Here is a 114,450-nt window from a genome sequence, read left to right as displayed (position 1 = left end):
GTGTCGGCGGAGGGGCAGGCGTGGAGCACCGACCCCTTCCGGCTGAGCCTCGACAACGGCCGCTACTTCGGGCGAGGCGCGACGGACATGAAGGGCTTTCTCGCCTGCGTGCTGGCGACGGTGCCCGAATACGCGGCCATGGACCTCGCCCGGCCCGTCCACATCGCCTTTTCCTACGACGAGGAAAGCGGCTGCCGTGGCGTCAAGCACCTGTTGCGCAGTCTGGGGCCGCTGTGCCATCCGCCCGCCGGCTGCATCGTCGGCGAGCCGAGCGACATGCGCCCCGTGCTCTCGCACAAGGGCAAGATATCGCTCGCTCTCTCGTTTCAGGGCCGGGCCGGGCATTCGTCCAACCCGGCGCAGGGCGAGAACGCCATCTATCCGGCCGCGGAGCTGATCGGCTTCGTGCGCGCGCAGGCCGACAGGCTGGCGCAGGAAGGACCGTTCGACGCCACGTTCGAGCCCGCCTTCTCCACCATGCAGGTCGGCACGGTGCTCGGCGGTACGGCGGTGAACATCATCCCCGACCGCTGCGTCGTGGAACTGGAAATCCGCGCCATCCCCGGCCACGATCCGGTGCAGGCAGGCGCGACGGTGCTGGCCTTCGCCGACAGCCTTGCGGAAGCCGCCCATGCGCGCGGCGGTACGCTCCAGATCCGGCACGAGGAAACCAGCAGCTATCCGCCGCTGGCGCCGAATCCCGACCCGGCGCTTGCCGAGCTGCTCACGCGGCTCACCGGCCTCGCGCCGCAGCAGTCCGTCAGCTATGGCACGGAAGCCGGGCTGTACCAGCAGGCCGGCATTCCGGCCATCATCTGCGGGCCGGGCTCCATCACCCGCGCGCACCGTGCCAACGAATACATTCTGGACAGCGAACTCGACGCCTGCACCGCCATGCTGCGCGGACTAGGCATCCATCTGCAACGCCACTGACCGGCGCGCCGCGCCAACCGGCAGCATATTATGCCGCAAGTCCCGCCAAAATGCATCGCAACCGCTTCCAGTGACGCCCGACAAAGAGCCAACTGCCTGCAGGATCAGCGAAGTATATCGAAGCAAGCTAACGGAGTCCCTGCATGATCTCGAACTCACTCATCGAACTTGACCGGCGCCATCTCGTGCATCCGGTTACCGCCTACCGGGAGCACGAGAAGCGCGGTGCCACGGTGCTGACGTCGGCCTCCGGCATTCATGTGCAGGACAGTACCGGCAAGCGCTATCTCGACGGCTTCGCCGGCCTGTGGTGCGTCAACGCCGGTTACGGCCAGCAGTCCATCGTGGACGCAGCCGCAAAGCAGATGGCCGAACTGCCTTATGCAACCGGCTATTTCGGCTTCTCGAACGAGCCCGCCATCCTGCTCGCCAGCCAACTGACGGAACTGGCGCCCGGCACGCTGAACCATGTCTATTTCGCGCTGGGCGGCTCGGATTCCGTCGACAGCGCCGTCCGCTTCACGCAATACTACTGCAACGCCATCGGCAAGCCGGAGAAACGGCACTTCATCTCGCTGGAGATGGGTTATCACGGATCGAGCACGACCGGCGCCGGTCTCACCGCCCTGCCCGCCTTCCATGCGGGCTTCAACGTGCCGCTGCCCAACCAGCACAAGATTCCGTCGCATTATTCCTATCGCAACCCGGTCGGCGAGGACCCGCAGGCCATCATCGCCGCCTCCGTGCAGGCCCTGCGCGACAAGGTGACCGCGCTCGGCGGGCCGGATCATGTCGCCGCCTTCATCTGCGAGCCGGTGCAGGGCTCGGGCGGCGTTCTGGTGCCGCCGAAGGGCTGGCTGCCCGCCATGCAGGCCGCCTGCCGCGAACTGGACATCCTGTTCATCATTGACGAGGTCATCACCGGATTCGGGCGGATCGGCCCGTTGTTCGGCAGCGAGGTGGAGAGCCTCGAACCCGATCTCATGACGGTGGCAAAGGGCCTCACCTCCGGCTACGCGCCGATGGGCGCCGTATTCCTCAGCGACAGGATCTACGACACCATCGCCGACCATGCCGGGAAAAACGCTGTGGGGCATGGCTTTACCTACTCTGCCCACCCCGTCAGCGCTGCCGTGGGCCTCGCGACGCTTCGTCTGTACACCGAGGGCGGCCTGCTCGAAAGCGGCCAGCACGCCGGCGCGCGGCTGATGTCGCGCCTTGCCGAACTCGCTGGCCATCCGCTGGTGGGCGAGGTGCGCGGCATCTCGATGCTGGCCGGTATAGAGGTCGTCGCCAGCAAGGAAACGCGGGAGCTGTTCGCGCCCGATGTCGCGATCGGCGCGCGCCTCGCGACCGCCAGCCTCGATAACGGTGTCATTTTCCGCGCCTTCGCCAACGGCACCATCGGCCTCGCACCCAGTCTGAACTACACGCCGGACGACATTGACGAGCTGGTGGCGCGTGTGAAGAAGTCTCTCGACGATGTGCTCGAACAGCCGGAAGTGCGTTCGGCTCTGGTGTCCTGAAGCTGAAATTCGCCCAGGCTTTATATCAGCCGAGGAGTGAACCTGGAAATCGCGACGCTGGCGTGACGCGAAATAATGTGCTGTATTTTCTGGCCCGGACGACAGTCCGGGCCAGAGGGAACGATTCATAGCACAAGCGTTACGCCGAAAGCGCATCTCGATGAGATTACCCAAGCTCGACCGTATAGATCTCAAGATTCTGTCGGAACTGCAGAAAAACGGACGCATCACCAACGTCAAGCTCGCGGACGCCGTGGGCCTTTCGCCCAGCCCCTGCCTCATGCGGGTTCGCAGGCTGGAAAAAGCCGGCTACATCGGCGGCTATGGCGCCACCATCAATATGGCGAAGCTTGGCGAGGTGATCTCGGTCTTTACCGAAATAACACTTTCAGATCATCGGCATGGCGATTTCTTCCGTTTCGAGTCGGCGATCCGGAATGTCGATGAGGTGGTGGAGTGCCATCTGGTCAGCGGCGGCTATGATTATCTGCTGAAGTTCGTCGCGCGTGGCATCGTCCATTACCAGGAAACAATCGAACAGTTGCTGCAACGCGATATCGGCATCGACAAATACTTCAGTTATGTCGTGATCAAATCGCCCTTCATCAAAGCGCACTACCCGCTGACCGCACTTTTCGACGAGTCCCACTGACACACCCGGCCGTCGATGCAGTAAGGCCACTCACGTTGCCGCGCCCTGCATCGAATTTTTGCACGGTGCCCATGGCCGCGCCAGATGCGGCGGCATGCGTGATTGCGGGCGGTTATCGACTCCAAACCGCAGGTTATGCCGCGGCGACGCCCCGTGAAAGACGACGGTTCTGCGTGATCCGGCATATTCCCGCGCCGCTGGCCGACCTCGCCGGCGGGCTGCGCGTTTCTGCCGCGACGGCATTCTTTTTCGGAAATATCTGCCGCAAGGGGGTGGCATTTCAGTGCATCTGCCAGTGCCGGGCCTTGCAGAATCGACATTGGTAGAAGGCAGCAGGAATTCTCGTTTCAAGCGCCAGCTCAACAGGTTACGCCCAAAATACGCATGAGGGGATGCGAGGGGAGTAAAAATTCGTTCCTGGCATAACAATTGCTTGATGTCGTCATAAGAGCGAGCGGCAACGGCAGGATTTTCCGCCGCCGTGATACGTGAACAATTATCCATGCCAGATCGTGTGTCTTGCGCACGGGTGCGCCCGTCATGGCGATCGCGTTTCTAATCTTCCTTCCGGAGAGGAATAACAGTGTCAAAGCCTGTATCTGCATTCAAGGTCATGACATTCGACGTCGTCGGCACGCTGATCGACTTCGAAAACGGACTGACGGGTAGCCTCGCCGCCATCGCGGCGGAAAATGGCAAGGCGTTCGACGCCGAAACCGCGCTGACGCTCTATCGCAACGCGCGCTACGAGCCGGAGGCACTGCGTTTTCCCGATGACCTGCCGCGCGTCTACGGCCGCATCGCGCCCGCACTCGGCCTGCCCGCCGACGCGGCGACGGGCGAGCGGCTGCGCAACGACGTGCGGCTATGGAAGGGCTTCCCCGACAGCCGCGCGGCGCTGGCCGCGCTCGCCGCGCGCTACAGGCTCGTCGCCATGACGAACGCGCAGCGCTGGGCCTTTTCGCTGTTCGAGAAGGAACTGGGCAGCCCCTTCCACGCCAGCTTCACGGTCGACGACACCGGTGTCGAGAAGCCGGACCCGGCATTCTTCGAGCAGGTACTGGCGGACCTCGCCGCCCGGGGCTACGGCAAGGACGACGTGCTGCACGTGGCGCAGAGCCAGTACCACGACATCGGCGTGTCGCGCGCGCTCGGCATCGCCAATTGCTGGATCGAGCGCCGTCACGCGCAGGCCGGTTACGGCGGCACCATCGCGCCGCAGGCGTTCACCCAGCCGGACTATCATTTCACCAGCATGGCGGCGTTGGCGGAAGCCGCCCTGTGATCGCGGGCCGACAGCACCGCCACCTGACGAGAAGTGCGACAAACGCAACTGACAGCTTCCAATCAACGACAGACGGGGAATTCAGATGAACAACAATATCACGAACTGGACGAAAGCCGACGATGCGCGCGTGCTCGATGCCATCCGGCGCGGCGCCTCGCGGCGCGAGCTTCTTGCCTTCCTGATGGCGGGCGGGGTGTCGCTCGCGGCCGGCGGCGCGGTGCTGGGCAGCGCGGGCCGCGCCCATGCCGCCACGCCGCGCAAGGGCGGCAAGGTGCGCGCCGCAGGATGGACCACGTCGACCGCCGATACGCTCGACCCGGCCATCGCCTCGCACTCCACGGACTACGTGCGCCTGTGCAGTTTCTACAACCGCCTCACCTTCCTCGACGCGGACCTGGCGCCGCAAATGGAACTCGCCGAAAGTATCGAGACCGGCGACGCGAAGACCTGGACCGTGAAGCTGCGCTCCGGCGTCACGTTCCACAGCGGCAAGACGCTCGACGCGAACGACGTCGTCTTCTCGCTCAAGCGCCACCTCGACCCCGCCGTCGGCTCCAAGGTCAACGCCATCGCCAAGCAGATGACGGAGATCAAGGCCGTCGATCCGACCACGGTCACGATCACGCTGGCCTCGCCCAACGCGGACCTGCCTACGTTGCTCGGCATCCACCAGTTCATGATCATCGCCGACGGCACCAAGGACTTCACCACCGCCAACGGCACCGGGCCTTTCCTCTGCAAGGAATTCAAGCCGGGCGTGCGCTCCATCGCGGTGCGCAATCCCAACTACTGGAGGTCCAGCGGGCCGTGGGTCGACGAGATCGAGTTCATCGGCATTCCGGACGACAACGCGCGCGTCAACGCCCTGCTCTCCGGCGATGTGCAGATCGTCGGCTCGATGAACCCGCGCGCCATCCGCCAGATCGAGGCGCAACCCGGCTTCGAGATGATGATCACGCCCTCGGGCGGCTACACAAACCTCAACATGCGGCTGGACATGTCTCCCGGCGATGCGGAAGGCTTCGTCACCGGTATCCGCCATCTGATCAACCGCGAGCAGATCCTGAAGGCCGTGGCGCGGGGCATCGGCGATATCGCCAACGACCAGCCCCTGCCGCTCACCAACCGCTATCATAACGCCGCGCTGAAGCCGGCCGCGTTCGATCCGGAAAAGGCGAAGTTCCACCTGTCGAAATCCGGCCTGCTGAACCAGACCATTCCGGTCGTCGCCTCGGACGCCGCGACGCTGTCCGTGGAAATGGCCTCGGTGCTGCAGCAGGAGGGCGCGAGGATCGGCATGAAGTTCGACATCAAGCGCGTGCCGGCGGATGGCTACTGGTCTAACTACTGGCTGAAAGCGCCGATGCACTTCGGCAACATCAACGCGCGCCCGACCGCGGACTCCTACTTCTCGCTGCTCTATGCCAGCGACGCAGCCTGGAACGAGAGCCGGTTCAAGAGTGCCGCATTCGATGAGCTGCTGGTCAAGGCGCGCGGCGAGCTGGATGAGGCGAAGCGCAAGGAACTCTACGGCGAGATGCAGGTTATGGTCGCGCAGCAGGCGGGCACCGTCATCCCGCTGTTCATGGCCAACCTCGATGCGCTAAACAGCAAGGTGCGGGGCATGAAGCCCAACCCGCTGGGCAACCTGATGGGATTCGCCTTCCCCGAGTACATCTGGCTTGCCGAATGATGCCGCGCCGCGGGCACGGCCGGCCGCCGGCGCCCGCGGCACGCCGCACACGACGCGGACGGCCGCCATGCCGCATCTGCCCGGACGGGCGCGCTCCCGACCCGGGCCGACGGCGTGGTGCCGGCCGCCGCTCCGAGGGGCCGACAGGGGAACATCCATGAGCAATACGATGACCGCGATGGTACTTCACCGTCTGTGGGTCTCCTTTCTGACGTTTATATTCGTATCCTTTGTTGTCTTCGCCATCACGAACATGCTGCCCGGCGACATCGCGGAGATCATGCTGGGTCAGGCCGCGACGCCGGAAGCGGTCGCGGGCCTGCGCGAGGCCATGCATCTCGACGAGCCGGCGATCCTGCGGTTCCTGCGCTGGCTGGGCGGGCTCTTCGTCGGCGATCTCGGCACGTCGCTGGTCAACCGCCTGCCGGTGTCGGAGATGATTTCGGGAAGGCTCGGCAACTCCCTGAAGCTCGCGGCCGTCACCACGCTGCTGTCCGTGCCCGTCGCGCTGCTGCTCGGCATCGCCTCGGCCATCTGGCGCAACTCGTGGTTCGACAGGGCCGTCAGCACCCTGTCCATCGCGGTGATCTCCGTGCCAGAGTTCATGGTGGCGACGGGCGCCGTGCTGGTTTTCGCGGTCTATCTCCAGTGGCTGCCGGCGCTGTCCTTCGCCAACGAGGTGACTTCCTTCACGCAGATGCTGCGCGTCTATGCAATGCCGGTCGTGGCGCTGTCCTTCGTGATTTCGGCGCAGATGATCCGCATGACGCGCGCGGCGGTGATCGACACGCTGCGGACGCCCTATGTGGAGATGGCGCTGCTCAAGGGCGCCTCCCGGTCGCGCATCGTGCTGCGCCATGCCCTGCCCAACGCGCTCGGCCCCATCGCCAACGCCGTTGCGCTGAGCCTGTCCTATCTGCTCGGCGGCGTGATCATCGTCGAGACGATCTTCAACTACCCCGGTCTGTCCAAGCTGATGCTGGACGCAGTCGCCACGCGCGACATGCCGCTGATCCAGTCCTGCGCGATGATCTTCTGCTTGAGCTATCTGCTGCTGATCACCATCGCGGACGTTATCGCCATCGTTTCGAACCCGAGGTTGCGCAAATGACTGAGGACATCGCTTCCCGCCGCGCGGCGCGCGGGCGGCTCGGCTGGCGCATCAACGCCGTGGGGCTCATCGGCCTCGCCATCGTCGTCTTCTGGGCGTTCGTGGCGATCTTCGGGCCGATGCTCGCGCCCTATCCGGTGAGCGAGATCGTCGACTTCGACTACTTCGGCGGGATGTCGGCGCAGTTCTGGCTGGGCACCGACTACCTCGGCCGGGACATGCTGACGCGCATCCTGTACGGCGCGCGCTACACGGTGGGCATCTCGCTCGCGGCCGTCATGCTGGCCTGTTTCATCGGCGTGACGATGGGCATGGTGGCGGCGACCGTCGGCGGATGGTTCGACGCGGTGCTGAGCCGCGCGATCGACGCGCTCGGCTGCGTTCCGAACCTGCTGCTCAGCCTCGTCATCGTCGCCGCCGTCGGCTCGTCCATTCCGGTGCTGATCCTGACGCTGGCCGCCATCTACTCGTGCGGCGCCTTCCGCTTCGCGCGGGCGCTCGCCGTCAACGTCAACACGGCGGACTACGTCAAGGTGGCGCGGGCGCGCGGCGAGCGCCTGCCCTACCTGATCCGCGAGGAGATCTTTCCCAACATCATCGGCCCGGTCATGGCCGATTTCGGCCTGCGCTTCGTTTTCATCGTGCTGCTGCTTTCCGGCCTGAGCTTCCTCGGTCTCGGCGTGCAGCCGCCCAACGCCGACTGGGGCGGGCTGGTGCGGGAGAACATTTCCGGCCTCGCGCTCGGCGCGCCGGCGGTGCTGATGCCCTCCATAGCCATCGCCAGCCTCACGATCAGCGTGAACATGCTGATCGACAACCTCCCTACCCGCATCCGCGACCGGAGTGAGTGATGAAGAACCTCGTTGAAGTGATGAATCTGCATGTCGGGGCGGTGACGGACAGCGGGCGCAAGGTCGAGATCATCCGGGGCATTTCCTTCAGCATCGCGCCGGACGAGATCGTGGCGCTGATCGGGGAATCGGGCTCGGGCAAGACCACGACGGCGCTCACCCTGATGGGCTACACGCGGGACGGCTGCGCGATCACCGGCGGCCACGTCTTCGTCGACGGCTACGAGGTTTCGGCACAGACGGAGCACGAGCGGGCAAACCTGCGCGGCAAGCTCGTAAGCTATGTGCCGCAAAGCGCGGCGGCCGCCTTCAACCCCTCGCAGACGATCCTGACGCAGGTCATCGAGATCGCGCAGATCCACAAGCTCGGCAGCCGGGACGAGGCGCGGCGGAAGGCGATCGAGCTGTTCCGCGCGCTCGCCCTGCCCAACCCGGAAACCATCGGCGACCGTTATCCGCATCAGGTTTCGGGCGGGCAGCTTCAGCGCCTCGCGGCGGCCATGGCGCTCATCGGCGAGCCGAAGGTCGTCATCTTCGACGAACCGACGACGGCGCTCGACGTCACCACCCAGATCGAGGTGCTGCGCGCCTTCAAGAAGGTGATGCAAGGCAAGCGGATCGCCGGTGTCTATGTCTCCCACGACCTCGCCGTGGTGGCGCAGATCGCCGACCGCATCCTCGTGCTGCGCAACGGGGAGGTGCAGGAGGCGGGCGATACCCGGCAGATCCTCCATGCGCCCGCGCATCCCTACACGAAAACCCTGATCGCCGCTTATGAGCCGGTGCGCCACGACCGCGCGGCCGCCGACAGCGCCGACGCGCCGGTGCTCGAAGCGCGGAACCTCAGCGCCGGCTACGGCGCGCCGGGGCAGGACGGTCTGCCCGTCATGCTGGCGGTGAACGACGTGAGCTTCACCCTGAAGCGCGGCAGCAATCTGGGCGTGATCGGGGAATCGGGCTGCGGCAAGAGCACGCTCGCGCGCGTGATCGCCGGCCTGCTGCCACCCGCGCGCGGCGAGGTGTTGTTCAACGGCAAGGCGCTGCCCGGGCTCGCCAGCAAGCGCAGCAAGGAGGAATTGCGCCATGTACAGATCGTGTTCCAGCTCGCCGACACGGCGCTGAACCCCGCGCGCTCCGTCAGCGACATTCTGGGACGGCCGCTGACCTTTTACCACGGCACGCGCGGCGCGGCGCGCAACAGGCGCATCGATGAGCTGATGGACATGGTCCGCCTGCCGCGCGCGCTGAAGAACCGCCTGCCGGGGGAACTGTCCGGCGGGCAGAAGCAGCGCGTCAACTTCGCCCGCGCGCTGGCGGCCGACCCGTCCGTGGTGCTCTGCGACGAGATTACCTCGGCGCTCGACACCGTGGTGGCGGCGGCCGTGACGGAACTGCTTCAGGAGCTTCAGCGGGAACTCGGCCTGTCGTACATCTTCATCAGCCACGACCTCAACACCGTGCGCGCCATCTGCGACGAGGTCGTCGTCATGTACGGCGGGCGCAAGGTGGAGCAGCTGTTGCCAGGCCAGCTTGACGGCGGCGCGCGGCATCCCTATTCGCAGCTCCTGATATCGTCCGTACCGCAGCTTGATCCGGGCTGGCTGGACAATCTGAAGCAGAATGCGAAGATCGTGGAACAATTCGCCCACGAATGACGCCTCCGCATCGGCGGGAAAGGGAAAGCGCAATGGCCACGTTCACCACTCGCCCCGAAATCCTCGGCCGTTTCGGCGTAGTGACATCGACGCACTGGATCGCCTCGGCTGTCGGCATGAGCATTCTCGAACGCGGCGGCAATGCCTTCGACGCCGCCATCGCCACCGGCCTGACACTGCAGGTGGTGGAGCCGCATCTGAACGGCCCCGGCGGCGATCTGCCCGCCATCTTCTACTCCCGCAAGCGCGACAGGGTGGAGGTTCTCTGCGCGCAGGGCACCGCCCCCGCCGGCGCCACCATGGACCACTACCGCGCGCAGGGATTGTCGCTGATTCCCGGCGACGGCCTGCTCGCCACCGTGATTCCGGGCTCCTTCGACGGATGGATGCTGATGCTGCGCGACTACGGCACCATGACCGTGCGCGACGTGCTGGAGCCCGCCATCTATTATGCCGGCCAGGGCCATCCCGTGCTGCCGCAGGTCAGCGCCGCCATCGCACAACTGGGCGACTTCTTCCGGCGGGAATGGCCGACCTCTTACGAAACGTGGCTGCCGGGCGGCAACGCGCCCGCGCCGCGATCCGACTTCCGCAATCCGGCGCTCGCGGCCACGTGGCAGCGCATCGTCGCCGAGGCCGAGGCCCGGCCCGGACGCGAGGCGGGCATCGAGGCCGCGCGAGACGCCTTCTATCGCGGCTTCGTCGCCGAGGCGATACAGGCCTATCTGGCCACCGCCGAGGTCATGGACGCGAGCGGCGCGCGTCATAAGGGCGTTCTGAACGCTGACGATCTCGCCGGCTGGCGCGCGACCGTCGAGGCGCCGCAGACCTACGACTACCACGGCTGGACGGTGGCGAAGACCGGCCCGTGGGGCCAGGGGCCGGTGCTGTTGCAGGCGCTCGCGCTGTTGAAGGGCATCGATCTCGCGGATATGGATCCCGCCGGCGAACGCTTCATCCACACGGTTGTCGAGGCGATGAAGCTCGCCTTCGCCGACCGCGAGGTCTATTACGGCGATCCCGCCTTCGCGGACGTGCCGCTCGACCGCCTGCTGTCCGACACCTACAACGACGAGCGCCGCCGGCTGATCGCGGATGACGCCTCCCTGCTGCTGCGGCCGGGCCGCCTGCCCGGCTTCGAGGAACAGCACGCGCACACCACGCGGATGCTGGCGCAGATGGAGGGCGGCGCGGTTTACGAGCCGACCATGGCGCATCTGACGGCGCGACGCGGCGACACCGTCCATCTCGATGTCATCGACCGGGACGGCAACATGGTGTCGGCCACTCCCTCCGGCGGCTGGCTGCAATCCTCGCCGGTGGTGCCGGGGCTCGGCTTCTGCCTCAATTCCCGCGCGCAGATGTTCTGGCTGGAGCCGGGGTTGCCCACGTCGCTCGCGCCCGGCAAGCGGCCGCGCACCACGCTCACGCCCTCGCTCGCGCTATATGACGGACGGCCGACGCTCGCTTTCGGCACGCCCGGCGGCGATCAGCAGGACCAGTGGCAGCTCGCCTTCTTCCTGCGCTACGTGCACGGGCATTTCGACCTTCAGCAGACGATCGACATGCCGCTGTTCCACACGGCGCATTTCCCGGCTTCCTTCCATCCGCGCACCTGCAAGCCGGGCGATCTGACGATCGAGGAAACGGCGGGTGCCGATGTTCTTGCAGCGCTGCGGGCGCGCGGTCATGGGCTCAATGTCGCGCCGGCATGGAGCATCGGCCGCGTCACGGCTGCGCGCCGGGACGCCGACGGCCTGTTGCGCGCAGCCGCCACGCCCCGCCTGATGCAAGCCTACGCCATCGGGCGATAAGGTGCCGGCGGCGTCAATGCCGCGGCCCGACATCGGGCACAGCTCCCGCGCCGATGCCACCCTCGGCGGCCGGGCGGCCGGGCGAAGTCTTCCTGGCAATGCGATATCCGAGGAAAACCAGCATCAGCGCCGACAGCCCGACGATGTAGCCGAGCAGGCCGTGCGGCCCCACGATCTGCATCAGCGCGCTCGCCAGCAGCGGCCCGGCACTGGCGCCGGCCGCCCACAGGAAAAGCAGCGCCGCGGAAAGCGACACCGCCTGATCCTGCTCGATATGCCGGTAGGCGTGGGTGACGGAAATCGCATAGATCGGCATGCTGCCCGCACCCACGAGCGTGAACAGGCCTGTCATGACCCACAACAGATGGGGCACGTCGTGATGCACGGCCCACAGCGTCGCCGCCGACGCGGCAAGGGCGAGGCCGACGGAGGCGAGCATGACGTTGCGCGTATCGATGCGATCGGCGAACAGACCCATCGGCCATTGCATCACGAGCGCCCCCACCTGCGAGGCCACCGTCAGCAGGATGGCACCCTCCCTGTCGAGGCCGATCATGATACCGTAGGCAGGCGCCACATAGCTCAGCGCTCCGCCGACGAGACCCACGTAGAGACAGCCGCCCACGGCGGTCGGCGCATCACGCCACAGTGCACGCAGGTTGACGGAAACGAGCGGCGGCGTGTCGGGACTGCGCGCCTTGGTCAGCGCCACCGGCACCAGCGCCAGCGAGAAGGCGATGCTCGCCAGCATGAACATGCTCTCCATCCGCAGGGCCAGATAGCCGACGGCAACCTGCGACAGAATCAGCGCCAGCCGGTTCAGCATCTGGTAAAGGCCGAATATGCGGCCGCGCCGGGCGGGCTCCGCCTGGCCGCTGATCCAGCTTTCGATACAGACGAAATGGCCCGCCGAGGCCGCCCCCACCACGAACCGCAGCACGGTCCACAGATCGACGGGCGTCAGCGCGAGGCAAAGCGTCACGGCCGCCTGCACCGCCGCGAAGACCGCAAAGGCGCGGATGTGGCCCACGCGGCGGATCAGCACGGGAATGGTGAAACAGCCGACCAGAAACCCCGCCGAATAACCCGCGCCCACGAGGCCGATCATGAAGGGCGCGCGGTCCGCCAGCGCCATGTAGAGGGGCACGTAGGTATGGATGGCAGTGCCGGCGACCTGCAGGATGAGCGCGCCCGTGATGATCGGCGCGAGCGCCGCCGCTCCCTGCGGATAGCGGGAGGCCGCCGCCGGGGCCGAGGCGGTCACGACCGCACCGGCACGGAACGAATGCTGCCGGAATAAACTGCTACGGAATGCCCCCGCCCGATCACGTTTTCGCCCTCTGCTGTCCGCCGTGCCCCGCGTGACAGGCCGGGACGGTTCATTCGATTTGGGGAAGATGATGGCACAACAGCCGTTTAATTTACTTCCAATCTCGGCGGCACTATAAGCACAATATGCTTGTACCGCCGATCGACGGTCCCTCCGTCCGGATTCGAGAGCAAGGACCGGAGTGCGCCAGCGCGGCGACGGCCGCATTGTCGTGACAGGACACAATGCAAGGAAAAGCAGGATGACCCCTGTCAGGATGAGACCCGCCACGCAACGGGCGGCCGTGACGGAGCGTGACCCGCGCTGGCCTGCCGTCGTCGGCCGTGATGGAGCCGCCGACGGCACGTTCGTCTACGCGGTCAGGACGACCGGCGTCTACTGCCGCCCCTCCTGCCCGTCGCGCACGGCCAACCCCGGAAACGTCAGCTTCTACGCCACGTGCGCCGATGCCGAGGCGGCGGGCTACCGCCCCTGCCGGCGCTGCCGCCCGGATGGGCCGTCGCCGGCCGAGGCCGACGCCGCGGTGGTTGCCCGCGCCTGCCGGCTGATCGAGGAAGCGGAGGAGCCGCCGAAGCTGGAAGCGCTCGCGGCCGCCGTGGGCGTGAGCCCTTTCCACTTCCACCGCCTGTTCAGGGCCGCCACCGGCCTGACGCCGAAGGCCTACGGGGCTGCACGGCGCGCCGAGCGGGTGCGGCAGGGGCTTGCCGACGACAGGACCAGCGTGACGGGCGCGATCTACGACGCCGGCTTCAATTCAAGCAGCCGTTTCTATGAACGATCCGACGAGGTGCTGGGCATGACGCCGACCGCGTTCAGGCAAGGTGGCAGGGACGCCGACATCCGTTTTGCCGTTGGCGAGTGCTCCCTCGGGGCGATTCTCGTCGCCTGCAGCGGCAGGGGCATCTGTGCCATCACGCTGGGAGACGATCCCGACGCGCTGGTGCGCGACCTTCAGGACCGCTTCCCCAACGCCAACCTGATCGGCGGCGACGGCGCGTTCGAGCAGCTCGTCGCCCGGGTGGTCGGCTTCGTCGAGGCGCCGCGCCTCGGCCTCGACCTGCCGCTCGACATACGCGGCACCGCCTTCCAGCAGCGCGTCTGGCAGGCGCTGCGCGACATTCCGCCCGGCGAGACGGCGAGCTACGCGGAGATTGCCCGGCGCATCGGCAAGCCCGCTGCCGTGCGGGCCGTCGCGCAAGCCTGCGGCGCCAACGCCATCGCGGTCGCCATTCCCTGCCACCGCGTGGTGAGGACCGACGGCGCGCTCTCCGGCTACCGCTGGGGCGTGGAGCGCAAGCGCGCCCTCATCGAGAGGGAAGCGGGCGCCTGAAAAGTCAGGAGGCGTCCGGACTTTCCGGCGGCAGTTTCGGCGTCCCTACAGGCGTCACAGCCGGAGCGGCGCCGCCGACGTGCCACGTTTCGGGCGCAAGCGGCCGCGGCGGGACGTAGCCCAGCGCGCGCAACTGCTTCAGCACGGCGAGATTGAGCTGGCTGGTGACGGTCAGCGATTCCTGGATATTGCCGATGAAGCACAGCATGTCGAACCGCATCTTGGTGTCCGTGAACTCCATCAGGAAGGCGACGGGTTCGGGGTGCTTCATGACGGACGGATGCGCCTTCGCGCAATCCGTCATCACGCGGCGCACCTCGTCCTCGTCGGAGTCGTAGGCGACGCCGACCGAAATCGTGATGCGCCCCGTCCGGCCGCTGTGCAGCCAGTTCTTGACGACGCCCGACACGAGGTTGGAATTCGGCACGATGACGGAGGCACGGTCGAATGTCTCGATCTCGGTCGCGCGCACGTTGATGCGCCTGACATAGCCCTGGTCCGAGCCGACGACGACCCAGTCCCCCACCCGGATCGGGCGCTCCCACAGCAGGATGAGGCCGGAGACGAAGTTGTTCACCACCGATTGCAGGCCGAAGCCGACACCGACCGACAGCGCGCCGGCGACGAGCGAAATGCGGCTGAGGCTGAGGCCAAGCTGCGTGCTGGCCAGCGCCACGGCGAGGAAGAAACCGACATAGCCGACCGCCGTGCGGATGGAATTGCGGATGCCTGCGTCGAAGCCCGTCGTTGGCAGATACTTGTTCTCCAGCCAGCGCTGCAGCGCGTGCGTCACCGCCATCATGACCGCGAAAGTCAGCGCGGCGGTCATGATGTCGATGGGCGAGATCGAGATCTCGCCGATGCTGAAGCCCACCCGCACCGCGTGGAACGACGTGTAGAGATCGTTCGTTTCCATGCCCCACGGCGCGATGATCAGCAACACGACGACGCCGAGCAGCACGATCTTGAGGATGCCGGCCGTGATTACGCTGAGCTGCTCCACGGCGCGGCGGCGCAGCCCGATGTTCGTCTGCAGGAAAAGCGACGCGCGGGAATGGCGCCCCGGCAGCTTCTCGACAAGCTCCTCGACGAAGACGCGCAGCAGGAAATAAAGCCCCAGCACGCTCAGGATCCAGACGATCTGGCCGACGATGAACGACGCGAAGGCGATGTAGCCGATCGTCACCGCCAGCACGATCGCAAGCACCGCCAGCCACGAGATGGCGACCACGATGCCCTGATAATCCGCTTCCGGCGATACATACGGGCCGAAGTCGTCGGTGTCCGACGGTTCCAGCCGCTTCAGCCCCCGCAGCGCCCAGACCATCAACCCCGCGACCGTGAGCGCCCAGACGCCGTCCGTGAGCACGACGAGCGGCAGGCCAGCCCCAATGGCCGCCACCACCGCCTGGGCGACCGTGCCGGTGAGGATGACGATGGTGCCCAGGTTGGTGACGCTGGACAGATGACGGGCGGTTTCGTCGTCAACCTCGAACAGCCGCCAGGCCGTCAGGTCGGGGGCGAAGAGCGCATCGGAGAGCGCACGCATGAACACGAGGAAGACGATGCCGAACAGAAACCACGAGATGACGGGCGCGATGCGCCCGCCGAGCAGATTTTCCGACTGGAGCGCCAGGTAAAGCACGAGGTTGGCGCCCGCCATGGGAACCGACCGCGCGAGCGTGATCCCCAGCGCCTTAAGCACCTTCTCCAGCCGGCTCGGCTCCGTTATGTCCGGATCGCGCCATGTCAGGCGCGGCAGCACCCGCAGCCGCAGCCAGTGCAGCAGCACGCCGACGACGGCCGCCGCGACGACGTAACCCAGCCCGCCCTCCTGAAAGCGGCGCAGCAGGTCCGCGCCCCAGTTTCCGAACGCCTGGTTCATGACGTAAAGATCGCCGGGCAGTGCCTCGCCCGCCATCCGCCATAGCGAAGGGTTCCAGAGGCTGGAACTGCGCGCGAACAGGGATCGGGCGAAGGCCGTGCGCCGCAGGTCGCTGATCCGTGTCGATATCTGGTTCGCCTGCACCATCAGTGTTTCGGCGAGCTTGACGCCGGCGTTCAGTTCGGCGAGCGCGGCGCTTTTGTCCGCGCGTTCGCTGGCGATGTTCTCGCTTTCCGGTTGCGCGCCTTGCTCCGGCTTGGCGCCGAGCTGCTCAAGCTGCGCATTCAGCGCCGCGGCTCGCGGCGTCAGTTCGTCGATGATCGTGAGAATATCGACACGAGCGTCCTCGACGGACTGGCGCAGGCGCGACAGGTCGGCATCGGTTCGTCCGTCGGCCTCCAGCTCCTTGTCCGTCTGCTCCAGCGCGGACCGCAGCGTATCGAGCCTCTGGTTCAGGGGCACGGGATCCGTCGCCGTCAGCGCCGGCAACACGCTCACCCCGATGAAAAGAATGCAACCGATCAGCAGGAGAAGGAAACCGGAAAAGACGGTGGCGGTACGCGGCATGACGAATGGCTGTCCTTGTGGGCCGTTCCGGTCGGTGTTCGGCCTGCCGGAACGCGAAGCAGGCGGGATCATAGAGCGAACCGCCCGGCGTGAACACCTCCTGCCCGCACGGCCTCTCACGCGGCTGCGACGACCGGTTTCTTGACGAAGCCGAGCAGCAGGGCGCTCACCACGGTGCCGGCCACCAGCGCGGCGACGTAGCCGCCGAGATGCGTCACAGCGCCGGGCACGGCCAGCACGAAGGCGCCGCCATGGGGCACCTTCAGCTCCGCGTTCACCGCCATCGAGAGCGCGCCCGCCACCGCCGAACCCGCGATCAACGAGGGAATGACGCGCAGCGGATCACGCGCGCAGAAGGGAATGGCGCCCTCGGTGACGAAGGCAAGGCCAAGCACGGCGGCTGCCCCGCCCGCCTCGCGTTCCTCCTTCGTGAAGCGGCTCGGAAAGAGGCGCGTCGCCAGCGCGAGGGCGAGCGGCGGCGTCATGCCCCCGATCATCGTCGCCGCCATGGGTGCGTAGATATGGCTCGATATCAAGGCGGTGGAAAAGGCGTAGCTCGCCTTGTTGACCGGCCCGCCCATGTCGACCGCCATCATCCCGGCGAGCAGCATGCCGAGCAGGACGGCGCTGCTGCCCTGCATGCCGCGCAGCCAGTCCGTCAGGAAGGCGAGAAGCGCCGCGACGGGCGCGCCGACGACATAGATCATCAGCAGGCCGGTGAGCAGCGCGCCGAGCAGCGGCAGGATCAGCACCGGCTTCAGCCCCTGCAGGGTCTTCGGCAGCCGGATCAGCCGGTTGAGGCCCGCGACGCCATAGCCGGCAATGAAGCCCGCCGCGATACCGCCGAGAAAGCCCGCGCCCAGATTCGCCGCGAGCAGCCCGCCGATCATGCCCGGCGCGATGCCCGGCCGGTCGGCGATGGAATAGGCGATATAGCCGGCGAGCGCCGGCACGATCAGCGTGAAGGCGCCGGTGGCGCCGATGGTGAAAAGCGCATGCGCCAGCGTGCCGCCCTGCGATTCGTCGGTGGCGTAAATGCCGCCAAAGGCGAAGGCGAGCGCGATCAGCAGACCGCCCGCCACCACGAAGGGCAGCATGAAGGAAACACCGGTCATCAGATGCTTATAGGGCCCGCCGCTGCCCGTGGAGGCGGCGGCACCTTCCGCGACAACCTCATCCGCGCTGCCCGTCTGCATCTGCGCGTCCGTGAACGCCCGCGCGATCAGCGCCCTGGCGTCCGTGATCGCGGGCTTCGTGCCAGAAGCGAAAACCCGCTTGCCGGCGAAACGCCCGCGATCCACCTCCCGGTCGGCGGCAATCAACACGATGTCGGCGGCGGCGATCTCCGCGTCCGTCAGCGGCGTGCCGGCGCCCACCGATCCCTGCGTCTCGACGCGGATGTCGTAGCCGAGCGCCCGCGCCGCCTGCGTCAGCCCCTCCGCCGCCATGAAGGTGTGAGCGATACCCGTCGGGCAGGAGGTGACAGCGACGATGCGGCGGCTGTCCCGCGCCGGCTCCCCGGTCGCTTGCTCCGGCTTTTCCGCCGGCTGTGCCGAGCCGCCGAGGCGGTCGAGAATCGCACCGGGGTCGGTCAGCACGTCGGCGATGCTGCCGCGAACGCGCGGCAGCGCGGCGAAACGGGGATCGTCGACCGCCCTGTCGCCGATGGAGAGCCAGACGTCGGCGGGCTCCATGCCGCTCGGATCGAGCGTGCGCAGCACGGCATCGCCGCGGCGCACCTCGACGTCCATCTCCTGCCCGCGCGTCCGGGCGGCGGTCCGCAGCGCCTCGGCCGCCAGAACCGCCGCGACGCTGTCGTCCGCGCTATCGATGGTGGTCCAGATTTTCCTCATGGCGCCCCTTCCTCCGTCGCCACACTCTCGATGCCCGTGCGTGCCGCCAGCGCCTCTACTGCCTCGCGCCCCGGCAGGTTCGGGCCGGCGAGCCCGAGCTTGCCGACGGCAAACGCCGTGCCGAGCCGGGCGATGCGCTCGATGTCGCCGCCCTCCCGCAGGGCGGCGACGATGCCGGCAACCATGGCATCGCCCGCGCCAACCGTGCTGCCGATGCCGGTCACAGGCGGCGGCAGCGCCCGGAGGATCCCGCCCGCCGTGACGAAAAGCGCGCCCTCCGCGCCCATGGAGACGACGACGAGCGCGATGCCGGTGCGGCAGAGCGCCACTGCCGCCGCCGCGACGTCGGACAGGCTTTCGCAGCTCTTGCCCGTCAGTTCGGTGAGTTCCGCGAGGTTGGGCTTGATTGCGTAGGGCCGCACGGTGCCCGCGAGCGCCGCCGCCAGCGCCGGACCGCTCGTGTCGAGGATGGCACAGGTGCCGGTGGCCGCGAGCCCCGCCAGCATGGTGGCATAATGGTCCGCCGCCGTGCCGGGCGGCAGGCTGCCGCCGACCACCGTCAGCGCGGAACGGGTGGCAAGCGCGGCGATCTCCGCCTCGACGCGGCCGAGCGCCTCCGGCGTCGCGGTGAAGCCCGGCAGGTTGATGTCGGTCGTTTCCTCGCGGTCAACGAGCTTGATGTTGGTGCGCGTCGCGCCGGCGATGCGCACGAAGCGGTCCTCAAGGCCCTTGCGGTGCAGCAGCGCCTCGAAAACCTCCGGATTCTCGGCGCCGAGCAGCCCGGTGACGACGGCGCGCTCGCCCCAGTCGGCAAGGCAGGAAGCCACATTGAAACCCTTGCCGCCGGCGTCGAGACGCACGGACGAGGCCCGGTTCACGACGCCGCGCGTCAGCCTGTCGAGTGTCACGGTCTGATCGATGGCGGGGTTGAGCGTGACGGTGATGATGCTCATGGTGCCTCTCCCTGGATACCGGCGTCGAGTGCGCGCACCTCCGCCGCGTTGTCCAGCGCCAGCGCGCGGGCCGCCAGCGCGGCGAAATCCGCCTGCCGGCCGGCCCGCAGCCGCGCCTTCACTGCCGGGATATCGCGCGGCGTCATCGATAGTTCCGCGACGCCGAGGCCCGCGAGCAGGGTTGCGCCGAACGGATCGCCGGCGATGCCGCCGCAGACGCCGACCCAGCGGCGATGCGCCGCCGCCCCCTTCACCGTGGCATCGATCAGCCGCAAGACGGCGGGATGCAGGCTGTCGGCCTCGCCCGCCAGCTCCGGATTCTGCCGGTCGATGGCCAGCGTATACTGGGTGAGATCGTTGGTGCCGATGGAGAAGAAATCGACATGCGCGGCGAGCAGATCGGCCTGCACCGCCGCCGCCGGCACCTCGATCATGATGCCGAGCGGCACGGCGGGCGCGTCGAGTGCGGCACGGATGCGCTCGCAGTGCTGGCGGAGCGCGGTTACCTCGGCGATGGCGGTGATCATCGGGAACATGATCCAGAGGTCGCCGCCCTCTCGCGCGGCACGATAGAGCGCCCTGAGCTGCGGCTCCAGCAGGTCGGGCCGGCGCAGCAGCAGCCGCGCGCCCCGCACGCCGAGGAAGGGATTGTCCTCGCGCGGCAGCGCGAGATGCGCAACCTGCTTGTCGCCGCCGATGTCGAGCGCGCGCACGATCAGCGGCCGCCCCTCCAGCGCCTCGATCATGCCGCGATAGGTCTCGAACTGCTCGTCCTCCGAAGGCGTGTCGCCACGTTCGAGAAACAGGAACTCTGTGCGCATCAGACCCACGCCCTCCGCGCCCTGGCCCAGCGCGAGCGGCACCTGCGCCGGGCGGTTGACGTTGGCGCCAACCGCGAGCACATGGCCGTCAACGGTGCGGGCGGGCAGCTGCCGCTCGGCCTCCTGTGCCGCGCGCTTGCCGGCGAGCGCGGCGATCCAGTCCCGCGCCGAGCGGATGTCCTCCTCCGCCGGATCGGGATAGATGAGACCCGCGTCGCCGTCGACGATCATCAGCGTGCCGGGCTGTGCATCGAGCAGCGCGGAGCCGGCCGCCACGGCGGCGGGCAGGCCGAGCGTTCGCGCCAGGATCGCGGTATGCGAAGTCGGCCCGCCGTGCGCCGTCGCGAGGCCTGCGACGCGGCCGGGATCGAGGGCCGCCGTATCGGACGGCGACAGATCGGGCGCGACGATGATCGTCTCGCCTTCCGGCAGATCGGCGATGGAGCCGGCGTCCAGAGCGGGGTCGATCTGGCCTAGCACGCGCCGGCCGACGTCGCGCAGATCCGCCGCGCGTGCCGCCAGCACCGGGTTGCCGAGCGCGGCGAGGCTGTTCGCCATGTCCTCGACGGCCTTGTGCCACGACCAGGCGACGCCGTGGCCGGCGACCATCGACTGGCAGGTGAGCGTAATGAGATCGGTGTCGTCGAGCAGGCCGGCCTGCGCCCGGAAGATCGCCGCGTCGTCTGCCCCCAACCGCCGGCCGGTGTCGTCGACCAGCGCCTTCATCTGCAGGCGGGTGCGCGTGATCGCCATGTCGAGCAGGGCCGCGCCCTCGCCGAGGCTCACGGGGATATCGGGCACCGCCGCCGCGCGGGCGCAAAGCCGGTACACGCGGCCGATAGCAAGGCCGGGGCTTGCCGGCATCGCGACGAGGGGCACGAGCGCCGTCGCCGGCTTCCAGCCGCGCGCGTTGGCCTTCATCCTGCGCGCGGCGCGCTCGGCCTGCTCCTTCTCGCCCGGCGTAAGACCGTCGAGGACGGCACGGAACCGCGCCAGCACGGCTTCCGCATTATCGCCGGCAGCGGTGGAGACGACAATGCTGTCGCCCGCCTTCAGTCCCAGCCGCAGCAGCGCCACGAGATTGCGCGCATCCGCGCTTTCGCCGCCGTGGCGGATGCGCAGCGGCGCACCGATCGCCTTCGCGGCGTCGACCCAGGCGCTCGCGGGCCGCGCATGCAGCCCGGCCGGATAAGCCACCGTCCACTCAATCCGCGCCGGCAGGTCGGAGGCTGGCGGCGCGGCAGTGGCGGCAGGTCCGGCGTCGTCCAGCAGCGCCCGGGCAATGTCGCCCGCGTCCGTGGTGGTGCAGAGCCGTTCGAGCAAGGCCTCGTCCTGAATGAGGCCCGTCAGGCGACGCAGGATGGCGATATGCCCGTCCGAACGGGCGGCGATGCCGACGACCAGACGCACCGTCTGGCCGGGATTCCATTCGAGCCCTTCCGGAATCTGCAGCACGGCGATGCCATCGCGCCGCACCAGATGCCGGTCCTCGCCCAGCCCGTGCGGAATGGCGACCCCTGACCCGAGATATGTGTTGGCGACCGCCTCGCGGCCAATCATGCTTTCGCCGTAGCCGGGCTCCACACAGCCGCCGCCGACGAGAAGCTGGGCCGCCTCCCCGATGGCCGACGCCTTGTCGGCGGGCCGCGCCCCGAGCCGTATCAGCTCGCGCGGCAGGAACGATGCAGCGTTGACAGTCATGGCGGCGTCTTCTCCCCGGGCTCGTTATATTATCGAATTTTGCTACCTTATCCTGACAAGAAAACGTTTTCTCATTTCGATGTCAACCAGCTATCGTGCCGGCTATGAAGAAAGGCCATAAGATGCTAACTGATTCCTGAGGCGATCCGGGAAGGACGAGGAAACGTTTTCCATGGCGAAGGTAGGCATCAAGCTGGTAGCCGCGATGGCCGGCGTTTCCCCCGCCACCGTGTCGCGCGCGCTCTCCGGCAAACCGGTCGATGCCGAGATGCGCGCGCGGGTGGAGGAAGCGGTGCGGGCGACGGGCTATCGCCCCAACCTCGCGGCGCGGCGCCTGCGCTCGCGCGAGAGCGGCACCATCGGCCTCATCGTGGCAGACATCCGCAACCCCTTCTTCACCGCCGTAAGCCGCGCGGTGGAGGATGTGGCCTTCGCCCACGGTCTGCGCGTCATCCTCTGCAACACGGACGAGAACCCGGAAAAGGAAGCGATGTACCTGCGCCTGATGGAGGAGGAGCGGGTGACCGGCGTGATCTTCGCGCCCACGCGCCACACCGCGCCGAAAGTCGCTGTCAGCCGCCACGCCTTTCCGGTCGTGCTCATCGACCGCTCCGCGCCGACCGTGCTGCACGACGCGGTGGTGCTGGATAACGCCCGGGCGGCGGCGGCGCTCGTCGAGCATCTGCACGGGCGCGGCTACAGGCGGATCGTGGGCCTGTTCGGCGCGGCGAGCACCACCGGGGTGGAACGGCGCGGCGGCTATGAGGCGGCCATGCGCCGTCTGGGCCTTGTGCCGGCTGCGACCTTTCTGGACCACGGCGGAACCGCGACGGAGCAATGTGTCGCGGAACTCCTCGCCGCGCCGGAGCGCCCGGAAGCCATCCTCGCCAGCAACGGGCTGATGCTGCTCGGTGTGGCGCGCGCCCTGCTGCGGGCCGGCATCCACATTCCGGAGGATATCGGCCTTGCGGGTTTCGACAACGAGCCGTGGACGGAGCTGGTGGGCGCCGGCATCACGGTGATGGAGCAGCCCGTCGAGGAGATCGGCCGCAACGCCATGGCGATGCTGTTCGACCGCGGCGCCAATCCGGCGGCCGCCGCACGCCGGATCGTGCTGCAGGCGACCTGCATCGTTCGCGGCTCCACGCCCGGCCCCGGCTCCCCGCAGCCGTGACGAAGGAGGAACCGCGATGACGCCCGGCCGCCTGCCTCAGAAGCCCCCGCGGCAGCATGACGGTTGCGGAGGGACGCTTTGCCGGTATGGTATCCGGGCGGCAAGGCCGGCCGGCTTTCAGAACCACGCCGTCACTATCATGCCGTCACCGTCAAGCGACAGGTTTGCGCGATGCCATACTCCTATTCCGAGCATAAGGACTGGATGCTCGACAAGTATCTGGCGATCCGCCCGGCTGGCGTCATCGATATCGGCGCCGGCGCCGGAACGTATGCGAAGCTGATGCGCCCGCATTTCAGTTCGCACTGGACCGGCATCGAAGCCTGGGCCCCTTATATCGAACGGTTTGACCTGCGGTCGAAGTACGATCTGGTGATCGTCGCCGACGTCCTGTACCTCGACTTCGGCAGCATCGTTCCGCGCCCGACGTTCGCCATTGCCGGCGATGTGCTGGAGCATATGCCGAAGGACGTGGCAAAGCGCCAGATCGCCCGGCTCAAGGGGTGGGTGACGGACATCCTCATCTCTATCCCCCTCGGCGAGATGCCGCAGGACAGCGTCGACGGCAACTGGTTCGAGCGTCACCTCGCCACGTGGGAGCACGACGAAATGCTGGCCGTGCTGGGCGTCGGTCTCGCCGACTCGATCAGGGGAAAAGCCCTCGGTGCGTATCACTGGTCGTCCGGCGCGTGACCAGGACGAAATGCAGGCCATTGCCCGGCTACCGCTTGATATCGGCGGGCCGCGCTCCCACGTGTGGAAAGACGGCACGGCGGCCCCCGCCCCGTTTCAGCATGCCGTGCCGTCCCACCTCCCCGCTCCGGCCCGCAAGGCGGCGTGCGGGCGTCTGTTGTGTTGGCCGGCGCAAATTCTCGACAAGCCTTTATATCATTGCCAAGCTCGGCAAATAAGGTATCCGGATCGTTCCATCAGTGTCGAAGCAACACGTCAGTGTGGCTGGAACTTTCGCAAGACGGGAGAAAGCCGGACATGATCCGCACCATTGCCTCACTCTTCAATGCCAAAGCTGCAACCAGGCTTGCCGCCAGCGCCTCGCTCGCCCTCCTCATGCTCGCCGGCCCCGTCGCCGCCCAGCAGAAGACGGTGCACGTCTACAACTGGTCGGACTATATCGACCCCGACACCCTCGATGCGTTCACCAGGGAAACCGGCATCAAGGTCGTTTACGACACCTATGACAACAACGAGATCGTCGAGACCAAGCTGCTCACCGGCAAATCCGGCTACGACGTCGTCGGGCCGTCGGGGCCGTTCCTGCAGCGGCTGATCAAGGCCGGCGTGTTCCAGAAGATGGAGCCGGAAAAGATCCCCAACACGAAGAACCTGTGGCCGGAGATCGCCGAGCGCCTTGCGGTGTTCGACCCCGGCAACCAGTTCGCCATCAACTACATGTGGGGCACCACCGGCATCGGCGTGAATGTCGCCAAGGTGCGCGAGCGCCTCGGTGCCGACGCCGTGCTCAACACCTGGGACCTCGTGCTGAAGCCGGAAGTGGCGGAAAAGCTCAAGGACTGCGGTATCTATGTGCTGGATTCGCCGGAGGACATGTTTCCCACGGTGCTGAACTACCTCGGCCTCAATCCTGATTCCAAGGACGCGAAGGACCTGCAGAAGGCCGCCGACGTTCTCATCGCGGCACGGCCCTTCATCCAGAAGTTCCATTCGTCGGAATATATCAACGCGCTCGCCAACGGCGACATCTGCGTCGCGGTCGGCTACTCGGGCGACATCCTGCAGGCGGCAACCCGCGCGAAGGAAGCGGGGAACGGTGTCGAGATCAACTACGTCTTACCGCACGAGGGCGCCATGATATGGTTCGACAACCTCGCCATTCCCGCCGATGCACCGCATCCGGAGGAGGCGCGCGCCTTCCTCGACTTCCTGAACCGGCCGGAGATCGCGGCGAAGAACGCGAGCTTCGTCTCCTTCGCCAGCGGCAACCTCGCCGCCCGTCCTCTCGTCGCGCCAGCCGTGCGCGACAACCCGGGCATCTATCCCGACGACGAGACGCTGAAGCGCCTGTTCACCAACACCGCCTATGACGACCGCACCCAGCGCACCGTCACGCGGCTGTGGACGCGCGTCAAGACCGGCCGTTGAATCGGACATCCTTTCCGCACTCCCTGCCGGCCTGACATCGCGTCACGCCGGCAGCGGCATCAGGCGGGAACGAGGCCGTGCCGGAGCATGATTTCCTTGATTCTGGCGAGATCGGGCTTGCCCGGCACGTTCACTTCAGCCGCGATTTCCTCGAAATAGCGTCTGCCGATCAGGCCCGGCGTCAGCACCACGAGCGACCGCGCCGTCTCGTCATGCAGGTTCTCGTGCGTGTGCGTGCTGCCCCGGGGAACGAACAGGCTTTCCCCCGTCCGCAGCTCATGACGCTGCCCGTCGAGTGTCGAGGTGGTGATCCCGTCCAAGGCGTAGATCATCTCATCGACGTCCTGGTGAAAGTGCGGCGCCGGGACTCGGGCGTTCGGCGGAATGACGAACTCGAAGGCAACAAGGCTGCCGGACCCCGTGGTTTCATCGACTACGAAACGGAGTTCCAAGGCCCCTATCCGTACCACATCGCGATCATGCGCAATCATCGGGCGCCTCCCACACGCAGGGTGGCTCACCCTACGCGGAGCAAGACACGCTTGCAAGGCTAAACAGCGGCGGGGCGCTTGCGCTTTCCGCCCCACCGTGTCAATATGTTGCGGTTTCTTACCCCAGCGTGGGCATGACGAACTCGCTGCCGGCGCGGATGCCGGTCGGCCAGCGCGAGGTGATGGTTTTCAGGCGCGTGTAGAAGCGCACGCCCTCCGGCCCGTGCATGTGATGATCGCCGAACAGCGACGCCTTCCAGCCGCCGAAGGAATGGAACGCCATCGGCACGGGGATCGGCACGTTGATGCCGACCATGCCCACCTTGATCGCATGCGCGAACTCGCGCGCCGCATCGCCGTCGCGCGTGAAGATCGCCGTGCCGTTGCCGAACTCGTGCTCGTTGATCCATCGCGCCGCCGTGGCGTAACTGTCCGCACGCGCCACCGCCAGCACGGGACCGAAGATCTCTTCCTTGTAGATTTTCATGTCCGTGGTGACGTTGTCGAATAGCGTGCCGCCGATGAAATAGCCGTTCTCGAAGCCCTGCAGCGTCAGCCCACGCCCGTCGACGACGAGCTTCGCGCCCTCCGCCTCACCGGCATCGATGTAGCCGCGCACCTTTTCGAGATGCTGCTTCGTGACGAGCGGGCCCATCTCCGCCTCGGGATCGGTGCCGGGACCGATCTTCAGCGCCCGCACGCGCGGTTCGAGCCGCTCGATGAGCGCGTCCGCCGTTTTCTCGCCCACCGGCACCGCGACCGAAACCGCCATGCAGCGTTCGCCGGCAGAGCCGTAGGCCGCGCCCATCAGCGCGTCGACAGCCTGGTCGAGATCGGCGTCGGGCATGACGATCATGTGGTTCTTCGCGCCGCCCAACGCCTGCGCGCGCTTGCCGGTCTTCGCCGCCGTCTCGTAGATGTAGCGCGCGATGGGCGTCGAGCCGACGAAGCTGATCGCCTGGATGTCCGGATCGTGGAGCAGCGCATCGACCGCCTCCTTGTCGCCCTGCACGACGTTGAAGACGCCGTCCGGCAGGCCGGCTTCCGTCAGCCACTTCGCCAGCAGCAGCGAGGCGGAAGGGTCGCGCTCCGAAGGCTTCAGGATGAAGCAGTTGCCGCAGGCGAGCGCCACGGGGAACATCCACATCGGCACCATCGCCGGGAAGTTGAAGGGCGTGATGCCGGCGACGACGCCGAGCGGCTGGCGCACCGAATGGCTGTCGACACGGGTGCCGACGTTCTCGGTGATCTCGCCCTTGAGAAGCTGGGGAATGCCGGTGGCGAACTCCACCACCTCGATGCCGCGCTGGATTTCGCCCTTGGCATCGGACAACACCTTGCCATGCTCGGCGGTGATGACGGCGGCGAGTTCGTCGATGCGCTCTTCCAGGATACGCAGGAAGCGGTTGAGGATGCGCGCGCGGCGCAACGGCGTGGTGTCGGACCAGCTCTCGCTTGCCTTGACCGCGATCTCCACAACCGCGCGCACCTCGGCGGCGGAGGCCAGCGCCACGCGCCCGGTTTCCTCGCCGGTCGCCGGGTTGAAGGAGGGTGCGGTGCGACCGCTGGTGCCGGCGACCTCGCGTCCGCCGATGTAGTGATTGATGCCTCTTGCCATGACGATAACCTCCACGATTGTCCCTGCTTCCCGGACGGATGCCAGGCGATACGGATGCCAGGCGATGTTGACGAACCGGCTATTGTCATCCAATGTCGCTCGCCGCACATCAACGCCGTTGTTTCATCATTCATTGTGCGAAATTTATAGCAGCAGGTATCGGCGGCCATGGACTGGGATCATCTGCGCATCTTCCTCGCGGTGACGAGGCACGGTCAGTTGCTGGCTGCCGCGCGCAGCCTCGGCCTCAACCACGCCACCGTCGCGCGCCGCCTCGATGCCCTTGAGCGTTCGTTGGGCACGCCCCTCTTCGACCGCAGGCCGGCTGGCTGTGTGCCGACGCAGGCTGGCGAGCGGCTTCTGCCGGTCGCCGAACGGATAGAGTTCGAACTGCTTGGCGTATCGGAGAGCCTTCGGGACGAGGAGGCCGACGTTTCGGGAACCGTCAGGATCGGCGCGCCGGACGGGCTCGGCAACTATTTCCTCGCCTCCGAGCTGGGAGCGCTGACGCGGCGCCACCCGAACCTCGTCGTGGAACTCGTCCCCCTGCCCAGAACCTTCTCGCTGTCGCGGCGCGAGGCGGATCTCGCCATTGTTCTGGACCCGCCCGCCGAGGGGCGCCTGCTCGTGTCGCGCCTGACCGACTACACGCTCAGCGTCTATGCGGCGCGCATGTACCTGGAACGCGCCGGCACGCCGATATCCGTCGAAGCACTGGGCGATCACACGGTCGTCACGGGCGTCGAGGACCTTGCCTATGCCTCGGCGCTGGATTACTCCGCCGCGCTGGAGAAACAGGCCGGACGCAAGTTCCGCTGCGCCAGCGTCATGGGCCAGATAGAGGCGGTCAGGTCCGGCGCCGGCATCGGCGTCCTGCACGACTTCGCCGCCGGCGCCATTGAGGACATGGAGCGCATTTTCCCGGAGGTCGGCTTCCGTCGCAGCTACTATCTGCTTTGCCATCCGGACACTGTCACCGTCAAAAGAATTGCGGTGCTGCGTGAGTTCATCTCCCGCCGCTTCCGCGAGGAACGGCAGCGGTTCGTCCAATAGGCTGATCCGCGCCTCCCCCGGGCAACCCCCATCCGCGACGGCACGGGTTCAGGCCTTCTTCGTCCGCTTCTTCTGGCGATAGACGTCGGCGATGACGGCGGCCACGATGATGATGCCCTTGACGATCTCCTGATAGTAGGCGTCGATGCGCAAGAAGGTGAAGCCGGAGGTCATGAGACCCAGGATCAGCATGCCGATCACGGTGCCGGTGATCCGCCCCGCGCCGCCGGCGAGCGAGGTGCCGCCGATGACGGCCGCGGCGATGGCGTCGAGTTCGTACATCATGCCCATACCGGCCTGCGCCGTCTGCGCGCGTGCGGCAGTGACCACGCCCGCCAGACCCGCGAGCAGCCCGGCGATGGCATAGACCTTCAGGAGATGGGTCTTGACGTTGATGCCCGACACACGCGCCGCCTGCGGATTGGCGCCGATGGCATAGGTGAACTTGCCGTAGCGCGTGTAGCGCAAGCCGATGTGAAACAGCAGCGCGATCGCGAGAAAGATCACGACAGGCCAGATGCCCGAGCCGATGGCGGCGAATTCCGGCGTGGGGAACGAAATCGGCTGGCCCTTGGTGTACCACTTGGCGATGCCGCGCGCCGTGACCATCATGCCGAGCGTGGCGATGAAGGGCGGAATGCCGGTGTAGGCGATGAGCGCGCCGTTGATGAGGCCGGCCAGCAGGCCGCAGCCGAGCCCGATCAGCACCGGCACGATAACGGGCATGTCCGTGAGCCACGGATAGACGGCCCGGTCGTAGGTCGCAATCTGCGCGAAGCTCATCGAGATCATTGCCGACATGGCGACGACGGAGCCGGACGAGAGGTCGATGCCGCCGGTGATGATGACCTGCGTCACGCCCACGGCGATGATGCCGATCACGCTCACCTGCAGGATCATGATGGTCAGACGCTGCGGGTTGAGCAGAAAGCTCTGGCCCTGCAGAATCCAGCCCAGCACCTCGAAGATCAGGGCGACGCCAATCAGCACCGACAGGATGTTCAGCTCGGGCGGCAAGCGCTTTCGGGTCTTCTCGCCGGCTGCAAGAGCCGTATCAGTTTGTTGTATGGACATTCCTGTTTCGCTCCCTGATTTTATCGTTGTCCGCCGCGCCGCTATTTGGCCGCCAGTTCCATGATCCGGACCTGGTCAGCCTCCGCGCGGTCGAGAATTCCGGTTGCGTGCCCCTCGTGCATCACCATGATCCTGTCCGACATGCCGAGCACTTCGGGCAGTTCCGAACTGATCATGATGATGGCGACGCCCTGCCCCGCCAGCCGGCTGATGAGACGGTGGATTTCGGCCTTCGCGCCGACATCGATGCCGCGCGTCGGCTCGTCGAGGATCAGGATGGACGGCTTGATCAGCAGCCAGCGCGCGATCAGCGCCTTCTGCTGGTTGCCGCCGGAGAGGTTCTCGATGCGCTCGTGCAGGTTCGGCGTCTTGATGCGCAGCAGGCCTTTCATGTCCTCGCACAGCCTGTTGACCGCGGGCTGATCGACGAAGCCGCCGCGCACGTGCGTGTTGTGCAGAACGGCGATCTGCATGTTCTCCAGCACGCTGAGGATGAGGAAGCAGCCGGTTTCCTTGCGGTCCTCGGTGAGGAACGCCATGCCGTTGCGCATCGCGTCGCCGGGGCTGCGGATGGCCGTTTCCTTCCCCCGGATGCGGATGGTGCCGGAGGTGGCGGGCGTCACGCCGAACAGCGCTTCGGCCACGTTGGACCGGCCGGAGCCGACGAGCCCCGCGATGCCGAGGATCTCGCCCGCGCGTACCTCGAAGCTGATGTCGTGGAACACGCCGTTGACGGCGAGTTTATCGACGGAGAGCACGACATCGCCGATCTTCGCTTCCTCCTTGGGAAACATGTCCGTGATCTCGCGCCCGACCATCATGCGGATGATGTCGTCGCGGGTGACATCGGCGCTTGCGTGCGTCGCGACGTAGCGGCCGTCCCGGAAAACCGAGAACTCGTCGGCGATCTCGAACAGCTCGTTCATCTTGTGCGTGATGTAGACGATGCCCTTGCCCTGCGCGCGCAGGTTGCGGATGATGTCGAACAGATGCTCGACCTCGTGCTCGGTCAGGGCGCTGGTCGGTTCGTCCATGATGAGCACATCGCTCTGGTAGCTCACCGCCTTGGCGATCTCGACCATCTGCCGCGCGGCGACGGTGAGCTTCTGCACCTCCACATCCGGATCGATCCCGATGTGGAGACGGTCGAACAGCTCGCGGGTCATCCGGCTCATGCGGCGGTGGTCGACGAGGCCGAAGCGGTTCGTCGGCTCGCGGCGGATCCAGATATTCTCCGCCACCGTCATGAAGGGCATCAGGTTGAGTTCCTGATGGATCATGGCGATGCCGCGCTCCAGTGCGTCGAGCGGCGAGTCCAGCGCGATTTTCTCGCCGCGCAGGTGAAGGCTGCCCCTGTCCGGCGTATAGATGCCGGCGATGATCTTCATCAGCGTGGATTTGCCGGCGCCGTTCTCGCCCATCAGCGCGTGGACCGTGCCGCGCTTCAGCCGGAACTGCACGTCGTCCAGCGCGACGACACCGGGAAATTCCTTCCTGATGCCCTTGACGACGAGCAGGTCGTCTCCCCGGCCATGCGTGTAGCTCTCGATCGCCGCCTGCGTTCTATTCGAGATCATGATGACTTCCTCCCCTCCGGTCCCGCGCAGCGCGGGACCGCCTCCCGGTGCGTGCGGGCATCAGTTGCGGGCGAGGTAATCCTTCAGATTGTCCGACGTCACGAGTTCGAACGGAACGTAGTTCTTCTGCCCAACGCTCTGGCCATCGGCGAGCTTGAGCACGATGTCGAGGGCGCCGCGGCCCTGATCGCGCGCGTTCTGGAAAACGGTCACGTCGAGGTCGCCGTTCTGGATGGCGAGCAGGGCATCGCGGGTGGCGTCCACGCCGCCGATGACGACGTCCTTCATCGGGACGCCGGCCGACTTCAGCGCCTGAATGGCCCCGAGCGCCATTTCGTCGTTGTTGGCGATGACCGCATCCGGCTTCAACCCGGAGGTGATCCAGTTGGTCATGATGTCCATGCCCGGCGTGCGCATCCAGTTGCCGGTCTGCTCGTCGAGCACCTTGATGCCCTTGCATTCATCCGTTGCCAGCACGTCGTGGACGGCCTTGGTGCGGCCGCGCTGGCCGGTGGTGCCGAGCTGGCCCATCAGCACGACGGCCTCGCCCTTGCCGCCGAGGCGCCGGCAGATTTCCTGCGCCTGCAGTGTGCCGGCCTGCACCTCGTCCGATCCCACCCACGCCTGGTTCTTCGGCAGGTTGTCCACGCCCGTCGGCGCCATGTTGACGAAGACCAGCGGAACGCCGGCGCGCGCGGCGGCCGCCGAGATCGCCGGGCCGGAATCCGCATCGACCAGCATCACGATGACGCCGTCCACACCGGAGGCCAGAAAATTCTCGATCTGGCTCTGCTGGCGGGAGATGTCACCCTGCGCGTCTTCGGCCTGCACCGCCACCCCGTCCAGCGTCTTGGCGTAATCCTGCATGTTGTGACGCAGCACCGTCAGGAAGTTATCGTCGAACAGCGACATGCTGATGCCGATGTTCTTCGCCTGCGCAATCCCCGCCGACAGAGCGACGATCGCAACACCCATCAGAAACTTCTTCATTGTGTATCCTCCCGTTTATCAGCCTTCGTTCTTTTGGCAGTGACTGATTTTTGCCTGCGGCCGGCGTTCCACGCCTGTCCCGCTTCACGATACGCGGGCGACGGTCCGGAAACCGCTCTTGCCAGACCCGCCTTCCCGATAGGGCCCGCAAGGTGTGTGCCCTGAACATATCCGAATTCAGGACCGACTTACAACAAAAATTGCAAAATTATATTTCCTGCAATTTTTTCTTTCAAAAACCCCGTAACCTGCTGGTAAACCATTCAGAAAATGGCCGGCTCGCCTGTTTCCGGCCCGAAACCGGTCTCCAGAAAATCGAAGTCGCATCCCTTGTCGGCCTGCTGGATGTGGCGCGAGAACATGAAGCCGTAGCCACGGCCGAAGCGCGGGGGCTGCGGTACGAGGGCCGCCCGGCGCTGCGCGAGTTCCGCGTCGCCGACCTCAAGGCGGATGCTGCGGTTCGGCACGTCGACGGTGATGAGGTCACCCGTGCGCACCAGTGCCAGCGTGCCGCCGATATACGCCTCCGGCGACACGTGCAGGATGCAGGCGCCATAGCTCGTGCCGCTCATGCGGGCGTCCGACAGCCGCACCATGTCCCGCACGCCCTGCCGCACGAGCTTGCGCGGAATGGGCAGCATGCCCCACTCCGGCATGCCCGGCCCGCCCTGCGGACCGGCGTTGCGCAGCACGAGGATATGATCCTCCGTCACGTCGAGATCGTCGCTGTCGATCACCGCTTTCATCGCGGGATAGTCGTCGAAGACGAGCGCCGGCCCCGTATGCTTCAGGAAACGTTGCGCACAGGCGCTCGGCTTGATGACACAGCCGTTCTCGGCCAGATTGCCCCTCAGCACGGCCAGCGCCCCCTCGGCATATATCGGCCGTTCGAGCGGGCGGATGACGTCGTCGTTATAGACTTCCGCATCCGCGACGTTCTCGCCGAGCCGGCGGCCGTTCACGGTCATCTCACCGAGGGAGAGATGCGGCGTTATCTGCTTCATCAGTGCCCGCAGACCGCCGGCATAGTAGAAATCCTCCATCAGGTAGGTATCGCCGCTCGGCCTGATGTTGGCGATGACGGGCACCCTGCGGCTCGCCGCATCGAAGTCGTCGAGCGAGATGGCGTGCCCGGCGCGGCGCGCCATGGCGATGACGTGGATGACCGCGTTCGTGGAGCATCCCATGGCCATCGCCACGGCAATGGCGTTGAGATAGGCGTTACGGGTCTGGATCGCGTCGGGCCTCAGGTCCTCGCGCACCATCTCCACGATGCGTCGCCCGGCGGCGGCGCACATGCGGATGTGGTTCGCATCCGCCGCCGGAATGGAAGAGGCTCCCGGCAGCGTCATGCCGATGGCCTCAGCGATGGCCGTCATGGTGGCGGCGGTGCCCATCGTCATGCAATGGCCGTGGCTGCGCGCGATTCCGCCCTCGATGGCGAGCCAGTCCTCATCGCCGATATTGCCCGCGCGCCGCTCGTCCCAGTATTTCCAGGCGTCCGAGCCGGAGCCCAGCACCTTGCCCTTCCAGTTGCCGCGCAGCATGGGGCCGGCGGGCACGTAGATGGCCGGCAGGCCGGCGCTGGTCGCGCCCATGAGCAGGCCGGGCGTGGTCTTGTCGCAGCCGCCCATCAGCACCACGCCGTCGACGGGATGCGAGCGGATCAGCTCCTCCGCCTCCATGGCGAGCATGTTGCGGTAGAGCATCGTCGTCGGCTTGACGAAGTTCTCCGACAGGGACAGCGCAGGCAGCTCGATGGGGAAGCCGCCAGCCTGCAGGACACCGCGCTTGATATCCTCCACCCGCATCTTGAAATGTGCGTGGCAGGGATTGATGTCCGACCACGTGTTCAGAATGGCGATGACCGGCTTGCCCGCCCAGTCCTCCGGCGCGTAGCCCATCTGCATCACGCGGGAGCGGTGACCGAAGCCGCGCAGGTCGTCGGGCGCGAACCAGCGGGCGCTGCGCAGGGCGGCGGGCGGTCTGGATACGGGCGGCTTTTTCTCCGTCATCTCACGTCTTCCTTCAGGAAACGGCCTGCCACGACCGGCCGGCGGATGAACGGAGGGCGGCGTCGATCACCTTCTGGATCTCCCACGCCTCGCGGAAATCCGGCCCGGCGGCCGCACCGTCGCCGGCGATGGCACGCAGGAACGCGGCCACCTCGATGACCTTGAGATCGTTGAAGCCGAGCTGGTGGCCCGGCGCCACGCAGAAGCGGCCGTAGGGCTCGTGCTGGGGTCCGGCCTCGATGCGTGTGAAGCCTGCCTGACGCGCGTCCCCTCCCGCGCGGTAGAAGTGCAGCTCGTTGAAACGCTCCTGCGTGAAGACGAGCGCACCCTTGCTGCCGGCAACCTCGAAGGCGAGATGCATCTTGCGCCCTGTGGCCACCCAGTTGGCCTCGATATGGCCGCCGCAGCCGCGCGCGAAGCGCAGCGTGAGGCGGGCGATGTCGTCGACCTCCACCGCCCGCCGTTCAGACGCGCCGGACGCGGCCGGGCGGCTGGCGATGGCCGTTTCCAGATCGGCGTTGACATGCGTGATGTCGCCGAGCAGGAAACGCGCCATGGCAATGGCGTGGCTGCCGAGGTCGGCGATCGCCCCGCCTCCGCCGGCGGGGTCCAGACGCCAGGTCCATGGCGCTTCAGGATCGGCCATGTAGTCTTCGGCATGGATGCCGCGAAACGACGTGATCTCGCCGAGTTCCCCGGCCGCGATCATGTCCCGCGCCAGCCGGATCAGCGGGTTTTGCAGATAGTTGAAACCCGCCTGCGTGACGACGCCCGCCGCGGTCGCGGCCTCCACCATGTCGCGCGCCGCCGCGGCGTCAGGTGCGAGCGGTTTTTCGCAATGGATGTGCTTGCCCGCCTGCGCGGCCGCCAGCGCGATTTCACGATGCAACGCATTGGGCGCCGTGATCGACACGATGGCGACAGCCGGGTCGTTGACGAGATCGCGCCAGTCCGCCGTCGCGCGGCGGAAGCCGAACTGTTCCTGCGCCTGCCGTGCCGCCGCCTCGTTGACGTCCGCGACGACCTGCAGCACCGGCACGGCGCTTTCGGGAAAGTAGGAAGCAACGGACCCGTAGGCGAAGGCGTGCGCCTTGCCCATGAAGCCCGTGCCAATGATTCCGACGCCAATTTCATTGCGCATTTGCTTCATCCCCGATCAGAGCGCCACCGTCTTGCCGGTCAGCAGCGATTCAAGCGCGCGGTCGGCGAGCAGCAGCGCCTGCCTGCCGTCGTGAGGGCCCACGGGCATTGGCTTGCTGTTCGCGAGCGCATCCACGAACGCCGCCATTTCTCCCTTGTAGGCATCCGCATAGCGTTCCAGGAAGAAGTTCAGCAGCGGCTCTCGCCCGTCCGTCGCCTCGCGCGTCCAGCGCCGCACGGTGGTCGGCCGCAGGTTGTCGTTGAACAGCGCGCCCTGCGAGCCGAAGATTTCGAAGCGCTGGTCATAGCCGTAGACGGCCTCGCGGCAGTTGTTGATGTGGCACTGGCGGCCGGATGCGGTGCGCATCTGCACCATCACCGTGTCGTAGTCGTCGGCGGTCTCCATCAGCGCGCGGTCGACCACGCGGCTGCCGATGGCGGAAATCTCCACCGGCTCCTCGCCCAGGAACCAGCGCGCCATGTCGAAATCGTGGATGGTCATGTCGCGGAAGATGCCGCCCGACGAGCCCAGGTAGCTTGCCGGCGGCAGGCCGGGATCGCGGCTGGAAATGACGACCTGACGCACCTCGCCGATTTCGCCGGCGTCGATGGCGTTGCGCAGTTCCCGCGCGCTCGGGTCGAAACGCCGGTTGAAGGCCAGCATCACGCGGCCGTCGAGGCGCGCGATCTCGGCCACGGCTTCATCGACCCGGGCCAGATCGAGGTCGATGGGTTTTTCGCACAGCACGGCCTTTCCCCGCCGCACCGCGTGCAGCAGCAGGTCGACATGCGTATCGGTCGGCGTGCCGATGACGACCGCGTCGACATCGGCACGCTCGATGGTCTCCACGGGGTCGAGCGAGGCTTCGCTCGACAATTGCGCGGCAAGGTCGGCCGCTGCCGTTCCGAACGGATCGGCGATGGCGACGAGCGTCGCGGCCGGGTTTTCAGCGACATTTCTGGCATGAATCCGGCCGATACGGCCGGCGCCGAGAACGGCAATACGCACCATTTGCATCTCTCCCCGAGAATAGTTCTGCCCCAAGAATAGCTTTGTCGTTATCGGCGGATCGGGCCGCTTCAGGCGCGTTCGGCTTCCCGCGGTCCGAACGCGATGGCACTGCGGTTGACGACCAGCGAGGGATCCAGGCGGCCATTGAAGAAGGCGATGATATTGTCCGCCGCCGAAATGGCCATCCGTTCCGCGCATTCCTGCGTCAAGCCGGCCGAATGCGGGCTTAGAACCACCCTGTCCGAAGCCAGCAGAGGGTTTGCGGCGGCGGGCGGTTCGCTTGCGAAAACATCGAGCCCGGCTCCGCCCACGTGGCCGCTCGCCAGCGCGGCCGCAAGCGCCTGCTCGTCGATCAGCCCGCCACGGGCGGTGTTGATCACAACGGCGCCCCGCTTCAGGAGCGCGAGTTCCCGCGCGCCAAGCAGCGGCTTGTTGCCGGAAAGCGGCACATGCACCGTCACCACATCCGCCACGCCCAGGGCGGCCGCCAGCTCCGTGGCGGCCAGATAGCCTTCCGCGGCGATGTGACCGGCATCGACGAAGGGATCGTGCACGCGCACGCTCATGCCGAAGGCGGCGGAAAGACGCGCAACCGCGCGGCCGATCCGCCCGAAGCCGATGACGAGCACGGACTTGCCCAACAGCTCGGTGGCCTGCAGGCTGTTGCGGAACGACCACTGCCCCGCCCGAGTCGCAGCATCGTAGGCGACGGTGCGATGCGCGACGGACAGCATAAGCATCAGCGTATGTTCCGCCACCGAGGCCGAATTCACGTCGCCGACGATGGCGAGCGGGATGCCGCGTCCGTTGAGCGCCGCCACGTCGACCGCATCGTAGCCGACGCCGTGCCGCGAGACGATCTTCAGCCCCGGCGCCTGCGCGATCAGCGCCCCCGGCAGCGGCTGGGTGCGGATGAGGATGGCGTCGGCCGCGCCGACAAAAGGCGCGAAGGCTTCCGTCGATACCTCGTCGACAACCTCGAAAGTGATGCCCGGCGCCTGGAGCAGCCGCTCGACGCCCGAAGCGTGAATGCGGCCGGCAACGAGAACATGCGGCATGTCAGTATCCTCCCTGCGCCTGCTTCCCGCCGGCCGTTTCACCCTCGCCGACGCTCCGGCGGAAGGCGGCAAGACTTTCCCCGGCCGCGCCCGCGAGCAGCCGCACGTCGTTGGAGATGGTCACGAGATCGAAGCCCCAGCCCACGGCCTTGCTCGCGTAAGCAGCGGAGCCATTGTGCAGCCCGGCGCGGATGCCGGCGGAATGGGCGGTGTCGAGAATGTGCCGGATGGCGTCCACGACCTCGGGCTCCTCCCGGTCGAAGCCGGTGCGGTACTTGCGCCCCGTCAGCCCCAGCGTCAGATCGGCCGGGCCGATATAGACGCCGTCGAGCCCCGGCGTGGCGACAATGGCCTCCAGATTGTTGACGGCTTCGCCGGTCTCGATCATGGCGAAGCAGAGGATTTCCCGGTCGGCGTGCTGGCCGTAGTCCGCGCCGGCGGCGAACAGCGCCCGCGTCGGGCCGAAGGAGCGCACGCCAACCGGCGGATAGCGCACGTAGGAGACGAGCCGCGCCGCCTCCTCCGGCGTATTGATCATGGGGCAGATGATGCCGTGGGCGCCGGCGTCCAGCACCTTCATGATATCGCCGGGGTCGAGCCACGGCACCCGCGCCATCAGGGCGGCGTCGCTCGCGCGCATCGCCTGCAACATGGCGCCCGCCGCCTCCAGCCCGACGAAGCCGTGCTGCAGGTCGATCGTGACCGAGTCATAGCCCTGTGCCGCCATGATTTCCGCGACGAAGGGCGAGGCGATGGACAGCCAGCCGTTGGCGACCGCCTGGCCGGCCGCCCATTTTTCCCGAACCGGATTCCTGAACATGGGCGTATCCTTCAGAAAGCGACCTGCGACAGCTTGATATTCAGGAAGTCGTGGATGCCCTCGCTGCCCCCTTCCCGGCCCATGCCGCTCAGCTTGATGCCGCCGAACGGCGCCTCCGCCGCCGCCAGCGCGAAGCTGTTGACGCCGACCATGCCGGACTCGATGCCGGCCACGGCTTCGCGCGCACGCGCCGCGCTCTGCGTGAAGACATAGGCCGCAAGGCCGAAGCCGCCTGCATTGGCGCGGGCATAGACCTCGTCCGCGCTACCGAAGGGCGTGATCGCCGCGATGGGGCCGAAGTTCTCTTCCGCCAGCGCTTTCGCGTCGTCCGGCACGTCCTTCAACACAGTCGGCTCGAAGAAGTAGCCGCCGCTGCCGTCCTGCAGGCGCTTGCCGCCCGTGAGCAGCTTCGCACCGCGCTTCTGCGCGTCCGCGACGACGGCCTCGATGGCCTCCAGCCGGCGCAGGTTGATGATGGGGCCCATCTCGGACGTTTCGTCAAGGCCATGCCCGACTTTCAGGGCCGCCGCGCGCCGTGCGAACTCGTCCGTGAACCGTTCGTAGAGGGACTCGTGGATATAGAAACGGTCCGGACTGACGCAAACCTGCCCGGCATTGGCGTATTTCGTCGGCACAGCAAGATCGAGCAGCCTGTCGAAATCGGCATCGTCGAAGGCGACGAGCGGTGCGTTGCCGCCGAGTTCCATGCTGAGCCGCTTCACCGTCTCCGCCGAGTCGCGGATCATCTGCTGACCCACCGCGGTGGACCCGGTCAGCGTGATCTTGCGAACATCAGGAGATTCGACAAGGGTTTGATATGTTGTGGACGTCGGTCCGGCGACGAGGCCGACCACGCCCGCGGGAATGCCCGCTTCGCGTATGCAATCGATGATGACCATGGCGCTGCCCGGCGTCTCGCTGGAGGGGCGCACGATGACGGAACAGCCGGCGGCGAGCGCCGGCGCGACCTTGCGGGCCACCAGAACAGCCGGAAAATTCCATGCCGTGAAAGCAGCCACGATGCCCACGGGCTCGTGGTGGACCTCGATGCGCCCGCCCGGCGCGCGGCTTTCGACGATGCGCCCGTAGATACGGCGCGCCTCTTCCGCGTACCAGCGAAACTGGTCCGTCGACAGCCCCCATTCCCGGCGCGACTGGGCAAGCGGCTTGCCCGTCTCCAGCGTGATGATGCGCTCGGCCTCTTCAGCGCGCGCGATCATGCGGTCCGCCACGGCATGCAGCGCATCGGCCCGCACCCACGCCGGCGTCGACCGCCAGACCTGCAGCCCCGCCCCGGCGGCGGCGATCGCCTCCTGAACATCGGCCACGCCGGCCGCCGGCACGGAGCCGATGACGGTCCCCTTGCCGGGATCCTGCACCTCGATGACGCCCTCGCCGCCCACGGAGCGCCAGCCGCCGTCGATGAAAAGCCCGAAATTTTCATACATGCGTATTTCCTCACCCTGGGGCTGGCGTTCCGACGCCATCCACGCTGCAACTTTTGTTGCGTTTATTCGTTATGTCGCTAGAGTCGATGCAAAGCGCTTTCCCAACCAGCTTGAATCGGGGGCAAAAACGGTGGACTTCGGGATCGTCAGCCACCCGCCAAAGGGGCGCCATTCCTGATGCGTCGTCGCGATAGCGCTTTGCAATAAAAATTGTCCATTGATTTATTTCGCAACAATTATTCTATGTCAAGCCATTTCATGCAATAAATCGTGCACGGGACATCCGTAACCCGCGACGGCGTCCGGCTTCGTCCGGTTCCCCTCCCTTCCGGCGCATTCCCGTCGTGCGTCGCCGAGCATGAAGAGCAGAACCATGGCCAGGAAAGACAAGAACATCGCGAACCAGGTGCCCGGCAACTACGAGGGGGTCGTCAACCTGATCACGCAGGAATACGCGAATCTCTCGGCCGGCTTCCAGCAAATCGCCCGTTTTCTCACGCAAAATCCCAACAGCGTCGCGCTGGAATCGATCAACACGCTCGCGGCCAAGTGCGGCACCCATCCGTCGAGCCTCGTGCGTTTTGCGCAGCATTTCGGCTTTTCCGGTTTCAAACACCTGCAATCGGTATTCCAGACCCGCATCGCCACCGCCGCGCCGGGCTTTCAGGAGCGCATCCGGGCGCTGGAGAGCGAGTTGTCCCGGTATTCGAGCGCCGGCAACCTCGAACATTTCCATGCGCTCGTCGTGCGCGACATCGCCGCCTTGCAGGATCTGCTGGAGACCGTGAGCGGGGAGAATCTCGAACAGGCGGCGAAGCTGCTCGCCGGGGCTGACACCGTCTATATCGCAGGGCAATTGCGGTCCGAGCCGATCGCCTCGCTGCTGCGCTATCTGCTCACCATGCTGCACCGGCGCGTGGTGCTGCTCGATCCCTCGGGCGGGCTCGCGACCGAAATGGCGGCGACGATGACGCAGCGGGACGTGCTCGTCGCCATCGCCTTCCGGCACTATGCGAAGGAGGTGGTTACCATCGCCGAATCGGCAGCCGCGCGCGCGGTGCCGCTGGTGGCGCTGACGGACAGCCAATTGTCGCCGCTCGCCAAGGATGCCGATGTGCTGTTCACCATCGCGGAAGACGAATACACTTTCTCCCGCTCGTTGGCCGCACCCATGTGCCTCATCCAGTCCATCGCCACCGCGACGGCCATCCGCCTGCAACCGAATGCCGCGCAGACGCCGCGCATTCCCACGGTGACCGAGGGCATCATGCGCAAGAAGAGATAAAAACCCATATATATCAATGAATTAATAAAACATTATCGTGAACTGCAATTTTTCTTGCGATTGAATAATATCTGCAATATAAATTTCATAGCACAGACGTCGGAAAGGCGTCGGCAGTCCTGGGAGGGACCCACTCCATGTCAACGGTTCGTCTCACCACGGCGCAGGCCCTGGTGCGCTATCTCTGCGCGCAGCACACGCTGGTCGACGGAGAAAAAGTTCCCCTGTTTCCCGGCGTTTTCGCCATCTTCGGCCACGGAAACGTCACCTGCCTTTCAGAGGCGCTGGAGGCGGTGCAGGACAAGCTGCCGACGTGGCGCGCGCAGAACGAGCAATCCATGGCGCTCGCTGCCATCGGCTTCGCGAAGGCGCAGCGCCGCCGGCAGATCATGGTCGCCACCTCGTCCATCGGCCCCGGCGCGCTGAACATGGTGACGGCGGCTGGCCTCGCGCACGCAAACCGCCTGCCGGTGCTGCTGCTCGCCGGCGATACGTTCGTCAACCGGCGGCCCGACCCGGTGATGCAGCAGGTCGAGCATTTCGGCAACCCCACCGTCAACGTCAACGACGCCTTCAAGGCCGTGACCCGCTACTGGGACCGCATCGTCCATCCCGAGCAGATCGTCTCCTCCCTGCCCCAGGCGGTGGCAACGCTGCTCGACCCTGCCGACTGCGGTCCCGCTTTCATCGCCCTGCCGCAGGACGTGCAGGAAATCGCCTGGGACTATCCCGAAGCGTTCTTCGCCGAGACCGTCCACGCCATTCCCCGCCCGCGTCCGGATCGGGAGCGTCTCGCACAGGCCATCGACCTGCTGAAATCCGCGAAGCGGCCGCTGATCATCTCGGGCGGCGGCGTCCGCTATTCCGGCGCGGAGAAGGCGCTGGCGGACTTTGCCGCGCGCCACGGCATTCCCCTTTGCGAGACTATCGCCGGCAAGGGCGCGGTCGCTCACGATCATCCCGCCCATGTCGGCCCTGTCGGTATCCTCGGCTCCACCTCCGCCAACGCGCTCGCGGCAGAGGCCGATGTCGTGATCGCGGTGGGCACCCGCCTGATGGATTTCGTCACCGGATCGTGGTCGGTCTTCGCGCCGGATGCCCGCTTCCTGTCGATCAACACCGCGCGATGGGACGCGACCAAGCATCGGGCTCTCGCGGTCGTGGGCGATGCACTCGAAACAATCGCCGAACTTGAGGCCGCCATCGGTGGCTGGACGGCGGACGGTGGCTGGACGCAAAAGGGCCGGGACGAGTTCGCGCGCTGGAATGCGGCACTCGACGATTTCCAGCGTCCGACCAACACGCCTGTTCCCACCTACGCGCAAGTCGTCGGCGTCGTCAATACGCATGCGGGTGAGCGCGACCTGCTGATCACCGCCGCCGGCGGCTTGCCGGGAGAAGCGGTGAAAAACTGGCGCGTGAAGGAGCCGAATACCTTCGATTGCGAGTTCGGCTTTTCCTGCATGGGTTACGAGATCGCCGCCGGCTGGGGCGCGGCCATGGCCGACCCGAGCCGCACGCCCGTCGTGATGATCGGCGACGGCACGTACATGATGATGAACTCCGAAATCTATTCGTCCGTTCTGTCGGGACACAAGTTCATCCTCATCGTCTGCGACAACGGCGGTTACGCCGTCATCAACCGCCTCCAGAACGCCAAAGGCGTGACGTCGTTCAACAATCTGCTCAAGGATTGCCGCGTCAAGGAGCTGTTCGGGGTCGATTTCGCGGCTCACGCACGTTCCATGGGCGCGCTGACGCGCCACGTCGAAAGCCTCGCGGAACTCGGCGAAGCCCTGGAATGGGCGAAGACGACCGACCGCACCACGGTGCTGACCATCGTCACGGACGCCTTCACCTGGACTCCCGGCGATGCGTGGTGGGATGTCGGCGTGCCGCAGGTCAGCCCGCATGAAAGCGTCCGCGAGGCGTCGCGCCAGCAGACCGAGGCGCGCACGCGGCAGCGCGTCGGCGTCTGACCCCGCCTTTCCTCTCCAGCCGTCCCGCGCAGCCGCGATGCGAAATCGCGCCCGCGAACTGCGCTTACAGGAACTGCATCCATGAAAGCCAAACTCGCCATCGCCCCCATCGCGTGGTCCAACGACGATCTGCCGGAACTCGGCGGCGACACGCCCCTCGAAACCTGTCTGCGGGAAAGCCGCGCCGCCGGATTCTCCGGCGTGGAGACGGGCGGCAAGTTTCCGAAGACCATCGCCGCGCTGCGCGATGAACTGACCGCGCACGACCTGCAACTCGCATCAGGCTGGTACTCCGGCACCGTCCTCGACGCACCCGACGACCTGTCGCAGGAAAAGGACAAAGTGGCCGGCCAGCTCGCGCTGTTCAGTGCGCTCGGCGCCGCGTGTCTCGCTTATGGCGAGACGGCGGGCACGATCCAGAACCGGCGCGAGGCGCCTCTCAACACGCGCCGCAGGTTGTCCGAAGATGAAATCCGCGTCTACGGCCGCCGCCTGACGCGCTTCGCCGAGCATTGCGCGGACGCTGGCGTGCCGCTGGCCTTTCACCATCACATGGGCACGGCCATCGAATCCGAGCACGACGTCGACCTGCTGATGCAGCACACGGGCGAGGCCGTCGGCCTGCTCTACGATGCCGGCCATCTCGCCTTCGCCGGCGGCGACGTGCTGCGTGTGATCGAAAAGCACGGCAGCCGTATCGTCCACGTGCACGCCAAGGACGTGCGCCTGCCGGTGATCGACAGCCTCGACAGGGGCCGGGATTCGTTCCTCGACGCGGTGCTCGCGGGTGCGTTCACGGTTCCGGGTGACGGATCTCTCGATTTCGGCGCCATCGTCCGGCGCATCGCCGATACCGGATACGAGGGCTGGTTTGTGGTCGAGGCGGAGCAGGATCCCGCCAAGGCGCCGCCGGCCGAATATGCCGTCAAGGGCTACGAGGCACTTTCCCGGGCGCTGACCGGCGCCGGCTACACCATCGAGGGGCATGCAGCATGAGCGCGCTGGAAGGAAAGATCGCCGTCGTCACCGGCGGCACCCAGGGGCTTGGCGCGGCCATCGCCACGCTCTTCGCTGACCGCGGCGCGCAGGGCGTCGTCATCTGCGGCCGCTCGCGGGACAAGGGCGAGGCGAAGGCCGAGGCCATCGGCCGGCAGACCAGCGCGCGTGTCGTGTTCCAGCAGGCCGATCTCGGCAACGTCGAGGATTGCCGCGCCGTCATCGCCCGCGCGGACAGCGAATTCGGCCGCGTCGACGCGCTCGTCAACGCCGCCGCGCTGACGGATCGGGGCACGATCCTCGACACCTCGCCCGAGCTGTTCGACGCCATGTTCGCCGTCAACGTGCGCGGGCCGTTCTTCCTGATGCAGGAGGCACTGAAGCTGATGCGCCGGGAACAGACGGAAGGCACCGTCGTCAACATCTGCTCTATGTCGGCGGAGGCCGGCCAGCCCTTCATCGCGGCCTATTGCAGCTCGAAGGGAGCGCTGGCGACCCTGACCCGCAACACGGCCTATGCGGTGCTGCGCAACCGCATCCGCGTCAACGCCCTCAACATCGGCTGGATGGCGTCGGACGGCGAGGATCGCATCCAGCGCGAATATCACGGCGCGGCGGACAACTGGCTGGAAGAAGCCGCCGCAGCCCAGCCTTTCGGCCGACTGATCGATCCGCGCGAGGTGGCGCGGGCCGTGGCCTTCCTGTCCAGCGCGGAATCGGGCCTGATGACCGGCAGCGTCGTCAACTACGACCAGTCCGTCTGGGCCGCCTACGACTCCGCGCCGGCCCCCGCCGCGCCCCTCTAGAATCGTCGGGGCGCATCATGACGCGGAACGCCGAACCGGACGGAACGAGAAGGCCGCACGTCCTTTCCCGGCTCGCGCCCCTGTGCGCGGCGATGTTCTGCAGCTACCTCGCGATCAGCATTCCCCTGCCGGTCATCGCCGTTCACGTGCACGAGGGGCTCGGCCTCGGCACCGTCATGGCCGGGCTGGCGGTCGGTGTGCAGCCGCTCGCCAATCTGGCCGCGCGCCCCTGGGCAGGGCGCGCGGCGGACAGGGCCGGCGCGAAGCGCACGCTGATGCTGGGCCTTGGCCTTGCCTGCGCCGCCAATCTCGTCGCGCTCGCCAGCACCGCGGGCGGCATCGCTCCTGCCACGGCGCTCGCGGTTCTGCTCGCCGGGCGCGCGGTGCTCGGCGTGGGCGAGAGCCTGCTGATCACGGGCATCCTGACATGGGCGGTCGGCCGCGCGGGGCACGGCCATGCCGGGCAGGCCATGTCGTGGAACGGCGTTGCACAATACAGTGCCCTGGCGGCGGGCGCGCCCATCGGCATGGCGTTGTTCGGCGCCGCGGGCTTTCCCGCCGTCGCGATCGCCGCCGCGTGCGCGCCGCTCGTGGGGCTGGCCATCGTTGGCGCGCTTCCCGCCTGGCCGGTCTCGGGCGGTGTCCGCCTGCCACTGCACGGCGTCGTGGCGCGCATCTGGTTCCCGGGCATGCTGCTCGGATTTGCAGGGCTGGGGTTTGCGGCGCTCACCACCTTTTCCTCATTGATGTTCGCGGCGCGCGGCTGGCCCGGCGGCGGCCTTGCCCTGACGGCGTTCGGCATCGCTTTTGCCGGCGCGCGCCTTGTCGTCGGGCACCTGCCCGACAGGCTGGGCGGGCGGCGCGTGGCGGCCGCCGCGATGAGCGTGGAGGCCGCCGGACAGATGATCCTGTGGCTTGCCCCCTCGCCCGCCGTCGCCCTGGCCGGCGCCGCCGTCACCGGGCTCGGCTGCTCGCTGATCTTCCCCTCGCTCGGCATCGAGGCATTGACGGCGGTGGCGCCGCAGGACAGGGGCACCGCGCTGGGCGCCTTCGCCGCGTTTCAGGACCTCGCCCTCGGGCTTGCCGGTCCCCTGCTCGGCGGCCTGATGCTCATCGGCGACGAAGCGACGGCGTTTCTCGTCGGCTTCGTCGCGGCCGTCGCCGGCGCCACGATCTGCGGCGCGATCCGGCGCCGGCTCGCCTTCCCTCATCCGACCTGAACATGCCAAGGAGTTGGCGCAATGCGTACTCTAAAAGGTCCCGGTGTCTTTCTGGCCCAGTTCGCCGGCGACGAGCCCCCTTTCAACACGCTGGACGGCCTTGCCGGCTGGGCAGCGGAGAAGGGCTTCGAGGGCGTGCAGATCCCGACCTGGGACAGCCGGGTCATCGATCTGGAACTGGCAGCCGAAAGCCAGACCTATGTCGACGACATCAAGGGCAAACTCGCCAGCCACGGCCTCGCCGTCACCGACCTCGCAAGCCATTTGCAGGGGCAGCTCGTCGCCCTGCATCCCGCGTTCGACCTGCCGGCCGATTCCTTCGCGCCGAAGGCGGTGCACCGCAACCCCGCCGCCCGGCAGGAATGGGCAGTGCGGCAGTTGCGCCTCGCGGCCACGGCCTCACGCCGCTTCGGCCTGGACCGCCACGTCACCTTCAGCGGCACCCTGCTGTGGCCCTATCTCTATCCCTATCCGCAATGGCCGGACGGGCTGATCGCGGACGGGTTCGAGGAGCTGGCGCGGCGGTGGCGGCCCATCCTCGACCATTTCGACGCCGAGGGCGTCGACCTGTGCTACGAAATCCACCCGACGGAGGACCTGCACGACGGCTTGACTTTCGAGATGTTCCTGGAGCGTGTCGGCAACCACGCCCGCTGCAACATCATGTACGATCCGAGCCACCTCGTGCTGCAGTCCATCGACTATCTCGCCTACATCGACCACTATCACGAGCGCATTCGCGCCTTCCACGTGAAGGACGCGGAGTTCCGCCCCAACGGCAAGACGGGCGCCTATGGCGGCTATCAGCCGTGGATATCGCGGGCCGGCCGTTTCCGCTCGCCGGGCGACGGGCAGGTCGATTTCGGCGCGATCTTCTCGAAGCTCGCAGCCCATGACTTCGACGGCTGGGCCGTGCTGGAGTGGGAATGCGCCCTGAAACACCCCGAGGACGGGGCGCGCGAAGGCGCGCAGTTCATCAGGAACCACATCATCCGCGTCGCGGACCGGCCCTTCGACGATTTCGTCAAGGCCGACGCCGACCGTGCCCTCAACCGCCGCATTCTCGGCCTCTGATTTTCCGGGAGACACTCAATGACAACCTCGGCAATCCCCGCCCGGCGTCTGCGCCTCGGCATGATCGGCGGCGGCGAAGGGGCCTATATCGGCGGCATCCATCGCTATGCGGCACGGCTCGACAACCATTACGACCTCGTCGCCGGCGCGTTCGACGCCGACGCCGCCCGCGGCCATCGCTTTGCCGCCCGCAACTACATCGCGCCCGACCGCTCCTATGACGACGTGCACGCGCTCGTCGCGGGCGAGAAGGCACGGCCGGACCCCGTCGACGTCGTCGCCATCTGCACGCCCAACCATACCCACTTTCCCATCGCGAAGGCACTGCTGGAAGCCGGTTTTCACATCATCTGCGAGAAGCCGATGACGACCACGCTCCAGGACGCGATCGCCCTGCACGAACTGGCGCAAGCGACGGGGCTCTTCGTCGGCGTGACCTATACCTATAGCGGCTATCCGGCCATTCATCACGCGCGGTCGCTGGTGGCGGCGGGCGAAATCGGCGCCGTGCGCGTGGTGCAGGTGGAATACCCGCTGGAATGGATGGCGACCGGCATCGAGCTGCAGGGCAACGCCCAGGCCGCCTGGCGGACGGACCCGAAAAAATCGGGCCGCGGCGGCGCCATCGGCGACATCGGCACGCATGCCTATCATCTGGCGGGATTCGTCACCGGGCTGAAGGTCGCATCCCTGTTCGCGGACCTTGCGACCTTTGTCGAGGGACGCGCGCTGGACGACAACGCCCATGTGCTGCTGCGCTACGAAGGCGGCGCGCGCGGGCTGCTGTGGGCCTCGCAGGTGGCCATCGGCCAGTCGAACAGCCTGCGCCTGCGCGTCTATGGCGAGAAGGGCACCCTGATCTGGCAGCAGGAGCATCCCAACGAGCTGCTGCTGACGCCCCTTAACGGCTCCCCCGCCGTCATCAAGCGCGGGCGGGAGGATCTGGCGCCGGACGCCAGAGCCCGCACCCGCACGCCGCCAGGCCACCCGGAAGGCTATATCGAGGCGTTCGCGAACCTCTACACCGGCTATGCCGACGCCATCCGCGCACGCAACGCGGGGAGCGAAGCGGTGGGCGATCGGGCGAGCATCCCGACATCGGCAGACGGCCTCAAGGGCGTCGCCTTCGTCGATGCCGTCGTCGACAGCCACCTGTCCGGCCAGTGGCTGACGCCGGCTTTCGTCTGACAGGCACGGCGCCGCCGGCGGGCACCCGGCACCCGGGCCGGGCTCAGCCGGCTGCGTGTCCGCCGCGCCATCGGGCCGCCGCTACCCTCGGCGCGCCGTTCTGGTCGCACGCGAAAACCGCCGGCTCGAAGCCGCGCCGGCGGGCGATCAGCGCCGCGACCTGCCGCTCCTGTCCGTGCCCGAATTCGAACAGCAGCCAGCCGCCCGGCACGAGAAAATCCGGCGCCTCGCGTATGAGCCGCTGATGGATCGCAAGGCCGTAGGGACCGCCGTCGAAAGCCTCGCGCGGCTCCTGCTCCAGAAGTTGCGCCTTCTCGCTGTCGAGCCGGCCAGTGGATATGTAGGGCGGGTTCGCGACGATGAGGTCGACCCGGCCTTCCAGCCCCTGCCCGTCAAACGCCGAAAACAGATCGCCGCACGACACGGTCACGCGGTCGCCGAGCCCGTGGCGGAGGACGTTGCGGCGCGTCACAGCGGCGGCGGCCTCCAGCAGATCGCTCGCCCGGATCCTGATATCCGCGTTCCGCGTCGCCAGTGCGAGGGCGATGGCGCCGCAGCCGCAGCAGAGATCCAGCACGGTCCGGATACCGGGTTCCGCCTCCATCCGGGTGAGCGCCTCCTGCACGAGCAGCTCGGTCTCCAGCCGCGGCGTCACCACGCCCGGCCCCACTTCCAGCGCCACATCCATGAAGACGGCATCGGCATCCGCGCTAGGCCCCTCGGGCGGCGGCGCCTTGCGGTCCTGCCACGCCGTCGAGGGGCCGGAGCCGGCGCGGACTCCATCGTGCCCGGATAGCATGCTCATCATGACGCATCCCTCGCTAAGGACATTTGCGGTTGGCGACAAGTAGTACAAGGCTGCGGCGCCTTCGAAAATCATCTCTCCGGGCTAGTCCCAGGTGATGATTGCACCCTTCGCCGCAGTCGCACACGATGCAGGCGAAACAGGGCGCAGGAAATGTCGGGTTTTCGGCAGGGACGCCGCGTTTTTCGCGCCGCGCCGAGATGCCATCCGAACCAGCCCACGCCATCACAGGGACCGGAGGCCAGCCATGTGTGGAATCGTCGGTTGCTTCGCAGACCGGGCATTCCTTCGGAACGGTTCGGACGTGCTGGCACGCATGGTCGAGGCAATCGGACATCGCGGGCCAGACAGCGCGGGCGTCAGTCTCGGGGAAAGGGCCGCCCTCGGCCATGCCCGGCTGGCGATCATCGGCCTCGCGGACGGCGCGCAGCCCATGGCGATGGACGAGCCGCCGCTCTGGATCAGCTTCAACGGCGAGATATTCAACCACGTGGAGCTTCGCGAGGAACTGACGGCGCGCGGTCACCGCTTCCGCACGGCCTCCGATACGGAAGTCATCCTGCATCTCTACGCGGAAACCGGCGCGGATTGCGTCAACCGCCTCAACGGCGATTTCGCCTTTGCCCTGTGGGATGCCCGGCGGCAGCGCATGATGCTCGCGCGGGACCGGATGGGCGTGCGCCCGCTGTTCTACACGTGGCACAACGGCGCGCTGCTCTTCGCATCGGAGATCAAGGCGCTTCTGCAGGTGCCAGGAACATCCGTCGGGATCGATCAGGTTGCGCTCGACCAGATCTTCACCCTCTGGGCGCCGATCCCTCCCCGCACACCGTTCCGGGACATCCTCGAACTGCCGCCCGCGCATGTCATGCTGATAGACGGCGACGGCATGCGCATCCGGCGCTACTGGCAGCTGGCGTTCCCCGATCGTGACGAACAGCCGGACACGCGCTCCGAAGCCGACCTCGCGCGGGAGGCGCGCGCTCTGCTCGACGACGCGACGCGCATCCGCCTGCGCGCGGATGTGCCCGTAGGCTCGTATCTGTCGGGCGGCCTCGATTCCGCCATCGTCAGCACGCTCGCGGCCCGCCACGCCGCCGCCGGCCTGCGGACCTTCTCCATCACCTTCGCCAGCGCGGAGCATGACGAGAGCGCGCAGCAGGCGGAGATGGTCCGCGCGCTCGGCAGCCGCCATTCCGCCGTTTCCTGCGACGAGGCCGACATCGCCGCCGTCTTTCCGGAGGTGGTGTGGCACACCGAGCGGCCCGTCATCCGCACCGCGCCGGCGCCCATGTATCTGCTGTCCCGGCTGGTCCGCAACGAAGGCTACAAGGTCGTGCTGACCGGAGAAGGCGCCGATGAGGTGTTCGCCGGCTACGACATCTTCAAGGAAGCCGCCGTGCGGCGCTTCTGCGCCCGCCAGCCGTCCTCCACGCGGCGGACGAAGCTTCTGGGCAGGCTCTATCCCTATCTTCACGGCCTGCAGCAATTGAATGCCGAGACGCGGGCCGCCTGCTTCGGTATTGGCAGCGACGCGCTTGACGACCCGCTGTTCTCGCACCGGCTGCGGCTGCGCAGCACGGCGGGCGCGAAGATGTTCTTCTCGGCGGACCTTCGCGACGCGCTCGCCGGCTACGACGCGACGGAGGAGATGGCGAGCCTGCTCCCCCGCGACTTCCGACGGTGGCACCCGTTGCATCAGGCGCAATATATCGAGGCGACGTGGCTGCTGCCCGGCTACATCCTGTCCAGTCAGGGCGACAGGATGGCGATGGCGCACGGCGTGGAAGGCCGCTTTCCGTTTCTCGACCATCGCGTCGTGGAATTCGCCGCCCGCGTGCCGCCCGGGCTGCAGCTCAGAACCCTCCGGGAGAAGCATCTGCTGCGGCTCGCCGCTGCCGACCTGCTGCCTCCGGCCATCGCGGCGCGGCCGAAGCAGCCCTACCGGGCGCCGGACAGCCGGTCGTTCGCCGGCCCGTCGACGCCGGACTACGTGGCCGAGATGCTGTCGCCGCGCTACGTGCGCGAGGTCGGGCTTTTCAACCCGGCGTCCGTCGAGCGGCTCGCCGTGAAGTCGCAAAACCTGCAGACGCAGGGCTTCCGGGACAACGCAGCCTTCGTCGGCATTCTCTCCACCCAGCTATGGCACGCCATTTTCACAGGCGCCACCTCCAAACCGGGGAGTATCGGACATGCAGACACCAGACGAACAGATCCGCGCGTTCATCGTCGAGAATTTCCTCTTTGGCGACACTCAGCGTGACATCGGCACGGCCGACTCGTTCATCGAGAACGACCTTGTCGACTCCACCGGCATTCTCGAACTCGTGGCCTTCGTGGAAGACACCTTCGGGATCACGGTCGACGATGCCGAGATCGTGCCTGCCAATTTCGACTCGATCGGCAAGGTCCGCGACTACGTGCTCCGCAAGAACCGCATGGCCGGCAGCGCGGCCGATGCCGACGCGGCCTGAAGGGAGACGGCGATGCGCATCGAGGATTTCCTGCGGGCGAGCGCGCGCGCCGACGGCGGCAAAACCGCCCTGATCACGCGCGAAACCAGCCTGACCTATCGCATGCTCGACGACCTGTCGGACCGTCTGGCGGGCGCGCTGGCGGCACGGGGCGTTGAGCGGGACGATCGCGTCGCGATCTTCATGGACAATTGCTGGCAGGCGGCGGTGGCCATCTTCGCCGTGCTGAAAGCGGGCGCCGTATTCAGCCCGATCAATCCTTCCACGAAGGCGGACAAGCTCGCCTACGTGCTGCGCAACTGCCGCGCGCGCGCCGTGATCACCCAGGCGAAGCTTATGCCGGTGGCGGCCCAGGCAATATCGGATTGTCGAAGCGTATGCCTGACCGTCGTCGCCGGCGACGCGGCGGCCGGCGCCCAGCCGCCGGCCGCCGCTCCAGAGGGCGCCGCCGGCGTGCTGGCCTTCGAGGACGCCGTGGCCGCGGAAGCCCGTCCGCCGGCGCATCGCGGCATCGACTGCGATCTCGCCATGCTGATTTACACGTCCGGCTCCACCGGCCGCCCGAAGGGCGTCATGATGACCCACAGGAACGTCGAGGCGGCGGCGACATCGATCGTGACCTATCTCGAAGGCACGCCCAACGACGTCATCCTCAACGTGCTGCCCATAGCCTTCGACTACGGGCTTTACCAGCTCATCATGGCGGTCAAGCTCGGCGCGACGCTCGTCCTGGAAAAATCCTTCGCCTTCCCGCAGGAAATCTTCGGGGCGATGCAGCGCCACCGGGTGACGGGACTGCCGCTGGTGCCCACCATGGCAGCCATGATCGTGCGATCGACGGCGCTGGCGCCGGGTATGTTTCCCGACCTGCGCTACATCACCAACACGGCGGCCGCGCTGCCGCCGGCGCACATCGCGCGGCTGCGGGAACTGTTCCCGCACGTGCGGCTCTACTCGATGTACGGCCTCACGGAATGCAAGCGCTGCACCTATCTGCCCCCGGGGGAACTGGACGCGCGGCCTGGCTCGGTGGGCATCGCCATACCCGGCACGGAAGCCTTCGTGGTGGATGAGGCGGGCAGGCAGGTGCCTCCCGGCGTCGAGGGCGAGCTTGTCATCCGCGGCCCGCACGTGATGCAGGGCTACTGGGAGGACGAGGAGGCAACCCGGCGGGCGCTGCGGCCCGGGCCCCATCCGTGGGAGAAGGTGCTCTACACCGGCGACCTGTTCAGGACGGACGCACAGGGCTTCCTGTATTTCGTCGCCCGCAAGGACGACATCATCAAGACGCGCGGCGAGAAGGTCGCGCCCCGGGAGGTGGAGACCGTGCTCCACGCCTGTCCCGGCGTCGCGGAGGCGGTGGTCGTCGGCATGCCCGATCCGCTGCTCGGACAGGCGGTCTGCGCCATCGTCGTCGCCAGCGATCCGTCGCTGACCGCCCGCGACGTCATCCGGCACTGCGCGGCCCATCTGGAGGACTTCATGGTGCCACGCACCGTCGCCTTTCGCGACGCCCTGCCCACGACCGACACCGGCAAGACCAGCCGGCGGCTCGCCGCGGAAACACTGGAGATCGCATCATGAGCATGACCGCCCCCCACGGCGCCCGCGGCCTCTCGCTGGCGATCGACCCCGCGATGGAGACGGCGCGGATCGCCGACACGCTGCGGCGGCAGGTGCGGCAGGACCTGCGCAAGCGCGGCATCGTGCTCGGCCTGTCGGGTGGCATCGATTCCAGCGTCTGCGCCGCCTTGGCCACGCGCGCGGTCGGTGCCGCAAACGTGTTCTGCGTGCTGATGCCGGAAAGGGATTCCGATCCCGAGAGCCTCGAACTCGGGCAACTCGTCGCCGACACCTACGGCCTCGCCAGCGCTGTCGAGGACATCGGCCCCATGCTCGACGCCATGGGATGCTACGCGCGGCGCGACGCAGCCATCCGGCAGGTCGTTCCCGAGTACGGCCCCGGCTGGTCATGCAAGATAGCCATCTCCGACGCGCTGGCCGGCGGGTACGCGATCTCGTGGCTGGTGGTTCAGGACCCGGAGGGGCACATCCGCAAGCTGCGCATGCCGCCGGCCGTGTATCTCGCCATCGTCGCCGCCACCAACATGAAGCAGCGCACGCGCAAGCAGATCGAGTACTACCACGCCGACCGCCTCGGCCACGCGGTTCTGGGCACGCCGAACCGGCTGGAATACGATCAGGGCTTTTTCGTCCGCAACGGAGACGGCGCCGCCGACGTCAAGCCCATCGCGCATCTCTACAAGACACAGGTCTATGCCCTCGCCGCCCATCTCGGCGTGCCGGAGAGAATCCGCCGCCGCCCGCCGACGACCGACACGTGGCCGATGGCCCAGTCGCAGGACGAGTTCTATTTCGCCCTGCCCTACGACCGCATGGATCTGTGCCTCTACGGTCTCGACCAGGGTGTTCAGAGAACCGCCGTGGCCGAAGCGGCCGGCCTGACGGAGGAGCAGGTCGACCTGGTCTGGCAGGACATCGTGTCAAAACGCAAGGCCACCCGCAACCTGCACAGGGAGCCGCTGCTGGTCGAGCCGGTCCTCGACCCATAGCGCTCACAGGCGGCTCGGAGGGACGTCATTCGGAGGGATGAAACCATGCGGGCTTTGGAAAAAATGGAAGAAATCCGGGAAAAAACGGAAGAAACCCGGCAAAACGCGGACGAAGCCCGGCTGCGCCGGCTGGAAAAGCTGCGCTTCTGGCGGCGTGCCTGCGCCGACTCCAGCACGCTGACGACGCCTTACAACCTGTCCGCCGACGGCAATCCGCTCTTCTTCTTTCACGGAGACTTCGACACCGGCGGCCTCTACGTGCGCCGGCTCGCCGCCCTGTCCGGCCAGCCGATCGTCGCCGTCGCGCCGCAGGGGCTGCACGACGATCCGCTGCCTCCGTCCATCGAGGACATGGCCGCCGCGCGGCTGCCGGAAATCCTGCGCGTCCGCCCCCACGGCCCCTACCGGCTCGGAGGCTACTGCAACGGCGCGCTCGTCGCATACGAGACGGCGCGTCTCCTTGAAGCGCGCGGCGAGGCGGTGGAAGTCCTCATCCTGCTGGAGCCTTCCTCGCTCAACACGCGCCCGGCCTACGTCGCCGCGCACAGATGGATCGCGCGCCTTCTCGATCCCACGGGCGCGGGCTCCGAGACGTCCCGCAGGCGGATCGGCTCGGCGATGTGGGCGGTGTGGTCGCTCGGACGCATCCTGAAGATGTCGCCCTCGGAAATCGCCGGGCTGGCGCGATACATCCACGACCGCCGGGCGAAACGGCGTCAGCGGCTGCGGGACACGTCGCACGAGACGGACGGCGAACGGCTCCTGCAGGAAAAGGCCGCCCGCCTGACCAACGCCCACTATCGCGCCAGCGCGGCGCACGTGCCCGTGCCCGTCGATTTTCCCGTCGTCGCCATGTCGACCGGCCGCGACGGCGGCGGGCGCGTGAGCGATCTCTACGACGCCGTGTCGTGGCAGGCGGTCTGCCGGCGCTTCAGCCACCTGCGCCTGCCGGGGCATCACTCGACCTGCCTCAGCGAAGGCGTCGACACCCTCGCCGGGCACCTCTCGACAATTCTCGCGCCAGACGCAACCGCCGCCGCGCCCGTCCCGCGCACGGCGCAGCCCGCATCCGACTGATGAATGCCGGAGAACGTGTCATGGACCAACGTGTCATGGACCAGCTCGTCGCCTACGAATATCGCGACAAGGTGGCGTTGCCGCAGCCTCCGGAAAGCCGCGTGCGGCGCGATGTGCGCTTTTCGCTGTGGCGCTTCCTGGCGGGCTTCTGCATCGTGTTGGTGCTGGCCGCCTGCGCCTGGCCGCACCTGCCACGGGTCTACGTGGCGATGGAGACCCTCGTGCTCCGCCCCACCGGCCTCAACGGGCCAGTGGACCCCACCGCCGCCATGCGCCAGCCGCTGGATGAGAGCGCGGTGCTGTCCGAACTCGACATGCTGAGGCTCGACGGCCTCGTCGACCATGTCATCGCCCGGCACGGCCTCGATGCCGACCCCGAGTTCGCGCCCTCGCGGGGGCCGGCGGAACTGCTGGTCCGGGCGGCGGACAGGTGGCCCGGCATCTTCCCGCGGCCGCAACGCGCCGAGAACCGGGAGCGCGACACCGCCGAGCTGCGTCGCAACGTGCGCGACCATTTCGTGATCGACCGCGACCGGCGCTCCTACACCTTCCGCGTGGGCTTCCGGTCGAGCGATCCCCACAAGGCGGCCGCCGTGGCGGCGACGATCGTGCAACAGTTCGTGGACATGCAGGTGGAGCGCAAGCGGGCCATCCTGGAGAACGTCACCGCCCATCAGGCCGAGCGTGAGCACGCCCTGCGCGACCGCGCCGGGGCAGCGCGGCGGGAGATCCTGGAGTTCCGGATCGCGACCGGCCTCATCGATCAGGGCGCGCGCGCCTCGCTGGAAGCGCAGCTCGCCGCCCTCAGCGCGGAAGCGGCGGCCACCCACGCGCGCGCCATCGAGGCGACGACGCGCGCGCAGATGCTCGCCAGCATGCAGGAACAGGGAACGCTGGACGGCGCGCCGGAGGTGCTGTCCTCGCCCATCGTCCAGCAGCTCAACCAGTCCCTCTCGGCGGCGTTCGCGCGGCCGACGATCTTCCCGGCGGAGGTCAACGCGATCAAGGAGCAGATCGCCGCCACCCGCGACCGCATCCTCGTGGCCGCGCAGGCCGAGGCCGCCAACTGGATCAAGCGGCGATCGCTGATAGAGGACGAGCTGCGCGACATACGGGAGCGCTTGGTGGAATTGAACAAGAACCAGTTTCGCCTCGACGCGATGATGCAGGAAGCGGCCAATGCCGACGCCGCCTTTCTCGAAGCGCTGACGAGCCTGCGGTCGATGGCGGCGCCGAACGGGCTGCAGCCCGATGTCGAGGTCGTTTCCCCGGCCACAGTTCCCGACCGGCCCGCCTTCCCGTCGCCCATCCCGTTCGGCGCCGGCGTCCTCATGCTGGGCGTGCTGGCGGGGGCTGCCCTGAACCCGAGACCACTTCTGCGCGGTGTGCAGCGGCTGGTGACGGGATGAGCACGTCCGGCCCCCTCCGGAAACGGGAACCCACGGCCAGCGGCGACGTTGCCCGCGCCGGTTTCCCGCCGTTCGCCGCCGTCGTGGCCATCGCGCTGGCGAGCGGCGTCTGGCTGCTTGCGGTCGCGGCCTTCGGCCCCACAGTCCCGGCCGTCCTTCTCGCCCCCGGCGTGCTGCTGGCCGCGGCCGCCGGCGCCACCCTCTTCGGCGCCGCCGCCCTGTGCTTTCCGCGCGCCATCGCCGGCCTCGTCGTGCTCGTGGCGTTCGGGTTGAGCATCTCCTTCCGGATACGGGAGCAGGGAGAGACAGGGCTCGATCTGCAAAACGGCATCAAGCTCATGGTGTGGCTTCTGCTGCCGGTCATCGCGTTTCTGAACGCGCGGCGCATCGCGTTCTGCCTGCGCGATCCGCTCGTGGCGACCATGGCGCTCTATGCGGCCATCGCGGTGGCGTCGACCGCGTGGTCTCCGATCCCGGCCTATACGGGAGCGTCGGCGCTGGGCCTGTCGAGCTATCTGCTGCTGGCCTGCCTTGCCGCCGCGACGTCGGGCGAGGCGGCCTTGCTGCGGCTGCTGATCTTCACGCTGGTCACCTACGCCCTGCTGACGCTCGCTTCCGCCGTCCTGCTTCCGCAGATGGCGTGGATGCTGCCGGCGGGCGGCGGCGATACGACGCTGCGCCTGCAGGGGCTGTCCGGCCATCCCAACGTGTTGGGTGAACAGATGGCCGTGCTGGTGACGCTGTCGGTCATCGCGCGGCGCGAGGGCGTGATCGGACGCCCGGCGTTTCTCGTCGGAATCGCGTCGGGTTTTCCGATCCTGATCGGCACGGAAAGCCGGACGACGCTGTTCGCCGTCATCGTCTCGTGGGGCATCGTCGCGGCGCGCCAGCGGAAGCTGCTGCTGCCCGTCGTCTGCGCCATGGGCCTGCTCGCCGCCATGGCGATACTGAGCGTCGCGCTTGGCTACGAGCCCGTCCCGAAGGACCTGCTGGCGACAGTCAGCCGCTCCGGCTCCCTCTCCGAGCTGACGACGCTGACCGGGCGCACAGACCTCTGGGAGGTCGCCGTGGAGCTGATCGGCGCGCGCCCGCTGCACGGCTGGGGCTTCAACGGCACGGAGGCGCTGTTCGTCGCCAACGTCGGACGCGGCTTCGTCGGCGACCCCGTGAACGCGCACAACATGTATCTTCAGTCCGCGCTGTCGCTGGGCCTCGTCGGCTCCCTGCCCGGTTTCGCGGTGCTCGCGATCCTGATCGGCCGGATGATCCGGGTGCCGGACCCGACGCGCGACCAGTTCGTGCTGCTGGTGCTCTTCATCGGCCTTGCGGAGGTCGGCATATTCGCGACGCCGACGCTTCTGACGCTCGTCTTCTTCATGTTTCTGGCGTTCGAGGCGCTCAATGCGCCCTCGCCCGCCATGCGTTCGCCATTCCGCCGGACAGGAGACGCCATGCCATGACCACGCAACCGGAAAAGTTGGGCACCCGGCCGATTCCCGCCTGCTCTCCCGGCGGAGTCGATGCCTTCATGGTCGTCCGCAACGAGATGGAGCGGCTGCCGGACATTCTGGACCATCACCGCAGGCTGGGGGTGGAGCGCTTCTTCATCACCGACAATGCATCGGAAGACGGCACCGCGGCCTATCTGCTGCGGCAACCGGACTGCTGCACCCACTACACGACGGATTCGTTCCGCGACGCGGGATGCGGCATGGACTGGATCAACGAACTCGTGCGCCGTCACGGGCAGGGCCGCTGGTGCCTGTTCATCGATGCCGACGAGTTGTTCGTCTATCCCCATGCCGACACCGTCAGCCTGCCCGATTTCTGCCGCTTCCTCGCCGCCACCGGCGCGCAGGGCGTGTTCGCGATCATGGTGGACATGTACTCGCCCGGCCCGATCGGGGAAGCGCGCTATCGCCCGGGCACGCGCCTCGTCGACGCCTGCCCGCTCTACGACACGGACTACCGGCTGCAGCGAAAGCTCGCCTCGCCGTTCTCGCCGTCGTTCCAGAATGTCGAGGCGCACGGCGGGCCGCGCCATCGGGTATTCTATCCGGAATTCAGCGAGAAGGGCCTGCTCGGCACGACGCTCGCACGGGCGTTGCGCGTCCTGCGCCACAGCAGGCTCGGCGGCGCCCTCGGCCTCGAACGCACCAGCCTCGGCATCTATCCGCCCGAGATCACCAAGATCCCGCTTATTCACGCCGGGCCGGACCGTTATTGGGCCACCAACCACCGCTCGACGCCGCTCGCCATCGCGCCGGTCACCGGCGCCCTTCTGCATTTCAAGCTGCTGTCGAGCTTCTCGGAGCGGGCCTACACGGAGATCAGGCGCAAGGAACACTGGGGCGGGGCCACCGAATACGCTCGCTACGCCGCGCTTCTGGAGCAGCAGGCGGACATCCGCTTCGTCTACGAAGGCAGCCGTCGCTACCACGCGCCGGACGACCTGCTGCGCGACGGAATCATCAGGTCCTCGCGGGCGTTCGACGACTATGCGTCGACGTGGCGGGAGGAAGAAAGCGGCCTCCCGCAGGCGGCGATGGGGCCATCGCCGCCTGCGGGAGGAGTCCCGGCATGATGAAAGCCGCCCTGTCCACCGCGCCCCTGCCCGATGCCGCGCCGCCCTCCGCCTCCCCGGCCGCCGCGGAGGTGGTGCGCACGCCACGCGCCTACCGCTTCCTGCGCCGGCATCCGGCGTTTGCCTGGCTCGGCCGGCCGGCTGTCTATGCGATGGGCGCCATCGTGCTGACCGGCCTCGGCGCGGGCACCACCATCATCGCGCCGCGCCTGCTCGACCCCGCCTCTTTCGGCGCTTTCACGCTGCTCACGAGCCTGTTCGGCTACGCCGGCGGCGCCGACCTCGGCCTGTCGCAGCTGGCCGACCGGCGGATCGCGGGGCGGGCCGACGGCGCGGCGCAGGCCGCTGCCATCATGCGGGCGCGCTGGGTGGTGGGTGGGCTCGTGCTGGCGCTGCTGCTACCGCTGACGATGCTGATATCGGCGTCCAGCGGCGCACTTTCGCCGTTCGACAGCCTGCTCGCTGCCACCGGCGGCGTGGCCGGCATGATCGCCAACGGACCCGTGACGCTTTTCCGGGCCGCCACGCGAATCTGGGACTTCACCTTCACCGCCCTGCTGCTGCACGCGGGCATGACCTTTCCCCGCCTCATGGGCATTCTGCTGGGCGGGGTCACCGGCTGTTTCGCCGCTCTTGCCGTGTGGTACGGCGCGTGCATGCTGTTGCTCGCCCGCCCGGCCGCACGGCCGGCGGAAGCCCCGGAGCGGACGCTGCCGATCGTGCGCGCGGCGCTGCCGCTGTTCGCCTTCCAGGCGGCATGGCTCGTCTATCTCACGGCGAACAGGTGGATTTCGTCGCTCGTCTCGACGCCGTACGAACTTGGCCTTTTCTCTTTCGGCGCGTCGCTCGCCACGGTGGGCATGTCCCTGCTCGGCACCTTCTCGCAGGTCCGCTATCCCGCGTTGATGACACGCATGCGCGCATCCGCGCCCGACCAGGCTTCCGCACTGCTGGAGCGGGAGATGATGTTCGTCGCCCTTGCCATGATCGCGCTCGCCGTTCTGGCCCGCCTGCTGGCGCCGCCGCTGGTGCCACTGGCTTTTCCCGGCTACGGCGGAGCGGCTCCGGCCACGGTCACGCTCGCGGTTTCCTGCGTGCCCCTCGGCGTGTTGGCATGGACCATGCCCATGGTCATCATGGAAGCGCGCACGCCGGTGCGGGAGGCAGCGGTGGTTTTCCTGCCCGCCTTCTCCGTCATGGGGCTGGCGATGCTGGCGGGGCACAGGGCAGGCGGCATAGACGGGCAGGCATGGGGATATGCGCTCGCGGCCCTTTTCCTGCTCCTGGCCGTGCTGGTGTTGATGCGCCGTCTGCGCATGCTGACCCGGGCTGCGGTTTTCCGCGTCGCCGCCGTTCAGGCGACGGCGATCCTCACCCTCGCCGCCCTCGCCATCCTGGCGCCGGCTGCGGCAGGGCCTGCCCGCCCCATCGCCACGGAACGCTGGCCGGTGGTCTTCGAGGAGACGTTCGATACGCTCAGTCTGCGCCAGGACGATTCCGGCATCTGGGAGCCCCACTATCCCTGGGGCGGACGTTCCAACGAAGGTAACAGGGAGATGCAATACTACATCGATCCCCGGCCCGGCGGGGACGCTCCGGCTGTACAGGCGCTCGCGCCCTACACGGTCTCCGGCGGCATTCTCGCCATCCGCGCGATCCAGGTTCCCGAGGCCCTGCGGGCGCAAACGCGCGGTTACGCCTATGCGGCCGGGCTGCTGACCACGGTGCGCAGCTTCGCGTTCAGATACGGCAAGGTCGAAATCCGCGCACGGGTGCCGAAGGGGCGCGGGTTGTGGCCGGCGTTCTGGCTGCTGCCCGCCGACCGGACGTGGCCGCCGGAAATCGATGTGTTCGAGGTGATCGGCCACGACACGGCAACCTTGCACGTGACAGCCCACAGCGGCATTTCCCCGCCGGCGCCCGGCCGCTCGCGCCAGTCGGGAGCGGCCATCGCCGTCCCGGATCTGTCGCAGGATTTCCACGTCTACGGCGTGATCTGGACGCCGGAGCGGATCGTCTGGACGCTCGACGGCGCAAGCGTGTTCGAGACGCGCACGCCGCGCGACCTTCACAAGCCGATGTTTCTCGTGTTGAACCTTGCCGTTGGCGGGCGCTGGCCCGGCGCGCCCGACGGGACGACGGCATTTCCGGCTTCGCTGCTGGTGGACTGGATCCGCGTGCGCGCCATGCCGGAGGACAGCGCGCCAACCGTCAGCGACCAGGCGGGAGCGCGGCTGAAATGAGCACTGCCGTCAGGAGATGCCGGTTCCAGGGTCGTTTCGCAGGCGCGGGGACGGTACGGCGGACGGGGAGGTGCGCATGCGCCGGGAGCGGGCGGCCACCCGGACAACCGCCACCACCCCGGCAAGCGCGCTGCCGCCCAGCGGGGCGCTGGCAAGCGCGACCCAGAAGCCCTTCTCCCAGAGCAGGACCGGGGCGGCCGTTCCGCCGATCAGGAGTGCAGCAAGTATTGCAGGCATGCCCGTCTCCACGCTACTGCGTCAACCACAAGATTGATACCATCTCCCGGTTGAGGCAATAGCCATCAAATACGGCAAAAATTGATGTACCGGCGATGGAAACGGGGAAGGCCGGCGTGAAAGCCGGGTCTGTCGGGCGTTATCCGCCGGCGACGGTCGCTGCATGAAGCCGCTGCGCCAGATCGCCGGCAAGGAACGGCACCCCGGACAGCAGCGCCCGCAACGCCGCGTCCGTCTGGTGACGACCGTTCATCGACAGGCGCGGCAGGGCGTGGCAATGCGCGCGGTGCGCGGGCCACAGATGCCCCGGCCGCGTCGTGACAGCTGTCGTGAAGCCCGCCGCGCGGGCGAGGACATGCTCCCGCACGCCGACGGCCTCCCTGTCGCCATGGGGATAGGCCAGATGCCTGACGGGCCGCCGCAGACGACCGGCAATGACGCGCCGGCTCTCTCCCAGTTCTTCCAGCACGGTCTCCGCCGTTTCCCGCGACAGAACCGGATGGCTCATGGAATGGGCGCCGATGGTGACCAGCGGATCGCGGGCCAGCGCCGCGATATCCTTCCAGTCCGCGCACAACTCCCGGGATGTCGCGGCGGGATCCCTGCCCTCGCGCTCCGCGAGCGACATGACGAAGCCGCGCAGCTCTTTCCCGTCAGCCGCCCTGAGACGCCGGGCAACGCCGGCGAACGCCGCCGCCTTCTGCGCGGGCGTTGCCGTCCGCAGCGACAGGACATCCTCGCCCACCCGGAAAACGACACTGTCGGCCCCCGCGATGGCGCGCTCCAGATCGATCCACCAGAGCACGCCGCGCCCGTCGGCGAACCGGGGCACCACGTAAAGGGTCCACGGCACGTTGCGGCGTCTGAGGATTGGCCATGCGTGCTCGACATTGTCGCGATATCCGTCATCGAAGGTGATGACGGCAAAGGGCCGCCCCGTTCTCGACGCATCCAGTCTTTCCGGCACATCATCCATCGAAACGCATTCGAACCCGGCGTGTGCGAGCGCCTCCAGCGTCGCCTCCAGAAACGCGGGCGTGACCTCAAGGGAACGGTTGGGCCGGAATTGCCCTTGCGCCACGGCATGGGCGCCGCCCCCGGGCGCAGCCGGGCGAACGTGATGGAAGGTGAGAATGAGGCCGCACCCCTGCGCGAACGGCCGCAGCCAGCGGTCGGCGCGCGATGAGGCGATGGCCGAAAAGCCGCCGGTGAAAATGGCGTGGCGCAAATCTCCCATCCGCAAATCTCCCACTGGTCAGGCATCAGTCCTGCGGCGCGACGACGACGCGATTGAGCCGCGCCGACACCTCCAGCACGTCTCCGGGCTGCATCGGCGTATCCTCCGACACCTGCAGATGCTCCTCCGCGCTGCCGTTGCGCCGGACGATGGTGAGGTTTGGCCCCGTGCCGTCCCGCGCGTACATCTGGCTGCGCATGGCGCCCGCGTAGAGAAGTTGCTCCGCCGTGGCCCGCACCTGCGACCTGGCGCGTTCCAGTTCCGCCAGGGCGCCGATCAATTCGCCGGCCAGCCCCTGCTGGCGCTCGCTCTCGATCCGGCCGAGCGCCAGACGCTGTTCCTCAAGCTGCCGGCGGGCCGCCGAAAGCCGTGCGCGCGCGTCGATCTGCTGTCCGCGCAAGAAGGCGAGCGCACGCCGCTCCTCGTCGAGCCGGTTATTCGTCGTCACGCCCCGTGCGCTGTTGGCGGCCGCGCGCTCCGTGGCACCGATCTGCATGGCGAGGCTTTCGTCCTGCCTCGCGACGAGTTCCTCCAGCGGCTTGATCTCCTGCTCCGCCTGCGCCACGACGCGCCGGAGGTAGTCGAGCTGGCGGCGGTGGGTTTCGAGCCGCAGGTTCATGCCGGTGCGTTCGAGCTGCGTCAGCTTGTCGATGGTCGCCTTCGGCAGAGGCGCGCTGTTGAGTACGGAAAAATCGATGTCGGTGCGCCCTTCCATGGCCGCCTGCAGAGCGAGCACGCGCGCCTGCCGTGTGACGAGGTCGACCCAGAGCGAGTCGTAGTGCCCCTGTATTTCCGGCGTGGCGAGAAGAGGGTTTTCCGCCTGAAACCGCAAGACATTATACCCCCCCGCCAACGCAATCGCATGGCGCACCGTCAGCCCCGGACGAAACGGATGAGCCCCCGGCCGCGTGATGTCGCCGCTGATGTAGAACGGCCGGAGTTCGGTCAGTTCCACCGTCACATGAGGCCCGCGAAAATATCCTTCCGCTTCCAGCCTGCGTGCGACTTCCTCGCGTAGCCCGGCGATGCTGAGACCGGCGGCGCGCACTTCGCCCAGAAAGGGAACGGCGACATTGCCATCGATGTTCACAGCCGCGCGGCGGTTGAAATCGGCGACGCCGTACAGGACGATCTCGACAACGTCTCCGGCGTCCAGCAGATATTCGGCCCGTGCCCGCGCGGGCGGCAGCGACAGCACCGAGATGAACAGCACGGTCGCGACAGTGCCACGGTACAAAACCGGCAGGATACCGCCGATGATTATTCTGACGGCACACGTCCTGATGATCAGCATGCAACGCATGGTGGCGCCTCCCGGTATTCGGCCGCTCGCGTATCCATGGTCACTAACAACCTCTAATGGCGCGCGAAGGCATAGAGCCTCCCCCGCATGCCTCCCGTAACAAGCCGAAAGACAAGATAAAGGCTCGCGCTCAGTGCAAATTCACGCATGTTGAGAAAGCCGGAACGATACAACTCCCGACGAAAATCCAGTTCATGCAACGCATAGCGCAGCCCGCCGCGCCGCCGCCGCTGGTCCATGCCGGCCCGGAAACGCAGCAGTACCTTCGGAATGACGTGAAACCGCGCCCCCGCCTGCGCAAGCCGCACGAACAGGTCATAGTCTTCCAACAGCCCGAAGCGGGTGCGATAGCCGCCAAGCTTGCGCAGCAGCTCGGTGCGCACGCAAATCGTCGGATGCACCAGCACGTTGCGCCACCGCAGCGCCTGCAGGACGGCGTCGTGGCTGACAGGCGAAATCTTGAGCGATGACGGCGTGCCGTCGTCGAAGAACTCCTCCGCCCATGCGGAGACGCAATCGGTGTCGGGATGTGCCTGCAAATAGGCCATCTGCACCGCCACCCTGTCGTGCATGCAGAGGTCGTCGCTGTCCATGCGCATGGTGTAATCGCCACCACAATGCGCAAGGCCCACGTTCATCGCCGCCGCAAGCCCTTCGTTGTGCGGCAGGCGCACCGGCGTGAACACGGTCGGGCCATTCTCGAAGAAGGCGCGAAACCGCGCGATCACCGCCTCCTGCGCCCGATCGATCGGGCCATCCACGACGAAGACGATCTGATGCGGCGGCAACGTCTGGGCCCGCAGGCTGGAGAGGCTCGCCTCCAGATTGGCGGCGGACTCGCGCGCGTAGGTCGACATCAGGATGCTGACGGAAGCCACCGGCCGGGCCGTATGGTCGCCACTGTTGCCGCCCGCAGCCATTATCTGGCCCCCCGGCGCGATACGACGACCCCGATGGTGCGATACAGGATGAACAGATCGAGCAATACATGGTGGTTCAGGATATAGTGCTTATCGAGCGCCACCCGCTCGTTATAGCCGACGTCGTTGCGCCCGCTCACCTGCCACAACCCGGTTATACCCGGGCGTACGCTCATGTAAAGCGGCGCTACCGGGCCGTAATGCTTCATTTCAGCTTGCGTGACAGGTCGTGGTCCGACAAGGCTCATGTCTCCGGACAGTACATTGAACAATTGCGGCAGTTCATCGAGGCTCGACTGACGCAGAAACCGGCCGACAGATGTGATCCGTGGATCGAAGGCCAGTTTCTGTTCGCGCTCCCACTCCCGGGCAGCTTCCGGATGATAAGACAAGTATTCGCCCAGGCAGGCCTCCGCGTCGAGGATCATGGTACGAAACTTCCAACAACCGAACATTCGGCCGCAGCGCCCCACGCGGGAGTGACGATAGAATACCGGCCCTCCGTCTGTCGCCACAAGCAGGCCGACAACGAAAAGCAATGGAAATGCCAGAAAAATCAGCGCGATACTTCCGATAAGATCGAAGGCGCGTTTTATCGCGTCCCGAAAGTTGTCCAGCGCCCGCGTTCGATGCTTGTCGCCAACCGAGATGGAATAATCCGCGTTCCCGGGAATCTTGTTGATGCGATGAGCCATGGCCATCTCCTCACGCCACACAAACGTGCCCAGCATGCTCGGCAAAGCGGGATCCGCTATCCGATTGACAGCTCTGTCATTCTTTTGCTCACGCCGTGGGCGCGGCAAAGAATGCCTCTCACGCATTGATACTGAAATAGCCGGTTGTGGTTCAACTATCATGGAGGGTTAACCCTGAAGAGGTATAGATGAACGTCTTGCTTCACCAACCGATAAGTTCTATGGCATTTCTGACGCCCCGTCTGGGCCTGACCGGGCAGGTTTCAAGAGAACTTTATTCGACAACGTCCAAAGACCGGAACTGCGGACATGATTCAAAGTAAGCGCGGCGTTGCCAGAGACTGACACCTTCCGGAAACCGCAAACAGCCATATTTCGTTTCGTGTTTAATTAATGAATTTAATCAAGAACTCACTAAGAAATTATAATATAACATTATAAATAATAAATTATATTTATAAAATTTATTATGTAAATAAGTATAAAAATATTAAATTAATTAAAAATTACATAAATATTAAATTATGAATTTGAAATTTACAAATATATATTTATTTATTTTTCGATATATCGTTCATGCTCAATTTTTTTCTTTTTATGTTAAAAAATTTACATACAATAAAGCTTGGTAAAGCGATTGATCATTATTTGCATGAAAATGTTTGACATGCATCCTGTTCTGTAAATAGGATGCAATGTCATCCTCCTAGTAGCCGCAAATGACGTGATCTGAGGGGGATAGCTGATCGCTTCAGACGTGTCGAGCACAACTCCGTCTGACAATAAGACCCATCGCGTGTGAAAATACGTGTGAGGTGCATAAATGAAACTCTCAGGTGCAACTTCAGTTCCGGAGAATGCGGGGCTGTTGCAGATGGGCTTCCATTCGCCGAAGGAGGAAGAAAACTCCGGGCTGGTTGTCATCGCAATGTCTTCGGAGGCAACCTCCGATACAAAAGAAGCAACACAGGCAAGAAACGAAGAGGAATATTCGACTATCAATACTTTGAACGACAAACTATTGATACAGCATATTTCCGCGCATGCGCCGGCAGGAGACACAAGCCACGACGCCCATAGCGACGCGGAGCTGCAAAAAATCCTCAGGGAAAGCGGCATTTCGCACGAAAATGTCGATACGCGGTCCCTGCTTTCTCCACGCGAGATTGCCGTTCTGGAACTTTTGTCCGAAGGACAGTCAAACAAGTATATCGCAAGAGAACTCGATATAGCAGAACCGACTGTCAAATGCCACGTCAAGTCTATATTGCGAAAACTAAACGTCCGCAACCGTTTTGAAGCTGCAATGTGGGTTTTGCGGGCCAGAGGGCAGCTGCTTATCTGAAAAGACGCATCGTTGCTGCGAAGCATGTATTTCAAATCCGATATTCTCGTTAAAGTTGCATTTCAATAATAAAATTCGCGCTTATTTCTGGTTATTCAATATTTCGATATAACCATCATTGCACCATAAATACAGCCTGATGCACCGGAAGCCTGGCGACGGCGGAACTGCCGGCTATCCGGCAGGCCATTCCGTATTGCGGGGCTCCCGGGCGTCCGCGAGCCCCCCTCCCTCTGTTCGGCCCGTTCTCCGGAGTGCTTATGGAGAAATATGGCATGTCAACGATGTCGAACATTCTTGTGACAGGCGGTGCCGGCTTCATCGGCGCTCACATCTGCGAAGCACTGGTGCGGGCGGGGTTGAGGCCCGTCATCTACGACAACCTGACCAATTCCAGCAGCGCCGTGATCGAGCGGCTGGAACGGCTAGCCGGTCTGCGGCCCCTGTTCATCCATGCCGACATCCGCGACGCGAGGCAGCTGGACACGGCCTTCGCACACAACACATTCGCCGCGGTCATCCACCTTGCCGCCTTGAAGGCCGTGGGCGACTCCGTAGCGCAGCCCCTGCAGTATTATGACGTGAACGTGGCCGGCACCCTCGCCCTGCTCGCCGCGATGCGCCGCGCCAACGTGCGCACGCTGGTGTTTTCATCCTCCGCGACGGTTTACGGCGAAGCCGCGACCGTGCCGATACGCGAAGACTTTCCGCGCAGGCCCGCGAACCCCTATGGGCGAACGAAGGTCGCCGCGGAGGACATTCTCACCGATCTCGCACATGCCGAACCGGGCTGGCGGATCGCCCTGCTACGGTACTTCAACCCGATAGGCGCCCACGAAAGCGGCCTGATCGGCGAGGATCCTCGTGGTGTGCCCGGCAATCTGCTCCCCTACATCGCGCAGGTGGCCGTTGGAAACCGGAATGAGCTGAACGTATTCGGCACCGACTATCCGACCCGGGACGGCACCGGCGTGCGCGACTATATCCACGTCATGGATCTGGCAGAAGGGCATGTTGCCGCGCTGGAGCATCTCGCGACGACGGGCCGTTTCATCGCCGCGAATCTGGGCACGGGGTATGGCCTCAGCGTGCTGGAAGTCGTGCATGCTTTCGAGCGCGCGAGCAACAGGCACATTCCGCTTCGCTTCGTGGCGCGGCGGCAAGGGGACGTCGCTGAATGCTACGCCGATCCCGCTTTCGCCAACCGCCTGCTGGGCTGGAAGGCCGAGCGCGACATCGACAGGATGTGCGCGGATGCATGGCGCTGGCAGAGCCTCAACCCTCTAGGCTACGCCAGCGAAACCGCCGGCGCCATGTCATCGCCGCTGTCATCCCCACACCTGCGGCCGCGAGCCCGCCGAACGCCATCAGTGTCGGCGGGTGCACGGTCATCTGCGCCCACCGCGGGCGGATCACATCCGCAGTGTTGAAGGTATCGGCGCTGTAGGAGCATACCTCAAGGGCGCCGGCAAGCAGCAGGTCTCGATCGACCCGCTCGCCCAGGGCGCGAGTCGCGGCATCCATGTCGGGCATGGCCCGCATGCGGACCAGAAGATCCTTGGCCGCGGCGAGATAGGCGTGCGAGCATTCGTTGAACGGGCTCTCCTCGTCGGCGACGCTGCCCGGCGCCAGCCCCCACAGGCAGAACGCATGCTGGATCCGGGCGTAGTTCAGCACGCGCCAGAACGTCTCGTCGGCCAGCGGCTTGCGTGCCGCCCGGGCGACGATAGCGCGACGATGGGCATCGAGGATGGCCATCTCGCCATGGGAAATGCCAGCGATGGCGATTCCATCGGTCGGCCCGGCGGTCCTGCGGTGCGCCAGCGCGGGCGGGGCGGCAGCGAGGAGCGGAAGCCACGCAGCCAGAAGCGCCACAGCCAGACGGCGACACGGCCGGAGCCGCCGCGCCGCCATGCGGTTTGCAGCGGCGCCGGCTTTCATCCGCTGCGGCTCGCTGCGGACGTCTGCCGGCTGGACAGAAGGCCAAAGGCGACACCCAGCGTCGTCCACAGCACCACCTGCAGGCCGATGGTGGCGACGCGGAAATCCCACAGCACGGCGGGCGCGAATTCGGCCGGCACCTCGTTGATGGTCGGCATGACGAACATCGCCAGGGCCATGGCCACCACATAAACGCCGCCGCCGATGAGCGCGGCGTTCCACGTGCCGTACTGCGCCACGAGGCGGCGGCCGATGGCGAGAGCAGCGAGAGCGGCGACGACCGACAGCAGGATGAGTGTGAAGTAGAGCCCGGTGCGGATGTCGATGGTGTCCGGGCTGCCCACGGCCGGCGGGTTTGCCGGATATTTGATCTGGGGAACCAGCACGAGGGAGATGAAGCCGGCAACGGCGAGGAAGGCCGCCGTGCCGCGCGGACCGATCCGTCCGAGCCTGCCCTGCGCATAGGCGAAGGCCAGCCCGAAAATGCCGCCGAGCGCGGCGCCGAACACCGCAAGCGCCGTCAACAGGCCGAGTGTGCTTTGCACCAGCCGGCTGACGACCTCCGGCTCGTCGCCGGACGCTCCGCCGGCGGCGGCGGCCGCGCTCTCCTCAATGGCGATGGCCGCGTCCACCGGCGGCTCGCCGACGAGATACGCGAAAACGAAACCAAGCACACCCGCCAGAAGACCGACGAGCATGCCCCGCACCAGCAGGGTTCTGACCATGATGTCGACTCCGGGCGTCAGTGGCAGGGAAAGCCGAGGAGGTGTCGGCCGTCATGCACAAACTCGTGGATGAACTCGCCCTGGAACAGCGCCACCGCGCCCTGCTCCGCGCCGATGAAATAGATGGCCAGCAGCGACAGCAGGCCGGCAAAGACCGCCCAGGGCAGAATTTCGCTGACGGGAATCACCGCCGGTTTGGCGGACGGAAAATGTGTAAAATCGGTCATCGTAGCTCCTCTGGGATGGCGCGTCCCGATCGGGTTCAGATCATGCCGGAACGGGGTCTGACTTCCGGTCGCGCAATACGCGCGGCCGGTCACAGTGGCGCGACCATGCCGGATTTCCACCGACTTCCCGTTCCCAGCGATACCGGATAATGACCTTCCCTCATGCTCAAGTCAACGAAACCCGCGCCCGCCTGATGTATATGAAACCGGGCGGTGCGCCTGCCTCGGAATGCCGGACCATGACCACACGCCTCACCCTGCTCTGCCACGCCGCCACAGCCGCGACACGCGCTGGCCGTTTCCCCATGGACGAGGAGCTGGAAACGGCAGCGGAAACCCTTGCAGCAACACTCGCCGGGCGCCTGCCGCGCGCCGATCGTGCGCTGTCCGGCCAGGAGCGGCGCACCAGGCAGACCGCGGCCGCGCTCGGGCTCGACGCCGAGGCGATTGCCGGGCTCGACGACTGCGACTTCGGGCTCTGGCGCGGCCGCAGCATCGCCGGGATCGCGGCCGAGACACCGGCGGCGGTGGCCGCCTGGCTCGGCGATCCGGACGACGCCCCCCACGGCGGCGAATCGGTCTCGGCCCTGATCCGCCGTGTCGGCGCGTGGCTGGATGCGGCCTGCACGGGGGGGAGTGTCATCGCCGTCACCCATCCGGCAGTGGCCCGCGCGGCGGCGCTGCATGCACTCGGCGCGCCGGCCGCCTGCTTCTGGCGGCTCGACGCCGGGCCGTTGTCGGTCACCGACCTGCGGCACGACGGCCGCCGATGGACGCTGCGGGCGTTACCGCTCGCGCTTCTCTGAAGCGAAGCGATAGACCATTGCTACGTTTCAGCGAAACGTAGAAATGGTCGAGAGGCTGACCGACGTTTGAAAAGCACGCGCCACGATGCCGGGGAAAGCCGCTGCATTCAACAGCGTTTTAACGCTCGTCCGGCGACGTTTCTCGGGTAGAAGGTCCCTCGGGGAGCGCCCGCCATGCTATTGTGCGGACGATTCCATATGGTTCAGGAATATCTCATGTCACTCAGCCCGCAAGACCGCCTCGTCGTTGAAATGCAAGTTCAAAACGAGGGGCCGAACCTCATCGTCGCCTACCTGCTGTGGTTCTTCCTCGGCTTGCTATCCGCGCACAGGTTTTACCTCGGCCGCCCAAAAAGCGCGATCCTGCAGATCGTCCTGAATATTTGCATCATCGGGTTGTTGTGGACGCTCTTCGACGTTTTTCTGATAAGCGGCATGGCAAGGGAGAAGCGGGAGCAGTTGCGCCAGAAATACACCCGGCAGGCTGCGGCGCATGGCGGGAGCCTGACCGCATCGCAGTAGATCGGACGTCAGGCCGGCGTGGAGGGGATCGTGACAGCATTCCAGGGGCAACCGATCATGAATGCGAGGCAAACAGGCGGCGACATGGAGCCGGGGTCGCAAACCGATGCCGCGCTCCGGCTTTCGGACGGCCAGATGCTCGCCATTGTCCGTGCCTACGCGCTCGCCTTCATCCTGTTCGGCTTTGCCGTATCGGGGCCTGCCGAGATATTTGATGGTCTCATCAGGATCGTGACGGCGCGGGATACGTTGATCACCGATTATATCGGCGTGGGCGGCATGGGGGCGGCGTTCGTCAACGCGGGCCTGCTGACGCTGCTCGTGAGTTTCGTCTACCGGCTTTGTGACGCGAACATCGGCGGCGCGTCCGTCGCCTGCCTGTTTCTGGTGCTCGGCTTCGCGCTCTTCGGCAAGAACCTGCTGAACGTCTGGCTCGTCGTCGCGGGAGTTTATCTTTATGCGAGGTTCAGGAAAGAACCTTTCTCGAAGCATATCAACACCGCGTTCTTCGGCGCGGCGTTGGCCCCCGTCTTTTCCGAGATCGTTTTCAGCTCGTCCCTTTCGCTGACAGCAAGTATTCCGCTCGGCATCGCAACCTCCCTGCTGATGGGCTTCGTCCTGCCGGCCGTTGCAGCGCAGCTTTTCAATGCTCATATGGGCTTTTCGCTCTATAATGTCGGCTTTGTGGCGGGCGTCATCGGCACGGTGGTCGTGGCAGTGTACAAGTCATACGGCTTCGTCCCCGAGCCAGTCATGATCTGGACAACGGGCAACAACCGCATCCTGGGCGCTTTCCTCGCGCTCGTCTTCGCCTCGATGATCGCCTTCGGATACTTTATCGACAGGCAATCCTTCGGGAAGCTCGGCGCCCTGCTCAGGCTTTCCGGCCAGTCGCCGACCGATTTCATCGCCCGCGTCGGCATCGGGCCGACGTTCGTCAATATGGGCATGACCGGCCTGATGTCCGCGGCGTATATCGTGCTCGTCGGCGGCGCTCTGAACGGCCCGACCATCGCGGCGATTTTCTGTATCGTCGGCTTTTCCGCCTTCGGAAAGCACTGCCTGAACATCTGGCCGATCATGGCCGGCGTTTTCCTGGCGTCGATCGCCAAGCCGTGGAACGCGAACGACCCGTCGATCCTGCTCGCGGCATTGTTCGGCACCACGCTCGCGCCGATTGCCGGCCGGTATGGCTGGCGCTGGGGTATCGTCGCGGGTTTCCTTCACTCGTCGACGGCGCTGACGGTGGGCGTCCTTCACGGCGGGCTGAACCTCTACAACAACGGTTTCGCCGCGGGCATTGTCGCTGCGGTACTGGTGCCGGTCATCACGGCCCTCCGCTCGCGCGATCCGGCCGAAAGCGCGGGCGCCGATCGCCGACCGCCCTGACACGCCCCCTCCGTTGCTGTTACAGGCGCTTGCCTTCTCTCGCACAGCGTTTGCAACGACAATAATAGAAATATACACCCATAATTTATTATATTAAGAAATTTTATATTTTTAAATAATTTTTATGTATTGATAAAAATTTTTCCATAAATAACTTACCATTTCTAGTGAACATCTGTATGGTAAACATCGATTGCGGGTAAGAAGAAAAATCTTTATTCCCCCGCAGAAGAATGAGCCAGCCATTCGGCCGGGACTGCGCCGGGGCTGGAGCCGGGAGCGGGTATATGACTGATCTGATCGAACAGCTTGCCGCCATCGTCGGCGCGCAGCAGGTTCTCACCGGGGCGGATGTGGCGCGTTGGTCCACCGACTGGACCGGCAAGTACAAGGGTGAGCCGCTTGTCGTGGTGCGCCCGGGCAGCCGTGAGGAGGTGGCGGCGGTGCTGCGGGTTGCCAGCGCGCGCAACCTGCCGGTGGTGCCGGTTTCGGGAAACACGGGCACCGTCGGCGGCGCCATGGGCAAGGGCGCCATCGTTCTCACCTTGGAGCGCATGAACCGCATCCGCGAGATTCGCGCCGGGGCCCGCGTGGCGGTGGTCGAAGCCGGCGTCGTCATCGACGCGCTGAACGCGGCGGCCGAAGAGCACGGGCTGATGTTTCCGCTGTCTTTCGGCGCCAGCGGCTCGGCCATGATAGGCGGGGTTCTCTCCACCAACGCGGGCGGCGCGAATGTCGTGCGCTACGGCAATACGCGCGATCTGTGCCTGGGGATCGAGGTCGTGCTGGCGGACGGCCGCATCATGGATCTGATGCAGGCGCTGCACAAGAACAACTCGGGCTTCGACCTGCGCCATCTGATGATCGGCGCCGAAGGGCAACTGGGCATCATCACCGCTGCCGTGGTAAAGCTCTACCCCTGCCCGGTCGACCATGTTACGGCCATGGTCGCGATGCCTTCGCTGGACCGCGCGCCCGACCTCCTGAACGCGATCCAGAGCGCGTCGGCGGGGGCGGTCGTGGCCTTCGAGTTCATGCCGCGCGCCTTCATCGAAGGGCATTTCGCCGTGCGTCCGGACGCGCGCGAGCCGTTCGACGCGCCGCATCCGGTGAACTTGCTGATAGAGCTGGCCGCAACGAAAACCGGCGTTCTGGGCGAGGCGCTGGAAGAGGTTCTGGCCGGCTGGCTGGAGGCCGGAGACGTGACCGATGCCGTCATCGCCCGGAACGAGACGCAACGCCGGGAGATGTGGGCGCGGCGCGAGGCAGCGGCAGAGATCGCCTACCGCAGGCGTCCCGTGGTGGATACCGATATCGCGGTGCCCCTCGATCGGGTTTCGCACTACCTGCGCGAGATCGAACTGCGCCTGCGTGCCATAGATCCGGATTGCGAGGTCCTGTCGGTGGCGCATCTGGGCGACGGCAATATCCATTACACCTGCTATCCCTCCCGGGAGCAGGAGGAGCTTGTCGCCGCCCTGCGGACCGAGATCGACGATCTGGCGCTGGAGATGAACGGCACCTTCTCGGCCGAGCATGGCGTGGGCCTGTCGAAACTGGCGCCGATGGCGCGCTACAAGGATCCGGTGGCGCTCGACGTGATGCGTGCCATCAAGGCAGCGCTAGACCCGAAGGGCATCCTCAATCCCGGCAAAACCTTGCCCGGCAGCGAAACGGAGGCGGCGGGACAAGCCCCCTCACCAGCCGACTCCGCGAGGTTTTGTGAGGGGTTCTAGAATCTGTCCTGTTTACGTTGAAACAGGACAGATTCTCGATTCCTTATTTTGAGCGAATTCTGATCGATCAGATGATTCCATCTGATCGGAACGCGCTCTAAAGGCCGCGCCAGCCAGGGCCGCTCCGGGTCACGCCCGCTGCGGCCCGCGCGGGCCGTAGTCGAACTCCGCCGTGGCGGGACCGAACTTCTTCAGAGTGTCCGGCGCGTCGAACGGATCGAGATGCAGCTCGATGAACGACAGTTTCCCGCTGGCGGCCGCCTGCTGCAGGACCGTCTCAAGCTCCTGCTCCGTGCCGGCCTGCGCGACGAAGAAATCGCCCTCCGGTGCGAAAACCCCGGGCAGTTCGGTGTAGCGCCAGTTCGCGACGTCGTTATAGGCGTCCTTCATGCCCAATATGAAGCGTTCGATCGTATAGCCCCGGTTGTTGAGCAGGAAGATGATCGGCTTCAGCCGCAGACGCAGAATGGTGGAGAGTTCCTGGACCGTGAGCTGGAACGAGCCGTCGCCGATGAACAGCAGGTGGCGCCGTTTTTCGTCCGCCAGCGCCGTCCCGAGCACGGCCGGCAGCGTGTAGCCGATCGATCCCCAGATGTTGGCGGTGATGTAGGTCGTGCCGGCCGGCAGGACCTGCGGGGTGAGGCCGATGTTCGACGTGCCGCTTTCGGCGATGACGACGTCGCCCGGCGCGATGAAACGGGCGATGCGCGGCCACAGGCGCGCCTGCGTCAGCGCGGCGGAGGGCTCCACGATCCAGCCGTCCTGCGGCCGGGGCGGAGCGGCTTCCGCTTCCACGCGCCCTACCCTTTCCGTAAACGCTTCGACCAGGTCCCGCGCGACAACGCCTTCGTAGAACTCGCCGCCGATCGCCGTCCTGCGCCCGCCCAGTTGGACAGTGTGCGCCGGCGGCAGGGACTGGCTGAAATGGCCGGAGTTCGCTTCCGTGAAGCGCGGCGCGGTCGCGATCAGAAAATCGGACGTCTCGACGGCCTCCTTCGCGCGCGGCGGCGAGCTGCGGCCAATATAATGCCCGAGCCACAGCGGATCGGTTTCATCCAGCACGCCCTTGGCGGTCGTCATGCTGGCATAGGGAATCTGCGCCTTCGCCACAAGCTGGCGCAACGGCCCGGCGAGGCCGAAGCGGTCGGCGTCCATGTCGATCAGTAGCGCGGGGCGCCGGGCTTCCGACCACAGTTCCAGCAGGTGCGCCAGCGCGGCCTCCAGACGCTCGGGATCGCTGTGCGAAGGAATAACCAGCGGTTCATCCGGCGCATCGATCGTCAGATACGAAACGTCCGAGGGAAGCTGGATGTAGACGGGCCGTTTCTCCTGCTGGCAGGCGATCAGGACGCGGTCCGTCTCCGTCACCGCGTTCAGCGGGGTGAGCCGCGTCTGCGCCACGGTGAACTGGCGGTAGCAGTTGAGCATGTCGTCGTAGTTGCCCTCGGCCAGCGTGTGATGCAGCAGCCATCCCTGCTCCATTGCACGGAGGGGCGGCGCTCCCGTGATGCAAACCATCGGTACGTGCTCGGCGGCCGCGCCGGCGACGCCGCAGATCGCGCTGAGTTCGCCCACGCCGTACGTCGTCAGGATCGCCGCCGCGCCGTTCAGCCGCGCATAGCCATCGGCGGCATAGGCGGCGTTCAGCTCGTTGCACGTGCCGATGAACTCCAGGCCATCCGCCTCCTTTATCTGTTCGAGGAACTGAAGGTTGTAGTCGCCGGGCACGCCGAACACGTGGCGGATCCCGAGCTGCCGCAGGCGTTTCAGCAGAAACGCGCCGATGGTCGTCTTCATATGCGTCTCCGATCATGTGGCAGGGCGGGCAACCGCCGTTCGCTCAGTAACGGATGATGACCGACTTGATCTCGGTGTAGTCGTCGATGAACGCCGAGCCGAACTCGCGGCCGATGCCGGACGCCTTGATTCCGCCGAAGGGCACCGCCGGATCGAGGATCGTGTGCATGTTGACCCACACGGTGCCGGCCTCGATACGCGGGATCAACCGCAGCGCCTTCGACAGATCGTTCGTCCAGATGCTCGCGGACAGCCCGTAGGGACCGCCGTTCATCAGCGACATCAGTTCGTCCTCCTCGTCATAAGCAAGGAAGGTGCCAATCGGGCCGAAGGTCTCCTCCCGCAGCAGCGCCGCATCCGGCCGGTCGACGCGGATCACGGTCGGGGTGACGAAGAAGCCGGGCCGGTCCAGCACCTCTGCGCCGTAGACGATGCTGTCGTTCTCCTCGCGCGCCCGCGCAAAGAAGCGCGAAACCTTGTCGAGATGCGGCTTGTTCGACAGCGGGCCGAACTGGGTTTCTTCGTCGAGCGGATCGCCGATCCTGAAGCCCTTCAAACGTTCGCCCAGCTTGTCGAGGATTTCGTCGATGCGGCTGCGGTGCACGTAGAACCGCTCCCCGGCAGCACAAATCTGGCCCTGATGCACGAAGCCGGCCTCTAAGATGCCGTCCACGGCCTTGTCCGCATCGATATCGGGAAGGAAGCCCACGGCGTTCTTGCCGCCGAGTTCAAGGGTGGCGCGCGTAAGGCCGGCGTCGAAGGCCGCCTTGCCCACGGCGATGCCCGTCGGCACGGAGCCGGTGAAGCTGACCTTGGCGATGCCCGGATGGGCGATCAGCGCGGCGCCGATCTTCCCGGAGCCCGTCACGACATTGAGTGCGCCGGGGGGCAGCCCCGCCTCCGCGGCAAGCTCCGCGATGCGCAGGATGGTGAGCGGCGTGAACTCGCTCGGCTTGACGACCGAGGTGCAGCCGGTGACCAGCGCCGAGGCGAACTTCCACACCGCGATCATGATGGAGAAGTTCCACGGCACGATGCCGGCCACAACGCCCACCGGCTCGCGGCGGGTGAAAGCCGTGTACTGCTCGCCCCGGAACGAAGGCAGCGAGGGCGACAGGGTTTCGCCCGCGATCTTGGTCGCCCAGCCTGCGTAGTAGCGCAGGAATGCCGCCGCCTGATCGACCTCGAAGGCGCGCGAGAGCTGGATGATCTTGCCCGACTGGCTCGTCTCTATCTGCGCCAGTTCCTCGCGGTGGGCGATGAGCAGGTCTGCCAGCCGGATCAGAATGAGGCCCCGCTCCGCTGGGCTGGTGCGCGCCCAGCTGCCGCGAAACGCCTGCCCCGCCGACGCCACCGCGGCGTCCACTTCGGCATCCGTCGCCTCGGCGATGCTGGCGATCTCCTGCCCGTTCGCGGGATTGACCACCGGCACGCGGCCGGCGCCAGAGCCCGGAACGGCCACGCCATCGATGAAGTGGCCGTGCTCGCGCGCGAGAAAGGCCCGGACCTCGGGAAGCAAAGTGACAATGCTCATGGCGTTTCCTTTCCGGCCGCAGCGCGGCCCCTCTCTGTCTTCGATATTGTTTTCCTTGCCGATGGCGGTTGGGCGCCGCGAGCCTGCGGCCTTCAGTAAACCGCCCCGGTTGCGCCGGCGTCTCCCTTTCCGCCGGCGAATTCCTCCCGCAGGCGGCGCGTCGCGGTGGCGAAGAGGCCGACGTCGGAGCCGATGGCGACGAAGGTTGCACCGAGTTCTATGTATCGCCGGGCGAGTTCGCGGTCGGCGCTGAGGATGCCGGCGGCCTTGCCCGCCTCCACGATCCGCTTCAGCCCGTCGTCGATCGCCGCCTGCACCTCCACCGCTCCCGGCCGGCCGAGGAAGCCCATGTCGGCGGCGAGGTCCGCAGGGCCGATGAAGATGCCGTCGACGCCCTCGACCGCCGCGATTGCCTCGATGGCCGCGAGGCCCGCACGGCTTTCCACTTGCAGAAGCAGGCTGATTTCGCCGTTCGCCGTCTGCACGTAGTCCGGGATGCGGTTGAAGGCGGAAGCACGCGCCAGCGCCGCGCCCACGCCGCGGATGCCCTCCGGCGGGTAGCGCGTGGCACGCACCAGCGCCCGCGCCTGTTCGGCGCTCTCCACCATGGGCACGAGCAGGGTCTGCGCGCCGATGTCGAGCACCTGCTTGATGATCCACGCCTCGCCGATCGGCACCCGCACCACCGGATAGCTCGGCGAGGCGGCGATCGCCTGCAGCTGCGCCAGCATGAGCGGAAGATCGCTCGGCCCGTGTTCGCCGTCGACGAGCAGCCAGTCGTAGCCGGCTCCCGCCGCGATCTCCGCCGCATAGGGGCTCGCCAGCGCGAGCCACAGGCCAATCTGCGTGCGCCCTTCGGCGATGGCGTTCCTGAACGTATTCACGGGGGCTGGCATTGTACCTCCATCCTATTCGAAAAAGATGCTGACGGTGCCGGATGGCCCGAAATCGGCCACGATGGTGTCGCCGTGCCCTGCTTCCACGGGGCGGATGAAGGAGCCGGCGAGCACGATCTGCCCGGCCTCGATGCGGGCGCCGTATTGCGCCAGCCGGTTGGCGAGCCATGCGACGCCGCGCGCCGGTTGGTTCAGCACGCCGGCGCCGAGCCCCGTTTCCTCTACCTTGCCGTTGCGCGACACGATGGCGCCGATCCAGCGCAGATCGGCATCATCCGGCCGCACGGCCCGCCCGCCGGTGACGATGCCCGCATTGGCGGCGTTGTCGGCGATGGTGTCGACGATGGTACGGGCCTTCTTCGTCTCAGGATCGGCCCGCTCGATGCGCGTATCAAGGATTTCGAGCGACGGCGTCACGTAGTCGGTGGCGTTGAGCACGTCGAAGACGGTAATGCCCGGCCCCTCCAGCGGCGCCTTCATCACGAAGGCGAGTTCCGCCTCGATGCGCGGCTGGATGAAACGGGTCGCCGGCACCGTCGCCCCGTCCTCGAAGACCATGTCGTCGAACAGCACGCCGGAGTCCGGAATGTCGATGTTCAGCGCCTGCTGCATCGCCCGCGACGTCAGCCCGATTTTCCAGCCGATCACCTTGCGCCCGCCGGCGATCTTCCTGGTCACCCATGCGCCCTGGATCGCGTAGGCGTCGTCCATCGTCATGCCGGAGTGCTTCAGCGACAGCAGCCCCGTCTGGACGCGGGTGCGCTCGGCCGTATCGAGGCTCTCGACGGCAGCGGCAATTTCATCCTGCGACAGCATGCTTCAGCCCTCGTCCGTCACGGTGTTGCGCAACACGCCGATGCCGTCGGCCTCGACCTCCACCACGTCGCCGGGCTTCAGCCATACCGGCGGATCGAAGCGTGCCCCCGCCCCGGTCGGCGTGCCGGTAAGGATGACGTCACCCGGCACCAGCGTCGTGAAGGTCGAAATATAGTTGATGATCCTGCGGAAGGAAAAGATCATCCGGCTGGTGCGGTCGCTCTGGCGCACCTCGCCATTGACGCGCGTCTGCAGCGCGATGTCGGCGAGCTGGCCTTCGTCGGTATAGGGCACGAGCCAGGGGCCGATGGCGCCGGAGCGGTCGAAGTTCTTGCCCTGCGTCACGTTGAACTTGGCGTGGCGCACCCAGTCGCGGATAGTGCCCTCATTGGCGAGCGACAACGCCGCGACATGGTCGAGCGCGTCCTTTTCCGCGATGCGGCGACCGCCCTTGCCGACGACGATGGCGATCTCCCCCTCGTAGTCGAGCTGCGGACTTTCCGGCGGGCGGATCAGCGGCTGGCCGTGGCCGGTGAAGGAGCGCGGGAAACGCACGAAGAGCGAGGGATTGGCGGGCGCGGCCTGCCCGTCCTTGTATTCCTCGTTGCGATCCGGAAAGTTCACGCCGACGCAAATGATCTTTTCGGGCGCGGGGACCGGAATTTCGTAGGCGATCGCCTCCACCGGGAAATCCGCCGGAAGTCCCGCCGCCGCATCCAGCAGACGACCGAAGGCATTGTCCGCCACCACCTCCCGCAGCGTCGGCCACTCGCCGGCGAACCGTCGCGACAGATGGATGACGCCGGCCTCCGCGATCAGGCCGTAGCCCGGCCGGCCCTCGACAGAGAAACTCGCGAACCTGGAGACGGGCAATCCGGGGGCGCTCATGGTTCGAATCCTTTCATCGCCGCTGTGTGCGGCCGCGCAAGAAAATGTATGGATCGCTCACGGTCATCTTGCGCTCCGGCTCATGGCGCGATGATCGGCTGCGCCTTCAGGAGCGGCTCGTCCGTCTTTGTGCCGGCGAACACGCTGCCGTGTTCGAACCAGGAACGCGGAGCGGGCGCGCCCCACAACGTCTGGCGCTGCGGGTCCTTGAGGTCCCATTTGATGGGCTCAAGGTCGGGATCGACGGTCTGGTAATCGGAGCAGTAGATCTCGATACGGTGGCCGTCGGGATCGAGAACATACAGGAAGAACGCATTGGAAATACCGTGCCGCCCCGGTCCGCGCTCGATGTTCTTGAGGTAGCCCGTGGTCGACATCAGGTCGAGCAGGTCGATGATGTTGAGCGGGGTCGGCACCCAGAAGGCCGTATGGTGCAGCCGCGGCCCGACGCCATTCGTGAACGCAATGTCGTGCACGCCACCCTTGCGGTGCAGCCACGCCGCCCAGAGCTTCTTGCTCTCGTCGTCCTCGGTATATTCGGTGACGCGGAAGCCGATGGAATTGTAGAAGGCGACCGAGGCGTCGACATCAGGCGTGAAGCAGTTGAAATGGTCGATGCGCAGCGGCTTGACGCCATGATAGAGCTTGTACTGCTGATGGATCGGCGGCAGCCTGTCCATCCTGAAGTAGAATTCGAGCGGCGTGCCGAAGTTGTCATGGACGCGCAACGTGCGCCCCTGATACGGCCGATCGACCCATTCGACGGGGTTTCCCCGGGTCTCGAACCAGACGGCCGCCTTGTCGAGGTCTTCCTCCGAATAGACCTTCAGGCTCAGGGCGTTGACGGCGGCGGCCGGCCCTTTTTTCAGAATCACGCAGTGATGGCCACGCTCTTCGAGCCCGCGCAGATAGATCGTCCCGCTGTCTTCATCCGTCACCTGCAGGCCGAGCGTGTCGACATAGAAGGCACGGCTTGCGGCAAGATCCGTGGCGACGAATTCGACGTGGCTCAGCCGGACGATATTGAAAGGCGGATAGAGATTGGGCTGGGGTATCGGCATGGTTTCCTCCTCGTGGTTTCAGGTCTTTGATCGACCTTTTCGGATTATCGTCGTTCCGGGCAGGCGGATACGGCGCGCGACCGTCCCGCCGGGTTCCGCTTCAACCGCCGAGCTTCGGGATCGCATGCGCCGTCGTGGCGAAAGCGATGTTCTTGGTTTCCATGTAGAAATCGAACGACCAGTCGCCGCCGTCGCGGCCGATGCCGGAGTTCTTGACGCCGCCGAAGGGCGTGGGCAGATGGCGGACATTCTCCGAGTTCACCCAGATCATGCCCGCATCGAGATGATCGGTGAAGCGGAAGGCGCGGGTGAGGTCCGACGTCCACAGATAGCCGGCGAGGCCGTATTGCACATCGTTGGCGAGCGCCAGCGCTTCGGCCTCGTCCCTGAACGGGATGGCGGTGAGCACGGGCCCGAAAATCTCCTCCTGCGCGATGCGCATGGTATTGGTCGCACCGGTGAAGAGCGTCGGCGCCACATAGCAGCCGTCTCCGGGTCCGGCGACCTTGCCGCCGCCTGCCGCAACCGTCGCACCCTCGCCCCGGCCGATGCCGATGTATTCCAGGACCTTCTTCTCGTGCACCGGGTGGATCAGCGGGCCGACAACGGTTTCCGGATCGAGCGGATGGCCGACCCTGATCCGCTTCGCCCTCTCGGCGACGAGGGCCGTGAACCGGTCGTAGACGCCTTCCTCGACAAGCAGGCGCGATGAAGAGGTGCAGCGCTCGCCGTTCAGCGAATAGATCATGAAGACGGCCGCGTCCGCCGCGCGCTCCAGATCGGCATCGGCGAACACGATGACCGGGTTCTTGCCGCCGAGTTCGAAATGCACGCGCTTCAGCGTATCGGCACCCTGCTTCAGGATGAGCGAGCCGGTGCGGCTTTCGCCGACGAAGCCGATGGCCTTGATGTCCGGATGCTCCGTCAGGCTCTTGCCCGCATCCTCGCCGAGGCCGTTGACGAGGTTCCACACGCCCTTCGGCAGGCCGGCGCTTTCGGCGATCTCCACCAGCAGGCGCGCCGTCAGCGGCGAGAACTCGGCCGGCTTGTGCACCACCGTGCAGCCCGCGGCGAGCGCCGGCGCGATCTTCCACGTCGACAGCATGAAAGGCGTGTTCCACGGGGTGATGATGCCGACAGGCCCAATGGGCTTGCGCGTCGTGATGTTGACCTGCCCGTCGGTGAGCAGCGTCTTGCCGTCACGCGCCTCGGGCGCGCGGTCGGCGAAGAAACGGAAGTTCTCCGCCCCGCGCAGCGCCGCCTTCGACATGAAGCGGATGGACTGCCCGGTGTCGACGGATTCGACGAAGGCGATCTCCTCCGCCCGTGCCTCAATGGCATCGGCGATCCTGTGCAGCAATGCCTTGCGCTTTTCGCCGGAGAGTGCGGCCCAGGCGGGAAACGCCGCCTTCGCCGCCTTCGCCGCCCGGTCGACATCCGCCGCCTTGCCGTGCGCCACCCGCGCCAGCGGCTTCAGGTCGATGGGCGAGATGCTCTCGAAAGTCGCGCCGTCGAGCGCGGGCACGGCCTCGCCACCGATCTGGTTCAGCACGCCCTGTTCGCGGAAGCGCGCGAGATAGTTCTCGGCCCTGGCGAGATTTTCCTCAAGCTTTGACATGTTTTCCTCTCCATTCCATGGGCCGCCGCGGCGCGTAGCGAATATCAGCCGGCTTCCCGCACGGATGCGGGCGCGCTCTTGCGCAGGCGCGGATGAATCGCGTTCTTCTTCCAGTTCAGCGCCGGGTCGATCTCGCGGATTTCGAAAGACAGCGCGAAATGCGGCGTCTCGAACAGCGGCTGCAGCTCCTCGACGACCGCCGCGAAAATCGCTTCTCCCGCACGCTGGCGATCCTTGAGACTCCGGCCCGCGCCGATGCGAAAGGACATATCGATGAACGCATTCTCCGGCAGATCGTCGGCGATGGCGTAGTGCTCGAACCGGCCGGCGCGCACGCGCACCGCCCCCACCTCGAACAGCCCGGTCGCCAGCGCCTCCCTCAGGATGCGGCGGCAGAGCTTCCCGAAATCGACCCGCCCGTCAAGGTTGGCCGAATACTCGATATTGAAATGCGGCATGGTGTCCCCGTCTGGCGCAGCTATCATTTTAACATGTTAATTAATAGTGCGCCAATAGCAAGAGCGGATCGCCGTCGCAAGACGAATCCCGTCGCCGACCCTACCCGCCGAAGCTGCCCGTCTGCGTCGGCACGTGGACGTAGTTGCGGTCGAAGTAGAGGAGCGCGTGGCCGTCCCTGCGGGAGCGGATCTCCACCACCTCGCCGATGAAGATGTTGTGCGTGCCCACGCGCCGGGTTTCCACCAGACGGCAATCGAAGGAGACGATGGCGTCCGCGAGCGCCTGATTGCCCGATGACAGGTCGATCCATTCGGCGGCGGCGTAGCGCGCCGCCATGTCCGCCTGCTGGCCGGCGAAGAAGGCGGCCAGTTCCTTGTGCTCACCGGTGAGCACGTTCACGCAGAAACGTCCGTTGCCGAAGAACATCTCCGACTGCGCCGAGCGGCTGTTCATGCACACGAGCAGCGTCGGCGGCTCGTCGGTGACGCTGCACATGGCGGTGGCCGTGAACCCGCCGCGCCCGGCGGGTCCGTTGGTGGTGATCACGTTGACGGGGGCGCAGACCCTCGCCATCGCGTTGCGGAACTCCGTCCGCGAAACGGCGTCAACCATATCGGCCTCCTCATTCGGCGGCGAGCGCCTTGCCGGCAGGCTGGTCGAGCGGCGGCAGCCAGGTGTCGCCTGTCCAGCCGTTCTGGTCGTAGTCGGCCATGCACTGGTCCACAAGGGCTTCCATGGCCTTGAGGCGCCCGCCGCGCTCGGCGCCCTTCAGCACCTGCAGGCGCACTTCCTCCGGCGCGCCGGCGTAGTTCAGCTCATAGAGCGCGTGGCGACCGCCGAATTCAGTGCCGGTGGCATCCCAGAGCAGCTTCATGATCTTGATGCGTTCGATGTGGTCCATGTTGTCGGAGCCGCGCACATAGCGCGCCAGATAGCGGTCGATGTCCGGATTGGCGAAGTCCTTCGCCGAGGACGGCAGGTAGATGAGGCCGGACGCCACCGTGCGGCGCACGATGTCGATGACCTTCGGATACGCCTCCGACATGAAGGTGCGGTAGCACAACGCGGCTTCCAGATTGGGCAGCACCGCGCCACCCGCCCACGGAATGGGGTTGCGCGCCATGGCGTGCGAGAACGTCCAGAACTGGTGCCTGATGGCGATGACCTCACCGAGCATCGCCTGGTTGCCGCGGAAGGCATCGCCGCCCGTCGCCCTGAGCGCCTTGGCAAGCAGGCCGGCGAGGAAGTCGAGCTTCACTGCGAGGCGTGTGCAGCCCTGGAAGCAATAACCATGCATGAAGCCGGAGGCCGGATGGAACGACAGGATCTTCGCCGCGTCCCGCAGGACGAGCACATCTTCCCATGGCACGAAGACGTTGTCGAGCACCAGAATGGCATCGTTCTCATCAAAACGCGAGGACAACGGGTAATCGAACGGGTGGCCAACCGTATTCGCCGTCTGCTCGTAGGAAACACGGCAGAACATCTTGATGCCCGGCGCGTTCATCGGCACGATGAACATCACTGACAGCGACGGGTCCTCGGTGACGGTCGCCGAACTCTGCGCCAGAAAATTATAGTGTGTCAGCGCGGACGAGGTCGCCACCACCTTGGCGCCGGTCACATAGATGCCGGCGTCCGTCTCCTTCGTGATGTGGACGAAGACGTCCTTGACCGCGTCGGCGGGCTTGTGGCGGTCGATCGGCGGGTTGACGATGGCATGGTTCATGAACAGGGCGGCTTCCTGCGCCCGCTTGTGCCAGGCGAGTGCATTCTCCCTGAACGGACCGTACCAGTCGGCGTTCGCTCCCAGCGTGTTCATCAGCGCTGCCTTGTAATCGGCGGTGCGGCCCATCCAGCCATAGGACATGCGCGCCCATTCGGCGATCGCGCCCTGCTGCGCCACCAGTTCGTCCGCCGAGTGGGCGACGCGGAAATACTTGTGCGTATAGCCGCCGGAACCCGTATCGGTGGGCGAGGTCAGGACGGTTTTCGTCTTCTCGTCATGCAGCGCGTCGTAGAGACGGGCCAGCGAGCGCACCGAGTTGCGCATGGCCGGATGCGCGGTCACATCGTGCACCTGCTCACCGTTGATGTAGACCTCGCGACCGTCCCTGAGACTTGCCATGTATTCCTCGCCCGTGAACGGGCGCTTGGAATCGGCGCGGTGATCTTCTGCTCTCATCTGGTTTCCTCCAAAACGGGACCCCGAGGCATCCCCTGCGGGGCTTGTCGCGTCCCCTGAAAGTTTTTTGTGAAACTATGCCTCTCCATGCGGCGCGGCTATGGACAGAATGCGGGAATCGGTTGTACTTTTTCGGGTAAATGAACATGTTAAATGATATTCCCACCTTCTTCGTCTACGGCGAGTCCGCACGCCCGCCCGATGTCGGTTTCCTTCATGTGGAAACCGTCATGGCGCGGAAGTACGTGCATTTCGGCAAAGTCGAGCCGCACCGCCACGACAGCATGGCGCAGATCACGTTCTGGACAAAGGGCCACGGCAGCTATCTGATCGAGGACAAGGTTCTGGAGTTTTCAGCGCCCGCAGTCAGTTTCATCCCGAGCGGCATCGTGCACGGCTTCACCGTCGCGGCGGACCACACGGACGCCATCGTGATCTCCGTCGCCGACAGCGCGTTGCCACTGATTGCCGAACTCGCGCTTCTGCCGCTCAACGGCCCGGCCATGGTCAGGACGGGCGAGGCCGTCCTCTGGCGCCGGCTCGCCCGGATCATGGACCTCATCATGGAGGAATACGCGCAGGGATCGTCAGGCACGGAGAACGTCATCCTGCCGCAGGTCGCCGCCGCGCTCGCGCAGATCGCGCGCCTTGCCGCTGCGTCGCCGGCGCTCGCGCTGTCGCCGCAGAAGCTGCTGGCGATCCAGTTGCGCCAGCAGGTCGACCTGCACTTTCGGGACAACTGGCCAGTCGGCCGCTACGTGGAACAGCTTCGCACAACCCCGCACCTTCTCGCGAAGGCGTGCGAGGCCTCCTTCGGCATGCAGATCAAGGAACTGATCGTCGAGCGGCGGTTGCTCGAAGCCAAGCGGCTGCTGCTCTTCACCATCCGCTCCGTGGAGGACATCGCATTCGAACTGGGCATGAAGGACGCCGCCTATTTTTCGCGCTTCTTCCGCGCCCGCACCGGCGCGCCGCCGGGAAGATGGCGGCAGAGGCAGGATGCCGCCCTGGGCGGAGCGCTCGACAGACCGGTCGCCGGCATTATCGATCCGCCCGGCCGGACGGGCTGATCCGCGGCCGCCCCGGCGCAGGCTTGCCCGAGCGGGCGCTGCCGCCGCCAGCCTCATCCGGCGCCTTGCGCGGCCGGCCCCGCCGTTTGCCCGCCCCGGGCGCGACTGCAGTGTCGTCCTCGACGGACGTGCCGATCGCCGCGCCGTCCAGACAGTCGACAAGTTCCCTCAGGAGAGCATGCAGGAGCGTCAGCCGCTCCGCGCCGAAGCGTCCAGTAATCTCACCGTATATTTCCTCGGAGTCGACGCCCGCCTGCTCGATCAGCTCCAGGCCCTGCGGCGAGATGGAGACGAGCCCCCGGCGCATGTCGGTATCGGAAGCGCGCCGCAGAATCAGCCCCCGTTCGTCCAGATCCTTCAGGATGCGGGAAAGCGAGGGCGGCAGAAGAAACGTGACTTCCGCGAGCTGCGATATCTCGATACTCTCCACGGCGGTGAGCGCGCGCAGCACACGCCACTGCTGCTCCGTGATGCCGAAACGCCGCAAGCTGGCCCGGAAATGCCGCATGACGGCTTCCCGCGCCTTCAGCAGCGACATGGGAAGCGACTTCGAGAAATCGCGCAGGCGCACACGGGTCGCCGATGCGCCGGGCTCGGCGGCGGTCTCCGGGGCTTCGGCGGACATCGGGTCGGTCATTGGGTCTCCTGCTGCACTGGCCAGATTGCTGAACATATTATGTACTCCGGAAAAATACCCCGCAGAAGGGCACGAAGTCACCTGTCCCGCCGAAAAATGCCGTTGCCAGAATATAATTAACTTGTTAAATTTGTTTCTGCGCCTCGTGAAGAAAGAGGGCATGGCCGCAAGAGCCGCTGCATAATCCTGGAGGGAGGATACCTTGAAAACCATTGTCGGAATCGTGTGCGCCGTGCTGCTCGGAACGAGCGCGGCAAAGGCCGAGATCGTCATCGGCGCCGTTCTTTCGCTCACCGGCCCGGCCGCGTCGCTCGGCATCCCGGCAAAGAGCACCATCGACCTCCTGCCCAGGCAGATTGGCGACGAGACCGCGCGCTATGTGGTGCTGGACGACGCCAGCGACCCCAGCGCCGCCGTGCGCGCCGCCCGCAAGCTGGTGGACGAGCACAAGGTCGATGCCATCATCGGCCCCAGCGTCACGCCCACCTCGCTCGCCCTGCTGGAAGTGCTCGGCCCGTCGAAGACGCCCGGCATCAGCCTCGCTGGTTCCGGCATCATCGCGAGCCCGGTGGAGGGCAACAAGCACTGGTCGTTCAAGCTCGCCGCCGGCGAGGACATTCAGGCCGGGCGCGTGTTCGACCACCTCGCGAAGACCGGGATCAGCTCGGTGGCGTTCATCGGCTTCAACGACTCCTTCGGCGATTCCTTCATCGGCACGTTCAAGAAGGAGGCTGCCGCCCGCAACGTGCCGGTGCTCGCGGACGAACGCTACGGCAGGACGGACACCAGCGTCACCGCGCAGGTGCTGAAGATCATCTCCGCCAATCCCGGCGCGGTCATCATCGGCGCGTCCGGCACGCCAGGCGTGATGCCGGTGCTGGAACTGCGCAAGCTCGGCTACGGCGGAGCCATCTACATCAATCAGGGCATGGCCAACTCCGACGTGCTGCGCGTGGGCGGCGCGGCGCTGGAGGGGGCGTTCCTGCCCACTCCGCCCGCGCTGGTGGCCGAGCAGCTTCCCGACGCGAACCCCGTGAAGGCGGTCGCCACCGAATACGTCCAGGCCTACGAGAAGGTTCACGGCCCCAACAGCCGCTCGCTGTTCGGCGCCACCGCGCAGGATGCCTTCCTGCTCATCAGGCACGGGGCCGAACAGGCGCTCAAGAGCGCTAAGCCAGGCACGGCGGAGTTCCGGACGGCCGTGCGCGACGCCATGGAGAACGCGCGCGAACTCATCGGCACGGAGGCGGTGTTCAACCTGACGCCGACCGACCACAACGGCACGGACCGGCGCGCCAGCGTCATCGTGCGGGTCGACGGAGGCAAGTGGGTCTACGTGCCCGTCGACGACTGAAGACACGGTCCGCGCCGCCCTGCGTTCCTTTTCCCTGTCGCGCCGGAGCCTTCATGAATTCCATCATCGCATTGCTTCTTATCCAGGACGGGTTGACCATGGGTGCTGTCTATGCCCTGCTGGCGCTTGTCCTGGTCATGGTCTTCTCGGTCACGCGGGTCATTCTGGTCGCGCAGGGAGAGCTTGTCAGCTACGGCGCGCTCACCATGGCGAGCCTGCAGGCGGGACATCTGCCGGGCACCGCCCTGATCGCGGTGGCCGGCGGCGTCATCGCCGCCGCCATGGAGCTGTGGGCCTATGCGCGCGGGCCGCGCTCCCGCACACATCTTGTCGCCGCCGCGCTTTACATGCTCGTGCCGCTCGCGGTGTTCGGCCTCGTCGCCGCGCTCGCGCCGCAGGGGTCGGGCGCGTTCGTCCGCGTGCTGCTGACACTGCTCATCGTCGTGCCGCTCGGGCCGATCCTGTATCGTGTGGCCTTCCAGCCGCTCGCCAGCGCTCCCGTGCTGGTGCTGCTCATCGTGGCGGTGGCGCTGCATTTCGTGCTCACCGGCCTCGGGCTCATCGCCTTCGGCGCCGAGGGTGTGCGCGTGGCGCCGCTGATCGACGGAATGCTACGATTCGGCCCCTATTTCCTGTCGGCCCAGGCGCTGTTCACCATCGCCATCACGCTCGCGCTCATCGCCGCGCTGTTCGTGTTCTTCGGCTCCACGCTGAGCGGCAAGGCGCTGCGCGCCACGGCCTTCAACGAGGTGGGCGCGCGCCTCGTCGGCATCAGCACCACTGGCTCGGGCCTGCTCGCGTTTTCGCTGGCCGCGCTCATCGGCACCGTGTCCGGCATCCTCATCGGTTCGTTCGCCACCATCTATTACGACACCGGCTTCATCATCGGCCTCAAGGGCTTCGTCGCCGCCATCCTCGGTGGGCTCGGCTCCTATCCGCTCGCGGCGTTCGGCGCCGTGCTGGTGGGGCTGCTCGAATCCGGCTCGTCCTTCTTCGCGAGCGCGTTCAAGGACGTGCTCGTCTTCGCCCTGATCATCCCCATCCTGATGTGGCGCAGCTTCTCGGCGGGACACGCGGAGGAGGAAGAGGAATGACCATCCGCACAACACTGCTCGCCGTCTTCCTGCTGGCGCTGGCGGCTGCCCCGCTCGTCCTGCCCGAGTATTACGTGACGCTGCTCAACTACATCGGCCTCGGCAGTCTCGCCACCCTCGGCATCGTGCTGCTCACCGGCATCGGCGGACTCACCTCCTTCGGCCAGGCCGCCTTCGTCGGCATCGGCGCCTACGCAACCGCCTATGCGACGACGGCCTGGGGCTTCTCGCCGTGGTTCGCGCTGCCGCTCGGCCTGTTCGCGGCCGCGGCCTGCGCCCTCGCCATCGGCGCGGTGACGCTGCGCCTGTCCGGCCATTACCTGCCGCTCAGCACCATCGCCTGGAGCCTCAGCCTCTACTATCTCGTGGGCAACCTGCCGGTGCTGGGCGCGCACGACGGCATCACCGGCCTGCCGGCGGTGAGCCTGTTCGGCGTGGTGCTCGACGACGCCCGCAGCTTCTCGTTCCTCATCTGGATCTTCGTGCTGCTGGGGCTTCTGTCGGTGCACAACCTGCTCGGCTCGCGCGCCGGGCGGGCCATCCGCTGCCTACGCGGACGCAGCACAATGGCGGAGGCCTTCGGCGTAGACACCACTCGCCTCAAGGTCGCGATCTTCGTCCACGCGGCCTTGCTCGCCGCGGCTTCCGGCTGGCTCTATGCCCATCTGGTGCGCTTCGTGAACCCCACGCCCTTCGGCCTCAACGTCGGCATCGAATATCTGTTCATGGCCGTTGTGGGGGGTGTCGGCCAGCTCGCCGGCGCGGTGGTTGGCGCGGGCGTCATGGTGGTGCTGCGCGATGTGCTGCAGGACGTCGCAGCCCGCGTCCTCGGCGTGAGCGGCGCGATCGAGATCGTCGCCTACGGCGTGCTCATCATCGTTCTGCTGCAGAACGCCCGCGCCGGCATCGTGCCCTTCGTGACGCGGCGGCTGCCGGCGCCGGAGCCGCTGAAGGTGCCGGACGACGCGCCCTCTCTGCCGATGCGCGATCGGCCGGCACGCGGGGAAACGGTACTCGTCGCCGACAAGGTCGTGCGGCGCTTCGGCGGCCTCGTGGCGGTGAACGAGGTATCGTTCACGCTGAAGGCGGGCGAGATTCTCGGCGTCATCGGCCCCAACGGCGCAGGCAAGAGCACGCTGTTCAACCTGCTGAGCGGCGTCCTGCCGCTGACGGGCGGCGCGATCAGCGTACTCGGACGGGCGGCGAACGGGCTCACCTCCCGCGCCATTGCCCGCCTCGGCCTCGCCCGCACCTTCCAGCACGTGCAGCTGCGCGGCGACATGTCGGTGCTGGAGAACGTGGCGCTGGGCGCCCACATGCGCAGCCGCAAGGGCATCCTCTCCGCCATTCTCCGGCTGGACAGGAAGGAGGAAGGCGCGCTGCTGGCGGAGGCGCTGCGCCAGCTCGAACGTGTCGGCCTCGCCGACAGCCGGAACGTGCCGGCGGGCAGCCTCGCGCTCGGCCAGCAGCGCATCGTGGAAATCGCCCGCGCGCTTGCCTCCGACCCTGTCGTGCTGCTGCTGGATGAGCCCGCTGCCGGCCTGCGCTATCACGAGAAGCAGGCGCTCGCCGCCCTGCTGGACAGCCTGCGCGCCGAAGGCATGAGCATCCTCATCGTCGAGCACGACATGGATTTCGTGATGAACCTGGTGGACCGCCTCGTGGTCATGGAGTTCGGCCGTCCCATCGCCAGCGGCGTCCCGGGCGCCGTGCAGAACGATCCCGCCGTGCTCGAAGCATATCTCGGAGGGGCGGTATGACCCTGCTGCTGAAGGTGGAAAACCTCACCGTCGCCTATGGCAAGGTGGAGGCCATTTCGGGCGTCGGCCTCGCCATTCCGGAAGGGCGCATCGTCACCGTCATCGGGCCGAACGGCGCTGGCAAGTCCACGCTGCTCAACGCCGTCATGGGCCTCCTGCCGAGCCGCGGCCGGATCGTCTATGCCGGGCAGGAGGTGATGCAGACGAAGGTGGAGGCGCGCGTCGGCGCGGGCCTCTGCCTCGTGCCGGAGAAGCGCGAGCTGTTCGCGCAGATGAGCGTGGCGGACAATCTGCTGCTCGGCGGCTACAGCCGCCGCCATGTGCGCGACGACAGCCGCGCCCGCGACCTCGACGCCATGTACACGCTCTTTCCACGCCTTCGGGAGCGTCACGCCCAGCAGGCGCGCACGCTGTCGGGCGGCGAGCGGCAGATGCTGGCCCTCGCCCGCGCGCTGATGGCGCGGCCGAAGCTGCTGATGCTGGACGAGCCGAGCCTCGGCCTCGCCCCGCGCATCGTCCGCGAGGTGTTGGAGGCCGTCGCATCCCTGCGGGACAGAGGCATGTCAGTGCTGCTGGTGGAGCAGAACGCGCGCGCCGCGCTGTCGGTGGCCGATTATGCCTATGTGCTGGAAACCGGCACTGTCGCGCTGGAAGGGCCGGCACGGGAAGTGGCGGCCAACCCCCGCGTGACGGAGACGTACATCGGCGTCGGCCACGGAGCCGGCGCGCAGCGGGAGGCGTCAACGCCGCTCGCTGCCTCGTGATGGACAGGCCCTGCCAGGCCGCCCGGACCTGGATGAAGCGCGACGATGCCCCGACCTACCGAAGCACGATGTAGGCGTCGGGATCGAGCGTGAACGCCCGGATGGCGGCCCGTTCGCCGGTCGCTTCCAGCAGGATGCCGCGCAGTTTTTCACAGGCCGAGATGATCAGGTCGCGCGTGCGCTCAGGCTTGGGCAGCAGGCGGATTTCCACCGCGATCCGTGCCTGGTCCGCCAGCCCGCGGGCCTCGATGACCGCGAGCTGGCAAAAGGAGGCGTCGACATTGAATTCGCGGCACAGCAGGTCGCGAACAGACGGAAGCGTCTCCGTAAGCCTTTCCTTCCGTTCGGTTTCGATTGTCTGATCGACATGGATCGTGAGCAGCGGCAAGGCGTTCTCCTGTCTTCCGCGAAACGGGGGCTATGCCGGCACGTTATTGCGGCACGAGGACGAAATCAAATGGCGATCGTCACGGTGTCGGTCGGGACCCGCGCGTATCAATCGCCGCACGGGAACGCATTCGGTTGCGAACGGGCGCACGGCGGGCTATCAGTTCCACACTGACTGACATGGAAATCGAACGGGCGATGACGTCGAAACTGGAGCTGCCGGCGTGAATTTTCTTTGCACGACCGGAAACGGGGTCTGGACCGCCGGTGAGATGGCGCCACGGTCGCGCCCCGCCCCGGCTTCCGAGGAGTGACAGTCCAGATGACGGAGGAACTGACCGAACGCGCCGGCACGGCCTGGCGGCATGCCAACATCGGGCGCCTCCTCAACAACGCCGTACGCCGCTTCGAAGCGCGGGTTCTGGAAGTCATGAGCGAAAAGGGCCACACCGAAGCGCGGATCGCGCACATCAGCCTCACGCGCAATCTCGACATCGCCGGCACGCGCCTGACGGAACTGGCGCGGCGCGCGTCCATGAGCAAGCAGGCCATGGGCGAGCTTGTCGATCAATGCGCGAATCTCGGCCTTGTCGACCGCACCGAGGACCCGAGCGATCGCCGCGCCCGGCTCATCGTCTTCACCCCGACCGGAATCGAATGGCTCGAAGCGTTTCGCACCGCCGTCGACATCGCCGAAGCCGAGATGCGTGCGGAACTCGGCGAGACGGCCATGAACGCCATCGTCGCCGGCCTGACAGGCTATGGGGCGCGGTTCGCCACGCTCGACCTGTAAGGCGGCACACCCTTTCGCGCCCGCCATCGATACCGGCCGGCTACGGACCCTGTCGGAAAACACGCGGCAGTCTGCGGAAAACATATTCATAATCAGACAGATGCTCAGATGGCGCCTCCTTCCGGAGCGGTCATCCCGTTGCGAAATTCAAATTTTTCATCAGGTCGCTTGACTAATATAGTCAGGTGACCTTATTGTTTTATATGTAACGAAAATAAAGTGGGAGGAAATTCGTGCACCCCGGCGTGATCGCCAGCGTGCGGCCTGTTCCCGGCTGGGGTTCGGGCGGCGTGACACGAACGGGGAGCCGTATTCGCCGCGCCGGACCCGTCGCCCGTGGACATCGTGGCCGAGGATGCCGTCGCCCTGCCCTTCGATGAAGGCGCAGCGGAAAAGAGAAACCGTCAACGGAGATTTCACGATGAAGATTGCTATTGCGGGCGCCGGTATCGGCGGGCTCGCGGCCGCGCTGTGCCTGCATGAGAAGGGCCATGCGGTTCAGGTTTTCGAGGCGGTGGAAACGCTGCAGCCGCTGGGCGTGGGCATCAACGTCATGCCCCACGCGGCCGGCGTGCTGCACGGGCTGGGGCTGGGCGAGGCGCTCGACGAGATGGCGATCCGCACCCGCGCCATTGAGTACCGCACGCGCTTCGGCCACCTGATCCAGTCCGATCCGCGCTCGGTCGAGGCGGGCTTCGAGTATCCGCAATACTCGATCCATCGCGGCGAGCTGCAGTTCCTGCTGCTCGATACGCTCCGCGCGCGGCTCGGCCATGAGGCGGTGACCACCGGCAAGGCGGCGACCGGCTTCACGCAGGATGACGCCAGCGTGCGGGTGACGTTTGCCGACGGCGCGGTCCACGACGCCGATATCCTCATCGGCGCGGACGGCTTCCGCTCGAAAATTCGCCAGCAGCTTCATCCCGACGAGGGGCCGGCGCATTACGAAGGCACCATGATGTGGCGCGGCGCCAATCTGCAGGCGCCCTTCGCCGACGGGCGGACCATGTTCATCGCCGGCGACCATGACGTGAAATTCGTCTGCTATCCGATCAGCGGCCGCGCCGCGCGTGACGGCAAGGCGCTCATCAACTGGGTGGCCGAGGTGCGCCACGACCAGCCGCGCGCCGCCGAAGAAGCGGACTGGACGCGGGAGGGAGACCGCGACTTCATCGCCGAGTTTCAGGAATTCCGGATGCAGGACATCGATATACCGGCGCTCCTCAGGAATACCCAGCACATTACGCAATATCCGATGATCGACCGCGATCCGCTGCCGTGGTGGACGCAGGGGCGGGTCACGCTTCTGGGCGATGCCGCGCATCCCATGTATCCGATGGGCGCGAACGGTGCTTCGCAGGCCATCGTCGATGCGCGGACCCTTGCCGATGCGCTGGCCGCGCAGCCGGGGCCGGAGGGCCTCCTCGCCTACGAGACGCTGCGCCGCCCGGTCACGACGAATGTCGTGCTCAACAACCGCAAATCGGGCCCGGAGCGCGTCCTCGACATCGCGGCCGCCCGCGTCAAGGGGCCGGAGGACCGGATCGAGGATCTGATTACCGCGGAGGAGCTTGAGGAAGTGGCCGCGAGCTATCGCCAGATCGCCGGCTTCCTGAAAAAGGCGGTATAGGCCATGCGGACGTTCCATGCGGGCTTCGAGCCCGGACATCCGCCGGTGCGCGTGTGCCTCGGCGCAGGCGTCCGCGCCGGGATCGGCGCCGAGGTCGTGGCGCTCGGCCTGTCCCGCGCGCTGGTGCTGACGACGCCTCAGCAGGCCGCGCAGGGCGAGGCGGTATGCGCGCAGCTCGGCGCGCTCGCGCACGGGCTGTTCAGCCGGGCGGCGATGCATACGCCCGTCGAGATCACCGAGGCGGCCGTCGAGGCCGCCCGGGGCGCCGATTGCATCGTCGCCATCGGCGGCGGCTCCACCATCGGGCTCGGCAAGGCGATTGCCCTGCGCACGGACCTGCCGCAGATCGTGCTGCCGACGACCTACGCGGGCTCCGAGGCGACGCCCGTGCTGGGCCAGACGGCGAACGGTGTCAAGGAAACCCTGCGCTCGCCGAAGGTCCAGCCGGAGGTGATCCTTTACGACCCCGAACTCGTGGCGACGCTGCCCGTCGGGCTGACCGTCACCAGCGGGCTCAACGCCATGGCGCATGCGGTCGAGGCGCTCTATGCACGCGACGCCAATCCGCTGTCGGACCAGCTCGCGCTGGGCGGCCTCCGCGCCTTCAGGGAGGGGCTGCCGCGGGTCGTGGCCGATCCGGGCAATCTCGCCGCGCGCGAGAGCACGCAGTTCGGCTCGTGGCTTTGCGGCACCGTGCTGGGCGCCGTCGGCATGGCGCTGCACCACAAGCTTTGCCACACGCTCGGCGGCAGCTTCGACCTGCCGCATGCCGAGACCCACGCGGTCCTGCTGCCGCACTCCGCCGCCTACAACGCCGGGGCGGCGGCGCGGGAACTCGCGCCGGTCGCGGAACTCTTCGGCGGTTCGGTCGGCGGCGGGCTTTACGACTTTGCGGCGGCGCTCGGCGCTCCGCTGGCGCTGAGAGACCTCGGACTCGCCAAAGCCGATCTCGACCGGGCCGCCGACCTCGCGGTGAAAAATCCCTACTGGAACCCGCGCCCCGTCGAACGGGGCGCCATCCGCGCCCTGCTGCAGCGCGCGTGGGAAGGCGCCCGTCCGCAATAGGCCGCGCGTGCCGGCCCGGCGGACGGGCACAACGACATAAAGAGGAAACGAACATGACAGCCTATTTCACCGAAGAAGGCTCCGTCGAGGCCGTCAACGCGCGCATGGGACAGGACATCGATCCGCGTCTGGCGGAAGTCATGTCCTGTCTCGTGAAGCACCTGCACGCCTTCGCCCGGGAAATCCACCTGACGCAGGCGGAATGGGAGATCGGCATCGATTTCCTGACCAGGACCGGCCAGATTTGCAGCGGCGAGCGGCAGGAGTTCATCCTGCTATCCGACACGCTCGGCTTCTCCATGCTGGTCGACGCCATCAACAACCGCCGCCCGGAAGGCGCGACGGAGAACACCGTGTTCGGCCCTTTCCACGTGGCGGGCGCCCCGGTGCGCCGGATGGGCGAGTGCATCAGCCTCGACGGCAAGGGCGAAAGCTGCCTCTACGAGGGCCGGGTCGTCGACCTCGACGGCAGTCCGATCGAGGGAGCACGGGTCGATGTTTGGTCGGATAATGCCGAGGGATTCTATGACGTCCAGCAGCCCGGCATCCAGCCGAAATGGAACAACCGCGGCATCTTCGTGACCGGCCCCGACGGGCGCTACAGCTTCATCGGCATCAAGCCGGTGTCCTATCCGATCCCGGACGACGGGCCTGTCGGACAGATGCTCGGCCATCTCGGCCGCCACCCCTATCGTCCGGCGCACATGCACTACCTCGTGACGGCTGAGGGCTACCAGAAGCTGGTGACGCACACCTTCGTCGGGGGCGACCCCTATCTCGGCTCCGACACCGTCTTCGGGGTGAAGAAGTCGCTCGTGGCTCCTTTCGAGCGTGTCGACGACGGGCCGACCTTGTGGCGCTCGCCCTTCGATTTCGTTCTCGTGCCGAAAGCGGACGTCAGCCCGGGTGCCGCGCGGGACAAGGCCGTTCCCCCTTCATGACGGGGCAACGCGGGACAACCGCCGGCAAGAACCGGATTTTCACATCAGGGAGGAAAATGATGCGTGAGAGTGAAACGCCCCTTGACGTCGATCGGTTGATCGACGAGGGGCAATGGACGCCTTTTCAGACGATGACGGTTGGCCTGTGCGCGGCGGTCACCGTGATCGACGGTTTCGACACGCAGGCCATTGCCTACGTGGCGCCTGTTCTGGCAAAGGAATGGGGCCTGGGTCCAGCCGCCTTCGGGCCGGTTTTCTCGGTTGGGCTCATCGGCATGATGGTCGGCGCGCTCGCTTTGGGGCCGATTGCCGACCGCTTCGGCCGAAAGCTGGCGATCGTCGCGTCCGTGGCGCTCATGGCGGTGTTCTCGCTCGCGACGATGTTTGCGCAATCCATCGAGACGCTGATCGTGCTGCGGTTCCTGACGGGACTGGGGCTCGGCGGCGCCATGCCGAACGTCATCGCCCTCAGCGCCGAATATACGCCGGCGCGCTGGCGCTCGACGGCCGTCGGCGTCATGTTCTGCGGTTTTCCGTTCGGTGCCGTTGTCGGCGGCCTTCTGGCGGCGCAAATGATCCCGGCGTTCGGCTGGCAAAGCGTTTTTCTGGTCGGCGGCGTCGTTCCACTGGTTCTCATGGCTGTCCTGATCCCGGTATTGCCGGAGTCCGTCCGCTTCCTCGTTACCAGAAGCGGCGCCGAGGCGCGGGCGGCGAAGCTGATCGCCCGGGCCGTGCCGAACGCGCGGCTGCCGGAAAAACCGACCTTCCTGACGTCGCAAAAAGTCAACGACGCCAATCGCACGACGGCGCGCGCGGAGCTGTTCGGCCCCAGTCGGATCGCCATCACGCTGCTGTTGTGGGTGACGTTCTTCATGAACCTGCTCATGTATTACTTCCTGATCAGCTGGCTGCCGCTGACCTTGCAGCATGCGGGCATCGCCCTCTCCCGCGCCATTCTGTTCACCGCGTTGCTGAACGCGGGCGGCATAGTCGGCACCATCGTGCTCGCGCGCGTCATCGACCGCGCCGGCTCCTTCAGGATACTCGGGGGCGTGCTGTTCGCGGCGGCCTTTGCCATTGCCGCCATCGGCTACGTCGGAACAGAAGGCGGGCTGGCGCTTGCGGTAGCGGTTTTCGTTGCCGGCTTTTGCGTCAACGGTGCCCAGAACAACATGAACGCGCTCGCGGCCGGGATTTACAGCACGCCCGCGCGTTCCACGGGCGTGGGTTTCGCCCTCGGCATCGGCCGCGTCGGCTCGATTCTGGGCCCCGTGGTCGGCGGCGTGCTGCTGTCGGCGAGCATGCCCTTGCAGACGCTGTTCCTCATCGGCGCGCTGCCGGCGCTGATCGCCGCGTCCACCATGTTCTTCCTGAACCGGCGTACGCATCCGCAGGTCGCCGTGGCCACGGTACCGGGCCACTGAGGGAGGCGCACCCGACAACCTCCAAAGCAATTTCAGCAGGAGCGGACGCCGCTATTGCTCCTGGAGTTGCGTAAAAACAAAGAAATAAACCATTGTTGCGTTTCTATGGAACGTAGAAATGGTCTGGCTATTCCGACAAGGACAGGGCAGGCTGTACAGGTAAGATTCCACGTTTGTCAGGGGGGAACCGATGTACAAGCACATTCTTATTGCAACCGACGGATCGGAGCTTGCGGGCAGAGGCATCGACCACGGGCTTGCTCTGGCCAAGGCACTCAACGCGAAGGTCACGGTCCTGAGCGTGACGCATCCTCTCCAGAACCAGGCCGCGCAGGCGGCCATGGACTCCGGCATTCCGGATCCGTTCTCGCGCTACGACCAGCAGGTCGACGCCGACATGCAGAAGCGGTTCGCCGCTATCGAGAAACGTGCGGCCGAGCAGGCTGTAACCGTGGAACTGGCGCACGAGATCGACGACTATCCCGCCGAGGCCATCGTCCGGTTCGCAAAGCTCCGGGATTGCGACCTCATCGTCATGTCGTCCCACGGCCGGCGCGGGGCCCGCAGGCTGGTACTCGGCAGCCAGACCGCGGAAGTCGTGACCCATACGACGATCCCCGTGCTTGTCATTCGATAATCGCCCGTAGCAGGATGGCGGCTGTCACTGCCGCCATCGCATCGCCCTGTCCGTCAGAGGGGCCGCAGACCGCCGGTCGCCTCGCGCTACAGCGTTCCGTTGATGGCGAAATCGAAAATCTGATAACTCCTGATCAGCGAACAGGCGGCGCGTTGCCTGTAGTCGGCGTTGAGGGGGCGGTTCAGGATCAGGGGCACCCTCGTCTCCTCGATGCTGCCGTGGGTACGCAGGCGGTGCCCTTTCAGGCCGCTCAGGTCGTGCTGGCGCGCGGAACTCCCGATGCACATTTCCTTCCGGGAGATGGCCATCACATCGGCCTCGCGGTCTTCCGGCAGATCGAACAGGCGGCACGCCGTCTCCTTGTCCAGCGCGAGGTCCACGCCGTGGACGGAGGCGATGCGGTTGATGATCGCCTGCACGCTCACGTTGCCCTTGCTCCAGATGCGCACGAAGCTGCCCAGCGCGCCATGGTGCGCCACGAAGGCATCCGTGATGGGGCAGATGACCGTGGTTTCGCCCACGCCGAACGTGGCGTCGAGAATATCCTGCAACCAGATCACGTTCGGTTCGCCAGCCGCATCGCTCTTGTCGCTCATGCCGTGATCCGCGATCAGGCCGAGGGTGATGTCCTCCTGCACGAGGCGGCCGAAGACGTCGTCCAGCCTCTTGTAGAATTCGCAGGCTTCTTTCTCTTCAGGCGACCATTTGTGCTGCACGAAATCAGTCAGCGACAGGTACATCACATCGGGGCGGCGATCCTTCAGCAGCCGGATACCGGCCTCAAGCACGAACAGGGACAGCTCCACGGAGTACATATCCGGCTGCGGCATTCCGACGTAGTCGAGCAGGTTCTCGATGCCGTTCTCCTCCAGCGTGCAGCGGTCCGCGAACTCGGATGAGAACGACACGTGCCCCTTGCCGACGTCGAGCCCCTTGCCGAGTTGGCGGCGCAGCTTGTCCTTGGCCGTAATCGATACGACTTTCGCGCCCGCGTCGGCGAAGCCGGCCAGTATCGTATCGCCGCGCAGGAGTTCGGGGCCGGTCATCGCCACCGGCTCCCATGTCGCCGTGTCGAGATAGAAATTGCCCGAAATTCCATGTCGCGCTGTCGGCGTGCCGGTGATGATCGAGATATTGTTCGGGCAGGTGAACGACGGCATCGAGCCAATCGCGACCGTCGCGAACCCCTCCTCGATGAAGCGCCGGATGTTGGGAATGACGCCGTCGGCAAGATACCTTTCGAGATAGGCGGGATCGCCGCCGTCGATGCAGACGACGACGACCGGCCGCTGCGGCCAACGATATCGAACGCCGTTGATGGTGACATGATCTGGCATGGCTGATGGGCCTTTCTTATTGATTGTGAGGGGAAGCGGCGCTGCGTTCCGACGAACGGAGAGCGCATGGCCTTTGGGGACGGACATGACGGGATGACATTTCGCTGATCGCCATCCCGATCTATCCGGTTGATGAAGAGTGGTCTGTCCGGAAAGCGGCGTCCGCGTGCCGGGTCGCGTTCGATCGGATCCGGGGCTCAGGCGACCTGCGTCGCGTCCGTGATGGTCACGTCCGGCAGCGGCGGCAGCATCGCGGCGATGAGCTTGCGGGTATAGGGCTCCCGCGGCGCGGTCAGGATCGCCCCGGCATCGCCCTGCTCGACAATCCGCCCCCGATGCATCACGGCGATACGGTCGGATATCCAGCGCACGATCTCGATGTCGTGTCCGACGAACATCATCGCGAAACCCCGCCTGGCCTGCAGTTCCTTCAGCATCAGCAGGACCTGCATCTGCACCGTGGCGTCGAGCGCCGAAACGATCTCGTCGCAGATTAGCAGCTCGGGTTCCGAAAGAAGCGCCCGCGCGATGCAGACGCGCTGGCGCTGGCCGCCGGAGAGCTGGTGGGGATAGCGGCGCAGGTATTCCGGCCCGAGATTGACGTCGGCGAGCGCCCGCTCGATCTTCTCCGCGCTGCCGGAGCCGGACAGACGCAGCAGTTCGAGTGGCTCGCGCATGGCGCTTTCGATGGTGAGGCGCGGATTCAGCGCGCCATACGGGTTCTGGAAAATGATCTGGCAGCGCCGGCGCAAGTCACGGTCGATGGTGCGGGCATGCGCGATCGGCGCGCCGAACAGGCTGATCTCGCCGGAGGTCGGCCGGAGCAGGCCGCTGACGAGTTTCGCGAGGGTAGACTTGCCGGAGCCGGATTCGCCGAGTATCCCGAGCGTCTCGCCCGCCCCGATCCGCAGGGAAACACCGTCCAGCGCCCGCCAGGGCCGCGCGAACAGGCGCCGCACGGGATAGTCGTAAGCGAGCTGCGAAACCTCGACGGCGGGCTGCCCCCGCGTCACCGCCGCCGGTGCGGGGGCGGCCCTCAGGATGCTCCGCGTCGAGACGAGCCGGCGCGTATAGTCGTGCTTCGGATGCGCCAGAACGGCGCCCGCTGCCCCCTGCTCCACGGCCTCGCCCGCGCGCATCACGACGAGCTGCTGCGCGAGATCGGCCGCGGCGGCAAGGTCGTGGGTGATGAACAGCATGGCATTGCCGATCCGCGCCTGCAGCCGCTTGAGCAGGGCGAGGATTTCTGCCTGCACGGTCGCGTCGAGCGCGCTGGTCGGCTCGTCGGCGATCAGGAGCCTCGGCTCCGCCGCGAGCGCCATCGCCAGCATCGCGCGCTGCTGCTGCCCGCCGGACAGCTCATGCGGGAAACGCCGGACGATCGACGGCGGGTCGGGCAGCTCGACAAGCTCGATCAGTTCGATCAGCCGCTCGCGCCTGCTCGTGCGGTCGGCCGCGCCCGCGCGGTCAATCGCCTCGGCGATCTGGCCGCCGACGGTCATGAAGGGGCTGAGGCAGCTCATCGGGTCCTGAAAGACCATGCTCATCCTGCGGCCGCGCAGCGCCCGCATCGCCGTCTCGTCGTCGGGCCGCAGCGGGACGCCGTCCAGCAGCAGGCGCGAACGGGCGCCGAGCTGCGCATTCGGCGGCAGCAACCCCATGATCGCCAGCGCGGTCATGGACTTGCCCGAGCCGGATTCGCCGATCAGCGCCAGCGTTTCGCCCTTGTCGATAGCGAACGACAGGTCGAGCACGATCCGCCGGCCGGCAATCGCGATATCGAGGTCGTGAAGTTCGAGAACAGGGTGCGTCATGCGAGCCTCGGATCGACAAGGCGGTGCAGCACGTCCATCGTGGTGTTGATGAGCACGAGGCTGACCGAGATCAGCGTCACCGCCGCGAGAATGACGGGATAATCCCGCCCGTGAATGGCGTTCAACGTCAGGCTGCCGAGGCCCGGCAGGGCGAACAGCACCTCCATGGTAAGCGAGCCGGCGACGAGGCTGCCGAGCACGAGGCCCGACAGCGCCAGCACGACGCCCATCGTCGCGGGCATCACGTGGAAGACGGACACCCGCCACGGCGACAGCCCCTTGGCGCGCGCCGTGCGCACGTGCGGCAGCGTGACGGCCTCCTTCAGCTCTTCCCGCAACTGCTTGACGATCTGGCCGGCGTTGTCGAGGCCGATGATCAGGACGGGCGCCAGCAGCCCCCCGATGACCGGCAGCCAGCCGAGCCAGATCGAGAAGACGAGGATCGCGATGACGCCGGCGCAAAAGGTTGGCACGGCGATAGACCAGATGTTGACGCCGTCGATCAGCACATCGAACAGACGGGACGGCCGCGCCGTCGCCGCCAGCGCCAGAACAAGCGCCAGCGTGAGGCCGAAGGCGAAGCTCAGCACCGTCAGCTTCAGCGTCACCGGCACTGCCGTCGCCAGCATATCCATCACCGGCCGGTCGAAACGGATCGAGCGCCCGAAATCGCCAGCAACGGCATGGGTGACCCAGTCTCCGAACTGCACGGCGAGCGGTTGGTCGAGACCGAGGTCATGGCGCATCTGCACCTGCTGTTCGGCGGTGAGGCCCCCTTCGAGGCCCAGCACGTCGACGACGTCGCCCGGCATCACACGGCAGAGCAGAAAGGTCAGCATCACGATGCAGGCGCACTGCACGAGGCCCCGCAGCAGGGTGCCGAGGACGGAAAGAACGCGCGCCATCAGCAGCCTCCTGCTTCAACAGGCCGGACGGCGGCGGGCGCGGGGTCGGCCGCCGGTCCCGGGACGTCCGTTTCCTGACGTATCGGATCGAAGCGCCGGCGCAACTGGTTGCCGAGCAGGGAGAGGCTCAGCGTGAGCAGCACGAGGGTGACGAGAGGCGCCATGATCGCATGCGGCGCGCGCTCGATGAAGCGGCTCGAATCCGCGATCATGCGGCCCCATGTCGGCGCGTCGGGCGAGGAACCGACGCCGAGGAAGCTCAGCACCGATTCCGTGACGATGCAGCGCGGCAGGATGATCGCGGCCTGCGTGATCAGCGTGCCGGCGATATTGGGCAGGATATGGCGGCTCAGGATATGAAACCCGTTGCCGCCGAAGCTCGCGGCGGCTAGCACATAGTCCCGCGCGGCTTCGCGATGGTAAGCGGCGCGCGTGACATAGGCCACGACCGGGACGAAGGAGACGCCGAGGGCAATCGTCAGCGGGCCGGAACCGCTGCCGAGACCGACGATGAGCAGAAGAGCGAGAAGCGTGCCCGGCAGGGCGCGGATCAGGTCGATGGCCGCGAACAGGATGCGCTCCGCCCAGTGCCCGAGAGTGAGCGCCAGCAGCCCGAGGCCGGCACCGGCCGCGAACGCGATGACGGTGCCGAGCGCGGAGACCGCCAGCGTGGAACGCGCGCCGTAAAGCAGGCGCGACAGAATATCACGCCCCAGATGGTCGGTGCCGAGCGGAAACCCGGCGCCCGGCCCCTTGTTGAGCTGCAGCAGATCCTGATCGAGAGGCGAATGCGCCGTCAGCCAGGGAGCTGCGAGGCCGGCTGCCGCCAGCAGCAGCACGATGGCGGCCGGAAGGCATATCCCCGCCGGGCAGTGCCGCCGCAGGAACGATGCCCGCCGTCCGGCGGGCATCATGGCGATCGGTCTGGCGGACATCAGGCGTCGATCGCGGTGACGGCGACGCCGCCGCTCGCCCAATGGCAGGCCCAGGTGAAGCCGGGGTCATAGCCCTTGATGCCATTGCGGATGGCGATGAAGTCCGGCGCATGACCGAGGACGAAGAAGTAACCCTTCTCCATGGTGCGCCGAAATGCCTGGAGGTAGAACTCCTTGCGCTTGTCGCTGTCGGGCTCCCGGACGGCCTGTTTGATGAGGCGATCGAGTTCCGGGTCCTGAATGCCGCCCCAGAGCACCGGGTTCGGGCCGTCGCTCATCAGGCGGACGAAACGCAGGAAGATATCGGAGCGCGGCCCTGAATTCGTGACGCTCATATCCCAGTCGTATTGGCCGAGCCGCTTCTGCGTGCCGATATCGTCGAGCGCGACATGGTTCACCTTGAAGCCGAGCTTGCGCACCATCTGCACCACGATCTGGGGATGGGTTTCCTGCCAGGAAACGAACTCGATGGTGTGATCCTCCGGCGTCACGCCAGCTTCGGCGAGCAGCTTGCGGGCCTGATCGAGATCGGGCTTGCGGAACTCGTCCGCGTCATGGAGGGCCTGGTCGAAATAGATGTTGCCGGAGGCGACCAGCTGGTTGGTGACGATGCTCTTGTCGCCGCCGACAAAGTTCATCACGGCCGCCTTGTCGACCGCATGCATGAGGGCACGGCGAACCCTGATATCGTCGAAGGGCTTGCGCGGCTTGCGGTTGTTGAAGGCGGCAAAGTACCACGCCGTGTCCTTGAGGCCGGAGATTTCGGCAACACCCGCCTTTTGCAGATCCTGCGCCGCCTGCAGATCGACGCTGACGATGTGCAGGTCACCGGCGCGCAGGGCAAGACTCTTGTCGATGCCGTCGCGCAGGTCGAACTCGACCGCTTCCACACGCGGCGCGCCGGCCTTCCAGTAGTCGGCGAAGGCAGGGGCGACGAGCTTCACTTTCGGCTGCCAGTCGCCGAAGGTGAAAGGCCCGGTGCCGATGGGCAACGAGATCGTCTCGTCCCAACCCGCGGATTTCGGCGACAGTATCCACAGCTCGGAAAGCAGGTTGAGGAAGGGAGCAAAGGGCTCGTCGAGCGTGACCACGACGGTCCTGTCGTCGGGCGTTTCGAGTTTCGATACCTGCTGAAGCGCGGACACGAGCCAGCCGCCCTTCACCTTGCTCTTGACGCGCTCGAAATTGGCGGCCACGTCGCGCGCCGTCAGGAGATCGCCGTTGTGGAAGCGCACGCCCTCGCGCAGGCGGAACGTGTAGGTCAGCCCATCGGGCGACACGGCGAAGGACTCGGCCAGGAAGGGCTCCACCGCGCCGTTGGCCGCGATCGAGGTCAGCGCCTCGACATAGCTCTGCTGCACCGCGATGCTGCCGGTGTGGCGATGCGGATCGGAAGTATCGAGGCCGAGCGTCGCATATTTCAGAACGCCCTTGCGCGCGTTCTGGGCGAGCACCCGGACGGGCAGGACCGTCAGCGCCCCGGCAAGAGTGGCAGCGCCGGCGAGGAGTCCGCGGCGGCTGGTTACGAAGCTGGTCATGAGTGGATATCCCGTGTTGCGTGAGATAAGGACGGCGACTGCAGCGGACGGCCGTCGAGGCCGTTCGTGTCGCGTCCGAGGAAGGTCAGGATGGTCGGCGCAAGGTCGATGGCCGACGTCGTTTCCGCGATCTCCGCCCCCGGCGCGAAACCGGCGCCGTCGAGGATCAGGAAAGGAGATTGCTCATAGCGGCCGAGGCCGCCGTGCTGGCCGCAGCCGAGGCGGTCCGGCTTGCCTTCCGCCGGCCTGGCGGCGACGCTGAGGCCCGGCACGCCGAACGCATTCCTGGCCTCGTCATCCGCCGCCAGCGAGATGGCGAACGCCAGGCCGCCGCCCGCAGGCACGCCGTGCTCGGCGAAGTTTTCCGGCCCGATCAGCCGCCCCACCCAGTCGCACCCAGCGAGGAATGCGCCAAGACGCGGCAGGACGTCGGCATGCCGGGGATCGACGTAGATCAGCGCCGCGGTCCCGTTGGGGGCGACCACGACATCGGCCGAGCCGTGACCGGCTTTCAGGCCCTCCCCGATCAGGATGGCGTCGATGTCGACCACGTGCGACACGGTCTGATGACCATGGTCGGAGCCGACGGCCAGCAGGATGTCCTCGCCCTTGGCGCGGGCATTCGCAACCGCTGCTATCACCTTGCCGGCATGTGCGTCGGCGCGGCGCAGCGCCTCGCGATGTTCCGGCGAGCCCAGCGGGAAGGCGTGCTGGGTGGTGTCGGGATGGCCGAACCAGGCGAGCGCCAAGGCGGGACCACTCTCGCCGAAGGCGTTTTCGACGAAGCGTTCCGCCATCGCGGCGTCCCCGTCCAGGTCGGGGCTGATGGCCAGCACCCCCTCGCCCTCGACGGGCGTCCTCCCCGGGCCGAAGGACCCGGCGCGGTGATAGACGTGGCCGTGGCCGTCCGGATCGTGCAGATAGGCCGCGCCCGGCGACACGTTGCTGAAGACGGCCACACCGCCCGCAGCTTCAAGACGCTCGGCCAGGGTCGGCACCGCGAGAGCATGGCCGGTCAGGCGCCGCTTGTGGCCGATGAAGTCGGGTTTTCCGGCATCGAAAAGGGTCAGCGCGCCATCCTGCTCCAATGCGATCGTGTTGCCCGCAAGGCTGTGGCGGGAAGGCAGGCAACCTGTCGCGACGCTGGAGGAGACGACGCGCGTAACAGATGGAAACACGGAGCGGTGAGCGGCGCACCAGGTGCTCCCCGCGCGCATCGCCGCGAGATAGGGAGTGCCGTCCGGCGTCACGAAGTCGCGCCGCAGACCATCGAGGATGACGACGACCGCACGTCTGTTCGCCGACATCGTCAACCCTCCCCGCGGCCGGTTCCGCGCGGGCGACGCCCGTCCGCAAAGGTCATACCGGAACCGGATGCCGGCGCGTGCGATCGGCTGTTTTCGATGGACAAGGCATACCCCCTCATGAAACTGTCATGGACTTGGTGTAGAAGTATTTTTCTGCATTCGTGACAAGAATATTTAAGCATTTGCATTATGATGAATAATAAATTTTGTGTACAGTGACTTTATCGGAGAGAGGATGTGACTTAATGGAACAAACGAAGCGCCGTCTCCCGTCCTTGAAGGCCCTTCTGTTCCTCGAAAGCGTCATCCGGACTGGCAGCGTTACTTCCGCCGCAGACGAGCTTTCCGTCTCGCACAGCGCTGTCAGCAAACAACTGTCACATTTGCAGGAATGGTTCGGCGCTCCTCTCTTCGCGGAGAAGCGCAAGGGTATGATCCCGACGCCGGAGACCGCCCGACTCGCGGCCGTGCTGGGAGAGGCGTTCGACCGGATTCAGGACGTGCTCGACGAGGTGCGCGCGGGCACCACGCCGCCGGTCAAGCTGCGGGTGATCGCGCCGGCGACCTTCGCGATGCAATGGCTCGTGCCCCGGCTTCCCGAGTTTCACGTTTCGGGAGGACAGCCGGTGGATGTCATGGTGAGGCCGACGCACACGCCGGAGAAATGGCTCGAAATTCCCTTCGACGTCGCCGTCCGGCGGGGAGACGTCATTCCGTCGCAGTTCTCCCCCTGCCACCTGTTCACGGAGGAGCTGACGCTGGCGGTCTCGTCGCGGCTCCTCGCCGAAACGGGTGGGCTCGACAGGGACGGATTGAAGAAGATCAGTCTGCTGGAAGCGGCGACGCGGCCGGGCGAGCTGCAGGCATGGTTGCAGAATGCCGGCCTGCCGAAATCCCTCGCCAGGCCGGCGCTGCGTTTTCCGCATTTCTATGTCGCGCTCGGCGCGATGCTCGCCGGCCGGGGAGCGCTCGTCGTCCCCCGGTTTCTGATAACCGATGCCCTTGAGCGGGGTGAGGTCGTCGAGCCCTGGCCAGACAGCCGCATCGTCGGTTCCGAGTACCACGTACTCGCGAACCCGGCCTCGCACGAAGCCGCCACCTGCCAGCGTTTCATCAACTGGGTGAGAAACCTGACCCAGCCGGTGTCCCAGGGGGCTGCGTAGCAGCCCGCCCCGTTGCGGTCACGCGCTACGCCAGCGCGGTGATGAGGTCCTTCAGCGTCCTGAGCAGGGCCGCCTCGCGCTCCGGCCCGAGAATCGACCTGAGATGCGCGCTTTGTATGCGCGCCTTCTCGGCAAGGCGCGCATTGAGTTCGGCACCGGCTTCGGTGACATAGCTGGCATAGGCGCGGCGGTCGTCATCAAGTCGCACGCGCCGGATCAGCCCCTCATCCTCCATATAGCGCAGGATCTTGGCGACACTGGACTTGTCGCGGCCGGCCACCCGCGAAATCATGATCTGGGTGATGCCGGGATTATTCGCGATCAATGTCAGAATGGTAAAGCACCCCGGCCGCAAACTGTCGGCGCCGAGGCGGTCGATGAAGTTCTCGTATGTACGATCGTTCGCCAGCCGCAGATGGAAACCGATGAAGCTGTCAAGCAGCCCATAGTCGATGGCGTCGTCGAATGTCTCCTGCCCGGCGTCCACGTTTGCTCCCGCAGGAGCGGCTGAAACGTTTGTCTCCCGCATACCTTGTCTTTCATCGCTCGCACACCCCACCCGGAGGCTGTCAGTTATCATGGATACCGTCCGGGGGCTTTCCGAAAGGTTTGGTCAAAAAACACGCAGCTCTTCAACCCTTTCCATGTCCATGGGCCGTGGCACGCCTCGCGAAGTCTTCGAGCGCGTCATAGTTGAGATCGAAACCAAGCCCCGGCCTGTCGGAAAGGCAGAGCGTCTGCCCTTCCTTCTCAGGCAGCCCGAGAAACAGCGTGCGACACATCTCCACCGCCGCGAGGTGCCATTCGACAAGACCGCCGTTGACGAGGCCAGCGTGCAGATGCCCGTTGTGAAACGGAAAGGCGCCGCCGTTGGCGAGATCGACATTGTTGGCCTGCGCCAGCGCGGCAACCTTCGCGGCCGCCGTGAACCCGCCGCAGATGACCGCGTTGGGCTGCAGCACGTCGGCCGCCTCCTCGCGGATCAGTGACGCGAAGCGCCAGAGCTGCCCCTCGTTCTGCCCCGCAGCGATGCGGATGCCCGTGCGGTGACGCAACTCCCGCATCCGGACAGGGTCGTTGTCGCGCACCGGTTCCTCGAAGAATGCGATGTCAATGTCGCGCAGGGAATCGATGAGCCAGCGGGCCGCGCCTTCGTTCAAGCTGCAGTTGGCGTCGATATAGAGTTCGCTGTCCTCGCCGATCGCCTCCCGAACGAGGCGGACGCGAACCACGTCCTCCCGGAGGAGAGCGTCGATATCCACCCCCCTGTTCCGCTTGGCCAGCGCGTGGTGACCGACGACCATCTTGAAGCGCGAAACCCCCTCGGAACGCAGGTGATGGGCAGCCTCCACCAGTTGTTCGCGATCGAACGCGCCGAAGCCGAAGGTGACGTAGAGCGGCACGCTCCGCCGGGCGCCGCCAAGCAAGCGCCAGCACGGCAGCCCGACCGCCTTGCCGAGGATGTCCCAGAGCGCCAGATCGATTGCCGAAATGGCGTGGCTGGCATAGCCCGTCTGCCCGCGCGGGGTCAGCAGCCAATACAGCGTTTCGGCGATCTTTTCGCGATCGAGGGCATCGAGGCCGATGATGTTTGGCGCCACAAGCCCTTCGAGCACGGCCACCACGGCTTCCTCATCCGTGATCGACGTTATGCCATGGCCCGCAACTCCCTCCTCCGTCGTCACTTCGACCACGACACAGGAAATCGATGCTGTCGCCGATACCGAACCGACCTTCATCTTGTTGGGTATCCAGGCCGGCCAGACCCTGACGTCCTTGATGGTGAGGTTCACGGCAAAGCTCCTTCCTTCGTCGCCGGATTCGCGTGCCGGCGGGGACACAGGCATCCATCATAGGTGAAACATAAACAGGTGCAAGATAGATAGTTGACGAGTAGACGATTTTGCTGCAGCCTGACCTTATAAACAAACATAAATCCAGGAGCGGAACCTAATGTATCGTTTGCTTTCAGCGGGCCTTGCCCTGTCGCTCATGGCCGGCAGTGCCCTGGCCCAGACCGCCTTCCCCACCCAGCCCATCACCGTGGTCGTCGGCTTCGCCCCCGGCGGCGGCATGGATACGATGGCGCGCCTGGTCAGCGGCGAAATCTCGCCCCAACTCGGCCAACCCGTGATCGTCGAGAACCGGCCCGGCGCCGCCGGTACGCTGGCCCCCGCCTTCGTCGCATCGGCAAAGCCCGACGGATACACGATCTATGCCGGCGAGACCTCGGCGATCCTGGGGCCGGTGTTTCAGGGGAACGTCGGCTACGATCCCGTGAAGAGCTTTACGCCGATTGCCCGCATAGCCGTCGCGCCGCATGCGCTCGTCGCCAATCCGGGCGTCGGCGTCTCCACTGTCGCCCAGTTCATCGATCTGGTCTCGAAAAACCCCGGCGAGTATTTCTATGCCTCGCCCGGCACGGCGACGCTGCAGTATCTCGCCGGGGAGATGCTGAAGGATGCCGCGGGCATCGAGATGGAGGCCGTGCATTTTCAGGGCGGCGCGCCCTCCGTGGCGGCGGTCGTTTCGGGAGAAGTCCCGTTCGGTATCGTGAGCCTCAGCGCCGCGGCCGCGCAAGCGGAAGGCGGCAAGCTCGTCATTCTCGGCCACACTGGCCCGGAGCGCGTCAAGGGCTTCGAGAAAATCCCCCCGATCGCCGAGACGATCAAGGGCTTCGAGGCGATGCCAAGCCAGTTCATCATGGCCCCCGCCGGAACGCCCCAGGAAATCGTCGACCGCATAACCGGCGCCATCGCCCGTGCCTACGAGGGCGAAAAGCTCCCCGGCCAGTTGACGCGCGCCGGCCTGATCCCTGCCTTCCAGACGGGCGGGGAAGTGTCCGCCGAGTTGCCGGCTATCGCCAAGAAGCTGACCGAGGTCGCAATCTCCGTCCGCGACGGAACCTGACAGGCCCTGCCCGCGACCGCATTGAACACGCGACGAACGTCCGACAGTCGACGGAGCGACCGGGGACGCACGTCGCGGTCATGCGGGAGCGCCTGACAATCGCTTTCCGGATTTCCGGCGTCTCCCGCCATGCTGGAAGAGCGGCAGGTCAAAGCCCCGGCATCGGCCATAATCCCGGTATAGCGAAAACAATGCACAGTAAAAACGGGCGAACGCCGGCGTTTTTTTTGAATTCTTTCACTGGAGATCACCATGAGTATGACGATCGGACTGATCGTACCGCCGGCCGGCGATGCGGTTCCGCCGGAAGCCTACGGCCTTTATCCGGAGGGCGTGCGGTTTACCGCCCGCAGTCTTGCGCTGGAGGCGTTGACCATCGAGGGTTACAGCGAGGCGATCGAGCGCGTGGCCGCGCTGGCGCGCGAACTGCGGGACGACGAAGGTGCCGATGCCATCGCGCTCATGGGCACGTCGCTGAGTTTCTTCAGGGGAACCGGCTTCAACGATGACCTGATCAGTGTGATCGAGGAAGCGTCCGGCGTGCCGGCGACCACGATGAGCAGCGCCGTGCGCGATGCCTTGCGGACGGTCGGCGCACGGAAGGTGGCGGTCGGCACGGCCTATTCCGCGATCGTCAACCGCAAGCTTGAACAGTTCCTTGTGGATGCGGGCTTTGAGGTGCTCCACATCGGCGGCCTCGACATGACCGCCGTCGAGACCATCAGGGCTGTCGGGGCCGATGTCGTCGCCGATCTCGCCCTGGAGGCCGACCGCATGGCTGGCGGAGAGGCGGATGCCATTCTGGTTTCCTGCGGCGGACTCCCCGCGCTCGACCTCGCTGCCGCTGTCGAGCCCCGCATCGGAAAACCCGTCGTCGCCAGCGCGACGGCGGGCGTCTGGGCCGCTGTCCGCCTGCTGGGCATGAGCGGTGAGAGCCGCGCTCTGGGCAGGCTCGGACAGCTCTCGGGAGCCGCCGTCTTCTAGACCGTCTACTGCATTACGCTGAAACACAGTAGATGGTCTATCTCTTTGTTTTTACGTAACTTCAAACGAAAAAGCGGCGTCCACTTTTGCTGAAACTCCTTTGGAGGCTGTCGGTGGCCATGGATCGGCTGCACGATTCCGGGTCAACATAAAGGACGGGAACAATGTCAATAACGCGCACAGATATTTGCGTCCCCACCCGGCGGACAGACTGGAACAACATTATTGCCAGCCTCATCGTCATCGCCATATCGCTGGCATTCGGCTACATGGCGGTGGGATACGGGATCGGCTCCACGCGGCAGATGGGAGCGGGCTACTTCCCCCTCGCTCTCTCGATCATCGGCGGCGTTCTGGGAGTCCTCGTGCTGATCAGGACCATCATCGCCCCCTGCCCGGAGGAGCAGCCGGTCGACCTTCGGCGCATTCTCTTCGTCTGCGCCGCGTTCGTGGTTTTCGCGCTCGGCATCGCGCCCATGGGCCTGTTCGCCACGATCATCGCCACCACCGTGGTCGGCTCCTTCGCGCATCGCGAGGCCAGACTCCACGAAAGCGTCCTGCTGGGTGCAGGCCTCGCGGTCGCCATCTGGCTGATCTTCGTGGTCCTGCTGGGGCTGCCCATGCGCGTCTTGCCGGGAGGTTTCTGATGGATATCCTGACGCTCCTCGCAAACGGGTTCGCGACGGCTTTCACGCCCGTAAACCTCTTTTACTGCTTTGTCGGCGTCACCGTCGGCACGTTCATCGGCGTCCTGCCGGGGGTCGGAGCGATGCTGGGGATCGCCCTTCTGTTGCCGGTGACTTTCTACCTCCCTCCCGAAACCGCGATCATCATGCTTGCGGGCATCTACTATGGCGGCGAATACGGCGGCGCGATCACGTCGATACTGGTCAATGTCCCCGGCTCCACCTCCTCGGCGATCACGACACTCGACGGCTACAGGATGGCGAAGCAGGGCCGTGCGGCGGTCGCGCTGTTCGCATCCGCCGCCGCGTCGTTCATCGGCGGATCGATCGGCATCATCCTGATGACGGTGTTCTCGCCGGCGATAAGCCGCTTTGCCCTGTCCCTCAATTCGGCGGACTATTTCGCCATCATGGTCCTCGGCCTTGTGGCGGGCGCCCTCGTCGCCAGGGGATCGCTCGTCAAGGGCTTGATTGCCGTCGTGATCGGCACGCTGTTCGGCATGATAGGGACGGACCTGAGTACCGGCGTGCAGCGCTATGCTTTCGGCGTTCCCGAACTCATCGGCGGCCTCAGCGTGGCGGTGGTGGCCATGGCTTTGTTCGGCCTGCCGGAAATCATAACCGCGACGGCCGAGCCCAAAACCGACCTGTCGCGGTTCTCCCTGCGGCTGCGCGACATGATGCCGACCCGTGAGGATTTCCGGCGCAGCATCGTGCCGGCCGGCCGCGGCAGCGCCCTCGGCAGCATTCTCGGCATTCTTCCCGGCACGGGCGCAACCATTGCGTCGTTCCTGTCCTACACCGCCGAGAAGCGCCTCTCCCGTACGCCCGAAAGATTCGGCCACGGCGCCATCGAGGGCGTCGTCGGGCCGGAGGCGGCAAACAACGCCGCTGCCCAGACGAGCTTCATTCCCACCCTTGCCATCGGCATTCCGGGCACCCCGACCATGGCGCTGATGCTTGGCGCGCTGATCATCCAGGGGATACAGCCGGGCCCGGATATGATGACGTTGCACGCCGACCTCTTCTGGGCCCTGATCGCGAGCTTCTGGATCGGTAACGTCATGTTGCTGATCCTCAACATTCCCCTGGTCGGGCTGTGGGCCAAACTGGCCAACATCCCCTACCGCTTCCTGTTTCCATCGATCATCTGCCTCATCGCCGTGGGCGTCTACAGCTCCACGCTGAACACGTTCGATGTCTACGTCGTTCTTGCCATCGGACTCTTCGGCTTCGGCATGGCCATCACAGGCTTCGAGGCCGCGCCGTTTCTGATGGGCTTCATTCTCGGCCCGATGATGGAGGAAAATCTCCGGCGCGCGATGCAGCTTGGCCGGGGTGATCCCGCGGTGTTCTTCTCACGCCCGGTCAGCCTGATCTGCCTGACGATCGTGCTGACGGCGCTGTTCATTCCCGCCGTCCGCATCCTCCGGCGCCGTTTCGCCCGCCTGCCAGGTTTGCGGAACGGCCGGCCCGGGTTCCGATAGGCGGCCCGTCCCCCCGCCCGACAGCACGAAGCGAACGCCCGGGCCTAGCAGGGCCCGGGCGTTTGCTCATATCGCACGGCGGCCGTTAGGCGCTGTCTGCATTCATCTGATCCATATCATTGCGCAAGCGAGGTGAACGAAGCCCATGAATGCTTCGATCGTCTTTTCGCAACGCAATGCGATACGGCGGAACCGCTTGAGCTTGTTGAAGAAACATTCGACCT

General features: G+C 66.3%; 97 protein-coding genes, 1 pseudogene and 1 riboswitch (1 of these 99 only partly in view). Of the genes and pseudogenes, 53 read left to right on the top strand and 45 right to left on the bottom strand.

All coding sequences use genetic code 11. The features are described 5' to 3' along the window. The 10 genes from argE to ACFFJ7_RS11300 form a co-directional block, all read left to right on the top strand. Positions 1-933 carry the 3' portion of an acetylornithine deacetylase gene (argE, locus tag ACFFJ7_RS11345; protein ID WP_166951197.1) on the top strand. Its footprint begins 216 nt before the window's first position, so the window shows 933 of its 1,149 coding nt (coding positions 217-1,149); the start codon falls outside the window, past its left edge; the stop codon is at positions 931-933. Between the two features lie 143 nt (positions 934-1,076). Next, on the top strand, positions 1,077-2,459 hold the full coding sequence (locus ACFFJ7_RS11340) for an aminotransferase class III-fold pyridoxal phosphate-dependent enzyme (protein WP_377592389.1): 1,383 nt from the start codon (positions 1,077-1,079) through the stop codon (positions 2,457-2,459). A 160-nt stretch (positions 2,460-2,619) separates the two neighbouring features. Continuing rightward, entirely contained in the window at positions 2,620-3,111 is a 492-nt protein-coding gene (locus tag ACFFJ7_RS11335; protein WP_377592387.1) for an Lrp/AsnC family transcriptional regulator, read from the top strand. Between the two features lie 71 nt (positions 3,112-3,182). Further along, entirely contained in the window at positions 3,183-3,437 is a 255-nt protein-coding gene (locus tag ACFFJ7_RS11330) for a hypothetical protein (RefSeq protein ID WP_377592385.1), read from the top strand. Positions 3,438-3,694: 257 nt separating this feature from the next. Then, a complete protein-coding gene (locus ACFFJ7_RS11325) occupies positions 3,695-4,396 on the top strand; it encodes an HAD-IA family hydrolase (protein ID WP_377592383.1) in 702 nt (233 codons plus the stop codon). A gap of 85 nt (positions 4,397-4,481) precedes the next feature. Continuing rightward, entirely contained in the window at positions 4,482-6,092 is a 1,611-nt protein-coding gene (locus ACFFJ7_RS11320) for an ABC transporter substrate-binding protein (RefSeq protein WP_377592380.1), read from the top strand. Between the two features lie 157 nt (positions 6,093-6,249). Beyond that, complete coding sequence (locus tag ACFFJ7_RS11315; protein ID WP_377592378.1) at positions 6,250-7,203, top strand: ABC transporter permease; 954 nt, start codon at positions 6,250-6,252, stop codon at positions 7,201-7,203. Continuing rightward, positions 7,200-8,054 (top strand): ABC transporter permease, encoded by an 855-nt coding sequence (locus tag ACFFJ7_RS11310; protein WP_377592376.1) that lies wholly within the window; start codon positions 7,200-7,202, stop codon positions 8,052-8,054. Before ACFFJ7_RS11315 ends, ACFFJ7_RS11310 begins: the two co-directional genes overlap by 4 nt. Then, positions 8,054-9,709 (top strand): ABC transporter ATP-binding protein, encoded by a 1,656-nt coding sequence (locus tag ACFFJ7_RS11305; protein ID WP_166951231.1) that lies wholly within the window; start codon positions 8,054-8,056, stop codon positions 9,707-9,709. The genes ACFFJ7_RS11310 and ACFFJ7_RS11305 overlap by 1 nt, the downstream gene beginning before the upstream one ends. Positions 9,710-9,741: 32 nt before the next feature. Further along, complete coding sequence (locus ACFFJ7_RS11300; RefSeq protein WP_377592374.1) at positions 9,742-11,523, top strand: gamma-glutamyltransferase family protein; 1,782 nt, start codon at positions 9,742-9,744, stop codon at positions 11,521-11,523. 13 nt (positions 11,524-11,536) lie between these two features. Here ACFFJ7_RS11300 and ACFFJ7_RS11295 read toward each other — a convergent pair whose 3' ends face one another. Continuing rightward, positions 11,537-12,787 carry an MFS transporter gene (locus ACFFJ7_RS11295; RefSeq protein ID WP_377592372.1) on the bottom strand — a complete coding sequence of 417 codons (1,251 nt, stop codon included), beginning with the start codon at positions 12,785-12,787 and terminating at the stop codon, positions 11,537-11,539. A 307-nt stretch (positions 12,788-13,094) separates the two neighbouring features. On the opposite strand from ACFFJ7_RS11295, the gene ada reads away from it, so the two are divergent. After that, complete coding sequence (gene ada, locus ACFFJ7_RS11290) at positions 13,095-14,183, top strand: bifunctional DNA-binding transcriptional regulator/O6-methylguanine-DNA methyltransferase Ada (RefSeq protein WP_377592371.1); 1,089 nt, start codon at positions 13,095-13,097, stop codon at positions 14,181-14,183. A gap of 4 nt (positions 14,184-14,187) precedes the next feature. On the opposite strand, the gene ACFFJ7_RS11285 is transcribed toward ada, so the two are convergent. The 4 genes from ACFFJ7_RS11285 to ptsP all read right to left on the bottom strand — a co-directional run bounded on the left by ACFFJ7_RS11285 (position 14,188) and on the right by ptsP (position 21,963). Beyond that, positions 14,188-16,635 carry a DUF3772 domain-containing protein gene (locus ACFFJ7_RS11285; protein ID WP_377592370.1) on the bottom strand — a complete coding sequence of 816 codons (2,448 nt, stop codon included), beginning with the start codon at positions 16,633-16,635 and terminating at the stop codon, positions 14,188-14,190. A gap of 116 nt (positions 16,636-16,751) precedes the next feature. Further along, a complete protein-coding gene (locus ACFFJ7_RS11280) occupies positions 16,752-18,488 on the bottom strand; it encodes a PTS fructose transporter subunit IIC (protein ID WP_377592369.1) in 1,737 nt (578 codons plus the stop codon). Next, positions 18,485-19,441: a 1-phosphofructokinase gene (gene pfkB, locus ACFFJ7_RS11275; RefSeq protein ID WP_377592368.1), complete on the bottom strand. Its 957-nt coding sequence runs from the start codon at positions 19,439-19,441 to the stop codon at positions 18,485-18,487. The genes ACFFJ7_RS11280 and pfkB overlap by 4 nt, the downstream gene beginning before the upstream one ends. Next, positions 19,438-21,963, bottom strand: a complete 2,526-nt coding sequence (gene ptsP, locus ACFFJ7_RS11270) for a phosphoenolpyruvate--protein phosphotransferase (RefSeq protein WP_377592367.1) — start codon at positions 21,961-21,963, stop codon at positions 19,438-19,440. Before ptsP ends, pfkB begins: the two co-directional genes overlap by 4 nt. A 172-nt stretch (positions 21,964-22,135) precedes the next feature. Here ptsP and ACFFJ7_RS11265 point away from each other — a divergent pair, with 172 nt between their 5' ends. From ACFFJ7_RS11265 to ACFFJ7_RS11255, 3 genes are all read left to right on the top strand, one after another. Then, positions 22,136-23,137: a LacI family DNA-binding transcriptional regulator gene (locus ACFFJ7_RS11265; RefSeq protein ID WP_377592366.1), complete on the top strand. Its 1,002-nt coding sequence runs from the start codon at positions 22,136-22,138 to the stop codon at positions 23,135-23,137. A gap of 171 nt (positions 23,138-23,308) precedes the next feature. Then, the gene (locus ACFFJ7_RS11260; RefSeq protein WP_377592364.1) at positions 23,309-23,830 is read left to right on the top strand and encodes a class I SAM-dependent methyltransferase; all 522 of its coding nucleotides are present in this window, start codon (positions 23,309-23,311) and stop codon (positions 23,828-23,830) included. 297 nt (positions 23,831-24,127) lie between these two features. Beyond that, positions 24,128-25,258, top strand: coding sequence for a polyamine ABC transporter substrate-binding protein (locus ACFFJ7_RS11255; RefSeq protein ID WP_377592363.1), 1,131 nt, complete (start codon positions 24,128-24,130; stop codon positions 25,256-25,258). 59 nt (positions 25,259-25,317) lie between these two features. On the opposite strand, the gene ACFFJ7_RS11250 is transcribed toward ACFFJ7_RS11255, so the two are convergent. Continuing rightward, positions 25,318-25,710 (bottom strand): cupin domain-containing protein, encoded by a 393-nt coding sequence (locus tag ACFFJ7_RS11250; RefSeq protein ID WP_377592362.1) that lies wholly within the window; start codon positions 25,708-25,710, stop codon positions 25,318-25,320. 157 nt (positions 25,711-25,867) lie between these two features. After that, complete coding sequence (locus ACFFJ7_RS11245; RefSeq protein WP_166951262.1) at positions 25,868-27,367, bottom strand: CoA-acylating methylmalonate-semialdehyde dehydrogenase; 1,500 nt, start codon at positions 27,365-27,367, stop codon at positions 25,868-25,870. A 168-nt stretch (positions 27,368-27,535) separates the two neighbouring features. On the opposite strand from ACFFJ7_RS11245, the gene ACFFJ7_RS11240 reads away from it, so the two are divergent. Continuing rightward, on the top strand, positions 27,536-28,420 hold the full coding sequence (locus ACFFJ7_RS11240; RefSeq protein WP_377592361.1) for a LysR family transcriptional regulator: 885 nt from the start codon (positions 27,536-27,538) through the stop codon (positions 28,418-28,420). A 48-nt stretch (positions 28,421-28,468) separates the two neighbouring features. Here the strand turns inward: ACFFJ7_RS11240 and ACFFJ7_RS11235 are convergent, their stop codons facing one another. The 9 genes from ACFFJ7_RS11235 to ACFFJ7_RS11195 all read right to left on the bottom strand — a co-directional run bounded on the left by ACFFJ7_RS11235 (position 28,469) and on the right by ACFFJ7_RS11195 (position 39,554). After that, the gene (locus ACFFJ7_RS11235; RefSeq protein ID WP_166951268.1) at positions 28,469-29,494 is read right to left on the bottom strand and encodes an ABC transporter permease; all 1,026 of its coding nucleotides are present in this window, start codon (positions 29,492-29,494) and stop codon (positions 28,469-28,471) included. A gap of 41 nt (positions 29,495-29,535) precedes the next feature. Beyond that, positions 29,536-31,071, bottom strand: a complete 1,536-nt coding sequence (locus ACFFJ7_RS11230) for a sugar ABC transporter ATP-binding protein (protein WP_377592360.1) — start codon at positions 31,069-31,071, stop codon at positions 29,536-29,538. Positions 31,072-31,131: 60 nt separating this feature from the next. Further along, complete coding sequence (locus ACFFJ7_RS11225) at positions 31,132-32,061, bottom strand: sugar ABC transporter substrate-binding protein (RefSeq protein ID WP_166951274.1); 930 nt, start codon at positions 32,059-32,061, stop codon at positions 31,132-31,134. Positions 32,062-32,324: 263 nt separating this feature from the next. Next, the gene (gene araD / locus ACFFJ7_RS11220; RefSeq protein ID WP_377592359.1) at positions 32,325-34,076 is read right to left on the bottom strand and encodes an L-arabinonate dehydratase; all 1,752 of its coding nucleotides are present in this window, start codon (positions 34,074-34,076) and stop codon (positions 32,325-32,327) included. A gap of 13 nt (positions 34,077-34,089) precedes the next feature. Next, positions 34,090-35,217, bottom strand: coding sequence for a Gfo/Idh/MocA family protein (locus tag ACFFJ7_RS11215; protein ID WP_377592358.1), 1,128 nt, complete (start codon positions 35,215-35,217; stop codon positions 34,090-34,092). Positions 35,218-35,232: 15 nt separating this feature from the next. Then, positions 35,233-36,228, bottom strand: a complete 996-nt coding sequence (gene iolG, locus ACFFJ7_RS11210; protein ID WP_377592357.1) for an inositol 2-dehydrogenase — start codon at positions 36,226-36,228, stop codon at positions 35,233-35,235. 68 nt (positions 36,229-36,296) lie between these two features. Further along, complete coding sequence (locus ACFFJ7_RS11205) at positions 36,297-37,286, bottom strand: hydroxyacid dehydrogenase (protein WP_377592356.1); 990 nt, start codon at positions 37,284-37,286, stop codon at positions 36,297-36,299. A 1-nt stretch (position 37,287) separates the two neighbouring features. Continuing rightward, positions 37,288-38,106, bottom strand: a complete 819-nt coding sequence (locus ACFFJ7_RS11200) for an HpcH/HpaI aldolase family protein (protein ID WP_166951285.1) — start codon at positions 38,104-38,106, stop codon at positions 37,288-37,290. 11 nt (positions 38,107-38,117) lie between these two features. Further along, positions 38,118-39,554 carry an NAD-dependent succinate-semialdehyde dehydrogenase gene (locus tag ACFFJ7_RS11195; RefSeq protein ID WP_377592355.1) on the bottom strand — a complete coding sequence of 479 codons (1,437 nt, stop codon included), beginning with the start codon at positions 39,552-39,554 and terminating at the stop codon, positions 38,118-38,120. A 373-nt stretch (positions 39,555-39,927) separates the two neighbouring features. Here ACFFJ7_RS11195 and ACFFJ7_RS11190 point away from each other — a divergent pair, with 373 nt between their 5' ends. The 7 genes from ACFFJ7_RS11190 to ACFFJ7_RS11160 all read left to right on the top strand — a co-directional run bounded on the left by ACFFJ7_RS11190 (position 39,928) and on the right by ACFFJ7_RS11160 (position 48,102). Then, positions 39,928-40,839 (top strand): MurR/RpiR family transcriptional regulator, encoded by a 912-nt coding sequence (locus ACFFJ7_RS11190; RefSeq protein WP_166951290.1) that lies wholly within the window; start codon positions 39,928-39,930, stop codon positions 40,837-40,839. A 137-nt stretch (positions 40,840-40,976) separates the two neighbouring features. Further along, complete coding sequence (gene iolD / locus ACFFJ7_RS11185; protein WP_166951293.1) at positions 40,977-42,818, top strand: 3D-(3,5/4)-trihydroxycyclohexane-1,2-dione acylhydrolase (decyclizing); 1,842 nt, start codon at positions 40,977-40,979, stop codon at positions 42,816-42,818. Between the two features lie 81 nt (positions 42,819-42,899). Beyond that, positions 42,900-43,814, top strand: coding sequence for a myo-inosose-2 dehydratase (gene iolE / locus ACFFJ7_RS11180; protein ID WP_166951296.1), 915 nt, complete (start codon positions 42,900-42,902; stop codon positions 43,812-43,814). Continuing rightward, entirely contained in the window at positions 43,811-44,620 is an 810-nt protein-coding gene (locus ACFFJ7_RS11175) for an SDR family oxidoreductase (RefSeq protein ID WP_377592354.1), read from the top strand. Before iolE ends, ACFFJ7_RS11175 begins: the two co-directional genes overlap by 4 nt. A 17-nt stretch (positions 44,621-44,637) precedes the next feature. Beyond that, positions 44,638-45,840: an MFS transporter gene (locus tag ACFFJ7_RS11170; RefSeq protein WP_377592353.1), complete on the top strand. Its 1,203-nt coding sequence runs from the start codon at positions 44,638-44,640 to the stop codon at positions 45,838-45,840. 21 nt (positions 45,841-45,861) lie between these two features. Beyond that, positions 45,862-46,914 carry a sugar phosphate isomerase/epimerase family protein gene (locus ACFFJ7_RS11165; RefSeq protein WP_377592352.1) on the top strand — a complete coding sequence of 351 codons (1,053 nt, stop codon included), beginning with the start codon at positions 45,862-45,864 and terminating at the stop codon, positions 46,912-46,914. 18 nt (positions 46,915-46,932) lie between these two features. Continuing rightward, on the top strand, positions 46,933-48,102 hold the full coding sequence (locus ACFFJ7_RS11160; protein WP_377592350.1) for a Gfo/Idh/MocA family protein: 1,170 nt from the start codon (positions 46,933-46,935) through the stop codon (positions 48,100-48,102). Between the two features lie 43 nt (positions 48,103-48,145). Here the strand turns inward: ACFFJ7_RS11160 and ACFFJ7_RS11155 are convergent, their stop codons facing one another. After that, positions 48,146-48,907 (bottom strand): N5-glutamine methyltransferase family protein, encoded by a 762-nt coding sequence (locus tag ACFFJ7_RS11155; protein WP_377592348.1) that lies wholly within the window; start codon positions 48,905-48,907, stop codon positions 48,146-48,148. A gap of 247 nt (positions 48,908-49,154) precedes the next feature. Between ACFFJ7_RS11155 and asnB the strand changes: the two genes are divergently transcribed. Genes asnB through ACFFJ7_RS11110 form a run of 9 tightly spaced genes read left to right on the top strand, consistent with a single transcriptional unit; the run spans position 49,155 to position 61,267 of the window. Further along, positions 49,155-51,170 (top strand): asparagine synthase (glutamine-hydrolyzing), encoded by a 2,016-nt coding sequence (asnB, locus tag ACFFJ7_RS11150; RefSeq protein WP_377592346.1) that lies wholly within the window; start codon positions 49,155-49,157, stop codon positions 51,168-51,170. Continuing rightward, complete coding sequence (locus tag ACFFJ7_RS11145) at positions 51,100-51,381, top strand: acyl carrier protein (protein WP_166951312.1); 282 nt, start codon at positions 51,100-51,102, stop codon at positions 51,379-51,381. Before asnB ends, ACFFJ7_RS11145 begins: the two co-directional genes overlap by 71 nt. A 12-nt stretch (positions 51,382-51,393) precedes the next feature. Continuing rightward, positions 51,394-52,965, top strand: a complete 1,572-nt coding sequence (locus tag ACFFJ7_RS11140) for a class I adenylate-forming enzyme family protein (RefSeq protein WP_377592343.1) — start codon at positions 51,394-51,396, stop codon at positions 52,963-52,965. After that, positions 52,962-53,954 carry an NAD(+) synthase gene (gene nadE / locus ACFFJ7_RS11135; RefSeq protein WP_166951318.1) on the top strand — a complete coding sequence of 331 codons (993 nt, stop codon included), beginning with the start codon at positions 52,962-52,964 and terminating at the stop codon, positions 53,952-53,954. The genes ACFFJ7_RS11140 and nadE overlap by 4 nt, the downstream gene beginning before the upstream one ends. 45 nt (positions 53,955-53,999) lie before the next feature. After that, a complete protein-coding gene (locus tag ACFFJ7_RS11130) occupies positions 54,000-55,031 on the top strand; it encodes a thioesterase domain-containing protein (protein WP_377592341.1) in 1,032 nt (343 codons plus the stop codon). A 20-nt stretch (positions 55,032-55,051) separates the two neighbouring features. Beyond that, entirely contained in the window at positions 55,052-56,440 is a 1,389-nt protein-coding gene (locus ACFFJ7_RS11125) for a GumC family protein (RefSeq protein ID WP_377592339.1), read from the top strand. After that, the gene (locus ACFFJ7_RS11120) at positions 56,437-57,900 is read left to right on the top strand and encodes an O-antigen ligase family protein (protein ID WP_377592337.1); all 1,464 of its coding nucleotides are present in this window, start codon (positions 56,437-56,439) and stop codon (positions 57,898-57,900) included. The genes ACFFJ7_RS11125 and ACFFJ7_RS11120 overlap by 4 nt, the downstream gene beginning before the upstream one ends. Further along, positions 57,897-59,024, top strand: a complete 1,128-nt coding sequence (locus ACFFJ7_RS11115; RefSeq protein WP_377592335.1) for a glycosyltransferase family 2 protein — start codon at positions 57,897-57,899, stop codon at positions 59,022-59,024. The genes ACFFJ7_RS11120 and ACFFJ7_RS11115 overlap by 4 nt, the downstream gene beginning before the upstream one ends. Beyond that, entirely contained in the window at positions 59,021-61,267 is a 2,247-nt protein-coding gene (locus ACFFJ7_RS11110; protein WP_377592334.1) for a family 16 glycosylhydrolase, read from the top strand. Before ACFFJ7_RS11115 ends, ACFFJ7_RS11110 begins: the two co-directional genes overlap by 4 nt. Before the next feature lie 9 nt (positions 61,268-61,276). Here the strand turns inward: ACFFJ7_RS11110 and ACFFJ7_RS11105 are convergent, their stop codons facing one another. The 5 genes from ACFFJ7_RS11105 to ACFFJ7_RS11085 all read right to left on the bottom strand — a co-directional run bounded on the left by ACFFJ7_RS11105 (position 61,277) and on the right by ACFFJ7_RS11085 (position 65,659). Beyond that, entirely contained in the window at positions 61,277-61,504 is a 228-nt protein-coding gene (locus ACFFJ7_RS11105; RefSeq protein ID WP_377592333.1) for a hypothetical protein, read from the bottom strand. A 139-nt stretch (positions 61,505-61,643) separates the two neighbouring features. Next, complete coding sequence (locus ACFFJ7_RS11100) at positions 61,644-62,741, bottom strand: polysaccharide deacetylase family protein (RefSeq protein ID WP_377592331.1); 1,098 nt, start codon at positions 62,739-62,741, stop codon at positions 61,644-61,646. A 25-nt stretch (positions 62,742-62,766) separates the two neighbouring features. Then, a complete protein-coding gene (locus ACFFJ7_RS11095) occupies positions 62,767-64,044 on the bottom strand; it encodes a polysaccharide biosynthesis/export family protein (RefSeq protein ID WP_377592330.1) in 1,278 nt (425 codons plus the stop codon). A gap of 53 nt (positions 64,045-64,097) precedes the next feature. Further along, entirely contained in the window at positions 64,098-64,964 is an 867-nt protein-coding gene (locus tag ACFFJ7_RS11090; protein ID WP_377592329.1) for a glycosyltransferase, read from the bottom strand. Next, entirely contained in the window at positions 64,964-65,659 is a 696-nt protein-coding gene (locus ACFFJ7_RS11085; protein ID WP_377592328.1) for a sugar transferase, read from the bottom strand. The genes ACFFJ7_RS11090 and ACFFJ7_RS11085 overlap by 1 nt, the downstream gene beginning before the upstream one ends. 823 nt (positions 65,660-66,482) lie before the next feature. Here ACFFJ7_RS11085 and ACFFJ7_RS11080 point away from each other — a divergent pair. Together ACFFJ7_RS11080 and galE are read left to right on the top strand one after the other, a co-directional pair. Beyond that, the gene (locus tag ACFFJ7_RS11080) at positions 66,483-67,004 is read left to right on the top strand and encodes a response regulator transcription factor (protein WP_377592326.1); all 522 of its coding nucleotides are present in this window, start codon (positions 66,483-66,485) and stop codon (positions 67,002-67,004) included. A gap of 284 nt (positions 67,005-67,288) precedes the next feature. Further along, on the top strand, positions 67,289-68,434 hold the full coding sequence (galE, locus tag ACFFJ7_RS11075) for a UDP-glucose 4-epimerase GalE (protein WP_377592325.1): 1,146 nt from the start codon (positions 67,289-67,291) through the stop codon (positions 68,432-68,434). Positions 68,435-68,941: 507 nt separating this feature from the next. Here the strand turns inward: galE and ACFFJ7_RS11070 are convergent. Together ACFFJ7_RS11070 and ACFFJ7_RS11065 are read right to left on the bottom strand one after the other, a co-directional pair. Further along, positions 68,942-69,670, bottom strand: coding sequence for a CbtA family protein (locus ACFFJ7_RS11070; protein ID WP_377592324.1), 729 nt, complete (start codon positions 69,668-69,670; stop codon positions 68,942-68,944). 17 nt (positions 69,671-69,687) lie between these two features. Then, on the bottom strand, positions 69,688-69,897 hold the full coding sequence (locus ACFFJ7_RS11065; RefSeq protein WP_166955903.1) for a CbtB domain-containing protein: 210 nt from the start codon (positions 69,895-69,897) through the stop codon (positions 69,688-69,690). Between the two features lie 31 nt (positions 69,898-69,928). Further along, a riboswitch (cobalamin riboswitch) is annotated at positions 69,929-70,073 on the bottom strand. A gap of 63 nt (positions 70,074-70,136) precedes the next feature. Between ACFFJ7_RS11065 and ACFFJ7_RS11060 the strand changes: the two genes are divergently transcribed. From ACFFJ7_RS11060 to ACFFJ7_RS11045, 4 genes are all read left to right on the top strand, one after another. Beyond that, complete coding sequence (locus ACFFJ7_RS11060; protein ID WP_377592323.1) at positions 70,137-70,703, top strand: histidine phosphatase family protein; 567 nt, start codon at positions 70,137-70,139, stop codon at positions 70,701-70,703. 216 nt (positions 70,704-70,919) lie between these two features. Further along, positions 70,920-71,225, top strand: a complete 306-nt coding sequence (locus ACFFJ7_RS11055) for a TM2 domain-containing protein (protein WP_377592322.1) — start codon at positions 70,920-70,922, stop codon at positions 71,223-71,225. A 57-nt stretch (positions 71,226-71,282) separates the two neighbouring features. Continuing rightward, positions 71,283-72,614 (top strand): DUF1576 domain-containing protein, encoded by a 1,332-nt coding sequence (locus ACFFJ7_RS11050; RefSeq protein ID WP_377592321.1) that lies wholly within the window; start codon positions 71,283-71,285, stop codon positions 72,612-72,614. Between the two features lie 287 nt (positions 72,615-72,901). Further along, a complete protein-coding gene (locus ACFFJ7_RS11045; RefSeq protein ID WP_377592320.1) occupies positions 72,902-74,350 on the top strand; it encodes an FAD-binding oxidoreductase in 1,449 nt (482 codons plus the stop codon). 129 nt (positions 74,351-74,479) lie between these two features. On the opposite strand, the gene ACFFJ7_RS11040 is transcribed toward ACFFJ7_RS11045, so the two are convergent. From ACFFJ7_RS11040 to ACFFJ7_RS10995, 10 genes are all read right to left on the bottom strand, one after another. After that, positions 74,480-76,147: an alpha-keto acid decarboxylase family protein gene (locus tag ACFFJ7_RS11040; protein WP_377592319.1), complete on the bottom strand. Its 1,668-nt coding sequence runs from the start codon at positions 76,145-76,147 to the stop codon at positions 74,480-74,482. A 43-nt stretch (positions 76,148-76,190) separates the two neighbouring features. Then, a complete protein-coding gene (locus ACFFJ7_RS11035; RefSeq protein ID WP_377592317.1) occupies positions 76,191-77,681 on the bottom strand; it encodes an aldehyde dehydrogenase family protein in 1,491 nt (496 codons plus the stop codon). A 92-nt stretch (positions 77,682-77,773) separates the two neighbouring features. Then, positions 77,774-78,577, bottom strand: a complete 804-nt coding sequence (hpaI, locus tag ACFFJ7_RS11030) for a 4-hydroxy-2-oxoheptanedioate aldolase (protein ID WP_377592316.1) — start codon at positions 78,575-78,577, stop codon at positions 77,774-77,776. A gap of 12 nt (positions 78,578-78,589) precedes the next feature. Next, positions 78,590-79,393, bottom strand: coding sequence for a 2-oxo-hept-4-ene-1,7-dioate hydratase (hpaH, locus tag ACFFJ7_RS11025; RefSeq protein WP_377592315.1), 804 nt, complete (start codon positions 79,391-79,393; stop codon positions 78,590-78,592). Between the two features lie 3 nt (positions 79,394-79,396). Then, the gene (locus ACFFJ7_RS11020) at positions 79,397-80,281 is read right to left on the bottom strand and encodes a fumarylacetoacetate hydrolase family protein (protein ID WP_377592314.1); all 885 of its coding nucleotides are present in this window, start codon (positions 80,279-80,281) and stop codon (positions 79,397-79,399) included. Positions 80,282-80,361: 80 nt separating this feature from the next. Further along, positions 80,362-81,342 (bottom strand): 3,4-dihydroxyphenylacetate 2,3-dioxygenase, encoded by a 981-nt coding sequence (gene hpaD / locus ACFFJ7_RS11015; protein WP_166955891.1) that lies wholly within the window; start codon positions 81,340-81,342, stop codon positions 80,362-80,364. A 100-nt stretch (positions 81,343-81,442) separates the two neighbouring features. Continuing rightward, a complete protein-coding gene (hpaE, locus tag ACFFJ7_RS11010) occupies positions 81,443-82,960 on the bottom strand; it encodes a 5-carboxymethyl-2-hydroxymuconate semialdehyde dehydrogenase (protein WP_377592313.1) in 1,518 nt (505 codons plus the stop codon). 44 nt (positions 82,961-83,004) lie between these two features. After that, complete coding sequence (locus ACFFJ7_RS11005) at positions 83,005-83,418, bottom strand: 5-carboxymethyl-2-hydroxymuconate Delta-isomerase (RefSeq protein WP_166955888.1); 414 nt, start codon at positions 83,416-83,418, stop codon at positions 83,005-83,007. 100 nt (positions 83,419-83,518) lie between these two features. After that, on the bottom strand, positions 83,519-84,031 hold the full coding sequence (locus tag ACFFJ7_RS11000; protein WP_166955886.1) for a flavin reductase: 513 nt from the start codon (positions 84,029-84,031) through the stop codon (positions 83,519-83,521). Positions 84,032-84,041: 10 nt separating this feature from the next. Continuing rightward, on the bottom strand, positions 84,042-85,604 hold the full coding sequence (locus tag ACFFJ7_RS10995; protein WP_377592309.1) for a 4-hydroxyphenylacetate 3-hydroxylase N-terminal domain-containing protein: 1,563 nt from the start codon (positions 85,602-85,604) through the stop codon (positions 84,042-84,044). 146 nt (positions 85,605-85,750) lie between these two features. Between ACFFJ7_RS10995 and ACFFJ7_RS10990 the strand changes: the two genes are divergently transcribed. Beyond that, the gene (locus tag ACFFJ7_RS10990; RefSeq protein ID WP_377592307.1) at positions 85,751-86,674 is read left to right on the top strand and encodes a helix-turn-helix domain-containing protein; all 924 of its coding nucleotides are present in this window, start codon (positions 85,751-85,753) and stop codon (positions 86,672-86,674) included. Here ACFFJ7_RS10990 and hpaR read toward each other — a convergent pair. Continuing rightward, complete coding sequence (gene hpaR / locus ACFFJ7_RS10985; RefSeq protein ID WP_377592305.1) at positions 86,646-87,311, bottom strand: homoprotocatechuate degradation operon regulator HpaR; 666 nt, start codon at positions 87,309-87,311, stop codon at positions 86,646-86,648. The two genes, ACFFJ7_RS10990 and hpaR, sit on opposite strands and share 29 nt — an antisense overlap. A 202-nt stretch (positions 87,312-87,513) precedes the next feature. Here hpaR and ACFFJ7_RS10980 point away from each other — a divergent pair, with 202 nt between their 5' ends. From ACFFJ7_RS10980 to ACFFJ7_RS10965, 4 genes are read left to right on the top strand one after another with little or no spacing between them, the layout of a single operon-like run. After that, complete coding sequence (locus ACFFJ7_RS10980; RefSeq protein ID WP_377592303.1) at positions 87,514-88,665, top strand: ABC transporter substrate-binding protein; 1,152 nt, start codon at positions 87,514-87,516, stop codon at positions 88,663-88,665. Between the two features lie 53 nt (positions 88,666-88,718). After that, complete coding sequence (locus ACFFJ7_RS10975; RefSeq protein ID WP_377592301.1) at positions 88,719-89,759, top strand: branched-chain amino acid ABC transporter permease; 1,041 nt, start codon at positions 88,719-88,721, stop codon at positions 89,757-89,759. Continuing rightward, a complete protein-coding gene (locus ACFFJ7_RS10970) occupies positions 89,756-91,519 on the top strand; it encodes a branched-chain amino acid ABC transporter ATP-binding protein/permease (protein WP_377592299.1) in 1,764 nt (587 codons plus the stop codon). The genes ACFFJ7_RS10975 and ACFFJ7_RS10970 overlap by 4 nt, the downstream gene beginning before the upstream one ends. Further along, positions 91,516-92,283, top strand: coding sequence for an ABC transporter ATP-binding protein (locus ACFFJ7_RS10965; RefSeq protein WP_377592296.1), 768 nt, complete (start codon positions 91,516-91,518; stop codon positions 92,281-92,283). Before ACFFJ7_RS10970 ends, ACFFJ7_RS10965 begins: the two co-directional genes overlap by 4 nt. Before the next feature lie 55 nt (positions 92,284-92,338). On the opposite strand, the gene ACFFJ7_RS10960 is transcribed toward ACFFJ7_RS10965, so the two are convergent. Next, on the bottom strand, positions 92,339-92,671 hold the full coding sequence (locus ACFFJ7_RS10960; RefSeq protein ID WP_377592294.1) for a hypothetical protein: 333 nt from the start codon (positions 92,669-92,671) through the stop codon (positions 92,339-92,341). A gap of 321 nt (positions 92,672-92,992) precedes the next feature. Here ACFFJ7_RS10960 and ACFFJ7_RS10955 point away from each other — a divergent pair, with 321 nt between their 5' ends. The 6 genes from ACFFJ7_RS10955 to ACFFJ7_RS10930 all read left to right on the top strand — a co-directional run bounded on the left by ACFFJ7_RS10955 (position 92,993) and on the right by ACFFJ7_RS10930 (position 99,160). Then, positions 92,993-93,463 carry a MarR family winged helix-turn-helix transcriptional regulator gene (locus ACFFJ7_RS10955; RefSeq protein ID WP_166955878.1) on the top strand — a complete coding sequence of 157 codons (471 nt, stop codon included), beginning with the start codon at positions 92,993-92,995 and terminating at the stop codon, positions 93,461-93,463. A 421-nt stretch (positions 93,464-93,884) separates the two neighbouring features. Beyond that, entirely contained in the window at positions 93,885-95,093 is a 1,209-nt protein-coding gene (locus ACFFJ7_RS10950; RefSeq protein ID WP_377592291.1) for a flavin-dependent oxidoreductase, read from the top strand. A gap of 3 nt (positions 95,094-95,096) precedes the next feature. Then, positions 95,097-96,158: a maleylacetate reductase gene (locus tag ACFFJ7_RS10945; RefSeq protein ID WP_377592289.1), complete on the top strand. Its 1,062-nt coding sequence runs from the start codon at positions 95,097-95,099 to the stop codon at positions 96,156-96,158. A gap of 53 nt (positions 96,159-96,211) precedes the next feature. Continuing rightward, positions 96,212-97,099: an intradiol ring-cleavage dioxygenase gene (locus ACFFJ7_RS10940; RefSeq protein ID WP_377592287.1), complete on the top strand. Its 888-nt coding sequence runs from the start codon at positions 96,212-96,214 to the stop codon at positions 97,097-97,099. Positions 97,100-97,158: 59 nt separating this feature from the next. After that, the gene (locus ACFFJ7_RS10935) at positions 97,159-98,523 is read left to right on the top strand and encodes an MFS transporter (protein ID WP_377592285.1); all 1,365 of its coding nucleotides are present in this window, start codon (positions 97,159-97,161) and stop codon (positions 98,521-98,523) included. A gap of 190 nt (positions 98,524-98,713) precedes the next feature. Beyond that, positions 98,714-99,160: a universal stress protein gene (locus tag ACFFJ7_RS10930; protein WP_166955870.1), complete on the top strand. Its 447-nt coding sequence runs from the start codon at positions 98,714-98,716 to the stop codon at positions 99,158-99,160. A gap of 86 nt (positions 99,161-99,246) precedes the next feature. Here the strand turns inward: ACFFJ7_RS10930 and phnA are convergent, their stop codons facing one another. The 6 genes from phnA to ACFFJ7_RS10900 all read right to left on the bottom strand — a co-directional run bounded on the left by phnA (position 99,247) and on the right by ACFFJ7_RS10900 (position 106,996). Beyond that, complete coding sequence (phnA, locus tag ACFFJ7_RS10925) at positions 99,247-100,497, bottom strand: phosphonoacetate hydrolase (RefSeq protein WP_377592282.1); 1,251 nt, start codon at positions 100,495-100,497, stop codon at positions 99,247-99,249. Positions 100,498-100,694: 197 nt separating this feature from the next. Further along, positions 100,695-102,311: a dipeptide ABC transporter ATP-binding protein gene (locus ACFFJ7_RS10920; protein WP_377592280.1), complete on the bottom strand. Its 1,617-nt coding sequence runs from the start codon at positions 102,309-102,311 to the stop codon at positions 100,695-100,697. Continuing rightward, the gene (locus ACFFJ7_RS10915) at positions 102,308-103,216 is read right to left on the bottom strand and encodes an ABC transporter permease (RefSeq protein ID WP_377592277.1); all 909 of its coding nucleotides are present in this window, start codon (positions 103,214-103,216) and stop codon (positions 102,308-102,310) included. The genes ACFFJ7_RS10920 and ACFFJ7_RS10915 overlap by 4 nt, the downstream gene beginning before the upstream one ends. Continuing rightward, positions 103,216-104,151: an ABC transporter permease gene (locus tag ACFFJ7_RS10910; RefSeq protein WP_377592275.1), complete on the bottom strand. Its 936-nt coding sequence runs from the start codon at positions 104,149-104,151 to the stop codon at positions 103,216-103,218. Before ACFFJ7_RS10910 ends, ACFFJ7_RS10915 begins: the two co-directional genes overlap by 1 nt. Continuing rightward, positions 104,151-105,689 carry an ABC transporter substrate-binding protein gene (locus tag ACFFJ7_RS10905; protein WP_377592273.1) on the bottom strand — a complete coding sequence of 513 codons (1,539 nt, stop codon included), beginning with the start codon at positions 105,687-105,689 and terminating at the stop codon, positions 104,151-104,153. The genes ACFFJ7_RS10910 and ACFFJ7_RS10905 overlap by 1 nt, the downstream gene beginning before the upstream one ends. Next, positions 105,686-106,996: an alkaline phosphatase family protein gene (locus ACFFJ7_RS10900; RefSeq protein WP_377592271.1), complete on the bottom strand. Its 1,311-nt coding sequence runs from the start codon at positions 106,994-106,996 to the stop codon at positions 105,686-105,688. The genes ACFFJ7_RS10905 and ACFFJ7_RS10900 overlap by 4 nt, the downstream gene beginning before the upstream one ends. Before the next feature lie 245 nt (positions 106,997-107,241). On the opposite strand from ACFFJ7_RS10900, the gene ACFFJ7_RS10895 reads away from it, so the two are divergent. After that, positions 107,242-108,159 (top strand): LysR substrate-binding domain-containing protein, encoded by a 918-nt coding sequence (locus ACFFJ7_RS10895; protein ID WP_166955861.1) that lies wholly within the window; start codon positions 107,242-107,244, stop codon positions 108,157-108,159. A gap of 25 nt (positions 108,160-108,184) precedes the next feature. Here ACFFJ7_RS10895 and ACFFJ7_RS10890 read toward each other — a convergent pair whose 3' ends face one another. Further along, positions 108,185-108,646 (bottom strand): MarR family transcriptional regulator, encoded by a 462-nt coding sequence (locus tag ACFFJ7_RS10890; RefSeq protein ID WP_166955859.1) that lies wholly within the window; start codon positions 108,644-108,646, stop codon positions 108,185-108,187. 145 nt (positions 108,647-108,791) lie between these two features. After that, complete coding sequence (locus ACFFJ7_RS10885; RefSeq protein WP_377592268.1) at positions 108,792-109,952, bottom strand: mandelate racemase/muconate lactonizing enzyme family protein; 1,161 nt, start codon at positions 109,950-109,952, stop codon at positions 108,792-108,794. Positions 109,953-110,112: 160 nt separating this feature from the next. Here ACFFJ7_RS10885 and ACFFJ7_RS10880 point away from each other — a divergent pair, with 160 nt between their 5' ends. From ACFFJ7_RS10880 to ACFFJ7_RS10865, 4 genes are all read left to right on the top strand, one after another. Continuing rightward, positions 110,113-111,069 (top strand): Bug family tripartite tricarboxylate transporter substrate binding protein, encoded by a 957-nt coding sequence (locus tag ACFFJ7_RS10880; protein WP_166955855.1) that lies wholly within the window; start codon positions 110,113-110,115, stop codon positions 111,067-111,069. A gap of 252 nt (positions 111,070-111,321) precedes the next feature. Then, complete coding sequence (locus ACFFJ7_RS10875) at positions 111,322-112,053, top strand: arylmalonate decarboxylase (protein ID WP_377592265.1); 732 nt, start codon at positions 111,322-111,324, stop codon at positions 112,051-112,053. Between the two features lie 164 nt (positions 112,054-112,217). Next, a complete protein-coding gene (locus tag ACFFJ7_RS10870; protein WP_166955851.1) occupies positions 112,218-112,700 on the top strand; it encodes a tripartite tricarboxylate transporter TctB family protein in 483 nt (160 codons plus the stop codon). Continuing rightward, on the top strand, positions 112,700-114,226 hold the full coding sequence (locus tag ACFFJ7_RS10865) for a tripartite tricarboxylate transporter permease (protein WP_166955849.1): 1,527 nt from the start codon (positions 112,700-112,702) through the stop codon (positions 114,224-114,226). Before ACFFJ7_RS10870 ends, ACFFJ7_RS10865 begins: the two co-directional genes overlap by 1 nt. Positions 114,227-114,328: 102 nt before the next feature. Here ACFFJ7_RS10865 and ACFFJ7_RS10860 read toward each other — a convergent pair. Next, positions 114,329-114,450 (bottom strand): annotated as a pseudogene (locus tag ACFFJ7_RS10860) (IS5-like element IS711 family transposase); the annotation flags it as partial.

The organism is Pseudochelatococcus lubricantis, from assembly GCF_042432495.1.
Lineage (GTDB): Bacteria > Pseudomonadota > Alphaproteobacteria > Rhizobiales > Beijerinckiaceae > Pseudochelatococcus > Pseudochelatococcus lubricantis.
The sequence above is the reverse complement of the archived record's forward strand: the minus strand, read 5'-3'. Positions and strand labels throughout refer to the sequence as shown.

Bases quoted from the DNA above. Each gene is read 5' to 3' on its own strand.
- ACFFJ7_RS11340 (WP_377592389.1), top strand. From the start codon at position 1,077: ATGATCTCGAACTCACTCATCGAACTTGACCGGCGCCATCTCGTGCAT.
- ACFFJ7_RS11335 (WP_377592387.1), top strand. From the start codon at position 2,620: ATGAGATTACCCAAGCTCGACCGTATAGATCTCAAGATTCTGTCGGAA.
- ACFFJ7_RS11330 (WP_377592385.1), top strand. From the start codon at position 3,183: ATGGCCGCGCCAGATGCGGCGGCATGCGTGATTGCGGGCGGTTATCGA.
- ACFFJ7_RS11320 (WP_377592380.1), top strand. From the start codon at position 4,482: ATGAACAACAATATCACGAACTGGACGAAAGCCGACGATGCGCGCGTG.
- ACFFJ7_RS11315 (WP_377592378.1), top strand. From the start codon at position 6,250: ATGAGCAATACGATGACCGCGATGGTACTTCACCGTCTGTGGGTCTCC.
- ACFFJ7_RS11310 (WP_377592376.1), top strand. From the start codon at position 7,200: ATGACTGAGGACATCGCTTCCCGCCGCGCGGCGCGCGGGCGGCTCGGC.
- ACFFJ7_RS11305 (WP_166951231.1), top strand. From the start codon at position 8,054: ATGAAGAACCTCGTTGAAGTGATGAATCTGCATGTCGGGGCGGTGACG.
- ACFFJ7_RS11300 (WP_377592374.1), top strand. From the start codon at position 9,742: ATGGCCACGTTCACCACTCGCCCCGAAATCCTCGGCCGTTTCGGCGTA.
- ada (WP_377592371.1), top strand. From the start codon at position 13,095: ATGACCCCTGTCAGGATGAGACCCGCCACGCAACGGGCGGCCGTGACG.
- ACFFJ7_RS11285 (WP_377592370.1), bottom strand. From the start codon at position 16,635: ATGCCGCGTACCGCCACCGTCTTTTCCGGTTTCCTTCTCCTGCTGATC.
- ACFFJ7_RS11280 (WP_377592369.1), bottom strand. From the start codon at position 18,488: ATGAGGAAAATCTGGACCACCATCGATAGCGCGGACGACAGCGTCGCG.
- pfkB (WP_377592368.1), bottom strand. From the start codon at position 19,441: ATGAGCATCATCACCGTCACGCTCAACCCCGCCATCGATCAGACCGTG.
- ptsP (WP_377592367.1), bottom strand. From the start codon at position 21,963: ATGACTGTCAACGCTGCATCGTTCCTGCCGCGCGAGCTGATACGGCTC.
- ACFFJ7_RS11265 (WP_377592366.1), top strand. From the start codon at position 22,136: ATGGCGAAGGTAGGCATCAAGCTGGTAGCCGCGATGGCCGGCGTTTCC.
- ACFFJ7_RS11260 (WP_377592364.1), top strand. From the start codon at position 23,309: ATGCCATACTCCTATTCCGAGCATAAGGACTGGATGCTCGACAAGTAT.
- ACFFJ7_RS11255 (WP_377592363.1), top strand. From the start codon at position 24,128: ATGATCCGCACCATTGCCTCACTCTTCAATGCCAAAGCTGCAACCAGG.
- ACFFJ7_RS11245 (WP_166951262.1), bottom strand. From the start codon at position 27,367: ATGGCAAGAGGCATCAATCACTACATCGGCGGACGCGAGGTCGCCGGC.
- ACFFJ7_RS11240 (WP_377592361.1), top strand. From the start codon at position 27,536: ATGGACTGGGATCATCTGCGCATCTTCCTCGCGGTGACGAGGCACGGT.
- ACFFJ7_RS11235 (WP_166951268.1), bottom strand. From the start codon at position 29,494: ATGTCCATACAACAAACTGATACGGCTCTTGCAGCCGGCGAGAAGACC.
- ACFFJ7_RS11230 (WP_377592360.1), bottom strand. From the start codon at position 31,071: ATGATCTCGAATAGAACGCAGGCGGCGATCGAGAGCTACACGCATGGC.
- ACFFJ7_RS11225 (WP_166951274.1), bottom strand. From the start codon at position 32,061: ATGAAGAAGTTTCTGATGGGTGTTGCGATCGTCGCTCTGTCGGCGGGG.
- araD (WP_377592359.1), bottom strand. From the start codon at position 34,076: ATGACGGAGAAAAAGCCGCCCGTATCCAGACCGCCCGCCGCCCTGCGC.
- ACFFJ7_RS11215 (WP_377592358.1), bottom strand. From the start codon at position 35,217: ATGCGCAATGAAATTGGCGTCGGAATCATTGGCACGGGCTTCATGGGC.
- iolG (WP_377592357.1), bottom strand. From the start codon at position 36,228: ATGGTGCGTATTGCCGTTCTCGGCGCCGGCCGTATCGGCCGGATTCAT.
- ACFFJ7_RS11205 (WP_377592356.1), bottom strand. From the start codon at position 37,286: ATGCCGCATGTTCTCGTTGCCGGCCGCATTCACGCTTCGGGCGTCGAG.
- ACFFJ7_RS11200 (WP_166951285.1), bottom strand. From the start codon at position 38,106: ATGTTCAGGAATCCGGTTCGGGAAAAATGGGCGGCCGGCCAGGCGGTC.
- ACFFJ7_RS11195 (WP_377592355.1), bottom strand. From the start codon at position 39,554: ATGTATGAAAATTTCGGGCTTTTCATCGACGGCGGCTGGCGCTCCGTG.
- ACFFJ7_RS11190 (WP_166951290.1), top strand. From the start codon at position 39,928: ATGGCCAGGAAAGACAAGAACATCGCGAACCAGGTGCCCGGCAACTAC.
- iolD (WP_166951293.1), top strand. From the start codon at position 40,977: ATGTCAACGGTTCGTCTCACCACGGCGCAGGCCCTGGTGCGCTATCTC.
- iolE (WP_166951296.1), top strand. From the start codon at position 42,900: ATGAAAGCCAAACTCGCCATCGCCCCCATCGCGTGGTCCAACGACGAT.
- ACFFJ7_RS11175 (WP_377592354.1), top strand. From the start codon at position 43,811: ATGAGCGCGCTGGAAGGAAAGATCGCCGTCGTCACCGGCGGCACCCAG.
- ACFFJ7_RS11170 (WP_377592353.1), top strand. From the start codon at position 44,638: ATGACGCGGAACGCCGAACCGGACGGAACGAGAAGGCCGCACGTCCTT.
- ACFFJ7_RS11165 (WP_377592352.1), top strand. From the start codon at position 45,862: ATGCGTACTCTAAAAGGTCCCGGTGTCTTTCTGGCCCAGTTCGCCGGC.
- ACFFJ7_RS11160 (WP_377592350.1), top strand. From the start codon at position 46,933: ATGACAACCTCGGCAATCCCCGCCCGGCGTCTGCGCCTCGGCATGATC.
- ACFFJ7_RS11155 (WP_377592348.1), bottom strand. From the start codon at position 48,907: ATGAGCATGCTATCCGGGCACGATGGAGTCCGCGCCGGCTCCGGCCCC.
- asnB (WP_377592346.1), top strand. From the start codon at position 49,155: ATGTGTGGAATCGTCGGTTGCTTCGCAGACCGGGCATTCCTTCGGAAC.
- ACFFJ7_RS11145 (WP_166951312.1), top strand. From the start codon at position 51,100: ATGCAGACACCAGACGAACAGATCCGCGCGTTCATCGTCGAGAATTTC.
- ACFFJ7_RS11140 (WP_377592343.1), top strand. From the start codon at position 51,394: ATGCGCATCGAGGATTTCCTGCGGGCGAGCGCGCGCGCCGACGGCGGC.
- nadE (WP_166951318.1), top strand. From the start codon at position 52,962: ATGAGCATGACCGCCCCCCACGGCGCCCGCGGCCTCTCGCTGGCGATC.
- ACFFJ7_RS11130 (WP_377592341.1), top strand. From the start codon at position 54,000: ATGCGGGCTTTGGAAAAAATGGAAGAAATCCGGGAAAAAACGGAAGAA.
- ACFFJ7_RS11125 (WP_377592339.1), top strand. From the start codon at position 55,052: ATGGACCAACGTGTCATGGACCAGCTCGTCGCCTACGAATATCGCGAC.
- ACFFJ7_RS11120 (WP_377592337.1), top strand. From the start codon at position 56,437: ATGAGCACGTCCGGCCCCCTCCGGAAACGGGAACCCACGGCCAGCGGC.
- ACFFJ7_RS11115 (WP_377592335.1), top strand. From the start codon at position 57,897: ATGACCACGCAACCGGAAAAGTTGGGCACCCGGCCGATTCCCGCCTGC.
- ACFFJ7_RS11110 (WP_377592334.1), top strand. From the start codon at position 59,021: ATGATGAAAGCCGCCCTGTCCACCGCGCCCCTGCCCGATGCCGCGCCG.
- ACFFJ7_RS11105 (WP_377592333.1), bottom strand. From the start codon at position 61,504: ATGCCTGCAATACTTGCTGCACTCCTGATCGGCGGAACGGCCGCCCCG.
- ACFFJ7_RS11100 (WP_377592331.1), bottom strand. From the start codon at position 62,741: ATGGGAGATTTGCGCCACGCCATTTTCACCGGCGGCTTTTCGGCCATC.
- ACFFJ7_RS11095 (WP_377592330.1), bottom strand. From the start codon at position 64,044: ATGCGTTGCATGCTGATCATCAGGACGTGTGCCGTCAGAATAATCATC.
- ACFFJ7_RS11090 (WP_377592329.1), bottom strand. From the start codon at position 64,964: ATGGCTGCGGGCGGCAACAGTGGCGACCATACGGCCCGGCCGGTGGCT.
- ACFFJ7_RS11085 (WP_377592328.1), bottom strand. From the start codon at position 65,659: ATGGCTCATCGCATCAACAAGATTCCCGGGAACGCGGATTATTCCATC.
- ACFFJ7_RS11080 (WP_377592326.1), top strand. From the start codon at position 66,483: ATGAAACTCTCAGGTGCAACTTCAGTTCCGGAGAATGCGGGGCTGTTG.
- galE (WP_377592325.1), top strand. From the start codon at position 67,289: ATGTCGAACATTCTTGTGACAGGCGGTGCCGGCTTCATCGGCGCTCAC.
- ACFFJ7_RS11070 (WP_377592324.1), bottom strand. From the start codon at position 69,670: ATGGTCAGAACCCTGCTGGTGCGGGGCATGCTCGTCGGTCTTCTGGCG.
- ACFFJ7_RS11065 (WP_166955903.1), bottom strand. From the start codon at position 69,897: ATGACCGATTTTACACATTTTCCGTCCGCCAAACCGGCGGTGATTCCC.
- ACFFJ7_RS11060 (WP_377592323.1), top strand. From the start codon at position 70,137: ATGACCACACGCCTCACCCTGCTCTGCCACGCCGCCACAGCCGCGACA.
- ACFFJ7_RS11055 (WP_377592322.1), top strand. From the start codon at position 70,920: ATGTCACTCAGCCCGCAAGACCGCCTCGTCGTTGAAATGCAAGTTCAA.
- ACFFJ7_RS11050 (WP_377592321.1), top strand. From the start codon at position 71,283: ATGAATGCGAGGCAAACAGGCGGCGACATGGAGCCGGGGTCGCAAACC.
- ACFFJ7_RS11045 (WP_377592320.1), top strand. From the start codon at position 72,902: ATGACTGATCTGATCGAACAGCTTGCCGCCATCGTCGGCGCGCAGCAG.
- ACFFJ7_RS11040 (WP_377592319.1), bottom strand. From the start codon at position 76,147: ATGAAGACGACCATCGGCGCGTTTCTGCTGAAACGCCTGCGGCAGCTC.
- ACFFJ7_RS11035 (WP_377592317.1), bottom strand. From the start codon at position 77,681: ATGAGCATTGTCACTTTGCTTCCCGAGGTCCGGGCCTTTCTCGCGCGC.
- hpaI (WP_377592316.1), bottom strand. From the start codon at position 78,577: ATGCCAGCCCCCGTGAATACGTTCAGGAACGCCATCGCCGAAGGGCGC.
- hpaH (WP_377592315.1), bottom strand. From the start codon at position 79,393: ATGCTGTCGCAGGATGAAATTGCCGCTGCCGTCGAGAGCCTCGATACG.
- ACFFJ7_RS11020 (WP_377592314.1), bottom strand. From the start codon at position 80,281: ATGAGCGCCCCCGGATTGCCCGTCTCCAGGTTCGCGAGTTTCTCTGTC.
- hpaD (WP_166955891.1), bottom strand. From the start codon at position 81,342: ATGCCGATACCCCAGCCCAATCTCTATCCGCCTTTCAATATCGTCCGG.
- hpaE (WP_377592313.1), bottom strand. From the start codon at position 82,960: ATGTCAAAGCTTGAGGAAAATCTCGCCAGGGCCGAGAACTATCTCGCG.
- ACFFJ7_RS11005 (WP_166955888.1), bottom strand. From the start codon at position 83,418: ATGCCGCATTTCAATATCGAGTATTCGGCCAACCTTGACGGGCGGGTC.
- ACFFJ7_RS11000 (WP_166955886.1), bottom strand. From the start codon at position 84,031: ATGGTTGACGCCGTTTCGCGGACGGAGTTCCGCAACGCGATGGCGAGG.
- ACFFJ7_RS10995 (WP_377592309.1), bottom strand. From the start codon at position 85,604: ATGAGAGCAGAAGATCACCGCGCCGATTCCAAGCGCCCGTTCACGGGC.
- ACFFJ7_RS10990 (WP_377592307.1), top strand. From the start codon at position 85,751: ATGTTAAATGATATTCCCACCTTCTTCGTCTACGGCGAGTCCGCACGC.
- hpaR (WP_377592305.1), bottom strand. From the start codon at position 87,311: ATGACCGACCCGATGTCCGCCGAAGCCCCGGAGACCGCCGCCGAGCCC.
- ACFFJ7_RS10975 (WP_377592301.1), top strand. From the start codon at position 88,719: ATGAATTCCATCATCGCATTGCTTCTTATCCAGGACGGGTTGACCATG.
- ACFFJ7_RS10970 (WP_377592299.1), top strand. From the start codon at position 89,756: ATGACCATCCGCACAACACTGCTCGCCGTCTTCCTGCTGGCGCTGGCG.
- ACFFJ7_RS10965 (WP_377592296.1), top strand. From the start codon at position 91,516: ATGACCCTGCTGCTGAAGGTGGAAAACCTCACCGTCGCCTATGGCAAG.
- ACFFJ7_RS10955 (WP_166955878.1), top strand. From the start codon at position 92,993: ATGACGGAGGAACTGACCGAACGCGCCGGCACGGCCTGGCGGCATGCC.
- ACFFJ7_RS10950 (WP_377592291.1), top strand. From the start codon at position 93,885: ATGAAGATTGCTATTGCGGGCGCCGGTATCGGCGGGCTCGCGGCCGCG.
- ACFFJ7_RS10945 (WP_377592289.1), top strand. From the start codon at position 95,097: ATGCGGACGTTCCATGCGGGCTTCGAGCCCGGACATCCGCCGGTGCGC.
- ACFFJ7_RS10940 (WP_377592287.1), top strand. From the start codon at position 96,212: ATGACAGCCTATTTCACCGAAGAAGGCTCCGTCGAGGCCGTCAACGCG.
- ACFFJ7_RS10935 (WP_377592285.1), top strand. From the start codon at position 97,159: ATGCGTGAGAGTGAAACGCCCCTTGACGTCGATCGGTTGATCGACGAG.
- ACFFJ7_RS10930 (WP_166955870.1), top strand. From the start codon at position 98,714: ATGTACAAGCACATTCTTATTGCAACCGACGGATCGGAGCTTGCGGGC.
- phnA (WP_377592282.1), bottom strand. From the start codon at position 100,497: ATGCCAGATCATGTCACCATCAACGGCGTTCGATATCGTTGGCCGCAG.
- ACFFJ7_RS10920 (WP_377592280.1), bottom strand. From the start codon at position 102,311: ATGACGCACCCTGTTCTCGAACTTCACGACCTCGATATCGCGATTGCC.
- ACFFJ7_RS10915 (WP_377592277.1), bottom strand. From the start codon at position 103,216: ATGGCGCGCGTTCTTTCCGTCCTCGGCACCCTGCTGCGGGGCCTCGTG.
- ACFFJ7_RS10910 (WP_377592275.1), bottom strand. From the start codon at position 104,151: ATGTCCGCCAGACCGATCGCCATGATGCCCGCCGGACGGCGGGCATCG.
- ACFFJ7_RS10905 (WP_377592273.1), bottom strand. From the start codon at position 105,689: ATGACCAGCTTCGTAACCAGCCGCCGCGGACTCCTCGCCGGCGCTGCC.
- ACFFJ7_RS10900 (WP_377592271.1), bottom strand. From the start codon at position 106,996: ATGTCGGCGAACAGACGTGCGGTCGTCGTCATCCTCGATGGTCTGCGG.
- ACFFJ7_RS10895 (WP_166955861.1), top strand. From the start codon at position 107,242: ATGGAACAAACGAAGCGCCGTCTCCCGTCCTTGAAGGCCCTTCTGTTC.
- ACFFJ7_RS10880 (WP_166955855.1), top strand. From the start codon at position 110,113: ATGTATCGTTTGCTTTCAGCGGGCCTTGCCCTGTCGCTCATGGCCGGC.
- ACFFJ7_RS10875 (WP_377592265.1), top strand. From the start codon at position 111,322: ATGAGTATGACGATCGGACTGATCGTACCGCCGGCCGGCGATGCGGTT.
- ACFFJ7_RS10870 (WP_166955851.1), top strand. From the start codon at position 112,218: ATGTCAATAACGCGCACAGATATTTGCGTCCCCACCCGGCGGACAGAC.
- ACFFJ7_RS10865 (WP_166955849.1), top strand. From the start codon at position 112,700: ATGGATATCCTGACGCTCCTCGCAAACGGGTTCGCGACGGCTTTCACG.